Source organism: Humibacter sp. RRB41 (assembly GCF_022761015.1).
Taxonomy (GTDB): Bacteria; Actinomycetota; Actinomycetes; order Actinomycetales; family Microbacteriaceae; genus Humibacter.
This window is the reverse complement of the sequence record NZ_JAKWJQ010000003.1, coordinates 172,276-287,618: the sequence shown is the minus strand read 5'-3', so window position 1 is coordinate 287,618 and position 115,343 is coordinate 172,276. Positions and strand designations below refer to the sequence as shown.

At 66.4% G+C, this 115,343-nt stretch carries 103 protein-coding genes (2 of these 103 only partly in view); 55 read left to right on the top strand and 48 right to left on the bottom strand.

The window, feature by feature from the left end; genetic code table 11:
• The 3 genes in view from MJ603_RS09960 to mtrA are tightly spaced (at most 16 nt apart) and all read right to left on the bottom strand, a layout consistent with a single transcriptional unit that may run on beyond the window.
• Positions 1-509: the start of a GerMN domain-containing protein gene (locus tag MJ603_RS09960; RefSeq protein ID WP_243063560.1), read on the bottom strand. The gene continues 1,243 nt to the left of window position 1, outside the view; only the first 509 of its 1,752 coding nucleotides appear in the window; the start codon lies at positions 507-509; its stop codon lies off the left edge, out of view.
• The gene (gene mtrB, locus MJ603_RS09955) at positions 506-2,302 is read right to left on the bottom strand and encodes an MtrAB system histidine kinase MtrB (RefSeq protein ID WP_243063559.1); all 1,797 of its coding nucleotides are present in this window, start codon (positions 2,300-2,302) and stop codon (positions 506-508) included. The genes MJ603_RS09960 and mtrB overlap by 4 nt, the downstream gene beginning before the upstream one ends.
• A 16-nt stretch (positions 2,303-2,318) precedes the next feature.
• Positions 2,319-3,002, bottom strand: coding sequence for an MtrAB system response regulator MtrA (mtrA, locus tag MJ603_RS09950; RefSeq protein ID WP_243063558.1), 684 nt, complete (start codon positions 3,000-3,002; stop codon positions 2,319-2,321).
• A 212-nt stretch (positions 3,003-3,214) separates the two neighbouring features.
• Here mtrA and MJ603_RS09945 point away from each other — a divergent pair, with 212 nt between their 5' ends.
• The 6 genes from MJ603_RS09945 (at position 3,215) to MJ603_RS09920 (ending at position 9,808) form a co-directional block, all read left to right on the top strand.
• Positions 3,215-4,558, top strand: a complete 1,344-nt coding sequence (locus tag MJ603_RS09945; RefSeq protein WP_243063557.1) for a hypothetical protein — start codon at positions 3,215-3,217, stop codon at positions 4,556-4,558.
• Positions 4,555-5,298: a DUF4129 domain-containing protein gene (locus MJ603_RS09940; RefSeq protein WP_243063556.1), complete on the top strand. Its 744-nt coding sequence runs from the start codon at positions 4,555-4,557 to the stop codon at positions 5,296-5,298. The genes MJ603_RS09945 and MJ603_RS09940 overlap by 4 nt, the downstream gene beginning before the upstream one ends.
• Before the next feature lie 71 nt (positions 5,299-5,369).
• Positions 5,370-6,506 carry a DUF4350 domain-containing protein gene (locus MJ603_RS09935; RefSeq protein WP_243063555.1) on the top strand — a complete coding sequence of 379 codons (1,137 nt, stop codon included), beginning with the start codon at positions 5,370-5,372 and terminating at the stop codon, positions 6,504-6,506.
• A 36-nt stretch (positions 6,507-6,542) separates the two neighbouring features.
• Positions 6,543-7,550 (top strand): MoxR family ATPase, encoded by a 1,008-nt coding sequence (locus MJ603_RS09930; protein WP_243063554.1) that lies wholly within the window; start codon positions 6,543-6,545, stop codon positions 7,548-7,550.
• Between the two features lie 8 nt (positions 7,551-7,558).
• Positions 7,559-8,887: a DUF58 domain-containing protein gene (locus MJ603_RS09925; protein ID WP_243063553.1), complete on the top strand. Its 1,329-nt coding sequence runs from the start codon at positions 7,559-7,561 to the stop codon at positions 8,885-8,887.
• Positions 8,888-9,028: 141 nt separating this feature from the next.
• Positions 9,029-9,808 (top strand): aquaporin, encoded by a 780-nt coding sequence (locus MJ603_RS09920; RefSeq protein ID WP_243063552.1) that lies wholly within the window; start codon positions 9,029-9,031, stop codon positions 9,806-9,808.
• A gap of 65 nt (positions 9,809-9,873) precedes the next feature.
• Here the strand turns inward: MJ603_RS09920 and MJ603_RS09915 are convergent, their stop codons facing one another.
• Entirely contained in the window at positions 9,874-10,869 is a 996-nt protein-coding gene (locus MJ603_RS09915) for a stage II sporulation protein M (RefSeq protein WP_243063551.1), read from the bottom strand.
• 9 nt (positions 10,870-10,878) lie between these two features.
• Here MJ603_RS09915 and MJ603_RS09910 point away from each other — a divergent pair, with 9 nt between their 5' ends.
• Positions 10,879-11,760: an RDD family protein gene (locus tag MJ603_RS09910; protein WP_243063550.1), complete on the top strand. Its 882-nt coding sequence runs from the start codon at positions 10,879-10,881 to the stop codon at positions 11,758-11,760.
• Between the two features lie 104 nt (positions 11,761-11,864).
• Here the strand turns inward: MJ603_RS09910 and ahcY are convergent, their stop codons facing one another.
• The 3 genes from ahcY to MJ603_RS09895 form a co-directional block, all read right to left on the bottom strand.
• Positions 11,865-13,373 carry an adenosylhomocysteinase gene (gene ahcY / locus MJ603_RS09905; protein ID WP_243063549.1) on the bottom strand — a complete coding sequence of 503 codons (1,509 nt, stop codon included), beginning with the start codon at positions 13,371-13,373 and terminating at the stop codon, positions 11,865-11,867.
• Between the two features lie 64 nt (positions 13,374-13,437).
• Complete coding sequence (locus MJ603_RS09900) at positions 13,438-16,434, bottom strand: hypothetical protein (RefSeq protein ID WP_243063548.1); 2,997 nt, start codon at positions 16,432-16,434, stop codon at positions 13,438-13,440.
• A 99-nt stretch (positions 16,435-16,533) separates the two neighbouring features.
• On the bottom strand, positions 16,534-16,773 hold the full coding sequence (locus tag MJ603_RS09895; RefSeq protein ID WP_243063547.1) for a DUF3499 family protein: 240 nt from the start codon (positions 16,771-16,773) through the stop codon (positions 16,534-16,536).
• Between the two features lie 67 nt (positions 16,774-16,840).
• Between MJ603_RS09895 and MJ603_RS09890 the strand changes: the two genes are divergently transcribed.
• Positions 16,841-17,278, top strand: a complete 438-nt coding sequence (locus MJ603_RS09890; protein WP_243063546.1) for a metallopeptidase family protein — start codon at positions 16,841-16,843, stop codon at positions 17,276-17,278.
• 267 nt (positions 17,279-17,545) lie between these two features.
• Here MJ603_RS09890 and MJ603_RS09885 read toward each other — a convergent pair whose 3' ends face one another.
• The 5 genes from MJ603_RS09885 to manA form a co-directional block, all read right to left on the bottom strand.
• Positions 17,546-19,003, bottom strand: coding sequence for a DUF5719 family protein (locus MJ603_RS09885; RefSeq protein WP_243063545.1), 1,458 nt, complete (start codon positions 19,001-19,003; stop codon positions 17,546-17,548).
• Positions 18,993-22,130, bottom strand: a complete 3,138-nt coding sequence (locus tag MJ603_RS09880) for a glycosyltransferase (RefSeq protein WP_243063544.1) — start codon at positions 22,128-22,130, stop codon at positions 18,993-18,995. Before MJ603_RS09880 ends, MJ603_RS09885 begins: the two co-directional genes overlap by 11 nt.
• 109 nt (positions 22,131-22,239) lie before the next feature.
• Positions 22,240-22,557 carry a WhiB family transcriptional regulator gene (locus MJ603_RS09875; RefSeq protein ID WP_374230890.1) on the bottom strand — a complete coding sequence of 106 codons (318 nt, stop codon included), beginning with the start codon at positions 22,555-22,557 and terminating at the stop codon, positions 22,240-22,242.
• Positions 22,558-22,856: 299 nt separating this feature from the next.
• Positions 22,857-23,837, bottom strand: coding sequence for a UDP-glucose 4-epimerase GalE (gene galE, locus MJ603_RS09870; RefSeq protein ID WP_243063543.1), 981 nt, complete (start codon positions 23,835-23,837; stop codon positions 22,857-22,859).
• A gap of 172 nt (positions 23,838-24,009) precedes the next feature.
• On the bottom strand, positions 24,010-25,305 hold the full coding sequence (gene manA, locus MJ603_RS09865) for a mannose-6-phosphate isomerase, class I (protein WP_243063542.1): 1,296 nt from the start codon (positions 25,303-25,305) through the stop codon (positions 24,010-24,012).
• 113 nt (positions 25,306-25,418) lie between these two features.
• On the opposite strand from manA, the gene MJ603_RS09860 reads away from it, so the two are divergent.
• The 3 genes from MJ603_RS09860 (at position 25,419) to MJ603_RS09850 (ending at position 29,477) form a co-directional block, all read left to right on the top strand.
• Positions 25,419-26,597, top strand: a complete 1,179-nt coding sequence (locus MJ603_RS09860) for an acyl-CoA dehydrogenase family protein (protein WP_243063541.1) — start codon at positions 25,419-25,421, stop codon at positions 26,595-26,597.
• 70 nt (positions 26,598-26,667) lie between these two features.
• Positions 26,668-28,005: an O-antigen ligase gene (locus tag MJ603_RS09855; RefSeq protein WP_243063540.1), complete on the top strand. Its 1,338-nt coding sequence runs from the start codon at positions 26,668-26,670 to the stop codon at positions 28,003-28,005.
• Between the two features lie 134 nt (positions 28,006-28,139).
• Positions 28,140-29,477 carry an O-antigen ligase gene (locus MJ603_RS09850; RefSeq protein WP_243063539.1) on the top strand — a complete coding sequence of 446 codons (1,338 nt, stop codon included), beginning with the start codon at positions 28,140-28,142 and terminating at the stop codon, positions 29,475-29,477.
• A 77-nt stretch (positions 29,478-29,554) separates the two neighbouring features.
• Here the strand turns inward: MJ603_RS09850 and MJ603_RS09845 are convergent, their stop codons facing one another.
• Genes MJ603_RS09845 through MJ603_RS09835 form a run of 3 tightly spaced genes read right to left on the bottom strand, consistent with a single transcriptional unit; the run spans position 29,555 to position 32,122 of the window.
• A complete protein-coding gene (locus tag MJ603_RS09845) occupies positions 29,555-30,367 on the bottom strand; it encodes an SDR family oxidoreductase (RefSeq protein WP_243063538.1) in 813 nt (270 codons plus the stop codon).
• Positions 30,367-31,113 carry a cytidylyltransferase domain-containing protein gene (locus tag MJ603_RS09840; protein WP_243063537.1) on the bottom strand — a complete coding sequence of 249 codons (747 nt, stop codon included), beginning with the start codon at positions 31,111-31,113 and terminating at the stop codon, positions 30,367-30,369. The genes MJ603_RS09845 and MJ603_RS09840 overlap by 1 nt, the downstream gene beginning before the upstream one ends.
• Position 31,114: 1 nt before the next feature.
• The gene (locus tag MJ603_RS09835; protein ID WP_243063536.1) at positions 31,115-32,122 is read right to left on the bottom strand and encodes a Gfo/Idh/MocA family protein; all 1,008 of its coding nucleotides are present in this window, start codon (positions 32,120-32,122) and stop codon (positions 31,115-31,117) included.
• A gap of 88 nt (positions 32,123-32,210) precedes the next feature.
• On the opposite strand from MJ603_RS09835, the gene MJ603_RS09830 reads away from it, so the two are divergent.
• From MJ603_RS09830 to MJ603_RS09800, 7 genes are read left to right on the top strand one after another with little or no spacing between them, the layout of a single operon-like run.
• Positions 32,211-32,855, top strand: coding sequence for an acetyltransferase (locus MJ603_RS09830; RefSeq protein ID WP_243063535.1), 645 nt, complete (start codon positions 32,211-32,213; stop codon positions 32,853-32,855).
• 17 nt (positions 32,856-32,872) lie between these two features.
• Complete coding sequence (locus MJ603_RS09825; RefSeq protein WP_243063534.1) at positions 32,873-33,910, top strand: N-acetylneuraminate synthase family protein; 1,038 nt, start codon at positions 32,873-32,875, stop codon at positions 33,908-33,910.
• Positions 33,907-35,079 carry a UDP-N-acetylglucosamine 2-epimerase gene (neuC, locus tag MJ603_RS09820; protein WP_243063533.1) on the top strand — a complete coding sequence of 391 codons (1,173 nt, stop codon included), beginning with the start codon at positions 33,907-33,909 and terminating at the stop codon, positions 35,077-35,079. The genes MJ603_RS09825 and neuC overlap by 4 nt, the downstream gene beginning before the upstream one ends.
• Positions 35,072-36,127, top strand: a complete 1,056-nt coding sequence (locus MJ603_RS09815; protein ID WP_279239130.1) for a sugar phosphate nucleotidyltransferase — start codon at positions 35,072-35,074, stop codon at positions 36,125-36,127. Before neuC ends, MJ603_RS09815 begins: the two co-directional genes overlap by 8 nt.
• Positions 36,124-37,113, top strand: a complete 990-nt coding sequence (locus tag MJ603_RS09810) for an SDR family NAD(P)-dependent oxidoreductase (protein ID WP_243063531.1) — start codon at positions 36,124-36,126, stop codon at positions 37,111-37,113. The genes MJ603_RS09815 and MJ603_RS09810 overlap by 4 nt, the downstream gene beginning before the upstream one ends.
• The gene (locus tag MJ603_RS09805; RefSeq protein WP_243063530.1) at positions 37,110-38,327 is read left to right on the top strand and encodes an aminotransferase class I/II-fold pyridoxal phosphate-dependent enzyme; all 1,218 of its coding nucleotides are present in this window, start codon (positions 37,110-37,112) and stop codon (positions 38,325-38,327) included. Before MJ603_RS09810 ends, MJ603_RS09805 begins: the two co-directional genes overlap by 4 nt.
• A 24-nt stretch (positions 38,328-38,351) precedes the next feature.
• On the top strand, positions 38,352-40,715 hold the full coding sequence (locus tag MJ603_RS09800) for a hypothetical protein (RefSeq protein ID WP_243063529.1): 2,364 nt from the start codon (positions 38,352-38,354) through the stop codon (positions 40,713-40,715).
• On the opposite strand, the gene MJ603_RS09795 is transcribed toward MJ603_RS09800, so the two are convergent.
• Positions 40,712-41,641 (bottom strand): NAD-dependent epimerase/dehydratase family protein, encoded by a 930-nt coding sequence (locus tag MJ603_RS09795; RefSeq protein ID WP_243063528.1) that lies wholly within the window; start codon positions 41,639-41,641, stop codon positions 40,712-40,714. The two genes, MJ603_RS09800 and MJ603_RS09795, sit on opposite strands and share 4 nt — an antisense overlap.
• Positions 41,638-42,669 (bottom strand): glycosyltransferase, encoded by a 1,032-nt coding sequence (locus tag MJ603_RS18765; protein ID WP_243063527.1) that lies wholly within the window; start codon positions 42,667-42,669, stop codon positions 41,638-41,640. Before MJ603_RS18765 ends, MJ603_RS09795 begins: the two co-directional genes overlap by 4 nt.
• Positions 42,670-42,692: 23 nt before the next feature.
• Between MJ603_RS18765 and MJ603_RS09785 the strand changes: the two genes are divergently transcribed.
• A complete protein-coding gene (locus MJ603_RS09785; protein WP_243063526.1) occupies positions 42,693-43,202 on the top strand; it encodes a GtrA family protein in 510 nt (169 codons plus the stop codon).
• A 101-nt stretch (positions 43,203-43,303) separates the two neighbouring features.
• On the opposite strand, the gene MJ603_RS09780 is transcribed toward MJ603_RS09785, so the two are convergent.
• The 3 genes from MJ603_RS09780 to MJ603_RS09770 form a co-directional block, all read right to left on the bottom strand.
• Entirely contained in the window at positions 43,304-44,317 is a 1,014-nt protein-coding gene (locus MJ603_RS09780) for a hypothetical protein (protein WP_243063525.1), read from the bottom strand.
• 13 nt (positions 44,318-44,330) lie between these two features.
• Positions 44,331-47,696 carry a glycosyltransferase gene (locus MJ603_RS09775; protein WP_243063524.1) on the bottom strand — a complete coding sequence of 1,122 codons (3,366 nt, stop codon included), beginning with the start codon at positions 47,694-47,696 and terminating at the stop codon, positions 44,331-44,333.
• Positions 47,697-47,783: 87 nt separating this feature from the next.
• On the bottom strand, positions 47,784-48,578 hold the full coding sequence (locus tag MJ603_RS09770) for a glycosyltransferase family 2 protein (protein ID WP_243063523.1): 795 nt from the start codon (positions 48,576-48,578) through the stop codon (positions 47,784-47,786).
• A gap of 89 nt (positions 48,579-48,667) precedes the next feature.
• Here MJ603_RS09770 and MJ603_RS09765 point away from each other — a divergent pair, with 89 nt between their 5' ends.
• The 5 genes from MJ603_RS09765 (at position 48,668) to MJ603_RS09745 (ending at position 52,236) form a co-directional block, all read left to right on the top strand.
• Positions 48,668-49,597: an ABC transporter permease gene (locus tag MJ603_RS09765; RefSeq protein ID WP_243063522.1), complete on the top strand. Its 930-nt coding sequence runs from the start codon at positions 48,668-48,670 to the stop codon at positions 49,595-49,597.
• On the top strand, positions 49,590-50,450 hold the full coding sequence (locus tag MJ603_RS09760; RefSeq protein ID WP_243063521.1) for an ABC transporter ATP-binding protein: 861 nt from the start codon (positions 49,590-49,592) through the stop codon (positions 50,448-50,450). Before MJ603_RS09765 ends, MJ603_RS09760 begins: the two co-directional genes overlap by 8 nt.
• Before the next feature lie 85 nt (positions 50,451-50,535).
• Positions 50,536-51,240 (top strand): glycosyltransferase family 2 protein, encoded by a 705-nt coding sequence (locus tag MJ603_RS09755; RefSeq protein WP_243063520.1) that lies wholly within the window; start codon positions 50,536-50,538, stop codon positions 51,238-51,240.
• Positions 51,241-51,250: 10 nt separating this feature from the next.
• A complete protein-coding gene (locus MJ603_RS09750; protein ID WP_243063519.1) occupies positions 51,251-51,646 on the top strand; it encodes a DUF2304 domain-containing protein in 396 nt (131 codons plus the stop codon).
• 83 nt (positions 51,647-51,729) lie between these two features.
• Positions 51,730-52,236, top strand: a complete 507-nt coding sequence (locus MJ603_RS09745) for a GyrI-like domain-containing protein (RefSeq protein WP_243063518.1) — start codon at positions 51,730-51,732, stop codon at positions 52,234-52,236.
• A gap of 37 nt (positions 52,237-52,273) precedes the next feature.
• Here the strand turns inward: MJ603_RS09745 and MJ603_RS09740 are convergent, their stop codons facing one another.
• Together MJ603_RS09740 and galE (MJ603_RS09735) are read right to left on the bottom strand one after the other, a co-directional pair.
• Positions 52,274-54,301, bottom strand: a complete 2,028-nt coding sequence (locus MJ603_RS09740; RefSeq protein WP_243063517.1) for a DUF6541 family protein — start codon at positions 54,299-54,301, stop codon at positions 52,274-52,276.
• Positions 54,298-55,293 (bottom strand): UDP-glucose 4-epimerase GalE, encoded by a 996-nt coding sequence (gene galE, locus MJ603_RS09735; RefSeq protein ID WP_243063516.1) that lies wholly within the window; start codon positions 55,291-55,293, stop codon positions 54,298-54,300. The genes MJ603_RS09740 and galE (MJ603_RS09735) overlap by 4 nt, the downstream gene beginning before the upstream one ends.
• Positions 55,294-55,491: 198 nt before the next feature.
• Between galE (MJ603_RS09735) and MJ603_RS09730 the strand changes: the two genes are divergently transcribed.
• Positions 55,492-56,715 carry a hypothetical protein gene (locus MJ603_RS09730; RefSeq protein WP_243063515.1) on the top strand — a complete coding sequence of 408 codons (1,224 nt, stop codon included), beginning with the start codon at positions 55,492-55,494 and terminating at the stop codon, positions 56,713-56,715.
• Positions 56,712-57,593, top strand: a complete 882-nt coding sequence (locus MJ603_RS09725) for a glycosyltransferase family 2 protein (protein ID WP_243063514.1) — start codon at positions 56,712-56,714, stop codon at positions 57,591-57,593. The genes MJ603_RS09730 and MJ603_RS09725 overlap by 4 nt, the downstream gene beginning before the upstream one ends.
• Positions 57,594-57,599: 6 nt before the next feature.
• Here MJ603_RS09725 and MJ603_RS09720 read toward each other — a convergent pair whose 3' ends face one another.
• Together MJ603_RS09720 and MJ603_RS09715 are read right to left on the bottom strand one after the other, a co-directional pair.
• Complete coding sequence (locus MJ603_RS09720; RefSeq protein ID WP_279239128.1) at positions 57,600-58,355, bottom strand: glycosyltransferase; 756 nt, start codon at positions 58,353-58,355, stop codon at positions 57,600-57,602.
• A 4-nt stretch (positions 58,356-58,359) separates the two neighbouring features.
• Complete coding sequence (locus MJ603_RS09715) at positions 58,360-59,568, bottom strand: lipopolysaccharide biosynthesis protein (RefSeq protein WP_243063512.1); 1,209 nt, start codon at positions 59,566-59,568, stop codon at positions 58,360-58,362.
• Between the two features lie 146 nt (positions 59,569-59,714).
• Here MJ603_RS09715 and MJ603_RS09710 point away from each other — a divergent pair, with 146 nt between their 5' ends.
• Entirely contained in the window at positions 59,715-60,725 is a 1,011-nt protein-coding gene (locus tag MJ603_RS09710; RefSeq protein WP_243063511.1) for a glycosyltransferase, read from the top strand.
• A gap of 17 nt (positions 60,726-60,742) precedes the next feature.
• Here MJ603_RS09710 and MJ603_RS09705 read toward each other — a convergent pair whose 3' ends face one another.
• Positions 60,743-61,690, bottom strand: a complete 948-nt coding sequence (locus MJ603_RS09705; protein ID WP_243063510.1) for a glycosyltransferase — start codon at positions 61,688-61,690, stop codon at positions 60,743-60,745.
• 92 nt (positions 61,691-61,782) lie between these two features.
• On the opposite strand from MJ603_RS09705, the gene MJ603_RS09700 reads away from it, so the two are divergent.
• The 4 genes from MJ603_RS09700 (at position 61,783) to MJ603_RS09685 (ending at position 64,857) form a co-directional block, all read left to right on the top strand.
• Entirely contained in the window at positions 61,783-62,514 is a 732-nt protein-coding gene (locus MJ603_RS09700; RefSeq protein WP_243063509.1) for a glycosyltransferase family 2 protein, read from the top strand.
• Positions 62,511-62,903 carry a DUF2304 domain-containing protein gene (locus tag MJ603_RS09695; RefSeq protein WP_243063508.1) on the top strand — a complete coding sequence of 131 codons (393 nt, stop codon included), beginning with the start codon at positions 62,511-62,513 and terminating at the stop codon, positions 62,901-62,903. The genes MJ603_RS09700 and MJ603_RS09695 overlap by 4 nt, the downstream gene beginning before the upstream one ends.
• A gap of 149 nt (positions 62,904-63,052) precedes the next feature.
• A complete protein-coding gene (locus MJ603_RS09690) occupies positions 63,053-63,994 on the top strand; it encodes a glycosyltransferase family 2 protein (RefSeq protein ID WP_243063507.1) in 942 nt (313 codons plus the stop codon).
• Complete coding sequence (locus MJ603_RS09685; protein ID WP_243063506.1) at positions 63,991-64,857, top strand: glycosyltransferase; 867 nt, start codon at positions 63,991-63,993, stop codon at positions 64,855-64,857. Before MJ603_RS09690 ends, MJ603_RS09685 begins: the two co-directional genes overlap by 4 nt.
• 28 nt (positions 64,858-64,885) lie before the next feature.
• Here the strand turns inward: MJ603_RS09685 and MJ603_RS09680 are convergent, their stop codons facing one another.
• Positions 64,886-66,832 (bottom strand): DUF6541 family protein, encoded by a 1,947-nt coding sequence (locus MJ603_RS09680; protein WP_243063505.1) that lies wholly within the window; start codon positions 66,830-66,832, stop codon positions 64,886-64,888.
• 263 nt (positions 66,833-67,095) lie between these two features.
• Here MJ603_RS09680 and glf point away from each other — a divergent pair, with 263 nt between their 5' ends.
• Both glf and MJ603_RS09670 read left to right on the top strand, forming a co-directional pair.
• Positions 67,096-68,256 carry a UDP-galactopyranose mutase gene (gene glf / locus MJ603_RS09675; RefSeq protein WP_243063504.1) on the top strand — a complete coding sequence of 387 codons (1,161 nt, stop codon included), beginning with the start codon at positions 67,096-67,098 and terminating at the stop codon, positions 68,254-68,256.
• A gap of 3 nt (positions 68,257-68,259) precedes the next feature.
• Positions 68,260-70,317, top strand: a complete 2,058-nt coding sequence (locus MJ603_RS09670; RefSeq protein WP_243063503.1) for a glycosyltransferase — start codon at positions 68,260-68,262, stop codon at positions 70,315-70,317.
• Positions 70,318-70,375: 58 nt separating this feature from the next.
• Here MJ603_RS09670 and MJ603_RS09665 read toward each other — a convergent pair whose 3' ends face one another.
• The gene (locus MJ603_RS09665; RefSeq protein WP_243063502.1) at positions 70,376-71,056 is read right to left on the bottom strand and encodes an SDR family NAD(P)-dependent oxidoreductase; all 681 of its coding nucleotides are present in this window, start codon (positions 71,054-71,056) and stop codon (positions 70,376-70,378) included.
• 128 nt (positions 71,057-71,184) lie between these two features.
• On the opposite strand from MJ603_RS09665, the gene MJ603_RS09660 reads away from it, so the two are divergent.
• Entirely contained in the window at positions 71,185-71,607 is a 423-nt protein-coding gene (locus MJ603_RS09660) for a helix-turn-helix domain-containing protein (protein WP_243063501.1), read from the top strand.
• A gap of 4 nt (positions 71,608-71,611) precedes the next feature.
• Here the strand turns inward: MJ603_RS09660 and MJ603_RS18555 are convergent, their stop codons facing one another.
• From MJ603_RS18555 to MJ603_RS09645, 4 genes are all read right to left on the bottom strand, one after another.
• The gene (locus tag MJ603_RS18555; RefSeq protein ID WP_279239127.1) at positions 71,612-71,743 is read right to left on the bottom strand and encodes a hypothetical protein; all 132 of its coding nucleotides are present in this window, start codon (positions 71,741-71,743) and stop codon (positions 71,612-71,614) included.
• Positions 71,740-72,423: a DsbA family oxidoreductase gene (locus tag MJ603_RS09655; RefSeq protein WP_243063500.1), complete on the bottom strand. Its 684-nt coding sequence runs from the start codon at positions 72,421-72,423 to the stop codon at positions 71,740-71,742. Before MJ603_RS09655 ends, MJ603_RS18555 begins: the two co-directional genes overlap by 4 nt.
• 191 nt (positions 72,424-72,614) lie before the next feature.
• Complete coding sequence (rfbA, locus tag MJ603_RS09650; RefSeq protein WP_243063499.1) at positions 72,615-73,481, bottom strand: glucose-1-phosphate thymidylyltransferase RfbA; 867 nt, start codon at positions 73,479-73,481, stop codon at positions 72,615-72,617.
• Between the two features lies 1 nt (position 73,482).
• On the bottom strand, positions 73,483-74,091 hold the full coding sequence (locus MJ603_RS09645; protein ID WP_243063498.1) for a dTDP-4-dehydrorhamnose 3,5-epimerase family protein: 609 nt from the start codon (positions 74,089-74,091) through the stop codon (positions 73,483-73,485).
• A 158-nt stretch (positions 74,092-74,249) separates the two neighbouring features.
• Between MJ603_RS09645 and MJ603_RS09640 the strand changes: the two genes are divergently transcribed.
• Positions 74,250-75,722 (top strand): DUF2142 domain-containing protein, encoded by a 1,473-nt coding sequence (locus MJ603_RS09640; protein ID WP_243063497.1) that lies wholly within the window; start codon positions 74,250-74,252, stop codon positions 75,720-75,722.
• Positions 75,723-75,850: 128 nt separating this feature from the next.
• The gene (locus MJ603_RS09635; RefSeq protein WP_243063496.1) at positions 75,851-76,804 is read left to right on the top strand and encodes a glycosyltransferase family 2 protein; all 954 of its coding nucleotides are present in this window, start codon (positions 75,851-75,853) and stop codon (positions 76,802-76,804) included.
• 74 nt (positions 76,805-76,878) lie between these two features.
• Here the strand turns inward: MJ603_RS09635 and MJ603_RS09630 are convergent, their stop codons facing one another.
• Together MJ603_RS09630 and MJ603_RS18760 are read right to left on the bottom strand one after the other, a co-directional pair.
• Complete coding sequence (locus MJ603_RS09630; protein ID WP_243063495.1) at positions 76,879-77,853, bottom strand: lysylphosphatidylglycerol synthase domain-containing protein; 975 nt, start codon at positions 77,851-77,853, stop codon at positions 76,879-76,881.
• A complete protein-coding gene (locus tag MJ603_RS18760) occupies positions 77,850-78,980 on the bottom strand; it encodes a glycosyltransferase (protein ID WP_243063494.1) in 1,131 nt (376 codons plus the stop codon). The genes MJ603_RS09630 and MJ603_RS18760 overlap by 4 nt, the downstream gene beginning before the upstream one ends.
• Positions 78,981-79,054: 74 nt before the next feature.
• Between MJ603_RS18760 and rfbB the strand changes: the two genes are divergently transcribed.
• Genes rfbB through MJ603_RS09605 form a run of 4 tightly spaced genes read left to right on the top strand, consistent with a single transcriptional unit; the run spans position 79,055 to position 82,841 of the window.
• Positions 79,055-80,050, top strand: a complete 996-nt coding sequence (gene rfbB, locus MJ603_RS09620) for a dTDP-glucose 4,6-dehydratase (RefSeq protein WP_243063493.1) — start codon at positions 79,055-79,057, stop codon at positions 80,048-80,050.
• Positions 80,051-80,052: 2 nt separating this feature from the next.
• On the top strand, positions 80,053-80,919 hold the full coding sequence (gene rfbD / locus MJ603_RS09615) for a dTDP-4-dehydrorhamnose reductase (protein ID WP_308220589.1): 867 nt from the start codon (positions 80,053-80,055) through the stop codon (positions 80,917-80,919).
• Positions 80,894-82,030: a glycosyltransferase family 1 protein gene (locus tag MJ603_RS09610; RefSeq protein ID WP_243063492.1), complete on the top strand. Its 1,137-nt coding sequence runs from the start codon at positions 80,894-80,896 to the stop codon at positions 82,028-82,030. Before rfbD ends, MJ603_RS09610 begins: the two co-directional genes overlap by 26 nt.
• A 43-nt stretch (positions 82,031-82,073) precedes the next feature.
• Positions 82,074-82,841: an HAD-IIB family hydrolase gene (locus MJ603_RS09605; RefSeq protein WP_243063491.1), complete on the top strand. Its 768-nt coding sequence runs from the start codon at positions 82,074-82,076 to the stop codon at positions 82,839-82,841.
• A gap of 86 nt (positions 82,842-82,927) precedes the next feature.
• Here the strand turns inward: MJ603_RS09605 and MJ603_RS09600 are convergent, their stop codons facing one another.
• Entirely contained in the window at positions 82,928-83,683 is a 756-nt protein-coding gene (locus tag MJ603_RS09600; protein ID WP_243063490.1) for an MBL fold metallo-hydrolase, read from the bottom strand.
• Positions 83,684-83,817: 134 nt separating this feature from the next.
• On the opposite strand from MJ603_RS09600, the gene MJ603_RS09595 reads away from it, so the two are divergent.
• Positions 83,818-84,411, top strand: a complete 594-nt coding sequence (locus tag MJ603_RS09595; protein ID WP_308220584.1) for a TetR/AcrR family transcriptional regulator — start codon at positions 83,818-83,820, stop codon at positions 84,409-84,411.
• A gap of 80 nt (positions 84,412-84,491) precedes the next feature.
• Here the strand turns inward: MJ603_RS09595 and MJ603_RS09590 are convergent, their stop codons facing one another.
• The 5 genes from MJ603_RS09590 to MJ603_RS09570 all read right to left on the bottom strand — a co-directional run bounded on the left by MJ603_RS09590 (position 84,492) and on the right by MJ603_RS09570 (position 89,399).
• The gene (locus MJ603_RS09590) at positions 84,492-85,199 is read right to left on the bottom strand and encodes an alpha/beta hydrolase fold domain-containing protein (protein ID WP_243063488.1); all 708 of its coding nucleotides are present in this window, start codon (positions 85,197-85,199) and stop codon (positions 84,492-84,494) included.
• A gap of 122 nt (positions 85,200-85,321) precedes the next feature.
• On the bottom strand, positions 85,322-86,719 hold the full coding sequence (locus MJ603_RS09585) for an acyltransferase (RefSeq protein ID WP_243063487.1): 1,398 nt from the start codon (positions 86,717-86,719) through the stop codon (positions 85,322-85,324).
• Positions 86,720-86,833: 114 nt separating this feature from the next.
• On the bottom strand, positions 86,834-87,505 hold the full coding sequence (locus MJ603_RS09580) for a response regulator transcription factor (protein WP_243063486.1): 672 nt from the start codon (positions 87,503-87,505) through the stop codon (positions 86,834-86,836).
• On the bottom strand, positions 87,502-88,728 hold the full coding sequence (locus tag MJ603_RS09575; protein ID WP_243063485.1) for a sensor histidine kinase: 1,227 nt from the start codon (positions 88,726-88,728) through the stop codon (positions 87,502-87,504). Before MJ603_RS09575 ends, MJ603_RS09580 begins: the two co-directional genes overlap by 4 nt.
• A gap of 2 nt (positions 88,729-88,730) precedes the next feature.
• Positions 88,731-89,399 carry a DedA family protein gene (locus MJ603_RS09570; RefSeq protein ID WP_243063484.1) on the bottom strand — a complete coding sequence of 223 codons (669 nt, stop codon included), beginning with the start codon at positions 89,397-89,399 and terminating at the stop codon, positions 88,731-88,733.
• 184 nt (positions 89,400-89,583) lie between these two features.
• Here MJ603_RS09570 and MJ603_RS09565 point away from each other — a divergent pair, with 184 nt between their 5' ends.
• The 7 genes from MJ603_RS09565 (at position 89,584) to MJ603_RS09535 (ending at position 98,728) form a co-directional block, all read left to right on the top strand.
• A complete protein-coding gene (locus tag MJ603_RS09565) occupies positions 89,584-90,927 on the top strand; it encodes a M20/M25/M40 family metallo-hydrolase (protein ID WP_243063483.1) in 1,344 nt (447 codons plus the stop codon).
• Between the two features lie 92 nt (positions 90,928-91,019).
• Positions 91,020-92,471: an MFS transporter gene (locus MJ603_RS09560; protein WP_243063482.1), complete on the top strand. Its 1,452-nt coding sequence runs from the start codon at positions 91,020-91,022 to the stop codon at positions 92,469-92,471.
• Between the two features lie 100 nt (positions 92,472-92,571).
• Positions 92,572-93,777, top strand: a complete 1,206-nt coding sequence (locus tag MJ603_RS09555; RefSeq protein ID WP_243063481.1) for a nucleotide sugar dehydrogenase — start codon at positions 92,572-92,574, stop codon at positions 93,775-93,777.
• Positions 93,774-94,541, top strand: a complete 768-nt coding sequence (locus tag MJ603_RS09550) for a glycosyltransferase family 2 protein (protein ID WP_243063480.1) — start codon at positions 93,774-93,776, stop codon at positions 94,539-94,541. Before MJ603_RS09555 ends, MJ603_RS09550 begins: the two co-directional genes overlap by 4 nt.
• Complete coding sequence (locus tag MJ603_RS09545) at positions 94,541-95,569, top strand: NAD(P)-dependent oxidoreductase (RefSeq protein WP_243063479.1); 1,029 nt, start codon at positions 94,541-94,543, stop codon at positions 95,567-95,569. The genes MJ603_RS09550 and MJ603_RS09545 overlap by 1 nt, the downstream gene beginning before the upstream one ends.
• Positions 95,570-95,587: 18 nt before the next feature.
• A complete protein-coding gene (locus MJ603_RS09540; protein ID WP_243063478.1) occupies positions 95,588-96,976 on the top strand; it encodes a hypothetical protein in 1,389 nt (462 codons plus the stop codon).
• Between the two features lie 96 nt (positions 96,977-97,072).
• Complete coding sequence (locus MJ603_RS09535; protein ID WP_243063477.1) at positions 97,073-98,728, top strand: hypothetical protein; 1,656 nt, start codon at positions 97,073-97,075, stop codon at positions 98,726-98,728.
• A gap of 28 nt (positions 98,729-98,756) precedes the next feature.
• Here the strand turns inward: MJ603_RS09535 and MJ603_RS09530 are convergent, their stop codons facing one another.
• Genes MJ603_RS09530 through MJ603_RS09520 form a run of 3 tightly spaced genes read right to left on the bottom strand, consistent with a single transcriptional unit; the run spans position 98,757 to position 101,775 of the window.
• Positions 98,757-100,112 carry an LCP family protein gene (locus tag MJ603_RS09530; RefSeq protein WP_243063476.1) on the bottom strand — a complete coding sequence of 452 codons (1,356 nt, stop codon included), beginning with the start codon at positions 100,110-100,112 and terminating at the stop codon, positions 98,757-98,759.
• A complete protein-coding gene (gene purE, locus MJ603_RS09525; protein WP_243063475.1) occupies positions 100,109-100,621 on the bottom strand; it encodes a 5-(carboxyamino)imidazole ribonucleotide mutase in 513 nt (170 codons plus the stop codon). The genes MJ603_RS09530 and purE overlap by 4 nt, the downstream gene beginning before the upstream one ends.
• A 17-nt stretch (positions 100,622-100,638) precedes the next feature.
• Positions 100,639-101,775 carry a 5-(carboxyamino)imidazole ribonucleotide synthase gene (locus MJ603_RS09520; RefSeq protein WP_243063474.1) on the bottom strand — a complete coding sequence of 379 codons (1,137 nt, stop codon included), beginning with the start codon at positions 101,773-101,775 and terminating at the stop codon, positions 100,639-100,641.
• Between the two features lie 94 nt (positions 101,776-101,869).
• Here MJ603_RS09520 and MJ603_RS09515 point away from each other — a divergent pair, with 94 nt between their 5' ends.
• Both MJ603_RS09515 and MJ603_RS09510 read left to right on the top strand, forming a co-directional pair.
• A complete protein-coding gene (locus MJ603_RS09515; RefSeq protein ID WP_243063473.1) occupies positions 101,870-102,469 on the top strand; it encodes a GtrA family protein in 600 nt (199 codons plus the stop codon).
• 116 nt (positions 102,470-102,585) lie between these two features.
• Positions 102,586-103,152, top strand: a complete 567-nt coding sequence (locus MJ603_RS09510) for a GtrA family protein (protein WP_243063472.1) — start codon at positions 102,586-102,588, stop codon at positions 103,150-103,152.
• Here MJ603_RS09510 and MJ603_RS09505 read toward each other — a convergent pair.
• Positions 103,131-103,688: a PH domain-containing protein gene (locus MJ603_RS09505; RefSeq protein WP_243063471.1), complete on the bottom strand. Its 558-nt coding sequence runs from the start codon at positions 103,686-103,688 to the stop codon at positions 103,131-103,133. The two genes, MJ603_RS09510 and MJ603_RS09505, sit on opposite strands and share 22 nt — an antisense overlap.
• A gap of 7 nt (positions 103,689-103,695) precedes the next feature.
• Positions 103,696-104,472, bottom strand: a complete 777-nt coding sequence (locus tag MJ603_RS09500) for a biotin--[acetyl-CoA-carboxylase] ligase (protein WP_243063470.1) — start codon at positions 104,470-104,472, stop codon at positions 103,696-103,698.
• A gap of 144 nt (positions 104,473-104,616) precedes the next feature.
• On the opposite strand from MJ603_RS09500, the gene MJ603_RS09495 reads away from it, so the two are divergent.
• The 3 genes from MJ603_RS09495 to MJ603_RS09485 all read left to right on the top strand — a co-directional run bounded on the left by MJ603_RS09495 (position 104,617) and on the right by MJ603_RS09485 (position 108,499).
• The gene (locus MJ603_RS09495; protein WP_243063469.1) at positions 104,617-106,482 is read left to right on the top strand and encodes a GH25 family lysozyme; all 1,866 of its coding nucleotides are present in this window, start codon (positions 104,617-104,619) and stop codon (positions 106,480-106,482) included.
• A gap of 123 nt (positions 106,483-106,605) precedes the next feature.
• A complete protein-coding gene (locus MJ603_RS09490; protein ID WP_243063824.1) occupies positions 106,606-108,231 on the top strand; it encodes an acyl-CoA carboxylase subunit beta in 1,626 nt (541 codons plus the stop codon).
• A 31-nt stretch (positions 108,232-108,262) separates the two neighbouring features.
• A complete protein-coding gene (locus MJ603_RS09485) occupies positions 108,263-108,499 on the top strand; it encodes an acyl-CoA carboxylase subunit epsilon (RefSeq protein ID WP_243063468.1) in 237 nt (78 codons plus the stop codon).
• Positions 108,500-108,806: 307 nt separating this feature from the next.
• On the opposite strand, the gene MJ603_RS09480 is transcribed toward MJ603_RS09485, so the two are convergent.
• From MJ603_RS09480 to MJ603_RS09465, 4 genes are all read right to left on the bottom strand, one after another.
• Positions 108,807-109,868, bottom strand: a complete 1,062-nt coding sequence (locus MJ603_RS09480; RefSeq protein ID WP_243063467.1) for a hypothetical protein — start codon at positions 109,866-109,868, stop codon at positions 108,807-108,809.
• Positions 109,865-111,109: a sensor histidine kinase gene (locus MJ603_RS09475; protein WP_243063466.1), complete on the bottom strand. Its 1,245-nt coding sequence runs from the start codon at positions 111,107-111,109 to the stop codon at positions 109,865-109,867. Before MJ603_RS09475 ends, MJ603_RS09480 begins: the two co-directional genes overlap by 4 nt.
• The gene (locus MJ603_RS09470; RefSeq protein ID WP_243063465.1) at positions 111,096-111,773 is read right to left on the bottom strand and encodes a response regulator transcription factor; all 678 of its coding nucleotides are present in this window, start codon (positions 111,771-111,773) and stop codon (positions 111,096-111,098) included. Before MJ603_RS09470 ends, MJ603_RS09475 begins: the two co-directional genes overlap by 14 nt.
• Before the next feature lie 65 nt (positions 111,774-111,838).
• Positions 111,839-113,158, bottom strand: coding sequence for a class I SAM-dependent RNA methyltransferase (locus tag MJ603_RS09465; RefSeq protein ID WP_243063464.1), 1,320 nt, complete (start codon positions 113,156-113,158; stop codon positions 111,839-111,841).
• A gap of 83 nt (positions 113,159-113,241) precedes the next feature.
• On the opposite strand from MJ603_RS09465, the gene MJ603_RS09460 reads away from it, so the two are divergent.
• Together MJ603_RS09460 and MJ603_RS09455 are read left to right on the top strand one after the other, a co-directional pair.
• Positions 113,242-113,877, top strand: coding sequence for a nucleoside triphosphate pyrophosphatase (locus MJ603_RS09460; RefSeq protein ID WP_243063463.1), 636 nt, complete (start codon positions 113,242-113,244; stop codon positions 113,875-113,877).
• Between the two features lie 130 nt (positions 113,878-114,007).
• On the top strand, positions 114,008-115,343 hold the 5' portion of the coding sequence (locus tag MJ603_RS09455) for a biotin carboxylase N-terminal domain-containing protein (protein ID WP_243063462.1). It continues 425 nt past the right edge of the window; only the first 1,336 of its 1,761 coding nucleotides appear in the window; the start codon lies at positions 114,008-114,010; its stop codon lies beyond the right edge, outside the window.

Below are 115,343 nucleotides of genomic sequence, written 5' to 3'. Positions count from 1 at the left end.
CACTCCCCCTTCACTTTGACGAACGAGTACTGCTGCTGGATGCCGGTCGACGACTCGGCCCGCCGGTAGCTGCCGTCGGCGTCGACGAACGCCGTCGGCGTGATCGTGACGCGCCACTGCGTCGGGGTGACGGTTTCGAAATCGCGGGAGCCGGTGTCGACCGTGACGGAGGCATCCGGATTCCATTTGCCGCTGAAGCTCGTGCTCAGGAAGTCGCGCGCGATCGCGTAGTCGCCCTGCGGAGACACGGCTGCCTGAATGAACCCGCTGAGGATCTGCTCCTGCGACGCGCCGTCCTGCGGCTCGCTCGGAAGGAAGTCGACCTGTCCAAGACTGTCGTTCTGCGAGCTGAGCGTTCCGACCTCTTTCACGGCGCTGGTGCGCGGGATCTGGGCGCATCCGGCGATCAGCGCGACGACGGCGAGCGCAGCAACGGATGCCGCCCCCAGCCGCCCGCGCTGCCTGACGATACGCACGCCGGCGTCCTTCACCCTCTTGCCCAAGCTCATCGCGACGACACCGTCCCCTCGCGTCCCTCAGCGCCGCGCCCATCACCGTGGCCACGGCGGTCCTGCGGGCGACGACCACGAGCAGCGTCCCGCTTCTCGCGCGCCCTGTCGCTCCGGCCCTTCGAGCCGCGGGAGCGGTCTTCCGTCTCCGGCGTGCCGCGCAGCCCGCCGCTGAGCTCGTGACCGACGGCGCGGCCGTCTGCGTCGACCGGAGCATCCTGTGGCGGCAGCGGCACGGGAGAGGTGAGGATCGGCTCGCCGAGCTCCCTGGGCAGAGTGAGCCGGAAGCTCGAGCCCGCGCCGGGGCTCGACCAGACGTCGAGCCATCCGTCATGCTGGGTCGCGTCTTCGAGCGAGATCGCCAGGCCCAGTCCCGTTCCGCCGATCGTGCGCTTGCGCGAGGGGTCGGCCCGCCAGAACCTGTCGAACACGTGGTCGACCTCGTGCTCGCTCATGCCGAGGCCGTAGTCGCGCACGGCCAGTGCGACGGCCGACTGGTTGCTGTCGACGACCACGACCACCGGCCGCCCCTCCCCGTGCTCGATGGCGTTGCCGAGCAGGTTGCGGAGCACGCGACGCACTCTTCGGGCATCCATGTCGACCTCGAAGTAGCCGCCGGGAGCCTCCAACCGGAGCTCCGACCCCTTGCTCGTGGCGAGCGGCCTCATGTCTTCGACGGCGTCCTCCGCCAGCCGCACCAGGTTCGTCGGTTCGGGCTCGAGCACCACGGATCCCGCGTCGTACCTGCTGATCTCGAGCAGATCGGAGAGCAACGTGTCGAACCTGTCGATCTGGGCGTGCAACAGCTCGGCGGTACGCGCTGTGGCCGGTGGGAAGTCCTCGCGCTGGTCGTAGATGACGTCTCCCGCGAGCCGGATGGTGGTGAGCGGCGTGCGCAACTCGTGGGAGACATCGCTCACGAAGCGCTGCTGCAGTTGCGAGAGGGTGGCGAGCTGGGTGATCTGGCGTTGCAGGGCATCCGCCATGCCGTTGAACGATCTGGCGAGCGTCGCGAAGGCGTCTTCGTTGGCGATCGGCATGCGCACCTCCAGATCGCCCTCCGCCAGACGTCGGCTGGTCTGCGCCGCGATCCTGATCGGGTTGACCACGAGACGCACCACCAGATAGGTGATCGCCGCGATCAGCAGCAGCAGTGCCAGCCCGGTGACGAGCAGAGTGCGCTGCACGAACAGCAGGGTCTGTTCGGAATCCGACAGGTCGTAGCCGATGTACAACTCGTAGCGGCCGGCCGTCGCCAACTGCAACTGCGAGCCGACGACGATGCCGGGGTGCGTCGCACCGTCGCCCGAAGGGAGCGCGACGGACTGGGCGAACACGGCGTGCGGCGACGACTGCACAGCCTTGCGCAGGGACGAGGTGATGACATCCTTGCCCGATCCGAACGTGGAGACGCCCACGGGGGCCGCTGAGTCGATGCCCTGACCCGGCACCCGGAACGAGGCGACCAGACCGGTGGTCGTGGAGTTCTTCACATCGCCGAAGACCTGAAGGAACAGGTTGTCGATGGCCTCGGGATCGGTGGCGTCTGAGGCATCCAGCTTCTTCTGGGCATCCGTCGTCGCCCTCGTCGCGTCGTGATACGCCTGGTCGAGGCGCGACTGGTAGAGGTCGTTGCCGACGATGAACGACACGAGCAACCCGGCGATCAGCACGGCAGCACCCGTCAGAGCCACCGTCGAGAGCACGGTGCGGAACTGCAGCGACGTGCGCCACACGTGTGCGAAGCGGCCGGGCCACTCCCGCCATCGTCGCCAGTCGACGCCCAGGAACATCGGGTCAGTGCTCCCGTCAGGGCGTGGCGCCGGCGCGGTAGCCGACACCGCGCACGGTCATCACGATCTTCGGGTTGTCCGGGTCGTCTTCCACCTTCGCCCGAAGCCGCTGCACGTGCACGTTGACGAGTCTCGTGTCGGCCTTGTAGTGGTAGCCCCACACCTGCTCGAGGAGCATCTCCCTCGTGAACACCTGCTGCGGCTTGGCCGCGAGCGCGATGAGCAGGTCGAACTCCAGAGGCGTCAGGTTGATGCGCTCGTCGCCTCGCCGCACCTCATGCGCCGCCACGTCGATCTCGAGGTCGCCGACCCGCAGCGTCTCGGCCGCCGGCGACGCCGACGCCGGGCGGAGCCGGGTGCGGATGCGAGCGACGAGCTCCTTCGGGTTGAACGGCTTGACCATGTAGTCGTCTGCACCGGACTCGAGGCCCTTGACGACATCCGCCGTGTCGGACTTCGCGGTGAGCATGATGATCGGGATGCCGGACTCGGCCCTGATGCGCGCACACACCTCGATACCGTCCATGCCTGGCAGCATCAGATCGAGCAACACGAGGTCGGGCTTGCTCGCGTGGAACGCGTCGATCGCAATCGCCCCGTCTGCGCAGAAGCTCGGTTCGAATCCTTCCGTGCGCAACACGATGCCGATCATCTCGGCAAGCGCGGTGTCATCGTCGACGACCAGGATGCGTGCACTCATGACTGTTCGGAGTCCTGATTCTTCTTCAGCGCCCACGGCAGACGACCACGCAGGCGAGACCATGGCACAAGAGTAGTCGACAGGCTCGAGAGGACCCGGCGCTCACGATCGAGGTGTGTCCCGCCCAGTGTGTCAGGATGGTGCGACCCGGACATCTGCGCCGAAGGGTCCCGCGCCGGGCATCGATGACGTTGGACGGCGGAAAGGCAGCGGTGAGCGACAACCTCGGCCAGGACGACGTCACTCCGCAGCGAGGCACAGACGGCAGCGCAGAGGGCACGCCGCAGTGGACGGCACCAGAGGCGTGGGCACCACCAGCGGCACAGGATGCCTGGCAGCAACCGGTCTGGCAGCAGCCCGGCTGGCAACAGCCCGCTTGGCAGCAACCGGCGTGGCAGCAACAGCCTTCGTGGCAGACCGGCGCGCCGGGGCAACCGTCCGGACCCTGGCAGCGGCCCGGCGGGTGGACACCGCCGCCGAAGCCGGGACTGTTCCCTCTGCGCCCCCTTCCCTTCGGCACGCTGCTCGGCACCCCGTTCCGGGTGCTGCGGCACAATCCGCGCGCCACGGTCGGCGGATCGCTGCTCGTGCAGCTGATCGCGACGCTCGCGAGTGTGGTGCTGATCGGTGCGACAGCGGCCTTCGCCGTGACGCGCATCGCGGCCGCAGAGGGGACGACGGCAGAGACGACGCAGGCCATAGCGGCCGGCAGCATCGCCATCCTGATCGCCGCGTTCCTCGTGACCGTCGCGATCTCGCTGATCGGCACGGCGCTCGTGCAGGGACTCGTCGCCTCGGAGGTGTCGCACGGCGCCCTCGGCGAGAAGTTGACGCTTCGCGGTCTGTGGCGGGCCACCAGGGGCAGACGCTGGCGCCTGATCGGCTGGACGGTGCTGCTCGCGGCCGCGGGGACGGCATCCATCGTGCTCGTCGTTGTGGCGGCCGTACTGTCATCGCTCGCCGGTTCCGTGCCGGCGACAGTGCTGTTCTCGGTTCTGGCGGGCCTCGGCCTGATCGTTCTGTGGGTGTGGATCGGCACCAAGACCGCTCTCACGCCGAGCGTGATCATCGTGGAGCGCACCGGCATCATGGCCGGCATCGCCCGCTCCTGGCGGCTGACGAATCGATCGTTCTGGCGCACGTTCGGCACGATCGCGCTCGTCGTGGTGATCTGCTCGGCGGCCAGCGCCGTGATCAGCGTTCCGCTGCAGGTGATCTTCACCATCGTGCTCGCCGTCATCGATCCGACCGGATCGTTGCAGTCGCAGGCCTCGATCACGGTCACGATCGTCTACTACGGCATTTCGCTGATCGTCAGCACCCTGGTCGGCTCGATCACGTCGGTGATCGAATCGGCGGCGACCACGACCATCTACCTCGACCTGCGCATGCGCCACGAGGGCCTCGATGCGGACCTGCGGCGGACCGTCGACGATCGTGCTGCCGGCCGACAGGATGCTTCCGACCCGTTCGCGACGCCGCGACACGAGCCAGCAGCATGGCAGGCCGCACCACCGGCCTGGCGCGGAGTTCCCCCCTATCGGGGAGCGCCGTGACTCCGTTCCACGCGACACTCTTCGGCGTGCCGTTCGATGCACCGCCCCTGACGCCAGACGGGCCGACCGCGCAGCACTGGCTGCGCCAGGAGCTCGCGAAGCCCGAATATCAGGCGGCGAAGCCGACCTGGTTCGATCGGCTGGCGCAGCAGATCTCCGACTGGTTCGACTCGCTCGGATTCCACGTGGGAAGCGGCGCCGGCTGGATCATCGCCGCCGTCGGCATTGCCCTCTTAGCAGCCCTGATCATCGGGGCGTTCGCGATCTTCGGCCTGCCGAGACTGAGGCGACGACGCGCCGCACCGGTCGTCTTCGACGATGACGACCCCCGCGGCGTGCCGGAACTGCGCCGGGATGCCGCGACCGCCGCGCGTGAGGGCCGTTACGACGCCGCGGTGCTCGATCTCTTTCGCGCGATCTCGCGCGCCCTCGCCGAACGCACGATCGTGATCGTGCTGCCGGGGACCACGGCTCAGGAGGTCGCCGTGCTCGCCGCTGTCGCGTTGCCGGAGTTCGCGGCACGGCTGCACGAGGCCGCCCTTCTCTTCGACGGTGTGCGCTACCTCGGCCGCGCCGCCGACGCCGAGGACTACGCCGCGCTGAAGTCGCTCGACGACGGGCTTCGCACGGCACGACCCCGACTCGACGGCCTGACCGTCGACGCGATGAACCTCGATGCCGCAAGCCTCGATGCGACCTCGTCGACTGCCGACCCGATCGGATCGGGCCGGGTGCGATGACGACGACGGTCCCTCGTGCGCCGCTCACGCGGACACCTCGGCAGAGTCTGCGTCGCGCCCGAGGTTGGCTGGTGCTGGTCGCCGTGCTCGTGGTGGGGGTCGCCATCGCGCTGGCCGTGCAGTTGTCGCTGGCGACGTCATCCACCGATCCGATGGGTGCGAACAATCCCGGCCAGCAGGGTGGGCAGGCGCTCGCCCGCGTGCTGCAACAGCACGGGGTCGACGTGCGGACGGCGAGCACCCTGCAGGAAGCGCGACGGGCGGCATCCATCCCCGACGACACCACCGTGATGCTCTCCGACCCGAACGGGCTGTTGGATGCCGCCCAGCTGCAATCCGTGCTCCGGCTCGGCTCGGATGTGGTCGCCGTCGGCCCGGGGTTCCAGACCCTCTCCGCGATCGCGCCCGACATCCACCAGGCAGGCCGTGCGACGGCGACGACGTCGGACCGCCCGTCGTGCAGCCTGGTCGTCGCCCAGGACGCTGGAAGGCTGTCAGGCGTGCGGCAGGCCTACCGCACCAGCGGTGGTGCGACGCCGTGCTTCCGAGTGGGCTCGACGTTCGCGCTCGCGCAGACCATCAATGCCGGGGATTCCGTCACGGTCGTCGGCTCTCAGCTCTTCGACAACGCCAACATCGGCCTCGCCGGCAATGCGGCGCTGGCAGTCGGTCTACTGGGAGGCGACAGCACGCTCGTCTGGTACCTGCCGTCGCAGGCCGACGTGCAGGCATCCGGACCGCCGACGCTCGCCGAGATCACCCCGGGGTGGCTGACGCCGGCGATCCTGCTGCTGATCGCGGTCGTGGTCGCTGCCGCAGTATGGAGCGGACGCCGCTTCGGGCCACTCGTGGTCGAAGACCTCCCCGTCGTCGTGCGCGCCGGCGAGACGATGCACGGCAGGGCCAGGCTGTATCGGCGGGCGGCGGCGAGAACCCACGCGCTCGACGCGCTGCGCCTCGGAGCCCTGCACCGCATCGGGGCTCTGTGCGGGCTCCCACCCTCGGCGCACGTCGATCAGATCGTGGCAGCGGCCGCAGCGCTCACTGAGCGGCCTGTTCACCAGGTGCGCGATCTGCTGCTCGATGAGACGCCGGCAACGGATGCCGCCCTGCGCGCCTCGGCATCCGCCCTGCGTGACCTCGAAGACGACGTGAGGCGTGCCGTCGCAGGTGAACGCCCCGGTGGCAGCAGTGCACCACTGCACTGAACGTGACGACAAGCGAAGAACAAGGAGTAGACGGCGATGACCGATCCGAGCAGTGCTGGTCCGAGCAGTGCATTTCCCGCGGGCGAGCAGGCGACCACGGCCGACCGCGATGCGTTCCGGCGGGTGCGCGTCGAGGTGGCGAAGGCGGTCGTCGGGCAGGACGGCGCGGTCACCGGTCTGCTGGTCACCCTTCTCACCGGCGGCCATGCGCTGCTCGAGGGTGTGCCCGGCGTGGCGAAGACCCTGCTCGTGCGAGCGCTCAGCGCCGCACTCACGCTGGACACCAAGCGCGTGCAGTTCACGCCCGACCTGATGCCCGGCGACATCACGGGATCGGTGGTCTACGACGCACGGTCGGCGGAGTTCGTCTTCCGGAACGGACCGGTGTTCACGAACATCCTGCTCGCCGACGAGATCAACCGCACGCCTCCCAAAACGCAGGCCGCGCTGCTCGAGGCGATGGAAGAGCGGCAGGTCAGCGCCGACGGGGAGACGATCGCACTGCCCGACCCGTTCCTGGTCGCCGCGACCCAGAACCCGATCGAATACGAGGGCACCTACACGCTGCCCGAAGCGCAGCTCGACCGATTCCTGCTGAAGATCGTGCTCGACGTGCCCGATCGCGACGCGGAGTTCGAGATGCTGCGCAGGCACTCGGAGGGTTTCGACCCGCGCGCGCTGCAGAAGGCGGGCGTTCACCCGGTGCTCGATTCAGCCGGCATCCTGCGCGCACGTGACGAGGTTCGCGCCGTCGGCGCCCGACCGGACCTGCTGGCCTACATCGTCGACCTCGCACGGGCGACCAGGCAGAGCCCGTCCGTGCGGCTCGGAGTGAGCCCTCGCGGGGCGACGGCGTTGCTGGCCGCCGCGAAGGCGTACGCCTGGCTCGGAGGCTACGACGCCATCACGCCCGACCACGTGCAGGCCATGGCGCATCCCGCCTGGCGGCACCGCCTGCAGCTGCAGCCGGAAGCGGAGCTGGAGGGTGTGTCGGCCGACGGCATCCTGCGCTCCGTGCTGCAGCAGGTGCAGGTTCCGCTCTAGGACGCGCGTTGGCCATCAGCGGGCGTTTCGTCGCCCTTCTCGCAGTCGGCCTGGTGCCGGTCGTCGTGTTCGGTGCGACCATCCCCGGCGCCTACGTCGCGCTTGCGTGCTGGCTGGTGTTCGCCTGCGCACTTGGCGTGATCGACCTGGTGGCGGCATCCGCTCCTCGCGCGGTGCTGATCGAGCGGATGCTCCCCTCCCGCGTGCGCCTCGGCGAGACGGTGGCCGGCGGCGTCATCGTCACCAACACCTCGCGTCGCAGGCTCCACGGCACCCTGCGCGACGGCTGGCAGCCCTCAGCAGGGGCGGCACCGTCGCGGTCGCCGTTCGACATCCCGGCCGGCGAACGCAGGATGCTCACGTTCGCCCTGACTCCCACCCGTCGTGGCACACGGCGCACGCGCTTCGTGGTGCTCCGCTCGCGTGGGCCGCTCGGCTTGTGGTCGCGTCAGGTCGCCCTCGAGGCGCCGGGCGCGCTGCGGGTTCTCCCGCCGTTCCACTCGCGCAAGCACCTGCCGTCGCGGCTCGCACAGCTGCGTGAGCTGGACGGGTCGACGCCCGTCATGGTGCGAGGGCAGGGCACCGAGTTCGATTCGCTGCGGGAATACGTCACCGGCGACGACGTGCGTTCGATCGACTGGCGGGCCACCGCGCGAAGCTCGGCGTCGGTGCACGACGGCTCCGGCATCATGGTGCGCACCTGGCGGCCGGAACGCGACCGACGCGTCGTGATCGTGATCGACAGCGGACGCACCTCCGCCGCCCGCATCGCGGACGAGCCTCGCATCGACACGGCGTTCGAGTCCGCCCTGCTGCTGGCGGCGCTGGCCGACCACGGCGGCGACCGCATCGATGTGCTCGTGTTCGACAGGCGCGTGCGTGCACGGGTCGTCGGCGCGAAGGGTGCTGACCTGCTCTCCCGCATGGTGACGTCGCTGGCCGATGTTCAGCCCCAGCTGATCGAGGCGGACTGGACAGCGGTGGCCGCCCAGGTGCGCGCGATCACCCATCGCAGGGCGCTCGTCGTGTTGCTGACGGATGCCTCGACTCCGGGCTCGTCCGCCGGGCTGCTCGCCGCGCTCCCTGGGCTCACGCGCTCGCACACGGTGGTCGTCGCAACCGTGACGGATCCCGCGGTTCTCGAGGCGGCCGCGCAACGTGCTGACGTCGGATCGGTGTACACGGCCGCGGCGGCGGAGCGCGCACTACTCGACGCATCCCGGGTGGCGGCGGCGGCACGCCAGCTCGGCGCCGACGTCGTCACCGCGCCACCTGCCGAGTTGCCGCCGGCGCTCGCCGACAGGTATATCGCGCTGAAGGCATCCGGTCGCCTTTGAGGCCTGCGGATGCGCACATCCGCGACATGCTGGGAAATCGGGTGGCTCGAACCTGGGAAATCCCTTAGCGTCACAGATAGGCGCGGGGCCGTGCATCAGCGTGCGGAATCTTCCCGCCGATCATTCCTGAAGGAAGTGAAGATGTCTGAGTCAACTCCCGCGGCGGCCTCTCCGGTCGCCACCGTCTCGCCGTCGCTCGGCGCCCGTCTCGCGGCGGAAGCGTTCGGGACGTTCTTGCTGGTGTTCTCCGTTGCAGGCACGGCGATCTACGCAGCAGGATTCAACGGGGGCCACGGCGGACTGAACGTCGGGTTCCTCGGCGTAGCCCTCGCCCTCGGCCTCTCCGTCGTGATCGGCGCGTATGCGTTCGGTCCGGTCTCCGGCGGCCACTTCAACCCAGCGGTCACGCTCGGTCTCGCAACGGCCGGACGGTTCGCATGGCGTGACGTGATCGGCTACATCGTCGCCCAGCTGGTCGGCGGCATCGTGGCGTCGAGCATCCTGCTCTGGATCCTCTCCGGAGCAAAGGGAGCGAAGGGCGACTTCCTGACCCTGCAGTTCAAGGGCGCCTCCACCGGTTACGGCGAGTTGTCGCCCGGCGGATTCGGCATCTGGTCGGTGATCATCCTCGAGATCGTGACGACCGCGTTCTTCCTGTACGTGATCCTCGGTGTGACGCACACGCGTGCCGCCGCCGGCTTCGCGCCGCTCGCCATCGGCCTCACGCTGACCACGATCGCCCTGATCGGCATTCCGGTGTCGAACGGATCGTTCAACCCGGCACGCGCCCTTGCCACCGCGATCTACGGCGGTCCGGTCGCGATCGGACAGGTGTGGGTGACGATCCTGGCGCCGATCGTCGGCGCGCTGATCGCCGGTCTCACCAACCGCGCCCTGTTCGACGGCTCGCGCAAGTCGTAGTCGCTGTACTCACGGAGCCCCGATCGCCAGCAGGCGGTCGGGGCTCCGTCGTTCCGCGCACACCCTCAGCCGGCGACGAGGCGACGGGCGCCGGCATCCGACTCGGCGAGGTCGCCTGTCTCACCCGCCAGCGCCGCGCGACGCCCCACCACGAGCATGTAGACCAGGAACACCGCCAGCGCGAGAGCGCCGATGGCGATCTTCGCCCAGACCGGCAGCGCCGACGGCGTCACGAATCCCTCGATCAGACCGGAGACGAACAGGCTGATCGCCACACCGACCGCGATCGCGAACAGCGCCCTGCCCTCCTCGGCGAGCGCCTGGCCGCGGGTGCGGGGGCCGGGTGCGATCCACGCCCAGAAGATGCGCAGGCCGGCCGCCGCCGCGACGAAGAGCGACGTGAGCTCGAGCAGGCCGTGCGGAAGAATGTACGAGAACATCACGTCCGGCCGCCCGAAGTGCACGAAGATGCCGGCCGCGACGCCGATGTTCACCGCATTCTGAATCAGGATGTACGGCACATACACGCCGAGGATGCCCGTCGCGATGCTCTGCGCCGCCAGCCACGCGTTGTTCGTCCACACCTGCCCTGCGAACGATGCGGCCGGATTGTTCGAGTAGTAGTCGATGAAGTCGTGGTTCAGGTAATGCTTCAGGTCGGCATCGCTGCCGACGGCGGCCAGAGCCCGCGGATCCGACACCAGCCACCATGCGGCGAGCGTCGCCACCACGATGGTCGCCAGCGCGACCGCAAGCGTGACCCAGCGCACCCGGTACAGCGCCGCGGGCAGCGAGATCGCGAAGAACCTGGCGATGATGCCCGCAGCGCCCGCTCGTGAACCCGTGAAGCGCAGCCGGGCGGCGGAGATCGCGGTCGCCAGCCGCTCCGTGTAGGCGCTGTCGCCATCCGCTGTGCTCAGCGCAGACAACTGCGTCGACGCGGATTGATACGCCGCGATGAGTTCATCGGACTGCTCGCCGTCGAGTCGCCGACTCTTCGCGAGCGTGGCCAGGCGATCCCATTCTGCGCTGTGGGCGGCGGCGTAGGCGTCAGCATCCATTCTGCTTAGATGGTAGCCATGACGGGCGAGGTCGCGGGCGTGACCCGGTACGTCGACACGACACTCGCGCAGTACTCCGACACCGATCGCCAGTACACCGGCGAGGCCGTCGCCTTCGACGCGAGGCCGGCGAGCTTCATCCTGAGGGCGGCTGGACTCATCATCGATGTCATCGCCACCTACGCGGTGCTCGCACTGCTGATCTGGGGGCTCTCCGCCGTCTCGCGCGGACTCGATCAGGCTGCGGTCGTCGCGCTGCAGACCGTCGTGACCGTGCTCATGTTCGTCGTCGCACCCATGCTCGTCGAGACACTCAGCCACGGCCGCAGCCTCGGCAAGCTCGCGATCGGCGCACGCATCGTGCGCGACGACGGCGGGGCGGAACAACTGCGCCACGCGTTCGTGCGCTCGCTGGTCGGTGCGATCGAGATCTACCTCACGTTCGGCGGCATCGCGGCGATCACCGGCCTATTGAGTCCGCGTGCGAAGCGGATGGGCGACCTGCTCGCCGGCACGTACTCGCAACTGCAGCGGATGCCCCGAGCCCCGCGCCCCGGTCCCCCGCTGCCCGCGCACCTGGCCGGCTGGGCCGCCCTCGCCGACGTCGCCGCGCTGCCCTCCGCTCTTTCACGCCGCATCGCCGAGTTCCTGCGGCACGCCGAAACCCTCACACCGGATGCCCGTGCCCGCGTCGCGACGGAGCTCGCGCGCGAGGCATCCGGCTTCGTCGCCCCGCTTCCGAACACCGACGCGCTCTCGTTCCTCGTCGCGGTCGCGGCAATGCGCCGAGACCGCGAGTACGCGGCATTGATGGGTGAGCGCGCCCGCCTCGACACCGTGCACGGCGCGCTCACGGCGGTGCCGCCGGGCTTCCCCCGCCGCGCGGACTAGTGATCAGGGCCCGTGCGCGGCGCCAGCACGGCACCCGCACCCGCGAGCATCCACAGGCGCGGCGTCGGCAGCCAGCGATCGGACCTTGGCGCTCGGCTCAGTCGTCAGTAACGGTAGGTGTCCGACTTGTAGGGGCCGTCGGCATCCACGCCGATGTAGGCGGCCTGCTCGGGCGTGAGGCGTGTGAGTTCGACGCCGAGGGCATCCAGATGCAGTCGGGCGACCTTCTCGTCGAGCACCTTCGGCAACGTATAGACCCCCAGGGGGTATGACGCGATGTTGGTGTGCAGTTCCATCTGTCCGAGCACCTGGTTGGTGAACGAGTTGCTCATCACGAATGACGGATGCCCGGTCGCATTGCCCAGGTTCATCAGCCGTCCCTCGCTCAGCACGAGCACGCTGCGGCCGTTCGGCAGCCGCCATTCGTGCACCTGCGGCTTGATCTCCACGCGCTCCGCGCCCTCGAGCGACTCGAGGGACGCCATGTCGATCTCGTTGTCGAAGTGTCCGACGTTGGCGACGATGGCGAGGTGCTTCAGGCCGAGCAGGTGCTCCAGCCGCACGACGTCCTTGTTGCCGGTTCCCGTGACGAGGATGTCCACCTCGCCGATCACCGACTCCAGTCGCGACACCTGGAATCCGTCCATCGCCGCCTGCAGCGCGTTGATCGGGTCGACCTCGCTCACGATCACGCGAGCACCCTGGCCGCGCAGCGCCTCGGCCGCACCCTTGCCGACGTCACCGTAGCCGGCGACGAATGCCACCTTGCCGCCGATCAGCACGTCGGTCGCCCGGTTGAGGCCGTCGACGAGCGAGTGCCGGATGCCGTACTTGTTGTCGAACTTCGACTTGGTGACCGAGTCGTTCACGTTGATCGCGGTGAAGCGCAGCTTTCCGTCGCGCTCCAGCTCGTACAGTCGGTGGGCACCCGTCGTTGTCTCCTCCGTGACACCGACGATGCCGTCGGCGACGAGCGTCCAACGGTCCGACGACTCTGCGAGGGACGCGCGGAGCACGTCGAGGATCACGCGGTACTCGTGCGAGTCGCCGGGGGCGGCATCCGGAACCCGGCCTTCGCGCTCGAACTGAGCGCCGAGGTGCACGAGCAGTGTGGCGTCGCCGCCGTCGTCGAGGATCAGGTTGGGCCCTGTGTAGTCGCTACCCGAGGCAGCCGCTTCCGCGCTCCAGTCGAAGATGCGCGAAGTGCACCACCAGTACTCCTCGAGGGTCTCCCCCTTCCACGCGAACACGGGAACGCCTTCCGGAGCCTCCGGCGTTCCGTTCGGACCCACGACGACAGCGGCCGCGGCCTCGTCCTGCGTCGAGAAGATGTTGCAGCTCGCCCAGCGCACCTGCGCGCCGAGTGCCACAAGCGTCTCGATGAGCACGGCGGTCTGCACCGTCATGTGGAGGGAACCCGCGATGCGCGCCCCTGCCAGGGGCTGGGCCTCGCCGAACTCCGCACGAAGCGACATGAGACCGGGCATCTCGTGCTCGGCGAGCCGCAACTGGTGGCGACCCGAGACGGCGAGCGCAAGGTCGCGCACCCGGTACTCGAATTCAGATGCGTCGGCTTGACTGGCGCCGACCGGCGCGGTGGAAAGTGAGCTCATGGGGTCCATTGTCTCAGTCTCGGCGTCGGGCACCAGGGCCGATTCCGCAGCGATGTCAATTGCGTCAGCGCGCCCGACGGCGACGCCCCACGCCCCTGGCGATCCACGCGAGTGCGCCGGCGAACAGCAGGCTCACGGCGAGGCCGAGCGGCAGCCACGTGTCCGATCCGGTCGAGGCCAGGTTGCCGGGGTCCGACGCGCCACCCGAGACCTCGCCGGCTCCGCCGCCGGAGACCGCGCCCGCAGCAGCCGTCACGGTCAGCGGCGCCGATCCGCTCACACCGGATGCCCCGCTCACGACGAGCGTGTGTGCTCCGGCCGGCGCTGAAGCTGGCACCGTCACGGTGGTATCCAGCGCGCCGGTACCGCTTGCCGTGATCGTCTTCAACGTCGTCGGAGTCGAGTGCAGGGTGACGGTGAGGGCCTCACCGGGAGCGAACCCGGTCGCCTTGACGTGCAGCGCGCCGCCGGGTGCGACGGAACTCGCGTCCAGTTCGACGTTCGCCGCCGGCAGCGGGTCGGATGTCTTGGGAAGCACGAACGACGTCGCTCTGTCCTTCTGCAGACCTTCCGGCTGATCCTTGCCCGCCGTGTCGTCTCCGTAGAAGGCGGTCGTGCCGTTGTCGGTGACAAGACGCACCGTCGCACCGGGTGCATCCAGGTTCGGGACCGAGAGGATCGTCTCCCACGAGCCGACCTCCTGACCTGCCACGCCGGTTCCGCTGCCGGAGGCGGTCGAGGCATCCGTCGTGGTCGGCAGGGTGCGCACCAGCACCGGGGCGCTGGCCGGCAGGCCGTTCCAGCGATACAGCGCCCAGCCGAGGCTCTGATCGGCGTCGTCGGGCACACCGGCCGTGATCAGGTACTGACCCTGATCGTTCTTGCGGAGCTCGCGGATCGTGCGTCCGCCGAGGTCGAACAAAATCGGCGAACCGAACTTCGCACTACCGGCCTTGGCGTCGATCAGCTCCGGCAGATTCAGGATCGGCACGACGACGGCCTTGCCGCCCACGCTCGGTGCACGGAAGCCGATATAGCCGACCGAGCCGTCGCCAGGAGCGGTCTCGAAGCCCTCCACATTGCACGACGCTTCGTTGTCCGGCAGCACGCCGGCGGCGCACACCGCGGCGAGGCCGAGCGGGTTGCCGTTCGCGACATCCCAGGCCACGAGGTCTTCCTTGAGACCTTGGTACTTGCCGCCGTAGCTGAGCTGCGTGCCGGTGCCGGTGCCGGTGATCGTCGTGGTGAAGAGGATGTCGCGGTCCGGGTCGGCGGCGCCCGTCTTCTTGTTGCTGCCGGAGCCGACCCAGTAGATCGTGTCGCCGACACGGGCGGATGCCTCGAGGTCGCCCTCTCCGCCGAAGCCTCCGATCGTGTTGAAGTTCCACGTCTTCACGGGGCGGCCGGTCGACGTCTCGTCGTAGAGGCGCAGCGTGTTGGTCTCATCGTCGGCCACGATCGCGTAGCCGTCGCCGACGTCGATCGCGCTGGAAGCATCCGCTGCACCGAGCAGATAGCTGCTGCCAGGCAGCGCGGTGGCCTCGCCGGACTGGCCGACCCTGATCCTCGTCGTGCCGTCGACAGCTCCGTCGCGGGTCGCGGTGACGACGAGCGAGCTGTAGCCGATCGCGGTGCCGGGAGCGACGTGCACCACGTATGAGCCCGGCGCCGATCCTGCTGTCACGCTCGCGGCCGATGCAGCGCCGGGAGAGGTGACGGATGCCGTCACCGACACGGCCGACAGATCGCCGTCGCTCGCGGACACCGCGACTGGAACCGTCGTCGGCTCGCTCGCGTCGCCGAGGGCGAGGCCCAGTCCGCTCTGCGAGGGCGTCACCGTGAGCGTGGTGCTCGGGGTTCCGCCGGATGTCGTCGGCGCCCAGCTCTGCGGTGCGATGGTCACGCCGTGGAACACCTGCCCGCCGGTCGCTGTTGCGGCCACCCGGTCGAGAGTGACGTCGGGAGCGCTGGCGGCCGATGCCGAGTCGACGAGCTGCACCACGTGGTTGTTCGCCGTCACGGAGTCGATCGTGTAGAGCACGACGGAGCCGTCGGCTTGCACGCGACCAGCGAGTGCCTCGGTCGCCGGCGTGCCGATGCCGGCGGGATCGGGTGACGCGATCAGACCCTCGTAGGTCCAGGTGCCGCCGACGAGCGCGTATTTGGCGATGCCGCTCTTCTCGATCACCACGTAGGCGACGTCGGGGCCGGGCACCGAGGCATCCGCGTCGAGCAGCACGAAGCCGTTCGGGGTCGCCTTCGGGAAGGTCGCGTTCGTGTCCGCCAGCGGGGTCACTGCGGTTCCGATCGCCGCTGTCGGGAGCGCGCTGCTGACGCGGGAGAGACCGAGAGTGGCCGTCTTGTCGCTCGTGACGTAGAGACCGCCGTCGGCGATGCCGACCGTGCGCACGTTCTTGTCCTTGTCCGTGATGGGAACAGGCGAATCGCTTGTCGCCGGGGTCACGAGCTGCACGCCGGCCGATGCGTCGTTGCCCGCAGCGTAGAACGAGGTTCCGTCTGGCGTCGCGACCGAGCGGATGCCGCCGCTCATCGCCGCGCCCAGCCCGATGGTGCTCACCTTGCCGGTGTCATCGACCCAGCCGACGCGCCGCGGCACGGTCGGGTCGTCCTTCGGGTCGGCACCCGACGACGGGTCAGCCGCGATCTGGAAGCCGCCCAGCGTGACGCCGGAGCCGTCGGCGGCAGTGCCGATGAAGCCGCCCGCGTTGGAGGAGCCCGACATGGTGAAAGCATCCGAGCCGGTCGAGGAGAAGGTCACCGCCGGTGCTGTCGAGTCGCCTGAGTCGGCCGCGTACGTGCCGAGCGACAGCGCGTCGGGCCCGTCAGCGTCGGATGCCGTCTGGCTGACGACGATCGTGTCGCTGGGAGCGGATGCGTCAGCATGCGCCGGGGCCGTCGCCCCGAGTCCCGCCGTGGCCAGCACCGCGAACACGCCGAGCGCGGCGAACGGAGTGACGCGTCTGCGCGCTGTGCCTCCTCCGCCCTGATCGGAGTCTGCTGGAGCGGAACGGTGGGTTGAAGGCAGGCGTGCAGCGGCCATGGAGACTCCTCGGGTCGGATCAGCCGAGAAGCTACGGTTCGCACGTGAACGAACGGTGACGCGCAGGCGAACGCGAGCGGGCGCTGGGTGCGACCAGCCTCAGCTCAGGTCGAGGGGGCCGCCGAGCCCCTGCGGTTCACCGATCACCTGATGGCGAACCACCTGCCAGCCCTGCGGTGCAGACAGCCGCTCGGCATGGATGGCGCAGAGATCGTAGGTGTGCGGCTCGTGCGCGATGGAGAGGGGTCCGAGCACGACCATCGAGTCCCCGTAGTCGTACGTGAGAGTGGCAACGGCTTCTCGGGAGCACGCGACTTTGGAGCACGATCTGGCCATCATCAGGGCACCAGATTACTCGGCCGCGGTGCCTCGGCCGAGTCGGCCGCGCCGCCGTAGGATGGGCGACATGCCCCGATCCCGGCCCGTGCGCTACGCCGACCCCGTACGCCGTTCGGACCGGCATGGTCGGGGCGCACGCGGACCGGTCACCGGCCCGCATCTTCCGCTGCTGCAGGACCGCATCGATGTGTTCGAGATGGCCGTCGCAGCGACTGCCGACTTTCTCAAGGGCGTGTGGCCTGAGCAGCTTGCGGACATGCGGGTACAGATCGCGGCCGCTCCGTCGTCGGCGCTCGGTTTCGACGAGGTAGAACGTTGGGGCGTCGACCCTGCCAACAAGGCGATCATCCTGTATCGGGTGCCGATCGAACGGCTCGCCAAGCTGCACCGCAACGACGACCTGCACCGCAAGTTGCTCGTCGAGAGCTGCGTCTTCCGCGCTGTCGCCGAACTGCTCGGCAAGGACCCCTGGGACCTCGCACCCGGCCGGTTCGGCCATTACTGACCCTCGCGAATTCCGGGCGCCTCGAGCGGACTACCGCGTCAGCGAGAGCACCGTCACCACCACGATCAGGGTGCCCACAACACCAGAGGTCAGCCCCAGGCTGAACCATCGAGCACGTCCATACGTTCCCTGTGGCGGGCGCGGCAGCCCTGATCGAGGCCCTTCACCGGGCTTCATCGTCACTGGACCAGGGTTGCCTGGTCCCATCCCCAAGCTCATGGTCCGACCCTACCGCCGGCGCTCATCGTGGCGACAGACCGGCCTCGCTCACCTCGGATAGACGGTGATCGGCTGCGCCGATGGCCCAGGCGGGTTCAGTGCGAACGACGACGACGCTCCGTCGGATGTGAGGCTGACGGATGCCCGCAGCCCTTTCGCTCCCCGCAGCGTGTACGACGCGCTGCCGGTCACCGCCACCGCGATCGCAGCGTGCGCAGGGACCTTCAGCGATCTCGACGACGTGCCCGGCCTCATGAGCGTCACCGAGGCATCCTTCGCCGTCGTGTTGGAGAGGTGCAACTTCGGCGAGCCGCCGGATGGCACGGCGAGCAGCGCCGTGTCTTCCAGCGGGGACGACGCGACGAACCAGGCGAAGTCCTGGGTTGCGGCCTCGGCCTGCGCTGTCGCCGACTCTGCCGACGAGGGTGCAGCGGCGGCATCCACCGTGCGTGCTGCAGCGACGACGGGACCGTCGGCGCTGACCCGCACCGTGTACGACCCGTCGATGATGTGATCGAAGCTCACCTCGCGCACCGCGCCGCCCTGCAGCGTCGCCTGTGCCGTTGCGACGATGACCTTGCCGGACTCCGACGTCGCCGTCACCGTTGCGTGCACGGTCGAAGTACCCGTCGCCAGCAGTCGCACCGACGGCAGCAGGCTCGACGCGCCCTCCGCGCCGCCGCTCAGCCTGGCGGTGTTCGCGACCACCATGCCGGGAATCACCAGGTTGCGTGCCGGCGACGCTGTCGGCTCGACGAGCTCGACGCCCTGGGGCGCCAGACCCTGCACCGCGCTCTGCTGCAGCGACGCGTAGATCGTGCCGCCGGTCGACTGCACGCGCACAACGGATGCCTGCGCGTTCGGCACGACTCCCGCGAGAGGCACCACGAGCTGCGACCCCGCTCGCACGACGATGCCCCGTGCGGCCGGCGCCTGCGCGACGCCCGCCTCGCTGTACACCGTGAGGTTGACGGTGTCCTGCACCGCGGATGGGTTGCTGAGCAGCACGAGGCTCGTCGACCCGAGCGTCGTCGAGCCTGCCACGAGCCAGCTGTCGGCGCTCGCCTCACCGCACGATGCGGCGGCGAGCCCGGCGATGTCGGACTCGGATGCCACCTGCGATTGGGCTCCCGCGATCAGCGGCCTTTGCGTTGCACCCGACGTCTGAGTGCTGATCACGCGCGGCGCGCCGGGGCCGCCCTGCACGCTGGGCGTGGAGAGGCTGATCTGCTTGATCGCCGTCGTGGCGGTCTTCTCGATGCTGGGGGATCCGAACGACGAGAACGACGTGGCGCTCGTCGGATCGCTCTGATCGAGCAGTCCGCCAGGGCAGACCCGCTGCTGATCGGCGGGCACGGGCGTCACTGCCTGACCCACCGGGGCGACGTGCAACTGCGGCAGCGGAAGCAGCGCGGCCGCAGCCAACGCAGCGGCCGCGACACCGGTGCCGATGATTCCGACGAGCACGCGTACGCTGCCGCGCGCGATCGAGCGCTTACTCGGCATGCTGATCGCCCTCCTCGGTCGGTCGTGCAGGTTGGTCGGCATCCGCTGTTTCCGCGGGTTCGTCGGCGGATGATTCCGCGGGCTCGTCGGCATCCGTTTCCGCGTCCGCGGTCACCACCGGTTCCTCCGCGTCCGCGGCTTCCGCGACGTCTTGCTCGTGTGTTTCTCCGTCTTCGGTCGGCTCGGCAGTCTCAGCGGCAGCATCTCCGGCCACTGCATCCTGCGGCGCAGCATCCTGAGCCCCGTCGCCCGTACCGTCGCCGGCCTCCGCCCGCTTCGGACCCTTCTTCTTGCGGCGGGTCGTCGCGGCCGACGTCGCAGCCAACTCCGCGGCGGTCGGACGCCGCAATGTGCCGAGCTCCGTGCGACCTGTCGGCAGGGCCAGCAGAACGGTGATGCCGAACACGACTCCGAGAACGATCAGCACGAGCAGGCGCTGCCAGCCACCGGCATCCGCCGGCACCGGCACGCTGGAGGTCTGCTTCGGCACGCTCCACAGCATCGAATCGTCGGTCGAGGCCACTTGCGTCAGCAGCGCATTGGCGTCCAATGCCGTCTCGGCGCGCTGCTGGGTCGCCGAGTCCTGCGATAGTCCCTCCCCCGCGGTCGTCTGCAGCAGCACGAACGAGACGCCGAAATGCTTCAGGAGTGCCGAGTCGTTCATGCCGCTCGTCGACGCGAGGTTGCCGGCAAGGGTCGCGAGCTTCTTCTCGTCGGGACTCAGCACCGTGCTGGTCGAGCTCAGCGTGCTCTGATCGTCGAGGGAATCTCCGGCGCCGTGCAGCAGTTGTGCGGCCAGCGAGCCGTCCTCCTGCGGGCTGAGTCTGAGCGTGCCCGTGCGCGGATCCGTCTGAGCCCTCGCGGTCACGTAGGCGGGGAGCACGGCGCCCGCGCCCGGCGCCACAGCGGAGGTCTGCATCGGCACCGCGATCGCCACCGGCGCGATCGCGATCGCGACGAACGCCACCGTGACCGTCGCCGGAATGATCGCGAATCGTCCGAGAGCTACCAGGGCCATGGTCGCCGCAGCGATCAATCCCAGCCAGTACAGGCTCAGGGCGCTGCCCGTCCACAGCGGAACGGATGCTGCACCCGACGACGCAAGCGACACCTGCGAAGTGAGCACCGCTGTCGCGAAACCGAGCAGCGCCCCGACCAGGCACAGGGTCGCCCTGATCGTTCCGCGCAGGAACAGCGCGAGCAGCGCGAGAATCGCGATCGGCGCCACCAGGATCGGCACCACGATCGAAGGCACCATGCCCGATGCCCCGAGCTGTGCCGCCATGGTCTGCCAACCACCGAGGTCGCCATCCGCGAATCCGAGGGCGAGATGCAGCGGATGCGCCGCCGCACCCGGCAGCGGAACCCCCGGGTCTGCGAACACCGCAAGAGGCGTTCCACGAATCGTCTGCTGCCACGCCAGTGGGGCGAACAGCACCAGCGTGGGAATGGGGATGCAGAGCACACGCCCGACGCCGCGACCGCTGAGCGCAGCGGCGACGATCCACGCGACGACGAGGGCTGGTGCGAGAAGCGGGGAGCAGGCGACGACCGCCGCGGCGAGCAGGGCTGTGGTGGCGGCAGCAGCCCACGAGCGCTTCGCCGCGATGCCCGCGAAGAACAGCCACGGCAACAGCAGGTGCACGATCACGGCGGCGGGACGACCCTGCTGAAGTGCGTCGAAGAGCATCGGAGCAAGCGCCCAGACCAGCGCGAACGTGGCACGCAGCACGGCGCGGTGAGTGAGCCGGGTGGCCAGGAACCAGGCGCCGAGGGCCGCCAGCGGCATCGCGGCGAACCAGAGCAACACGAGCACGAACGATGGCTGCCAGAACGTGATCGAGCCGAGCACGGCGAGCACAGCGGTGAACGGATCGGCGGCGCCGACGAATCCGATGCCGATGTCGCGCCATCCGTAGCCGAGATTCGCCCAGAGGCCGCCGATGTCGTTCAGGGGCAGAATGCCGCCGCCGCTCATCTGCGACGACCCGAGCAGTGGTGCGAACAACGCGATGCTCATCAACGCTGTTGCCAGCACCACCCAGGCGCCGCCCCCGCTGAAGAAGTTGAGTTCACGCCGCTCACCGTGCATGCGCACCAGGCTCGCCTCGCGCTTCTGGGCGCGCATGCGGCGCACCTCGGAGTGCGGGATGCGCAGCGGCGCGATCGCCCCCCACTTCACCGTGCGCACGCGCTTGATCGCCGCGCGCGCGTGGCCTACGCGACTGCCGCCGAACGCCGTGGAGAAGGCGGCGGCGAGCTCACCGCTGATCGCGCCCGGCTGTTTGCCGATCAGGAAGATGATGGATCGGATGACCGCGAGCGGCACCAGCGACAGCCAGTGGAAGATCAGCGCGAAGCCCGAGGAGTACGCCATGCGCCGGTGAACCTGCGCCGCGCGCCTCTGCCGGTGCTGGCGTCGCCGCACGCCCCCCTTGGGTGCGCGCTTGGGGCTGCTGACTCCGTCGTCGGCTGACGCGACGCGAGCCGTCGGCACGATCACGACGCGGTGCCCGGCGAGCCGGGCCCGAACGCCGAGATCCAACCCGTCGTCGAACACCGGAAGGCCAGGATCGAAGCCACCGAGCTGTTCCCACACGGTGTGCCTGATCAGCATGCCGGCGGCGGGGACGGCGAGCATGTCGCTCGTGCGATCGTGCTGCGCCTGGTCGAACTCGTCCTCGACCACCGCGACGGTGGTGCCGAACGGCGTCATCGAGAGCCCGAGCTCCCGGATCAGGGACGCGTCGTCCCAGTCGACGAGCTTCGGACCGGCGATCGCGACCGACGGCGAAACAGCGACGGTCTCGATGAGGCGGGCGAGGGCATCCGATTCGGGCGCGATGTCCTGCCCGAGGAACCAGAGCCAATCGTCGTCGGAAGTCGCGGGCGGAACGACGCGCGCGGCGACGCCCAGCGCTGCGCCGTAGGAGAGCTTCTCGGTAGATGCCAGCAGCTGGTCGGGCACAGCCTCAGCTGCGACCGCCGTGGTCTTCTCGTCGGAGGCGACGCCGATCACGACGAGCGAGTCGACCGCGCGGGTCTGGGCTGCTACGGCATCCAGGCTGCGTCTGAGGTGCTCGGGGTCGCGTTGTGCGACGAGGATCGCGGTGACTGTCGGAGGCATCGCGGCAAGCCTAGGCAAAGGCGTGCGCAATACCGGGGACCAGGGTCGCGTGCTTCACGAATTGGTCCCCCGGCCCCCGATCGTCACGCGGCCCGCGGCTCCCCGGCCGTCAGCCTGCGCGACGACGCAGCTTGCGACGCTCTCGTTCCGAGAGGCCACCCCAGATACCGAAGCGCTCATCGTTCTGGAGCGCATACTCCAGGCACTGAGCCCGCACCTCGCACGAGGTGCAGATCTTCTTGGCATCCCTCGTCGATCCGCCCTTTTCAGGGAAGAACGCCTCGGGGTCCGTCTGCGCACAGAGCGCATCCGATTGCCACGACAGCGGATTCTCTTCATCCTCTGCGCGCGACGGAACCCCCGGCACCCCAAGCCGAACAGGATCGACGAACCAGTTTTCAGGTACCCCCGGTCGATATTCGCTCATCGCCATATCGATCTCCCCACATGTGTTGCCACGCGCACTGCGCGTTTCACTAATTACAGCCGTGTAGTTCGATCGAGTCAAGTCGCAAATCGTAAAGCCTCAACTCGCGCTGGAGGGTTCGCGACGCGCCGAGAAACACACAACGATTTCTCCGCCGGTGTCGTCGAGACGCGAGCGCCGCACCATGGCGCGGATCGCGGCCGCCGGGGGTCGCGACACGCCCGACCGCGGGGTTCGGGGCGTCGGTTGGCCTTCGCTGGTCGAGTACTTTTCCCGCTGATCAACCAGCGGTGGGGACGCTAGTCGACCGGCGGGGTCTCGACGGATGCCTGCCTGGCGCGCCAAGCGCTGGCCACCATGTCGGTCAGGCTGTGGCGCATCTTCCAGTCGAGGTCGCGGGCGGCGAGTTCTCCCGATGCGACGATGCGGGCCGGGTCCCCCGGTCGTCGCGCCGCGATCTCGGGCGTGAAGTCGATGCCCGTCACCTCGGCGACGGTCGACATGATCTGGCCAACGGAGACGCCGTCGCCGCTGCCCAGGTTGTATGCGGACTCGAGCGCGTGATCCGCCTCGAGACGCTGGGCGGCGACCACGTGCGAGTGCGCCAGATCGGAGACGTGCACGTAGTCGCGCACGCACGTGCCATCCGGCGTCGGGTAGTCATCGCCGTTGATGCGCGGGGTGCGTCCGTCGAGCAGGGCGTCGAACACAAGCGGGAACAGGTTGTGGGGGCTCGTGTCGTAGAGGGCGTCGTATCCAGATCCCACGACGTTGAAGTACCGCAGGCTCGAATGCCGGAAGCCCTTGGCGATCCCCTGATCGCGCAGCAGCCATTCGCCGATCAGCTTCGACTCGCCATATGGCGACTCTGGCGCCTTCGGGGTGTCTTCCGTCACGAGGTCGACGTCGGGAGTTCCGTACACCGCGGCACTGGAGGAGAACACGATGGTGCCGATGCCGGCATCCTCCATCGCGGCCAGCAGCGTCGCCGTGCCTGTCACGTTCTGCTCGTACGTGTGCAGCGGTCGCCGCACCGAGACGCCCGCGTACTTGTAGCCGGCGATGTGCATCACACCCGTGATCGGATGCTCAGCGAACGTGCGCGCGAGCAGCTCGCCGTCGAGGATGGTCCCGTGAACGAAGGGCTCTCCCGCCTGCACGAACGACTCGTGTCCGCTCGACAGGTCGTCGATGACGACGGTGTCGATGCCCGCCTCGCCGAACGCGCGCACGACGTGGGATCCGATATAGCCGGCCCCGCCGGTCACCAACCAAGACATGGCATCCAACCTATCGTCAGTGTGGATCGTCCCTGTCGTGGGTTGAGGAGCACGCCGAAGGCGCGCGTCTCGAAACCTGTCTCGCGTCTGAATGCCGTAGCGCGGGTTTCGAGACGCGCGCGGTGGTACCGCGTGCTCCTCAACCCACGAGGGAGCGTGGCAGTTCGGAGGGCTACTCGGGCAGCAGGTTCGGCATGGCGGCGAAGAGGGTCGCGCCCTCGGAGAGGGTGAGATGCAGGCCGCCCTCGTCCGGCGTGACGAAGCACGCCTGGCCGCGCTCGAGCTCGATGTCGCCGAGAGCACCCCGCACGGATGCCGTCCCGGCCGTGCACAGCACGATCGCCGGTCCCGAGGGCTCGAGCGAGGCATCCGCTGTCACGTGCGCCAGCCGGAAGTCGGGCACGTCGGGCTCGAACAGCTCGACCGCGCCCACCCGAGACGGCGCGAGCAACGGGACCGACACCGGCGCGAAGTCCAGCACGCGCAGCAGTTCCGGCACGTCGATGTGCTTCGGCGTGAGGCCTCCGCGCAGAACGTTGTCCGACGCCGCCATGAGCTCGATCCCGGTTCCGGAGAGATAGGCATGGATGTTTCCGGCCGGCAGGTAGAGCACCTCGCCCGGCTTCAACGCGACCCGGTTCAGCAGCAGAGCGAGCACCACTCCCGGATCACCGGGGTAGGCATCCGCTAGCAGCCGAACCACGTCGAACTCGGGGAGCGCGATCCCACTCGACGAGCGGGCGATCTCGGTCGCCTGCTGCACGATCTCCTCGGCGGCCTCTCCCCCGCCGAGCAGCAGACCGACGCCGGCACGCAGCGCGGACTCCTCGTCGTCGCCACTGGCCAGGATGCCTCGCAGCACCTCGATCTCGTCGCGCGGCAACGCCTCGGCGCGGCCGACCACGATCAGTTTGTCGATCGCCGCGAGCGACGCGGACACCGACCGGAACCCGCACAGCGCGTCGAACGGCGTGACCGGATAGATGAGCTCCGGCTTGTGGAACGGATCTTTGTAGTTGCGCTCCGGCGAGTCCAGCGGAACGCCCAGCGCATTCTCGCGATCGAACCCGGCAAGCGCCTGCTCCGACGAGGGGTGCGCCTGGATCGACAGCGGCGCGGCTGCCGACAGCACCTTCAGCAGATATCCGAGATGGGGCGCGCGCTCCGCGCCCCCGACGGCTGGAGCATCCAGTGAGCCGCGTTCGATCGCCTCTGCCCGTTCCTCGACATCGCGCTCGAAGTCGAGCCACTCGTGTCCGAGCGTCGTTCCCGGGTCGTCCGAGATCAGCGCGGCCAGCGTCGTCGCCTCGCCGACCGGATGCACGAGAACGCTCGGCGATCCGGGATGCGCGCCGAGCCACAGCTCCGCCTCCGGCCTGCCGGACGCCTCTCTGCCGAGCAGGTCTGCGATGCCGTGCAAGGATCCCCACGCGTAGTCGCGAGGGGCGTTGTCGATGCGCACAAACATCCGCACCCGCCCTTTCTTCTGGTAGTCGCAGAGTACCAATCGCCTTGGGCGCCCGGATGCCGCTGCCTAGGCTGGCCGAGTCTTGCAAACCCCTATCTAGCAATGGAGCAGTCATGGCATTCGAGCCTCTCGCGGCGGACTTCTACGGGTTCGAAAACGAGCTCACCGACCAGGAGAAGGACGCGATCGCAGCGCTGCGCTCCTACCTCGAGACCGAGGTGAAGCCGATCGCGAACGAGTACTGGGAGCGTGCGGAGTTCCCGAAGCAGGTCATCCCCGAGCTGCACCGACTCGGGGTGGCGGCCTTCGCCTGGGATGAGACGAAGCCGTTCCCGAATTCGGCCGTGTTCCGCGGGTTCGTGGCGTTGGAACTCGCGCGCGTCGACGCATCCGTCGCCACGTACGTCGGCGTGCAGAACGGACTCGCCGCAGGCGCCGTCAGCGCCTGCGGATCGCAGGCGCAGCGGGATGAGTGGCTGCCGAAGCTGGCCTCCGGCGAGATCATCGGAGCGTTCGGGCTCACCGAGCCGCTCTCCGGTTCCGACTCGGCACAGGGTCTGCGCACCACAGCGGAGCGCCAGGGCGACGAGTGGGTCATCAACGGCTCGAAGCGCTGGATCGGCAACGCCACGTTCAGCGACATCACCATCATCTGGGCGAAGGATGTCGCCGACGGCCAGGTCAAGGGGTTCATCGTGCCCACCGAGACGTCCGGCTACACCGCGACGAAGATCGAGGGCAAGCAGGCGCTGCGTGCCGTGCAGAACGCGGACATCACGCTCGAGAACGTGCGCGTCCCCGAGTCGTTGCGGTTGCAGAACGCGAACTCGTTCCGCGACACCGCGAAGGTGCTGCGCGCCACCCGCGCCGAGGTGGCGTGGGCCGCGGTCGGCGTCGCCGTCGGTGCGTACGAGGCGGCCGTGAAGTACGCGGCGGAGCGCATCCAGTTCGGCAAGCCGATCGCGTCGCATCAGCTCGTACAGGATCTGCTGGCGAAGTCGCTGGGCAATATCACGGCATCCCTCGGCATCGTCGTGCAGGTGTCACGGATGCTCGACGCCGGCACCCAGCGCGACGAGCACTCCGCCCTCGCGAAGGCGTTCACCACCTCCCGCATGCGCGAGACCGTTGCATGGGCCCGCGAGATCTTCGGCGGAAACGGCATCGTGCTGGACTACGACGTCACCCGGTTCTTCAACGACGCGGAAGCCGTCTACTCGTACGAGGGCACCCGCGAGATGAACACCCTCATCGTGGGCCGCGCGATCACCGGCGTCGCCGCATTCGTGTAGTCGGCGTTCGGCCCTTCGACTCGCTTCGCTCGCTCAGGGAGCACAATCGAGGGCCATTACAGTGAGTCTCATGAGCCTCGAGACCCGGCCGGCGAAGACGCCGCTCACCGTTCCCTCCGGCCAGGGTTGGAAGCTGGCGTTCGCCGGATTCATGTTGTTCACGCTGTTCGCGGGCGACTTCTGGCGCAACAGCATCAGCTGGTACGGCTGGGGAATCGTCGTGTTCCTCTGCCTGGTCGTCAGCATCGTGTTCCTGGTGCGCACCAGGCCGCGCGTGCCGATTCGCAAGTGGCCGAAGACGTTGCTGCTCTTCCTGCTGCTCTGTGTCGTCTCGATCGCCTGGTCCGCCTACCGCGCCGAGAGCGTGATCGGCGTCGTGGCGCAACTGGCCACCGCGACCGCCGGCGCGTTCTTCGCGCTCTGCCTGACCTGGCAGCAGATCCTCCGCGCGCTCGGCGCCGCGTTCCGATGGATCATCGTCTTGTCGCTCCTCTTCGAGCTGATCGTCTCGATCTTCGTGCGCAAGCCACTGCTGCCGTTCTTCACGACGTACCAGTACCCGTCAGGCAAGCTGCCCGACGCCTTCTACTGGAGCCGGGACCTGCTGTTCCATGGAGGCAAGATCCAGGGCATCGTCGGCAACAGCGACATCCTCGGCATGATCACGCTGTTCGCGATCATCGTGTTCGGCATCCAGCTCGCCGACCGCGTCGTCAACCGCACCGCCGGCATCGTGTGGCTCGCACTGGCCGGCATCACGTTCCTGCTCACGCGGTCGTCCACGGTGATCGCCGCGCTCGCGGTCGTGATCGTGGTGCTGCTGTTCGCCCTGTGGGGACGCGCGGTACCGCAGAGCAAGCGGGTGCCTGTCTACGCGACGGCGGTGGCCGTGCTCGTGGTGGGCGTGGCATCCGTCGTGCTGTTCTGGAGCAACCTCACCGCCCTGCTGGGCAAGAGTTCCGATCTCACCGGGCGCACCGATATCTGGGACAAGGTCATCCAGCTGGCACAGCAGAAGCCGGCCTTCGGATGGGGCTGGGTCAGCTACTGGGCACCGTGGGTCGAGCCGTTCAAGGGACTGGCCATCCGCAACAAGGTCGAGTACCTGCAGGCGCACAACGCGTATCTGGATGTCTGGCTGCAGATCGGCATCGTCGGTCTCGTGTTCTTCGCGCTGCTCGTGCTCTCCACATTCGGTCGCACCTGGTTCATGGCTGTCGACCGAGCGCCGTTCGATTCAGCAGGCGTCGTGCGATCGGATGTGCGCTACACGGCGATCACGCTGCTTCCGTTGCTGATGATGGCCGCCGCGATCGCGCAATCGGTCACCGAGAGCCGCATGCTCATCGAGGCGGGCTTCGCCCTGCTCGTCGCGTTCAGCATCAAGACGAAGGTCGACCGCCCGTAGGCACCTCGTGGGTTGAGGAGCACGCCGCAGGCGCGCGTCTCGAAACCCGGCGCCGGGGTTTCGAGACGCGCCGCTACGCGGAGCTCCTCAACCCGCGGAACGCAGACCGGCCGCACCATAAACTTGGAGCGCCCGTGAACACCGACGAGGGGTCAGACATCCGCATGGCTCAACCGCGACGCGTGCCGCAATGGTTCGCGTTGACGCGCGCACTGTTCGAGTCGGCCAAGTTCTCCCGTGCGCTGTCGCTGTGCATCGTGGGTGTCGCTTTCCTGACGACCGCCATTCGCGACGTCATCGGATGGCCCGGCCTCATCGGCGTGCTCGGCGCACTCGTCGTGCTCGCGGCCGGCTCCTTCATCGCGCACTGGCCCGCCATCGAGTGGCACGGACTGCTGCCGGTGTCGCTGTTGCTGTTCGTCGGCTGGTGCGCCGTGTCCGTCATCTGGAGCGTCTACCAGTGGGCGACCCTCGCCGCCGTGCTGTACCAGGTGCTGTTCGCGTTCCTGGCTGTCTATCTGGCGCTGGTGCGGGATGCGATCCAGATCGTGCGCGTGATCGGCGACGTTCTGCGGGTGCTGCTCACGGCATCCCTCGCCCTCGAGGTTCTGAGCGGGCTGCTGATCGACATGCCGATCAAGTTCCTGGGCATCGCCGGCAACCTCGCGCACGGCGGACCCATCTCCGGACTCTTCGGAAGTCGCAACCAGCTGGGGCTCGTCGCACTCATCGCAGCTGTGACGTTCATCATCGAATGGCGCACGAAGTCGGTGTCACTGCTTATGGCATCGTTCTCGGTGCTGGTGGCGGCCCTGTGCCTGGTGTTCTCCAGCTCTCCCGTCATCGCGATCATGCTCGTCATCGTGGTGCTGGCGAGCGCTGCGCTGTTCGGGCTCAGACACATCCGCAGCGAGCGCTGGCGTTTCTACGTGCAGATCGTGCTCGGCGTCTTCTCGACTGCGGTCGCCGTTCTCGCCTTCATCTTCAGGGCACCCATCATCGACCTGCTGCACGGCGAGAGCGTGATCACGGTGCGGTACGACGTGTGGATCCAGATCTGGCACCTCATTCCGACGAACCCATTGCTCGGCTGGGGCTGGATCGGCTTCTGGCGAGGCTCCCTGCCGCCCTATTCGCTCATCAACGCGGCGACCGGCGCTCCGCACGCCAACGGCTTGAACGCGTTCCTGGATGTCTGGCTGCAGGTCGGCCTCGTCGGATTCCTGCTCTTCCTGCTGCTGCTCGGGCTCGCGATGTTCCGATCCTGGCTGCTCGGTTCCAACAAGCGCAGCGTCATCTACGCCTGGCCGCCGCTCGTGCTCATCGCACTGATCGGCACGGCGATGGCCGAGAGCACGATTCTCTACGACGGCGGCTGGATGCTGCTGGTCATCTGCACGGTGAAGGCGTCGCAGGGCATGTCGTGGCGGCAGGCGCTGCCGGCGGCGCCGGAGCCGACCGATGCAGGCTAGAGACTCCGCAAGTGCGTGAATCTAAGACCGCGAAGCCCAAGAAATCGCGCTGGTGAACGACAGCGGACCGCGCGGAATCACCAGGCTGTCCAGCCGCCATCGATCGCGATGACCTGCCCCGTGACGTAGCCTGCGGCGTCGCTTGCCAGCCACGCCACGGCGCCACGCATGTCGTCTTCGGTGGCCATTCGGCCCAAGGGGGTCAATGCCTCGTAACGCTGTACGAATTGTTCATCTTGCCCGCGCGCAATACCGCCAGGAGCGATCGCGTTCACGCGTACCCCCGGCGCCATGACGGTCGCCAGGTAGCGCGTGAGCTGGGCGATTCCGCCCTTGGTGGCACCGTACGCCGCGGGATTCCCCATCGACGTCCCGTCATAGAGCCGCATGTTCGGCCCCACAAGCCCATAGATCGAACTGACGTTGACAACGGAGCCGTGCGTCGATGCTCGGAGCAGGGGAAGCGCCGTCCTCACGAGGGAGAACGGCGCGAGCAAGTTCAGTTGGGCTGCTGAAAGGAATGCCTCGTCAGTCTGCTCGTCGAACGGCACCGCGTATCCGGGCACACCACTGGTCCCGGTGAACGCAGCGTTGTTGACGATGATGTCCAAGCCACCCGCGACGCGTTCGACTTCGTCGACGATCCGCGACGCCACACCGGCTTCCATGAGGTTCGCACCGATGCCGAGGTGCGGTCCAACCAATACCTCGTCTAGTGCATCCGCCGTGGCCTGGCTCGCACCCTCGTCCAGATCGATGACGACGACGCGAGCACCCAATTCAGCGAGAGTCGAGGACAGCACAGACCCCAATGGGCCCGCACCACCGGTCACCACCGCGGTTCGGCCATCGAGGGACATGAGATCGCGCAATGGGCGTGAGACAGTCATCAAGTTTCCTCCGTTGGCACGGCGGGAAGCCGTACGAAGCCGCCCGCCGCCAGTGCCTCGATCATGCGGAACTCGGATTCGTCGTCGATCGAGAAAGCCTCGGCCTCGGGAATCTCGAATGGGGCGAATACTCCCTCGTCAAGCCAGTTGGACTTCAGCCGTCTGACGAACGCTGAACGCCATAGATAGAAGGAACCGTTGACACGCAAGTACCGACGCGGGTTGCCCTGTCGCCGCGTAACCCCCGCTGCCTCCGGAAAGAAGCGACGCATGGTTCCGTCCTCGGCTTCTTCGATCCCGACCCAGAGCGGGTCGAAGAACGGTGCGGACACGGCGACGACGCCGTCGAGGTCGGGCCGTGCATCGAACTGCAAAATCGCCTGGTCGATATGATGCGGATCTCGCGCTGGACTGGTCGGGTCGAGTAGCAGCACACCGTCGTATGACACACCCTCTTGGCGTTCGACCTCGGCGAGCGCGTGTTGGATGACCGGTGCCATCGGTGTGTCGTCTTGAGCCAGCTCTGCAGGGCGAATGAACGGCACATCACCTCCGAGAGCCCGAGCCGTGTTCGCGATCCCCCGGTCGTCGGTCGTGACGATGGTGCGGGCAACCGACGGGAGCGCCTCGCCGCAGGCAATCGCGTAGCCGATCAAGGGAACACCCGCGAGCGGCAGCAGGTTCTTGCCAGGCAGTCCCTTCGAACCGCCTCGTGCCGGGATGACGGCGAGGATCTTGCTGCTCAAGTCAGGGCCTCTCTGAATGTCGATACGACCCGTCCAGTTTGCGCCACCCGACGGCTCGGGCTCGTTCGGTGACCTCGACCGCGAGCCGTGCGGTCGCGAGGTCGAGAAGGCCGTCTTCGCTTCGGCCTTCCAAGACTCCCGAGAGTGCTCTGGCCTGCCGGGCGAGCACCGCGTCGCGGTCCAGATCGTCTGGATAGTCGGTGCTGCGAACCTCACCGTCAACGGTGACGGTCTCGACACGGGAAGCGATCGCATCCCATCGCACCGATCCGTTCGGAGAGGTGACGTGCATCGACCGTGCTATCGGACGGGTCACGTAGTCCAGGCGCATCGAGACCTGCGACCCGTCAGCACTTTCCCAAGTCAAGTCTGCCGCCTCCTCGACCATGAGCCCGAGAACGGGCGAAGGCACCGGAGAGAGAGTTGCCCCCAGCGGCCCCGATGGGTGTCCGAAGGTCCACAGCGCGTAGTCGATCTCGTGCACCAGGTCGAGCAGTACACCGCCCTCACCCTGGCGGGCAGAATACGACTCGCGGTAGTCGCGGTCCGGACGCCAATGAGGCAGCCAGCTCTGCGAGACGATGCGCACCGACGCCGCAAACGGCTCTGTGCCGCTGAGCCTTCCGACGGCCGCGCGTGCGGCGCGCAGGCCTTCGTGGAAACGCAAGGGCGCGCACACGCGCACGCGGTCCCGCCGTGGGTGCGCTTCGAGGGCCTCGACTTCCGCTGTCGAGCGGGCCAAGGGCTTCTCCACCAGGACCAAGCCGGCACCGGCATCCAATGCCTCGATCGCGTCCTGTATGTGGCGAGCAGTATCCGTCGCCACGACCACGAGGTCGGCCCCTTGGGGCACCGCGTCGGCGATGCGCGCACCCGCCAGTTCCGGAGAGGATGACCGGCCGTCACGTACCGGAACCGCAACCAGATCCACCACCCCGATCGAACGCAGCACCCTCAGGTGCCGAGAACCGATCGAGCCGGTGCCGCGGACAGCAGCTGTGTTGATCACCGAGCGCGGACCTCTTCGTGTCTGTTTCGGGGGCGGGCGGGGCACAGAGTACCGCTGGTCGCATTCCGCCCCGCCATACTATGGCCATATGTCAGACGTGCCGAGCTCTGGTCTCGTGATCCTGGGCGGTGGTGGCCACGCGCGGTCGATCGCCGACGTTGCTGCTCGCAGCGGCATTCCGCTGCTCGCCGTCGTCGATCCCTTCATTCCGTCAGGCTGGAGCGTCACTGTCGTTTCGGAAGTCGCCGATCTTGATGACCGAGCGCTGGCCGGGTCCTTCACGGTAGCCATTGGCGACAACACGGTGCGTGCGCGAGAGCTCGCGCTGGCTGACGGAATGGGTCTCACCCTCGCCACCGTCATCGCATCTACGGCCACCGTCGGTGGCACGCTCGGCGACGGAAGCCAAGTCCTGGAACACGCCCACGTCGGACCCGGCGCTCGTATCGGCCGCGGGGTGATCATCAACACCGCTGCCGTCGTCGAACACGACGTCGTCATCGACGACCACGTTCACGTCGCACCCGGCGCACGACTCCTGGGAGGGGCCAGCATCGGCCAAGGCGCCTTGGTCGGTGCTGGGGCCGTCGTATTGCCCTCCGTCAGCGTGGGCGCAGGTGCGATGGTCGGTGCCGGTAGTGTGGTCGTGCGAGATGTCCCCGCGGGGGCTGTAGTCAGTGGAGTACCAGCACATCCGCATCGCCGCGCGGGCACAGATCCGAAATCCGTCTGACCGAGCGAAGGGTCGCTGTGGAAACAATCACCGTCGGGAACCACCTTTTGGGTGGGGATCTGCCGTTCGTCATCGCCGAAGCCGGCGTCAACCACGACGGCGATGTCGCTAAGGCCCACACTCTCATCGACGTCGCGGCAGAGGCCGGAGCCGGATCCGTCAAATTCCAGACCTTCGAAGCGAGTTCGCTGGTCGCGGAGAACACGTCTTCTGCTCCCTACCAGGAGCGCGCGACGGGGTCATCGTCGCAGTCCGAGTTGCTCCAAGCGCTCTCACTGCCGCGCAGTGCATGGCGCGAGTTGTCGGATCATGCCAGCGAGAAGGGTCTGCTTTTCCTCTCGACACCGTTCGACCTGGCCAGCGCCGACCTGCTGCTCGAACTCGGGGTGCCGGCACTCAAAGTTCCCTCCGGCGAACTCACCAATCTCGCCTTCATCCGTCGTCTTGCCGAGTTGGGCGTTCCATTGCTGATCTCCACCGGTATGGCAAGCCTCGACGAGGTCGGTGCGGCGCTCGAAGCGGCCGCGGCCGCGCCGGGCCGTGCGCTGTTCCATTGCGTCTCGGCCTATCCCGCTCCGTTCGAGGATTGCAATCTGTTGGCTATTCCCGCGATGGCCGAGCAGTTCGACGTGCCGGTCGGCTGGTCTGACCATACGGCCGGATCGACGGCGGCGGTCGCCTCCGCGGCACTCGGCGCACGCATCTTCGAGAAGCATTTCACGCTCGATTCCACTGCGCCTGGTCCGGACCACGCAGCCAGCCTCGAGCCAGAAGAATTGGCGGAGTACATCAGCGATGTCAGCACCGCCGTGCAGATGCTCGGCGACGGCAAGAAGCGGCGGATGCCGAGCGAGTTCGAGAACGCTCCCTTGGTTCGCCGCTCGTGGCATGTGCGCCGAGACTTGCCGGCCGGGCATGTCATCTCCACCGACGACGTGATCGCCCTGCGCCCGGAGACAGGCGTCTCGGTCGCCGTGGACATCGTCGGCCGTACGACCACGCGCGCGGTCGCGACAGGCGATGCTCTCGTTCCGGACGCAGTCACGGCCGAATGACTGTCGCGGTCTTCGTTTCCGGGCGAGCCGACCTCGGACCCCTCGGGCCGGTCCTCGCCAGGATCGCTGAAGCCGCGCACGAGTTGCTCGTGCTCACGGGCGTCGGATTCGACGCGGAGTCTGCCGGAGCCGCGCTCGCCGATATCGGGGTCAACCGGGTTGTCGTTCGCGCTATCGGCCCGCGACTCGTAGGCGATACCCCGGCGGATGCCGCTCGTACCGGTGCAGCCCTGTCCCAGGGCATCGCGGAGGTGCTGGACACCATCGAGGTCCTCGTGGTGCTCGGAGATCGCTGGGAGCTGCCTTGGGTGGTGATGCCTGCGGTGCTCGCTCGGGTACCCGTCGTGCATCTTCACGGTGGAGAGGTCACTGAGGGCGCCATCGACGAGCGCGTCCGGCACGCGATCACCAAGCTGTCCGACGTGCACTGCGTGGCCTCCACGGATGCCATGGACCGTCTCGTGCAGATGGGAGAAGATCCGGCAACGGTGCACGTCACCGGAGCCCCTGGGCTCGATCGTCTCGCCGAAGCCACCCCGCTTTCGGATGCCGAGATTGCATCGGCTCTTGGCGTCGATCTTCGAAGGCCGTTGGCGCTGTTCACTTATCACCCGGTCACGACCGAGTCGGTCGCGGAGATGGTGCACGGGGCGGTCGATGCATTGCTGGGAACCGCCGACGCTGCCGCAACCGTGATCGTCACCCACCCTGGGCCGGACCCCGGTGGCTATGCCGTACGTGACGCCTTGCTCACCGCGGTAGAGACGCTCCCGAATGTCGTTGCAGTGCCAGCACTTGGCGCTCGGTATCCGCGTGTGCTCGCTGCCTGCGACGTCGTTGTCGGCAACTCATCGTCGGGCATCATCGAAGCCGCCACGGTGAACGTACCGGCTGTCGACGTCGGCACTCGTCAAACCGGGCGATTGCGTGCAGCCACCGTCACCCACGTCGACGACGGACGCGAGAACGTGAAGGCGGGCGTTCAGCGGGCGCTGGCGAGCCCCCACCCCCACGGTACGATGAACCCTTACGGCGACGGGCGGGCCGCCGCGCGCATCGCCGAATTGATCTTGCAGATCCGGCGCCCGGCTGGGCCGAAACGCTTCCGTGATCTCGACGCTCGTGTGATCCGCCGGGCGGACCAGAAGGAGACACTGCACGATGAATAGAACCCGTACCGTGGCCGACTACACACTCGGCTCTTCGGCCAGCATTCGGGATGCGATGAAGCTGATCGACCGCAACGGCCTGGAGATCGCGGTGCTCGTCGACAATGGACTTCTGGTCGGTGTACTCACCGACGGCGACCTGCGCCACGCCATCCTCGACGGCGCGGCGCTCGATGATCCCGCGCTGGCTCGCGCCACGCGCAACCCGACGACAGTGCCGGAGGGTACGAACCGTGCTCACGCGCTCGACGTCATGCGGGCCACGCGGCTCGAGCAGATTCCGGTGATAGACGGCGACGGCCGGGTGATCGGTATGCATACCCTCAGCGATATCGTCGGCCATCCTGTGCTCGACAACGTCGCTGTCGTGATGGCGGGTGGGCGTGGCGTGCGCCTCGGAGAGCTGACTCAGCACACTCCTAAGCCACTCGTTCCTATCGCCGGGCGCCCCATCATCGAGTGGGTTCTACTCAATCTGATCAGTGGCGGCATCCGCACGTTCTACATCTCGGTGAATTACCTAGCAGACCAGATCATCGAGCGCCTCGGCGACGGCTCCTCCATCGGAGCAACGATCCATTACATCCATGAAGACGCCGAGACCCCATTGGGAACGGCGGGCTCCCTCGCGCTGATCGACCGTGCCGAACTGCCCGACGCTCCCCTGGTCGTGACGAATGCCGACCTGATGGTGCAATTCGACGTCGGTGAATTCATCGACTCGCATGTGGCTATGGGTAGTGCCGTGACCGTCGCCACACGACGCTACGAGCACCAGGTGCCATTCGGCGTAGTCGAGCGCGGCTCCGACCGGCACATCGCTCAACTTGTGGAGAAGCCTGTTCTCGACGTCGAGACCAATGCTGGAATCTACGTCGTCTCGCCCGATGCATTGGGCTTCGTGCCCTCAGGCCGTCCCAGTACGATGCCAGAGCTTGTCGAAACCTGCATCCAGCGTGGTCTCACCGTTGGGGCTTGGTCGATGGAATCGGATTGGATCGACGTCGGAACACCTCGCGACTTGGCGAGAGCAAGGGGAAATCAGTGAGTGCGATTGCCGGTAAGACCGTTCTGGTGACCGGAGCGGACGGCTTCATCGGCAGCCACCTCGTCGAACGCCTCGTTCGCGACGGCGCGAACGTGCGAGCAATGTGTCTCTACAATTCCAACGGGTCGGCCGGCTGGCTCGACGAGTCGCCGATCCGCGACGACCTCGATGTGAGACTCGCGGACATCCGCGATGCAGAGTATGTGCACACGCTGGTCAAGGGCGTCGACGTCGTGCTGCACCTTGCAGCGCTCATCGCGATCCCGTACTCGTACGTGGCACCGCGTTCTTACGTCGACACGAACATCACCGGCACGCTCAACGTGCTCGAGGCGGTCCGCGCGGAAGGGACGCCGCGCATGGTGCACACCTCGACCTCCGAGGTTTACGGCACACCAGAGTCCGTTCCGATCACTGTCACTCACCCGCTGCGCGGGCAGTCGCCATACTCGGCATCGAAGATCGGTGCGGACAAGATGTGCGAGTCCTACGCGTTATCGTTCGAGACGCCAGTCACGGTACTGCGTCCTTTCAACACGTTCGGCCCTCGCCAATCGATGCGAGCTGTCATCCCCACCATCCTCAACCAGCTCCTTGCCGGGGCAACCGAGGTTCACCTGGGCGCTTTGTCACCGAAGAGGGACTTCACCTTCGTCGCCGACACCGCCGACGGCTTCGTGCGCGCTGCGACGAAGGATCTCACGCCCGGCACGGTGGTGCAGCTCGGAACGGGGCGCACGGTGTCGATCGGCGAGACATTCGAGATGTGCCTCGAGGCAACGAGATCGACGGCGACGGTGACAACCGACGAGGACCGGTTCCGTCCGGCTGGCTCGGAAGTCGAGATTCTGCTGTCCGACCCCAGCCAAGCAGCTGAAGTGCTCGACTGGACACCGCAGACTTCGCTCGAAGACGGCTTGCGAGCGACTGCCGAGTGGCTGCGCGGCCGGGTCGATGCGACCACCGCGGGGATCTACCACCGATGAGCGCCCAGAGTTCAGACAGCGCCTCCTGGGGAAACACTCCTCGAGCGGAGACGGCGAACTCCGATCTGCCGTTCATCCCGCTCGCCGTCCCTACCATCACAGACCACGAAGTGGCACGAGTGACCGACGCCGTGAAGTCGGGATTCGTCTCGTCCGTCGGTCCGTATGTCGCGGAGTTCGAGCACACGTTCGCCGAACTGGTCGGCTCGAAGTACGCCGTCGCCTGCACGAGCGGCACCGCCGCGATCCACCTGGCCTTCGCCGCGCTCGACGTTCCGCGCGGCGCCGATATCGCCGTTCCGGACTTCACCTTCGTCGGCTCCAGCAATCCGGTCGCGTACGTGGGTGCAAACGCGTTGCTCGTCGACTCCGACCGCGAGACGTGGTGCTTGGACCAGGACCTGCTCATCGAGGCATTGGAGAACCGGAAGCGCAAGGGTGAGGCGCTACCCGCAGTGGTCGAGCCCGTGCACATTCTCGGTCAGCCCGCGCGGATCGACCGCCTGGTCGAGTTCTGCCTGAGCAACGGCATCGCCATTGTCGAAGACGCCGCAGAATCGCTCGGCGCCACATGGAGCGACGGCGCCTTCGCCGGTCGCCACACCGGCACCATCGGCACCATCGGCGCCTTCTCCTTCAACGGCAACAAAATCGCCACGGCAGGCGGCGGCGGGATGCTGGTCACCGACGACGCCGACCTTGCCGCGCGGGCAAAGCACCTCTCCACGCAAGCCAAGGTGCCAGACATCGGGTACCTGCACGACGAGGTCGGATACAACTACCGCCTGACCAACATCGCAGCCGCGCTCGGCCTTGCGCAACTCGACCGTCTCGATGAGCTGAAAGCACGACGCGCACACGTCGCGCGCCGCTATGACAAGGCGTTCGCCGGTACGGCGATCACTGCCCCGCCGCGTGTCCCGGGCTTCGACGCAACCTACTGGCTGTACTCGGTGCTCGCACCCGCGGGCATCGGCACCGAGTATCGGGATGCGCTCTGGAAGCACATGGGGGAGGCGCAGATCGGCTCACGCCCGCTCTGGCGCCCGCTGCACATGCAGCCACCGTGGCAGGGGTCTGCGCAGCTCGGCGGCGCGGTCGCCGAAGACATCTTCAACCGCGGACTGTCATTACCCTGTTCGTACGACCTCACGGATGCCGAGCAGGACCGCGTCATCGACGTCGCGCTCGAGTTCCTTTCTCAACTTCGGTAGGCATCCCTGTCCGCTTCGGCGCCGGTGTCGATCGTCGACCGGCATTCGCTGCTCCCTCAGTGGGGCCATCGGCTTGTGCGATGGGTCCCCGCCATAGTCGGCTACGTCGCCACGCTGGTGATGTTCGTTGCCTTCAACACACCGTTGCTCTCTGTTTTCCTGTACTCGCTGTACCTTCTCGTCTTCGCAGCGATTCCCGGGACGTTGCTATGGCGAATGCTGAGGACGAATCCCAAGTCATTCCTCGAAGAAGTCGCTGCAGGAACTACACTCGGGCTCTGCGTCCAGACCCTCTTGACTTGGCTGCTCACGCCGTTTGGAGTACCGCGATTAGCCGCGGTCTGGATCGTCATCGTGGTGGGCCTCTGCATTGTCCGTCCCCGGCTCCGGAGCCTGTGGCGTTCGCAGGCAGACGCCGCAGAAACCCCTGCATGGATGGGCTGGGCTCTGTCCGCGTTCAGCGTGCTGGCGTGTTGGTGGGTGGTCAACAACGACTGGCGGAACCACACGATCTCGCAGATTCCTGGCATGCCCGGTCAGTGGTACGCGGTCGCGCCACAAGAGGACATGAACTTCCAGCAGGCCATCTCAGCAATGGTGCTTCATGGTGGAACCACCTTCCCGAATGTTGCAGCCATACCTCTCAAGTACGAGTTGATGGTCTCGTACCACATCGCAGATGCAGCCCGTTGGACGGGGATCGATCTAACGGTTCTCGTCTTACGCCTGGCCACGATCCCTCTCTTGATCCTCGCTGTGCTGCTTTGTGCCGCTTTGGCACATCGGATCACGAAGTCATCGGTCGGCGCAGTTCTCGGAGCCGGGTTCGCGTACTTCACGAATCCTCCGCCATTGTGGGCGGGCACTCATTACCCCCTCATCCAGGTCGCGAGCCTCAATCTCGGCGTCTATAGGAGTCCCACCCAGACGTTCGCGCAACCGATATTTCATCTGCTGCTACTGCTCGCAATAGTCATCATCAGCCGGAAACGCGTAAGCCTTCCCCAACTATCGGCTTTCGTGCTGATCGCGTTCGTCGCTGGAGGAGCCAAGGCGACTCTGCTGCCTCAGACGATCTGCGCTCTGATCGCGGCTTTGGCTGTTGGCTGGATTATCAGGGCGCGAAAGTCCGGAAGAATATTGTTCCTTCTTGGCGCAGTCGCAGTCCTCTTCCTCGCCACTCTGTACTTGATTCTGGGCACCGGGGCCCGCGGTCTCGTCCCATCTCTCGATGTCACAGCCACGCACTGGACCGCATTCGCATCGTTGCTGCACCCGGCTTTCGCTATTCACCTCAGCCCGTTCAAGGCAGCATTCCTAGCAGTGGGGTGGTCTCTCGGGGTGATCGCGGCGCTCGTCGCGATCATCGTGAAACGCAAAGACCTAGGGGTCTGGATGCTCGCCGGCGTCGGGCTGTCAGGCTTCGGTGGATCCTTATTGACGGCACATCCCACCCTCAGCCAGATCTGGTTCTTGCGCGGCGCCTGGCCCCTACTGGGCATACTCGCTGGGATCGGTGTCTTCGAGGCTGCCAAAGCGCTGCATGTCAACCGTCGAGTCGGAGTCGCGGTAGTGCCGGTGTCCCTAGTACTCGGACTCGGGGCTGCAGTTGCGGTGCGGCATTCCTTTCATATCCCAATCGCTTATGAGTACCAAAAGACGTGGGCAGATCTTTTCGCGCCGTATGCGGTCCTCATCTCTCTCTCGCTCCTGATCGGCGCCATCGCTGTGCTTGTGATCGTCCTGTTCGCGAAGCGCAGGCGAGCGCCCCTCAGCGGACTCGTGATCGTCGGGCTGCTCGTCTCGGTTGTCGCGCTCCAGGGCTCGAGCGCGACGGAATTGGCCGTTCAAGGGCTTTTGCCGATGTCGCAGACCTCCTGGTTTCCAAAGACCGACGCCGACGGGGCGTACGCGGCCCGGTGGGTGCGTGACCATTCTCAGGTTGATGACACGATCGTCACCAACATGCACTGTTTAGGGACGGCGCAACCGCCGTTCAGCGCCCAGCCTCCCGTGAAGGCGGAGCCCCCCGTCGACGCATATTGCAGCAACGCCCGGCACTTCTGGCTCGGCGCGCTCTCAGAAAGACAAGTGCTCCTCGAAGGCTGGGACTACGCCCCAGCCCCGCAGGACGTAGCTCCTGATTGGGATTCGGCCCCGGCCGGGACACGGTTCTGGGATCCAGCATTCCTCGCTCAGAATGACGGGGCTCTATCGAGTCCATCGCCGACGACGATGAACTGGCTGCGGGAGCACTCCGTGGACTGGATCGTCGTTGATCGCTCTGTGTCGCGCGAGTCTTCGCGATTGAAAAACTACGCCGACCTCGTACTCGTAAAGGGCCATTTCGCTGTGTACCGAGTCGATAGCAACGCTGCCGGCGGTTAGCTTGGGTTCAGAATGCGAGAGCGTACATCGGCTAATGTGCGCGCAAATCCGACAGGGAATGGAGTGTGGGCCCTTCGATCGAGTTCCGGAAAAACCGTCGAGCGCACGCGTAAATCTCTCGTCTGCGACGTCGCGTATGTCGAGGATGCGAGGATAAGCGGCGGGCGACGACGGGCGATCAGACGCATCTCTCCGAGGACCTTGGCGATCGAAATCGCCTGACCAGTGGCGATGATCTTGGTGACGGGTCGCGAACCCGATTCCCAAGCTGCCACTGTTTGTAGCAGGTCGACGACGACGGTCGCGGCGTCCTGAACGTAGATGTAGTCGCGCAGGGTGTCCATGGGCACATAGACCCCCAGCGGCCTATTCGTCACCAGGGAGACGCAAAGTTGCGAGACGAGTCCCTGGGGTTTGGCAAGGTTCTGTCCAGGGCCGTACAGGTTTGCGATCCGACCGATGGCCACGCGCGCACCGACATCAGTGAGGCTCGCGACGATGCGTTCGAGAATCAGCTTTGTTTGCCCGTACGGCGCGAGCGGAGAAGGAAGGGTTGATTCCGTAAAGGGCGGATTTGCCGATCCCCCATATGCGCCGCCCACCGACGAAGCGAAGAAGATCGTACCCCGGCTCGCCGCCTTCGATCGAGCAATGTGATCGACGAACGACGAGAAGACGGCGATCTCTTCGTCGAATGCGTTCTGGGGTGTCTGAGTGACGCCGGCTCCGGCAGACCAATACAAGGACCACGGCTCGTCGGGCTTAGTGAGACTACGAAAGGCGTGCTGCAGATCGCTTCGACTCGCCGGTAGCCCCCAACGAATCTCCGGAGAGAAAACGTCGGCGCCGCGCCGCGTCAATTCACGTGAGAGCGCTTGCCCTAAAAGGCCGTGGCTCCCGATAACGAGCGCGCGCTTCGCATTCACTTCGGAAAGTCCTTGCCCTCCGGGGTGAATGCAGTCGTCTGACTGTCGCGCCCGAGTGGGCCACGGTCGGGGTCGGAGATGATCAGGTATGGCGGTCTTCCCATCGCCTGGTTGACGACGACCCCGACATACTCGGCGATGATCCCGAGGAAGAAGAGGACGATGCCACCGATGACGAGCACCGCCACCATGAGAGAGGCCCATCCCTGTGGCCAAGAGCCCCCGGCGACGCGATTGACGGCGAGCACGATCGCAGTAACGAGTCCGAGAGCAGCGAGGATCGCTCCGACGACGCTGACGACACGTAGGCCCCTGGTGCCGCTCGTAAGGACGAGTCGCCAGAAGTGAGAAAGCAAGCGACGCAAGTTGTAGCCGGATGGTCTGTCGAACTCTTCACGGAGCCGGATCGGGGCCGTCGAAATGTCGTCAGCAACCCACCCGAGCGCCACGTCGAGATACACACCTTGACCCGCATAGGCTGCGACGGACCGACCGGTCTCGCCCAACATGAGACGAAACGAGTGATAGACGCGTGCGCCTTTGCCGCCGCTCAAAACGTCGACGATCCGCTTCGACGTACGCGACGTGACGTTACGGAAGAAACTGTGCGGAGCCTCGTTCACTGGGTGCGCGTAGACGAGACTGGCCTGCTCCTCCATTGCCACGTCCAGCATGATTCCAATTTGCCCGGGGTCGTACTGACCGTCCTCATCGATCGTGGAGATCCACTCCTCCCCTGACGACGCGATGCCCGCAAGGGTCGCAGCGTGCTGACCGAAGTTGCGGCTCAGCCATATCCCTCGAACAAAGGAGTGGAGTTGCTCCAGTTCTCGAATCACAGAGGCGGACGCGTCCGGTCCGTGATCGTGGACGAGGAGCACTTCCGCGACTCGGGCCGCGCGCCCGTGCGGAGTCCTGAAACCGTCAACTAGTGACTGGATCTCGGCCACGAGGGCCGGCAGAGTTTCTGCGCCACGATATACGGGCACAACAACCGAGATCGAGTGGGGCGGCGTTACAGGGGTCACGCCGTGACACTACATTAAGAGTGATGCTCACAGACCGCGGTGCGACTGAGACGGCAGCCGATCACGATGCCCAAAGGGTGTCCGAGGCTTCTGCCACTCCTCGCGGCCTGCTGCTCAAGCTCGTCACGGATCAGCGCGTCGCGTTCCTCATTGTGGGTGCCTTCAACACCGTGCTCGGCTGGGCCCTGTTCACGCTTGCGCAGCAACTCATCGGTGTGCACCTCGGCCGCTTCGGCTACATGGTTTCTCTCTATTTGTCGTACGCCGTCGCCATTCTCTGCGCCTTCTTCCTCCACAGGTACTTCGTGTTCAGGGTGCGCGGCCACTTCTGGCTCGACCTCGCGCGATTCACCGTCGTCAATCTCGCAGGTCTCGGACTCAATACGGTTTTGCTGCCTCTCGTCATCGAGACCACAGGGACCGCCCCTGTAATCGCCCAGGGATGTGTCGCGCTCGCCGTCGCGGTGATCAGCTACGGCGGGCACAAGTATTTCTCCTTCAGGCGCACAAAGAAGCACGACGCGGTCTCCTAACGCGAGCCTGGCTGGTTCTCCGCCGCGGACGATGCCATCAGGAATCGGGTCCCCTCGTCGGTATCGCAGATGCCGCCTGCGTGACCCAGTGTCTGGGACAGTCAGCGCTCATTCGGTGGGGTCAGCGGGTGCGGGAACGGCTCGCCTTTCGCAGGAAGGCGAGGCAGCCGACCGGGCAGATGACTGAGCGGGTGGCGCAGAAACGCCGACGGCGGTGATGCCGTGGATGATTCCTTGGCCCCGCGCGGGCGCCCAACAAGGCCAAGTACGGCGCCGGCTTTGCGCACGGGAGCGCTGATCCAATAGCTCAAGAACGGATTCGGCGATCGATGCTCCCAGCCGAGCGCCGCACGCAAGCCTGCGGGATCGAGCAAATGGTCGCGTCCTAGCTCTGCCAGTGCGATCGATCGGAGGCGCTCGGTGTCGACGTCGGCGTAGAACTCCGGCCATAGGTCGCGAGTTCGTTCGGCGACACCCGTTCCGAGGCTCCCCGTCGAGGCGTCAGATCCATAGATCGCAATTTCGGTGCCTTCGGCGGCAGCGTAGAGAATCGCGGTTGAAAGCTGGTTGGACACAACGCGGGGTGCCGACCTCACCAGTGCGAGGATTCGCCCGAGGAACTCGGGATCGCGTCGTGCCCCAGCACTCACCACAGTGTGGCCGAACTTGGTCCACACCGCGCGCTTGTCCGGGCGGTCTAGGTCCTCAGGATGCACGCAGATGACGGCAGGGCCCTCGCGATCCGCGATCTCGCGAGCGAAAGCGACATCGTCACTTCCGACTTCCACGAGACGGGTGCCGTGAACGGGAAAGACGACGGCTGCACTGCGGCGCGACGGTGCACCTGCCGTCAGCGCGCTGAGGTAGAGGAAGGGGGCGCCGATCGCCGTCGTTTCGAACGAGTCGTCCTCGGCACTCCACCCCCGAGCGGCGTGACTCCAGACGAGTCGGCGAGCGGTTTTCGGGAGCGTCGCGAAGTCCGCGAACTGGGCGAGGTTGGGGGAGGTGACGGTCCAACCGTGCTGAATGAGTCCGTTGATGTGTCGCACAGAATCGAGCCCAGCCGCGCGAGCAAGTGCAGCGCTGTGGCCGTAGTAATGGTTCTGAATATCCATAGCGTGAGTGCTGTCAGGCCGTACCGAATATGTTGCGGCGCGATTCCGGGACCTCATACGGGACGAGGTCATGAGGCGACCCCGCGAGCCGGAAAAGACCGGACTCTATGTCGGGAAGGGTGAGTTCGTGGCCCGGTACCGGGATAACGTAGACAGGGCGGTTGAGGGCGGCCGCTTCCCAAAGTGACGTCGAGTACCCACCAACACAGATTGCAGAGCGCTGGACGGTAGTCAAAGTGTCATCCGCGGAAATGGTCACTTTCTCGGACAGACCCGCGGCGGCGAGTTCGGCAGGGATGATGGGCCGCTGAGCAGGGTGTGGGGCAACCACCACCTTGAGATCAGGGCGTTCGCGAACCAACTCCTGAACAAATGCCAGAATGCGGCGAAGTACCCTCGGTTGGGAGATAACACATACGTCCCAGAGCGGCTCTCCTGCATCGCGGCTTGCTGCCGCAATAAGCTCAGGCTGTTGCCGCGGCACGATGACGTGCTCTTGATAGGCATTTGTGCGAGCTGCCCAAAACTCCGACCACGCGTACAGGCGCGTAGCCCCGTAACGAGGCGTGTCGCCAAACCAGAATGTGGGATGGTACCTGCCCGTATCCGCGTACTGGATGTCGGAGACGAGCGCACCGGCACGTTGTGCAGCCACGCTCACCCCGGCCCACCAATGGCTCGAAGAGATCAGGACTTCCTCTGGCTTTACACGATCAAATACGGGTGTCCAGAAGTCCCGTTGGTCCAGGAATGTGAGCAGCCGGCTACGCAGGTGGCTGCCGAGGTCTACGCGGATGCCGAGCGCGTTAGTAAGGGCTTCCTCGAATGGTCGGGCATCGACCTCCGCCTCACGCAATTGCACCCACCGTCGACGGGTGCTCTGGCGCCAGTGGTTGAACTCATGCAACGGATACGTCGTGTTGACGTCATCGACCTCTGGGTACCCGTCAGGCTCTGGCTGAACGACGAACATCGAGCCATCCCGGAAGGCCGCAGTTCGGTAATCGGTTCCGCCCCTCCTGCTGTAGTCAAACACCACTCGCCTCGCAGCGGGTGCCGTCGAAAGTCGCTTGGGCCCGTCATACACATCGCGTACTGGTGTTCCGATCGCGGGTGCCGATCCCCACATCCCGAGTGCTTCGGCAATCTGGATGATCATGGCCGCCCGACCGAGTTCCCATACGTGAACCCCGTCCGCTGTCGTGATGTCGAACAGCCCATAGTCGCGTTCAGCGGCACAAATCCGCTCGAACATTTCGCCGTAACCGAACGGAGGCGCGATGCGGCGCTCGGAGACTGCGTCGCGCAGCACCAGCCAGTCGTACTCGCCCTTGATACTCACCGCGGGCTGGCGTACCGAACCAGCATTATCCACAACGACGCCACCGGCCGTATTCACGGGAATACCAAAGTTGTCAACGCCCGAGGTGATCGGAAACCACGGATGCCGAGCGACCTCTCGTCGGGTCGGGGCAGGCGTTTTTGCCACCATACGCATGAACCCGGACGTCGCAGCTTCCTTACCGAGCGCGATCGCGACGCCACCCAGAGAGCCTAGCGTCGCGGTGGGTAATCCGACCGCACGAGCGATACCACTCTGCCGTGTTGGTTGTTTCACAGCTGGCGCGATGCTCTGGATGACGGAGCTGACGGATGTGGCATTCTCGGGCAGATCACGCGTTGTTGGCTCTTCCGGGCCGAGGTCAGCCGGCCGCGCCTTCGACTTGGCGGATGCCGACAACTGTCGGACCTTCCACATGACATCGCGCGGAGCGCTTTTCGCGAGAGTCGCGATACCTCGAGTAAGTTCACCCAGGGTGAGTTGCTTGGCACCACCTGAAGCAGCGAAGATCGTGTTTCCGACGGAAGGGGTCCCGCCGCTGTAACCAGCGTCGCGGCGTAAATAAGGAAGTACCTCGAGTTCGGGTCCCTTGGTATTGGCGAGGTAGTGACGATCCTCCGATCCGGGAGCGGTCGTGTACGAAATGACTTCATCGCCCACGGCATGGAATTCGATGTGGGTCGCCCGGGGGAGTCTCTGAACCTTGGGTGTCATTACGCGTTCACCGTTGTCAATCTGAAGGTCCTCTAACTCGACAGAGGAATTCACGATTACCTGATGAAGATTCCGTCCGCCCACCCGGCGGAACCGGTGGGAGAGGGCCGACACACTCACGGGCTCCGTGCCAACCGCTGCGAAGACGTCGACGAGGTCGATCCAAATACCACCCGAGTCAAGCAACTGACGATATTGCTCGGCGACAGCCTTGTCGGCAAACCGATTGTCGAAGAGCTCTCGTGCATGGCGTCCGAACGCGATGCGCAGCGGCTCACTCGCGGCAAGCTCAGCTAGGCGCACGGCCAATCCGTCGACGTCGCCCAGCGGCACGATGTATCCGGACTGGCCGTCCTCGATCGCCTCACGGGGTCCAAACTCGAAGTCGTAAGCGACAGTGGGCCGGCCCTGGTACATCGCCTCGATAAGCGGGTAAGGGAATCCTTCCGATAATGAGGTCATCAGCACGATGTCGGCGGTGGAGTAGACATCACTTTCTGTGCCGAACCCTGGCAGGTGCACCCGCTCCTCGAGGCCGAGGGAATTGATGAGCTGTTGCACGGCCACGTAATACGGGTTCAATCGATTGATGTTGCCCCACAACGTGAGCTGGACGGACTTATCGTCGATCAGAGCAAGCGCACGGACGGCATCCAGCTGATTCTTTCGGTGTTGGAACGATGCAGGCAGAGCAATGTTGACGCCGTCGTGACCAACTTGCTCGATGGTCTCTCCGTTCTCCCCCGGGAAATTCGGGATGAACACGACATCAGCTTCATCGAACGTGGGAATGAACTGTGCGCGCAGACCGTCGGCAACAGTCTGAAGGCGGTCGATCACCCCGCGGGATTCGGTCAGCAACTGCCACAACTCGACGTGATGCAGGTAGTCACCATGAATCTGCAAAACAGTGCGAGGTCGTCGAACGTCGCTGCCGATGGCGTGTTTGAAGGCGAGGGATTGCACCGGCGAAGTGAAGATCACCGTGTCATCTGAAGAGAGAGTGGTGTTCAGCTGCCGTAGCGCGGCGAGCTGGTTCGCAGTGAACGAGTAGCGCAGCGAACCGAGTGAGCCCGAAAGAGCCGGATAGTAGTTCCGATGAAGCAGCCGACCACCGTGTGCGGCCAGCGTCTGCAATGCGAAAGCTGGCACGGCCATGTCCAGCGGCCATCGGGGCAGCATGCGATCAGAGCCGTCAGCCGGCCCGAGAAAACTCAGGACCGCGACGGGGTAGCCAGCTTCGTGCAGTCCGTTGGCGAGTTGGGAGACCGATTTGTGGTAGCCAGTCGGACCAGCAAGCTCGTTGGTACAGATCAAGATCATGAAAGGTGTGTCATCCCTCAGCGGATATTGGTGACGGGCACAGGCAGATGAAGCCTAGCCGTCAAGTCTCAGCAGGCCGTGGGCGAGTCAGATCCGGCTCTTGCGCAGGCCCGCGACGGCATCGGTAACGAGGAAGAGTGCAGCGCGCGGCGCCGAGAGGCCCTCCTCCGTGCGCAGCACTCGCCAGACCGCACGGATGGCTCGCCACCGACTGGCGGAGTGTGATCCCGGCCCGGCGACGCGGTACAGCGCGAGGGGTTCGTCGACACCAGCGGCGTGCCCACCATCTCGCAGGATGTGCAGCCACAGCGCCCAGTCTTCGGCTCCCGCGAGGTCGGGCATCGAGACCGCCCCCGCTCGCTCGAGGTCCACCACCGCGGTCAGGCACCCGATCACGTTGCTGTGAAGCAGTTGTGCGTATGTCAGCCGCGACGGCACTCGGACCACCCGTCCCTGAGAACGGAAGGTGTTGACCGAACCGGCGAAGTCGGCGTCGACACGGTGATATGCGCTGTAAACGAGCGTCGCTCCCGTGGCTCCTGCCAGCTCAAGTTGGCGTTCGAGCTTGGTCGGCAACCACAGATCGTCCGCGTCGCAGAATGCAAGGTAGCGACCACGTGCCGCCGCGATGCCGGTGTTGCGGGCTGCCGCCGGCCCGCCCTGAGTGGGCCGCGAGACAAGCTTGACTCGCGCATCCCGGCCTGCAAGCTCCTCGGCGACCGCCGTCGTGTCGTCCGCGGACGCGTCGTCGATGATGATCAACTCAAGGGAGTCCAAGGTCTGATCAAGTACGCTTTGAACCGAGTCACGCAGGGTCCGCGCGCTGTTGAACGCTGGCATGACCACCGTTACCGCGGGTTGCGCACCCTTCTCGAACGTCACGAAGAATGATCGTACCGACGCGAGGCTGAAGACCCGCCAGGCCGAACAAGCGCGTTGCGCGACAGAAACTAGTGAAAGAGGAGCCGAGCTTGACCGATCCGAAGCCGGGGGTGGCCGTCGCGCCACGCCTGACCTCCGAAGCGGCAGGGACGCTTGCCCAGCAGTCGGGTCTGCGCGAGATGGGCATCCGTCCGCCACTCGGCCGCTATATCCGTGGCGTGTGGGACCGCCGTTCGTTCATCTGGAACCTCTCGTCGTCGCGCGCCTACGTGCGCAACCAGGGGTCGTACCTCGGCCAGGCCTGGACCGTGCTCAGGCCGATCCTCGACGCCGCCACGATGATCATCATCTTCGGCTTCGTCTTTCACGGCAGCGCGCCCGGCATCGAAAACCGTGCAGCGTTCATCGTCGTCGGATCGTTCTCGTACTCCTTCTTCCAGGGCATCGTCATGGCTGGGATCGGTTCGATTCCTGCCGACCTGCAGCTCATCCGGTCCCACCAGTTCCCTCGGGCGGTCGTGCCGCTGTCCGCCGTCTTGACCGAGACGGTGCTGTTCGGCCCGATCATGGTGGCGATGGTGGTGCTTGTCGTCTTGACCGGATTCCTGCCGGACATGGGTGGCCCCGTGTTCCCGCACTGGTCGTGGCTGCTGCTTCCTGTGGCCGCTGCCTTGCTCTCGCTGTTCTCTGCTGGAGTCGCGTTGTTCTTCGCCCGGCTAGGTGCGAGAACGCCCGACATCGCGAACGTGGTGCCGTTCTTCCTCTCACTCGGACGTTTCGCTTCGGGCGCGACCTTTTCGATCGCCGGACTGACCGGACACGACAGCTGGTTCAGACCGTTGCTCTTGTATCAGCCCGTTCAAGTCTTCTTGGAGCTGATTCGATCGTGTTTCGGTAACGAGCCGCTCATTCCGATGGCGCCCGGCCTCTGGCTGCTCGCCATCGTGTACGCGGTGGGCGTCTTCGTCATCGGGTTCCTGTTCTTCTGGGGTGCTGAGGAGTCGTACGGCCGTGACTGACGACATCGACTACGAGATCGACGCCGAAAACCTGCCGAAGCGGGTGGTGAAGCGACCCCTGGGGTCGCCCTCAGTCATCGTCGACGACGTGCACATCACCTACCGCGTCTTCGGCGCACGCAAAGGCGGCACAACCCAGACGAAGACGTCACTGATCAACCGCGCCATCAGCGTGGGCCGACCCGATACCGGACCCATCACCGAAGTGCGCGCAGTGCGAGGAGTGTCGTTCGTTGCGCAGCACGGCGAGTCCATCGGCATCGTCGGCACCAACGGCTCGGGCAAATCCACGCTGCTACGGGCGATCGCAGGGCTGCTCCCTCCCACCAAGGGCCGCGTCTTCGTCTCGGGTGAGCCTGCTCTCCTCGGTGTGAACGCCGCTCTGCTGCCCAGGCTCACCGGCGAGCGGAACATCACGATCGGCGGCCTCGCCCTCGGGCTGAGCCTCCGAGAGGTGCGAGAGCACACACCGGAGGTGGCGGAGTTCGCCGAGCTCGGCGACTTTCTCTACCTGCCGATGAGTTCGTACTCTTCGGGCATGGGCTCGCGGCTGCGGTTCGCGATCTCGACGATGCAGACTCCCGACATCCTGATGATCGACGAGGCCCTCGCCACCGGCGACGCGTCGTTCCGCAAGAAGAGCACCGAGCGCATCGAGCAGATTCGCGACCACGCCGGCACCGTGTTCTTCGTCTCGCACTCCCTCGGTTCCGTGCGCGCGATGTGCACCCGCGTGCTGTGGATCGACAAGGGTCTGCTGGTCGCCGATGGAGACGTTGACGAGATCTGCGATGCATACGACGCCTTCGTCAAGGGGCGGACGGGCGCGGCCGCAGGTGCCAACCTCAACTGAGCGCCGGCGACGCCCCCGCGCTCTTGAAGCGGCCTCGCCCGAGGCCTCGCCGACAGCAGCCCGGCCCTCTGCCAGAATGGATGCCATGAGCACGGCCGCCCCTTCCCGTCAGGACGGGTCGACCATCGATGACGTCTGCATCGTCGTTCCGCTGTACAACGAAGCGCCCGTCATCGGCGGCGTGATCGCCGACCTGCGTCAGCACTTCGCGCACGTGGTGTGCGTGGATGACGGCAGCAGCGACGGCTCAGGAGCGATCGCCGAGAAGGCCGACGCCCGCGTGCTGCGCCATCCGGTCAATCTGGGGCAGGGTGCCGCAATTCAGACCGGCATCTCGTACGGCCTCGGCCTTCCCGGCATCGCCTATGTCGTCACGTTCGACGCCGACGGCCAGCACCGCATCGAAGACGTGATCGGAATGCTCGAGATGGCCCGGGAGAAGGATCTCGCCGTGGTCTTCGGCTCCCGATTCCTCGACAACCGCACGAAGTCCGGCTGGGCGAAACGGATCGTTCTCAAGACCGCGGTGTGGGTCACCAACAAGACCACGGGATTGCGGCTCAGCGACGCGCACAACGGTCTGCGTGTCATCCGCTCGGATGCCGCCAAGAAGGTGAACCTCACCCAGGACCGGATGGCACACGCGACGGAGATCGTGCTTCAACTGTCGCGCACCAGGCTGCCATGGGGTGAATACCCGGTCGAGGTGCTGTACACCGACTACTCGCGAGCCAAGGGCCAGTCGCTCTGGAACTCGATCAACATCCTCGTCGACCTGCTCATCCGTTAGGAGTTCAGCCATGTGGATCAAGATCATCCTGGTGCTGGGCATCATCGTCATCGGCGTGCTGCTCGCTCGTCCGGCGAGCGGCGACCGGCACCTTGCGCTGCGGCGGCTGTTCATGGTGTTCCTCGTCGCGGTCGCCATCGTCGCGGTGCTGCTGCCGGACTGGCTGACGTGGCTCGCTCACCTGATCGGTGTCGGTCGCGGAACAGACCTTCTGCTCTACGTGCTCGTGATCGCGTTCCTCGTCTTCGTCTCGACGACCTTCCGACGCAATGTCGTGCTCGATCGCAAGATCGCGCTGCTCACCCGTGCCGTGACGCTCGCCGAGGCGCGGGCGGAAGATGCCGAACAGAATCAGCTCAACGTGAAGGCGCCGACTGACGATTCGGCGTCCTCCGGCAGCGCCTGATCAGGCGGTTTCGCGACCGCCGAATGCGACATTCAACCCGCACACCCGGTATACGGAGCGCCGGATGGGCGCATGCTGGACTGATGGCTGAAGAACTCGTTGCTGAAGAACCTCACGTCGTTGAGCGCGCCGCCACGCCCTATGTCGCGATTACCGCGAACGTCACGATGAACGATATCGGCGCCGTTCTGCCGCCTCTGTCGTCAGAGGTGTTCGAGTGGTTGCGGGTGAACGGGATCGCGCCGGTGGGTGCACCGTTTTGGAAGTACGACGTCATCGACATGGAACACGGCCTCCAAGTGGAGGTCGGAGTGGCGGTCGCAGAACCGGCTGATGGGGATGCTCGGGTCCATGCCGGGATGTTGCCCGCTGGCCGATATGCGACCGTGCTGCATGTCGGACATCCGCAGACGCTGGAGACGGCCACCGCGCGGCTGTTGCAGTGGGGCAACGAAAGCAACCTGAAATGGGACGCCTGGCCGACGCCGCAAGGGGAGCGCTGGGAATGCCGTCTGGAGATCTACCACGATGAGCCCGGCCAGCCCATGGACGAGTGGGAGACCGAACTCGCCTTCAGGCTCGCCGACTAAGTGCGCCTGAAGGCTCCGTACAGTCCGGCGAAAGAGATCAGGAACAGGCCGTGATCTTCAGCAGCCGAGCCGAACCCTCGTGGTCCACTTCGGTGGCCACTCCGGCTCGCACCAGGCCGCCGAGTCCCGTGTAGCCGGCGGTGAAATTGAACCCGAAGCCGGTCTTGCCCGCATCCTTGGCGAAGGTGCCGAAATCCAGTACGTACTCCACGTGCAGAGTGCGAACCGCTTGGCACACGGCAGGGTTCGACTTCGCCTGATTCAGGCCGGCATTGATGACGCCGGCATAAGGGGAGATGCGCGCACTGAAGTGCGGGTTGAGCACCGGCCTGTTGACCAACGCGTACGCGTAGGCGGTTCCCGTCCACGGATCGCCGGCGATGAGCACCGTGCTCGGCACCTCTCGCGGTAGCCGTTCGATCAGCGTGCGTTCGTCGTCCGAAAGCACCGGCGCCTTCGCACCGGCCGTGTAGGTCGCACGCGTTGCGTTCACCTGATGCCACACAGCAGGCGAGCCCTGTGTCGCGGCGACAAGCACGACGATCGCGATCACGCCAAGTGTCGCCGACAGCGTGGCGCTCGAGCCGCGACCGGCGTTCTCGGCCGTTGCACCTGCATCCGTTCCAGGCTGCCTCTGCGAGCTCATGGAGGACGTGGCGAGTTGCCACAGCCAGACGGCGCCGATGATCGCTACGGGGATGCTGACCACCGTGAACAGCGCATAGAGCCGCGGCGGATCACGGTAGAAGAGACCGGTGATCATCCAGCGGAGCTTCCACGACGGAAGCGAAGCTGCCACCCCGAACAAGAAGAGGCCGATCGCCCAGGAGCCCAGGTACCACCGCGCGCCTGGCCTCATCACCAGGCGAATGAGGCCGAGCAGGGTCAGGATGCCGACGGCGAGCGCCAAAGGCGTGCCCGATTTCGAGTACGTGACCGCTTCCCACAGCGCTGCCTGCGGGCTCGTGTAATTCACCCACGGCGTCGTGGAACCCAGCCGCCCCTCGTAGATCCACACGATGACGAAAACCAAAACGGCGACCGCGAGGATCGCCCAGACCAGCACCTTCGACACGGGCCTGCGCAGCGTGCGCACGAGGCCCACGACGAGCACGACGACGAGCGGCACCAGCAACGCGGCCCAGGCGAACACGACGGCCGGCTGGGCCAGCCCGATCGCGATCAGGATGACGAGCACCAGCCAGAGGTCGGTGGCGGCCGACTTCCACTCGCCGTGGAACGCGTGCAGCAGAACCTTCGCGCCGAGTGCGAGTGCGATCGGCAGGAAGGCGAGCGCCAGGAAGTACGGGTAGAGCACGCCGAAGCTGACCATCAGGAGTGGGAAGCCGGGGACGGCAGCTGCCAGCACGCCGGCTGCGACGATGGCGACGCGGCTCCCGGGCAGCAGCGTGCGCGCGAGAAGCATGAGTCCGGCCGGCCACGCGAACGCCGCGATCGCCACGTTCGTGATGTTGGCGCCGACGGGGATCGACACCCCGGTCGTCTCGATCACGAGCGACGTGAGCGAGTGCCATGCCGCCGGGTAGAACGTGCGCGTTCCCGGTGGGACCACCAGCTGATCGATGTGGAACGACGAGGCGTTGCCGGTGTCCTCGATGAAGCGCAGGGCGTTGAGGTGGAAGATCGCGTCGAAGGTCTGCGAGATCGAATCGGGCGATACGAACGCGATGGTGGTCTGCACCACGATGGCGATCGCCGGGATGCCGATTGCGGCCACCAGCATCCAGATCAGCCTGCGATCCACGCCCTCCGTCGAGTCGGGTCGGCCCCGCACGCGCCAGAACCTTCTCGAGACAAGGGCACGCACGACCGCCACGACGAGGATCACGATGAGCACCGAGATGAACACCCAGACCGGCGACCAGTCGACGTGCACCCACGGCAGCACGATCGCGAGGACCGCGAGGAGCGCGACAGTGATGGCGGGAGCGGATGCGTACAGCTTGATTCCTCGCACGCCCGCCACGGCGCCAACGAGAACCCCCGGAACGTAGAGGATCGCCAACGCGACGACGAATGCCGGCAGTGCTTCGATCCAGGTCACGAGTGTTCGGTCTCCTGTCGGCCGCGCCCCGCCACGTCGCCGCGAGCGTTCCACGCCGACTCCACCATGTCGGACAAGGAGTATCGCGAGCGCCAGCCGAGTTCGCGTGCCGAGCGCGAGACGTCCGCCACCACGCTCGAGGGATCCCCCGGCCTGCGATCCGCCACGACCGGTGCCAGGGGTCGGCCGGAGACGGATGCCAGAGCGTCGATCACCTCTCGCACGCTCACTCCCCTGCCCGTGCCGATGTTGTACACGTCGTGCTGCGGACGGTTCGCAAGTGCCTCGAGCGCGGCGACGTGCGCCTCTGCCAGGTCGAGCACGTGCACATAATCGCGTACGCCGGTGCCGTCGGCGGTCTCGTGGTCGTCGCCGTAGATGATCGGGGGCTCATCGCGAAGAATCCTGTCGATAGTCACGGTGAACAGGTTGGCCACCTGATCGTCCGCGAGGTCGGGCCATCCTGCACCGGCGACGTTGAAGTATCGCAGGCTCACCGACGGGATGCCCGCGGCCGCCGTCGCCGCCCGCGTCAGCCACTCGCCCGCCAGCTTCGTCTGGCCGTACGGGTTGATCGGCGCCGTCGGGATGTTCTCCCCCACCGGCTCGTCGGAGACTTCGCCGTAGACGGCCGCCGACGACGAGAAGACGAACGAGCGCACGGCCGTGTCGCGGATGCCGCTGAGCACGTTGGCGAGCGCGCCGAGGTTCTCCCGGTAGTAACGCTCGGGCTGCAGCACCGACTCGGGCGCGCTCTTCAGCGCCGCGAAGTGCAGCACGCCATCGACGCCGTGCTCGCGGACGATCTCGCGCACCTCGTCGGCAGCCTCGGGAGAGGCGAGGTCCGTTTCCACCAGCACGGCGCCGTCAATGCGGTGTCGCCTCCCGGTCGACAATCTGTCGATCACGATGACGTCGTCACCGCGGGCGAGCAGGAGGCGGACGACATGGCTCCCGATGTAGCCTGCTCCGCCTGTCACGAGAACAGACACCCGGCGATTGTATTAGTCCGGGGCTCGGTCTCGGGTGGGAGCCGGGGCCAGCCGGTACCTCCGCGGCCGGACGCGCGCCACGGACGTCCTACTATGTTGCGATGGCCTCATGAGGCGCCGAGCCTGTGCGGCGGCGCCGCGCGCGGCGCGTCTCATCCCGAAAGCAGAGGTACTCATCGTGAATCCGGCGTCGCGCCGATGGTGAGCGCACGAAGCATCGCACGCACGTTCAGCGGGTACGGCCTGTCGGTGATCACCGGCGGCATCATCAGCATCGCCGTCATTCCCGTGGTCATCATCGTCGCGGGCGCGCACACCTGGGCGACCATCGCCGTCGCGCAGGGCGTTGCCGGTTTCGGTGTCGTGCTCGTCGGTGCCGGCTGGGGGGTCACCGGTCCCACCGAGGTCGCGAGCATGGATGCCGGCGAGCGCGGCCTGTCCTACGTGGAATCGCTGGTGAGCCGCACGTGGCTGCTCCTCGGCGTCGGTGCCGTCTGCGTCGTGATCACCATCGTGCTGTTGCCACAGCAGCCGCTGATCGCCGTCGTGACGTTGATCGCCGCGCTCCTGCCAGGACTCTCCGGCGGCTGGTTCTTCGTCGGCGAGTCGAGTCCGCTGCGCTTTCTGTTCCTCGAGACCATTCCCAGGCAGATCGGATCGGTGATCGGCGCACTGGTGCTGTTCTGGACGGGCGACGCGTTGTGGTTCGTCGGATTCCAGTTGATCGGCGGCATCGCGGCCACCGTGGTCTCGAGCGCGAGCATCCTGCGCAGATACTCCGGGTGGAGGGTCGATCTCTCGCTCGTGAACGCGATCGCCAGGCTGCGAACCCACCTGCCGGCCGTCTCGATGTCGGCCGTCTCCACGCTGTACGTGAACCTGCCGATCATCGTCGTGCAGATCTTCTTGCCGAGCTTCACGGCCGTGTACGCCCTGGCCGAACGCATCATGCGACTCGCGCTCTACGCCACCCGGCCGTACGTGCAGGTGTCGCAAGGGTATGTGCCGCGCAAGGACCCCGCGGAGCAGCTGCATCACGCACGACGCGTGACAATGCTCACGATCTATCTCGGTATCGCAGGCGCCGTGCTCTACATGCTGCTCGCGCCTTGGGCCGGCCTGGTGCTCTCCGGCGGCCAGCTCGCCATTTCGTATCCCGTCGCGATCACGCTGGGCCTCGCGTTGGGCGCGATGCTCATCTCGCAGGTCACGGGCTTCGCGGTGCTCACCACCTACCGACTGACCTCCGCTCTGGCATGGAGCACCGTTGCGGGAGCCGTCGTCGGCGTGGCAGGCCTGATTCCGGCCGCTCTGGTCTTCGGACTCCTCGGTGTCACCTCCGCGCTGGCGCTGTCCGAGATCGTGGTGCTGGCCTATCAGCTCGTCGTGATGAATCGACGAGTCTTCAAGGCGGCATCGTGACGATCGACATCATGATGCCGTTCTATGGCGATCCGACGCTCTTCCGGCAGGCCGTGCGCAGCGTGCTGGGCCAGACGTCATCGGATTGGCACCTCACGGTGCTGGACGACTGCTACCCCGACCGAGCGCCGGGCGAATGGGTGCGCTCACTCGACGACCCGCGCGTCACGTACCTTCGCAACGCCGAGAACCTCGGCGTCACCGGCAACTTCCAGCGCTCGGTCGACCTCTCCAGCGCCGATCACGTCGTGATCATGGGATGTGACGACCTGATGCTCCCCGATTACGTCGAGTCTCTCGAGAAAGCCATCCGCGCGTTCCCCGACGGCTCCTACTACCATCCGGGCGTCGACGTCATCGACGCCGAGGGCAGATCGGTGATGCCGCTGGCCGACCGACTCAAGGCACTGCTTCGCCCCAAGGTCGCCGACATCGCCGAACTCCGGGGAGAGGCGCTGACGGTCGGGCTCCTGCGCGGCGACTGGGCGTACTTCCCCTCGATCTGCTGGCGCCGAACGGAGCTGGTCGATCGGGGGTTCCGGCCCGAGTTCGAGGTGGCCCTCGATCTCGCCTTGCAGCTCGAGATACTGATGGACGGCGGGTCCCTCGTGCTCTTCTCCCAGACCACCTTCCGATACCGCAGGCATTCCGCGAGCGTGTCGTCGTGGACCGCGGCCAACGGTGCCCGGTTCGAAGAGGAGGCCGCACTGTTCGCGGAATTCGCCGAGAGGGCCGACCAGCTGGGATGGAAGAAAGCGGCCCGCGCGGCACGTGTGCACGTGACGTCGCGGATGAACGCGCTCACCAACCTCGTCGGGGCGATCGCTCAGCGGGACGGTGCCGGCGTGCGCACCCTGCTCGGGCACGCCTTGCGCTGAACCGGCTCAGCGGGTCGAACGTTCGCGCCTTGCGCGGCGATACGCGACCAGGATGGCGCGAACCAGCATCCAGCGCGCCTTCAACACCTCGACGGGGCCACGCGGTCGAGACGGCGATGTGTTCGCGTCGTGCAGCCGCCGCAGCACCGTGACCTGCTCGAGGTGGGCCATCGAGCGGCCTGCATTGCCACTCAGCGCGATCCACAGGTCGTGCGATTCGGTGAGGAACGCCGGGAACGGAAGGATGCGACTCCTCGCCGACGGCGTCATCGCCATCGCGCAGCCGAAGTACGGCATCGCCCCGGCCAGCACACCGAGCGAATTGCGGAGCCGGTGCGTCGACGTCGACGCGCTCAAGTGCCAGTCCGAGCCTCCGAACGGCGTCGGCAACGGTGCTCCGTCGGGGTAGAGGGCGAGATTCGACGCGACCACGTCGGCGTTCTGCAGCGCCCCGACGAGTGCGTCGAGTCGCCCCGGTGCCCACACGTCGTCCTGGTCGCTGAGCACCAGAGCCGCTCCCCTGGCCAGCCGAAGCGCGTCCTCGAAGGTCGCGACGTATCCACTGTTGGCCTCGTGCACGGTGACGTGGATGCGCGGATCTCCGATGGCCGAGACGACGGCGACGGTGTCATCGGTCGATGCGTCGTCCACCACGACGACCTCGCCATCGGCGGGCAACTGTTCGAGGATCGACTCGAGCTGCTCCTCGACGAATCGCGCTCCGTTGTAGGTGGCCATGCAGACGCTGACGGAGACCGGCATCCGCTCAGTCACCGGAGGCCTCCGGGGCCGGCTCGGCAAGGTTCATCCTGCGCGACAGCTCGCGGCGTAGCACGGAGTACTGGTACGAGGCCACCACCGCCTCCGACACCGCGACCGACCAGGCGACCAGCACCGGAAGATGCAGAACGGCGAAGACGATGATCAGCGGTGCACCGACCAGCGCGCCGACGACGGTCGAGGCGGCGAGCGATCGCGCTCGCCCGACCGGCACCAGGCACGCGTAGCCGATCACCGCAGACGACGCGACGAACACGAATGCCACGCCGAGCGGGATGCTCAGCGCGAACGGCACCTCGATCTCCCCGCCGGAGAGCAGCCAGGCGAGCGGTCGCGTGAGCAGGGCGACGAGAGCACCGCCGACGATGCCGAACCCCAATCCCGCCCAGGTCGCGTATTTCATCCGGTCGAACGAGCGTCGTTCCCCGGCTTCGGGCACCCAGCCCTGCAAGAACTGCTGCACGGGCGAGAACGCAACGTTCGCATACCGGAAGAATCGATCTGCCAGCGCGTAGATCGGCACGAATCCCGGCAGGAAGGTCTGGATCGACAGCAGCGGCAGGTTCACGTAGAGACCGGAGGTGAGTGCGCTGGTCACCGCGTGACGCTGACCGGCGAGGCTCGCCACCGCCGCTCGTGGAGACGTGCGACCTCGGATGCCCGCACCGGAACCGCGCAGCACGACGAAGGCATCCAGCACAACCGCGACCAGGCTGCCCGCTGCCTGCAGAAGGAGGAAGACGATCAGGCTTCGGGTGGCGACGGCGCCGGCGAGCCCGGCGAGCGTGCCGACGAGCGTCGGCAAGGAGTCGTAGACGAAGAGCCGCCATGGTCGCCCCTCGCCGACGAAGTACCAACTCGCTCCGAGGAACGGAAGCAGGTAGGTGACGGATCCCACGATGGCGACCGCGATGTCGCCCCTGGTCAGAAAGGCGAGCACGATGGCGCCGATGACGACACCGATCACGAAGAGGTAGGAACGCGCGATCAGGGATCGGGCGTACAGGTCGGGTCGCACCGCCTTCGCCGAGGCCGCAACGGCCGACGGTCCTGTCGCACCCCAGCCGAACGCGACCAGGATGCCCACCAGCTGGCTCGTCGCCTGCACGACGGCGAGAGAGCCCCATTCGGCAGCGCCGAGCGACCGGACGAGCAAAGGGATGGTGACGATGCCGAGTACCGTGCTCGCCGCCACCGGTACAGCGAACCCGGCAATCCGCTTTGAGATACTGATAAGCGCGCGCGGGGCCACTGGTCTTCCCCTCGAGTTTTGGGACCACCAGAGTCTACGGGCTCCCCCGACGCGATCCGCCGCACGACCCAGCCTGAAACAGGAGCACGATGGACGACGACGCCGGCTTCGGGACTGTGGCGATGGCCGCATACAATCCGGACCCCGAGCTGTTCGCACGGCAGCTGAGAAGCATCCAGGATCAATCGCATCGAGACTTCGAGTGCCTGATCTCCGCCGATGGTCGACCAGAGATCGTGAAGGCCCTCGTCGACGAGGCGGTTGCGGGTGACGAACGGTTTCGTGTGATCGGATTCGACGAGCGCGTCGGCTTCTACGGCAACTTCGAACGCGTGGTCGCCGCCGCGCATCCTGAGTCGACCTGGATCGCGCTCAGCGATCAAGACGACTACTGGTACCCGAACAAGCTCGAGACGCTCCTCCCCCATCTCGCCACGCACTCGCTGGTCTCCGGCCAGGCCCGCGTCGTCGAGTACCCCTCCGGTCGCGTCATCTCGGCCGACACCCGGCGGCTCGATCTCGCCGTGCCGTACTTCACGCTGACCAACCAGTTCACCGGCGGCATCTGCCTTCTGCGCAGTGATGTTCTGACCATCGCCCTGCCGTTCCCCCGCATGTCCACGCCGTCGGAAGTGCACGATCACTGGCTGGCGCTCTGCGCATCCGCCCGATCGGGAACGCTCGTCACCGACGACATCGTGCAGGACTACGTGCAGCACGGCGGCAACGCCATCGGCGAGATGTTGTCGGAGGGAAGCACGATCGATCCCGGCTCGAGCTGGGCAACTGTGCGCTCGATCTCCGACCGCTACGAAGGAGGCCACGGTCCGCTGGCGGTGGCGAGGTCGGTGTTCAAAGTCTCGGTCGGCTGGCGTCAGCTCATGGTCGAGACCCTGGCGCGGCGCGTGCCCGACTCGGCGTCGATGCGGCAACTCGTCGCCCTGTACGGCAAGCGGCGCCGGTTCGTGCGCACGTTCCGTTTCGTCCGCGATGCTCGGCGCCGCGACCTCGTCGCCTCGCGCAGCGTCATCGAGTACCTGGGCGGATGGATCGCCGGCTGGTTCATCGGCGGCAGGTCGTTGGGCATGCCAGAGGACTGAGCCACACGGCCGGGCCCTCAGGCGGTGTGCCCCGGTCGCTCCACCCGTTGCCCGCGCCACGAGATCGACGACGCCGTGTCGTTCAGATCGCTCGGGATGCCACCGCCGGCACCCGTGCGCCCGTCCCGCCATCCGCGTCTCAGCACCGTGACGAGGGCCGGCCTCGGACGGGCGAAGGCCACGGCCACGACGAAGTGGGCGAGGTCACGGTTGCGCTCGCGCCGAAGCAGAGGGCCGGCGATGTTTCGGTAGCGCCTGGTCACGATGACACGATTGCGTGCCCGGTAGTAGTAGCGGAACGGGGAACTGAGCGTCGTGCTCACCCTGCGGCCGAGCACGGACATGGACTGGAAGTGTCCCAGCTCGTGCGGAAGGTCCAAGCCAGAAGCCGCCACGGACACCAAGCCGGCTTCGAGAGCTCGCAGATAGAACTCCACGTCGACGAGGTCGATGAAGAGCCCCTCGTCGAAGGTGCCGATACGTTCGAGGGCAGAGCCTGTGACGAGCATCCCCGACTGGATCGGACGCAGCGCCTCGCGCAGACCGGACGCAAGCTCGGGCCCGGTCTGATCGACGCCCGCGAACGTCGCTGGCGCGACGATCGCGACGGGCAGACCCGCGTCTTCTGACTCGCGGAGCACGTCCAGAAGCCTCGCGACGAAACCCGCAGGCGGATTGCTGTCCTGATCGAACGTGACGACGACGTCGGATCGGTCCAGGTCGGCGGCCTCGATTCCCGCGTTGAGAGCCGCCGCGATCCCGGAGTTCGCCTGAAGCACGACAAGGCGGGCGCCCGCGGCGGTGAGCTCGGAGAACACCTCGTCGAAGCCGTCTCCGCTGCCGTCGTCCACAACGACGACGTGATCGACCTGATCGACGATCCTGGCGACGTTGTCGACGACGTCGTGGCCCGGCCGGTACACCGACACCACTGCGACCACGCGACGTTCGGAGGGATTGTCCACGCCTCGATTCTTCACTACTCCGGCTGGCCCTCCCGCCCGCCGACGGCCGGGCCATCCTGATCGTCATCCGCCCACCCGGTAGAATTCCGGGCATGCCAACGGCCCTCGAGCGCACGCTGATCGTCATGCCTGCGCTCAACGAAGAGACCAACGTCGGGGCGGTCGTCAGAGAGGTGCTCGGCACACTGCCGGGTGTGTCGTGCATCGTGATCGACGATGGATCGCGCGACGAGACCGCACGACAGGCGAATCTCGCGGGCGCCGAGGTCGCGCAGCTGCCGTTCAACCTGGGCGTCGGCGGCGCGATGCGGCTCGGATTCCGCTTCGCGCTCGAGAACGACTACGACAACGTCGTGCAGGTCGACTCCGATGGCCAGCACAACCCTTCGGAGGTCACGACGCTCCTACAGGGCCTCGAGCACGCCGACATCGTGATCGGAGCACGGTTCGCGGGCAAGGGCGCCTATGTGGTCAAGGGACCGCGCCGCTGGGCGATGTCCCTTCTCTCGGTCGTGATGAGCAGAGTCGCCCGCACCAAACTCACCGACACCACGTCGGGGTTCAAAGCGATGGGGCCGCGCGCCGTCGCCTTGTTCGCATCCAACTACCCGGCCGAATACCTCGGCGACACGATCGAGGCACTCGTCATCGCGGCGAAGGCAGGGCTCACGATCACCCAAGTGCCTACCGAGATGCGCGAGCGCGCCGGCGGAACGCCGTCGCAGAACCCCATCAAGGCCGCTGTGTATCTGGCTCGCGCTGCCCTCGCCCTGCTGGTCGGGCTCATCCGACCGCCGACCCCACTACCGAGAGATGCCTCATGACCACCGCCAGTTATGTGCTCGGCGTCGTCGCGTCGCTGCTCGTCCTGATCATCGTGATCGAGATGCTTCGGCGCAGGCGTCTGCGGGAGCGTCACGCCCTGTGGTGGCTGATCGCCGGCATCCTCGCGCTTATCGCAGGGATCTTCCCCAAGACGCTCGAGTGGGCCGCCCAGCTGGTCGGGGTGCAACTGCCGACCAACCTCGTGTTCTTCGTGGGCATCGCCATCCTGTTCCTGGTCTGCCTGCAGCACAGCGCCGAACTCACCACCGTCGAAGCCAAGACGCGCACGCTCGCTGAGCAGTCGGCGATGCAGGAGCTGCGCATTCGCGAACTCGAACGCCAGCTGACCGGCAAGGACAGGCTCGCACCCGACTCCGATGGCGAGTGAGAGGCCGGCGGCCGGGCTCTGGAGAACTCGCGCCGACGGGTCGGGGGCAGCGATCGTTACAGCCTTTCCCGATAAACTCCACCGGTCCTTGCACGCATCCGGCGATCGCCGAGACCTTCGCGTGTCCAACTGAATTCGAAGGGATTCGTGTGCGCGTAGTCGCGGTGATCGTCGCTTACAACAGGCGCGAGCTGCTGCTCGAGTGTCTGGATGCGCTGGCGGCGCAGACCCGTCGGCTCGACGCGATCGTCGTCGTCGACAACGCATCGACCGACGGGTCTGCTGATGCTGTCGCGTCGTCGCATCCCGATGTGGACCTCGTGAGGCTGCCCGTCAACACCGGCGGAGCCGGTGGGTTCGCCGTCGGCATCGAACACGGGGTCTCCACCCAGCATGCGGACCTGATCTGGGTGATGGACGACGACACGATCCCGACCCCCACCGCGCTCGCAGCCCTGCTGGATGCCCGCGCCTCCGCCCGCGAGACCCCCGCCATCCTGGGGTCGCGAGTGATGTGGACCGACGGGCAGGACCACCCGATGAACACGCCGAGGAACAAGCCGCTCGCCTCCGCCGCTGAGCGACGCGATGCGGCAGCGGCGGGCGGCGTCGCGGTGCGATCGTCGTCGTTCGTCTCGATGCTGCTCGACGCGGATGCCGTCGGCGCGGTCGGTCTGCCGATCGCCGAGTACTTCATCTGGAACGACGACTTCGAATTCAGCGCCCGGGTTCTGCGTCACCGCCGCGGTATGTTCGTGCCGGCGAGCGTCGTGCTGCACAAGACCAAGGCGAGAGCCGACACCGACGTCGATCCTGGCGAACGCTTCTACTACGAGGTGCGCAACAAACTCTGGTTGTTCCGGGCGTCTTCAGCCCTGGCCTGGTACGAGCAGCCTCTCTACCTGGCGGCAACGGCACGCCGGTGGCTGCGCACTTACCTGAGGTCGAGCGATCGGGCGACGATCTCCCGCACGTTCCGAGCCGGCTGGCGCGACGGCACGCGATCCAGGCCGCGCACGAACAGCGAGTTTCTGGCATCCCTCGGACTGGACGCGACATCGATGGCCGCGTTCGAGGCGGCGAGCGGATGACCGAGACCCCCGAATTCTCACTCCTGCTCCCGGTGTACGGCGGCGACTCGGCGCCGTTTCTGCTTCGTGCCTTCCGCAGCTCCGTCATCGAGCAGTCGCTCAAGCCATCCGAAGTCGTCCTGGTGCAGGACGGGCCGGTCTCCGCGCCCCTCGTCTCCGCCATCGCCGAGCTGGACCGCTCGACGCCGGTGCCGTTGAAGATCGTGATCCTGCCCGAGAACCGCGGCCTCTCCGAGGCGCTGACCGCCGGTCTCGCCGAATGCAGCTATGAGGTCGTCGCGAGAATGGATGCCGACGACGTCTCGGAACCACACCGCTTCGCTGTGGAACTCGAGCTCGTCGCGCGGGGATACGAACTGGTCGGCAGCGGACTCAACGAGTTCACCGAGACCGAACACGGCGAGCTCCTGGGCGTGCGGCGCGTTCCCCCCGTCGAGTCGGACGAGATCAAGCGGTACGCGCGCTTCCACGACCCGTTCAATCACCCGACAGTCGTCTACACCAAGTCGGCGGTGGAGCGTGCCGGAGGGTACCTGCCGCTCGGCATGATGGAGGACTACTGGTTGTTCGCACGCATGCTCGCGGCCGACGTGCGGGCTGTCAACTCGCCGGAGGCTCTCGTGCGGTACCGCGTGTCATCCGGTGCGTACAAGCGCCGCGGCGGCCTCCGGCTGCTTCGCAGTGAATGGATGCTGCAACGCGCCTTCGTGAAGTCCGGCTTCACCACCCGCACGCAGTTCGTGCGCAACGTCGTGGTGCGCGGCGGCTATCGGCTCGTTCCCGAACCCATCAGGCGTCGGGCCTATCGCTCGATGATCGCCGGCGAGCGCCCGGTCGCCGACAAGGCCGGCGCCGACTCCTGATCGTTCGCGCGGTCGGAGCTGGACACCGCTAGTCGCAGCCGGTGACCTTGTACAACGCGGCCGGGCCGTCGTGGTCGACCAGCGTGAGCACGGTGCTGCCCGAGAGCCCGTTCATGCCCTTGTTGATCTGACCCGTTCCGAAGACGCCTTTGGATCCGAAGTCGAGCGCGTAGGTCACGTGCTCCTCATTCAAGGCAGTGCAGACATCCGAGCCGGGGGTGGCGTATCGCAGACGAGCCAGGATGAGCGCCTGCGCGTCGTTGCGAGGGCCGTAGATGTGAGGAACCATTGACCGTCGATCCGCGAGCGCCCACACGAGCGAGGCGCCCGTCCACGGGTCACCTGCGATCACGGCATCCTTCGGCACCTCGCTCGGCACCCGGTCGATGAGCGCGCGCTCGTTCGACGAGAGCAACCACGAATCAGGTCCCATCGAGAACGAGGACGTCGCCCATCCGGACATGGATGCGAGGGCCGGCCCGGTCTGCGCCAGCACGGCCGCCACCAGTGTCACGGCGATGCCGACTGTCGTGCCGGCCACCACCCAACGACGACCGGAACCTCGTGCTGTGACGAGATCGGCCAGCCACTGCACGCCCATGACGGCCAACGGCACCAGCACCAGCGGACCCAGGGCGATGAGGCGGTGGATGTCGCTGTACCAGGTGCCCGTCACCGTGTAGCGCCATCCGCCCTCCCACATGATCGCGGTGGCGATGTAGAAGAACCAGACGATGACCAACGACCCGACGAGCCAGCGGTTTCGCCGGGTGACGAACGCGGCGACGACACCGAGGAGGGAGAGAACGGTCACCGCGATCGCCGGGGGCGTGTCCTGACCGTTCGTGACGGCGGCGAAGACGGCCGGCCACAGGGTCTTCGTCGGACCCCAGGTAGCCGAGATCTGCGGTGGTCGCACGACGAAGAAGATCGCCAACCCGACTGCGAGCACCGCTGCGGCGACGACGCCTCCGAGCCACAGGGACCTGCGCGACGCACCCTGCTCCCGCGCGCTCCTGAACCATCTCCATCCGAAGGCGAACAACAGCGGGAAGCCGACGACCAGCAACGACACGAAGGCGTTCGGATGCGCCATCGCGATTCCCGGAAGCGCGGCGACGAACGCGATCCAGGCCAGGCCGGGCGCCAGGGTCGACTTCTTGGCGAAGCCGGTGGCGAGCACCAGGAGGCCGAGCGCCGCCGGCAGCGCCGCCAGTCCGAGCAGGTTCGGGTAGAGCACACCGTAGGTCACCAGCAGCAACGGGAACGCCGCGAAACTGGCTGAGATGATGCCGGTGGCGAGCAACGCGACGATGCGCGGACCGAGGATGCTGCGAACCAACAGCACGCATCCGAGCGGCCAGATCAGTCCCCCGATCACGATGCTGAGGGCGTTCACCGCCACCGGGATGCTCGCCCCGGAATACAGCGTCGTCAGGCTCGCGATCACGTGCCAGAGGTTCGGGTAGAAACCGCCGGGGCCGCCGAACGCCGCGTTGAGGTTGATGAACGTCAACGGGTTCGCGTCGTGGGTGTCGACGATGTAGCGCACGCCGTTCAGATGGAAGACGTCGTCGAACGTCTGCGAGATCGCGTCAGGGTGCACCAACGCCGAGCCGAACCTGATGCCGAAGGCCACCAGCGCGATCAGCACCGTGACGACGACAGCGACGTTCGTCCAAGACCGGTCGCGGTGCTCAGGGGGTGCCGGCCTTCGGCGGAGCACCAGCAGCAGCACGCCGGCGACCACGACCACGACGACCGCCGTGCCGATCGCGGCGCTCACCCCGGTGAACGGAATATGACCGACACCGAACCCGAGCGACACCACCCCGAACACGGTCATCGAGAGCAGCGGAGCGAGCCCCCAGGCCGTGATGCCCCGTGCGGTGGCGGCGTAGGCGATGACGAGCCCCGGCAGCAGAACGACGACCGCGGCCGCGACGACCGCGGGCACGATGACCCACCAGCTCATGCGCGCAGATCGCCGAAGATCGGTCGCTCGCACCCGATGCGAATGAGGGAGGGCAGGCGAGTCACGGCGTCACGATATCACCCGGTGAAACGCCCAACCCTGTGACCCTCCCCTCGTCGCTGAGAACGCGACACGAGCACTCGCGGATGCCGAGGCATCCGCTGAAGACGCGGCCAGACGAGGGAAGATGACGTCCCGTAGACTCGATGGCTGGTCGAGGGCGCACTCTGCTCCCTTCATCCCCAAGCAAAGGACCAGCATTCGTGAACCCAGATCTCGTCGTCGTCGGCTCCGGTTTCTTCGGGCTCACCATCGCCGAGCGGGTGGCCGACGATCTCGGGTTGAAGGTGCTGGTGATCGACCGTCGTGCGCACATCGGCGGCAATGCGTACAGCGAGGCGGAACCGGAGACCGGTATCGAGGTGCACCGCTACGGCGCTCACCTGTTCCACACCTCGAACGTTCCGGTCTGGGACTACGTCAACCGGTTCACGAAGTTCACCCCGTACGTGCACCGCGTCTACACGAACTACCGCAACGAGGTCTTCCCGCTCCCCATCAACATGGGGACCATCAACCAGTTCTTCCGCTCGGCGTACAGCCCAGGCGAGGCGCGCGAGCTCGTCGCGCAACAGGCAACCGAGTTCGACACGCAGAGCGCCGCGAACCTCGAGCAGAAGGGCATCTCGTTGATCGGGCGGCCGCTCTACGAGGCGTTCATCCGCGACTACACGGCCAAGCAGTGGCAGACCCCGGCCGATGAGCTGCCCGCCGAGGTGATCAGCCGGCTTCCCGTGCGATACACGTACGACAACCGCTACTTCAACGACACGTTCGAGGGCCTTCCCGTCGATGGCTATACCGCGTGGCTTGAACGCATGGCCCATCATCCGAACATCGAGGTGCGACTGAACACCGACTTCTTCGACGAGTCGCAGCCCGTGAACAAGAAGTCCGTCGTCGGGCGCATCCCCGTCGTCTACACGGGTCCGGTCGACCGCTACTTCGACTACACCGGCGGCACGCTGTCGTGGCGCACGCTCGACTTCGAGCGGGAGGTGCTGCCGATCGGCGACTTCCAGGGCACGCCCGTCATGAACTACGCGGATGCCTCTGTGCCGTACACGCGCATCCACGAGTTCCGGCACTTCCACCCCGAACGCGAGTACCCGGACGACAAGACGGTGATCATGCGCGAGTTCTCCCGGTTCGCGAGCCACGAGGACGAACCGTATTACCCCGTGAACACGGCGTCGGATCGCGAGAGCCTGCTGGGCTACCGTGAGCTGCAGGCCGGCGAGCAACAGGTGTTCTTCGGCGGCCGCCTGGGAACCTATCAATACCTCGACATGCACATGGCCATCGGCTCTGCGCTGTCGATGTACTCGAACAAGATCAAGCCGCTGCTCTCCCCGGAGGTCTGAACCATGCCACGTCGTGCCACCGTCGACGCCGCGAAGGATGCCGCCGCTGAGCCAGCGTCGAAGTCTGTGCCGGAATCCCACTCCGCCTCAGGCACCGTGCTGCAGCGGGTCATCTTTCCGGAGCACGGCGACCCGCAGGCACTGCCCCTGTTCCTCGACCCCGAGGTGTGGTCGTGGGCGGCACGGGAGGAGTCCCACAAGGAGCGGCTTGCGCGCAAGCGGGGCGTCATCTCCTTGCACCAGGCGAAATCCGCCTCACGGCTGACCGACCGAAACGGCCTCGGGTGGCTGCGTGGACGACGCGGCCTGCGCATCCCCTCCTTCAAGTCGACGTCGCTCGGCACCTACTTCAACGCGTTCCCCGCCAGCTACTGGAAGTCGTGGACGTCGCTCGCCTCCGTGGTGCTGCGGGTGCAGACCGCCGGCACCGGCCGCATCGTGGTGTATCGCTCGAACGCCAGGGCGGTCGTGCAAAGGGTCGACACGGTCGAGGCCGACGGTCCGACCACGTCGAGCTTCACGATTCCGTTGACCACCTTCCTCGATGGCGGATGGCTGTGGTTCGATCTCATCGCCGAGGAGCACGCCTTCGAGCTCGTTCAGGCCGACTGGCTGGCGCCCGATGACACGCCCCGGCGCGCCGACGACCACGCCACGGTCTCCATCACCACGCTCAACCGTGGCGACTACTGCACCCGTCTGCTGAAGACGATCGGCGACGACAAGGAGACGCTCGAGCTCCTCGACCGGGTGCAGGTCATCGACCAGGGCAGCGAGAAGATCGCCGACAACCCCGGGTATGCTGCGGCCGTCGACGCACTCGACGGCAAGCTCAAGCTCATCGACCAGGCGAACATCGGCGGCTCGGGAGGATTCTCCCGCGGCATGCTCGAGACGGTCGAGGCCGGCGATTCCGGCTACGTGATCCTGCTCGACGACGACGTCGAGATCGAGCCGGAGAGCATCCGTCGCGCCGTCACCTTCGCGAACTACTGCCTGCAGCCGACCATCGTCGGCGGCCACATGTTCGACATGTACGACAAGGCCCAGTTGCACGCCTTCGCGGAGGGCATCAAGTGGTCGTCGTTCATGTGGGGACCGTTCACTCCGGAGCGACACGACTTCGGGGCATCCAATCTTCGCCAGACGCAGTGGATGCACCGCCGCTACGACGTGGACTACAACGGCTGGTGGATGTCGCTCATCCCGGTCGAGCTGATCAAGAAGATCGGCGCATCGCTTCCGGTCTTCATCAAGTGGGACGACGCCGAATACTCGCTGCGAGCCAGGGAGCACGGCTTCTCGACGGTGAGCCTGCCCGGCGCCGCCGTGTGGCACGTCTCGTGGGTCGACAAGGACGACACCCACGACTGGCAGGCGTTCTTCCACGAGCGCAACCGGTTGATCACGGCGCTGCTGCACTCGCCGGAGAAGCGCGGCGGCAGGCTCTGGCGATCGATGCTGGCCAGTGACGTGAAGAACCTGCTCACGATGGACTACTACACGGTCGCGATGCGCATGGCAGCCATCCGGAACGTCTTCGAGGGTCCTGGCCAGCTGCACGCCGACATGGTCGACCGACTCCCGCGCGTGCGAGCGATGGGGGCCGGGTTCACGGAGGCGAAGCTGATCAAGGACTCGGCGCAGATCCCGCATTTCCCGGCACGCGAGAACACGGAGCTGACTGACCGCACCGTCAACCCCGGCCCGCACGGAGCGTCGTTCGCAACCTGGCTGGTGCGCCAGGTCGCGCGACACAGCCGCAAGGTGACGAGCGATGTGAGCAAGCCGCACGGCCACCTGACCTATCAGGACGCGCGCTGGTTCGAGGTGCCGCACTGGGACAGCGTGCTGGTCTCCAACGCCGAGGGTTCGGGCGCCACCTGGCACGTGCGCGACCCGAAGAAGTTCCGCGGGCTGCTGCTGGAGGTGATCCGGTTGAACCGTCGCTATCGCCGTGAGTGGGACAGATTGCGCGCCCAGTACCGCGAGGCGCTGCCCGAGATCACGTCGCTCACGAGGTGGAAGTCGACGATCGACGCAACGAAGAAGGATGCGTAGGCTCTAGCACCCCGCTAGTCGCGTAGCGCGTGCTGCGGCCTTGTAACACGGCGGTCCGTCACAGCGCGGCGTAGGGCTGTTCGGCTCCGTCGCGGGCCCGGTGGATGCTCCAGTAGTGCTGAGCGATGGTGTCGGGTTGAGTCTCGACTCCACCCGAGCCGATCCAGGCGAAGATCGGGATGTGGACGACGTAGACACCGGTGCCCACTGTCGCCTGATGCAGTTTCAACGCGTAGCTGCGCAGCGCACCGCTGCCGATGGTCGTGGTGGTGAACTCGACGGGTCCGGCAAGCGGATCCTTGGACGTGCCACCGGTGGTGTAGATGATCGTGCCGCTGCCGCGCTCGATCATCTCGGGAAGAACCTGCTGCGTGGCCGCGATCCCGCCGTAGAGGTAGTAGTCGAGCTGAGGCTGGAGATCGGCTCTGGTCGCCTGCAGCGGGGACGGGTTGCCCGGGCCGTGGACGGGGGTGTGCGGGGCGGGCGAGTACTCCAGCACGTCTACGGCTCCGAAGCGCTCTTTGATCCGGTCGAAGGCGGCGGCGATCGATGCCGGGTCGATGACGTCGGCGGCGAAGCCTGCGGCCTCGATCCCTGCCTCGTTCAGCTCAGCGGCGAGGGCGTCGAGTTTCTCCTGGGTGCGGGCGACGAGCGCGACGGAGAATCCGTTGTCTCCGAATGCCTTGGCGATGGAGCGGCCGAGACCTGGTCCGGCTCCGACGATGGCGATAGTGGGCATGATTGATTCCCTTTCGGTGATGATGCGGCCGGATGGACCGCGAATTCGGTTGGCTCGTTACTTACTGCTTGTGCGGTAACGCACTGCGATGCCTGTAGGGTGGTGAGTGCGAGCGGGAGGCGGACGAGATGGCGACACCGACGAGGATCAGCGGGCCGTGTCAGACGTGGCCAGAAGACAGTGCGTTCATCCGTGAGGTGCTCGACCGGATCGGCGACAAGTGGTCCGTGCTGATCATCAGCACGCTCGGCGACGGGCCGCTGCGCTACTCGGAACTGCAGGCGAGCATTCCCGGAATCTCGCAGCGGATGCTGACCCAGACGCTCAAGAACCTCGAGGGAGACGGATTGATCACCCGCACGGCCTACGCCGAGATCCCGCCGCGAGTGGAGTACGAGCTGACGGATCTCGGCCGCTCCCTGATGGATGCCGTGATGGCCCTGGCAGGCTGGGCCGCCACCCACCACAGCGAGATCGCCGGCAACCGCGCCGCCACCGAACTCACAGGAGTCGGAAGGGGCAAGGTACCGGTCACGGCGTCGGCAGGTTGAGCTGTCAGTGCTCGCTGCCCGCGTCCGCGATCGTCGTCTCGTCGACGGTCTCGATGTGGCACACACCGCTATCGGGGTCGCACCATCCACTGGCGAGCGCCGCCACGATCTGGATGCCGCCGCTCGGTTCACTCATGACGCACGCTCGCTCAGCACGGGTCCGGCAGCCTGCTCGAGCATCTGGCCGTACGTGGAGACCTTCTGAGCGCCAGGGGCTGCCACCCGGCGGTCTATGACCACGAACGGGACGCCTGTGGCACCCAACTCCAAGCCATCGGCCCTGTCGATGCGCACACGGTCCGCATACTCGTCGTTCGCAAGGATGTCGCGGACCCGCTGTGCGTCCAGCCCCACCGACTCCGCGACACCGGCCAGTGCCCGCGGATCATAGGGATTGAGCGTGCCGGTGAAGAAGCCATCCTGAACACGGGAGAAGAACTCGTCGCCGTGACCCTGGCCTGCTGCGTACTGCGACACGCGGTGCAGGTCGAACGTACTGGCACTGAGACGGTCCAGCGAGAACTCGAGTCCTTCGCTGCGTGCGATGGCCTGGACTTGGCGCTCCGCGCGCAGGAACTGATCGGCGGTTCCGCCGTGCGAACGGATGAAGGCCTTCTCGATCGTCTCCGGCTCGCGAGAAGCGGTCGGATCCAGCTCGAAGGACCGCATCACGATCTCGAATCGGTCCGGGTCAGGCCGCTGCGCGATCGCCGCCTTGAGCCGATGGGTGCCGATGTAACACCACGGACAGACCAGGTCGGACCACACCTCGATGACGACCCGGGATTCCTCCGACTTTGCGACCTGCTCGACCATCTTTGCTTCCTTACCTCACTAGTAGTGCGTAACACCATCATGAGTGGGTAGGAGGCGGCGTACAAAAGGCACTTTGAAGTGCGTGCACCCGGCAACGGAGCAAGTTCCCTGAGTGAGCGGGCCGAACCAGGTCCCTGAGTGAGCGGGCCGAACCAGGTCCCTGAGCGAGCGAAGCGAGTCGAAGGGCCGCCCTACGCCTCGTCGACGAGCTTCACGAGGTACTCGCCGTATCCGCTCTTCACAAGCGGTGCGGCGATCGCACGCAGCTCATCGTCTCCGATCCACCCGGCTCGCCAGGCGATCTCCTCGATGCAGCCGATCTTCGTACCCTGCCGGTCTTCGATGACGCGCACGTACTCCGATGCCTGCATCATCGATCCGAAGGTGCCCGTGTCGAGCCAGGCGGTCCCGCGGTCGAGCACCTGCACGTTCAGCGAGCCTGCCGCCAGATAGCGTTCGTTGACCGTCGAGATCTCAAGCTCACCACGCGCGCTCGGCTCGATGGACTTTGCGATCTCGACGACGGCGTTGTCGTAGAAGTAGAGGCCGGGCACCGCGTAGTTACTCTTCGGCTGCGTCGGCTTCTCCTCGATCGAGAGTGCCTTGAAGTCGTCGTCGAACTCGACGACGCCGTATGCTCGCGGGTTGCTCACGTGATAGGCGAAGATCGTCGCACCCCGGTCATCCGTGACATGCTGCAACGCGGTGCCGAGACCTGTGCCGTGGAAGATGTTGTCGCCGAGCACGAGCGCGACGGACTCGTCGCCGATGAACTCCTCACCGATGATGAACGCCTGGGCGAGCCCGTCGGGTGACGGCTGAACCGCATACTCGAGTTGCACCCCGAGCGCCGAGCCGTCGCCCAGCAGCGCCCGGAACTGCTCGTTGTACTCCGGCGTCGTGATGATCAAGATCTCGCGGATGCCCGCCATCATCAGCGTCGACAGGGGGTAGTAGATCATCGGCTTGTCGTAGATCGGCATCAGCTGCTTCGAGATGCCCTTGGTGATCGGCCAGAGGCGCGAGCCGGATCCGCCGGCCAGAATGATGCCGCGCATGTCAGTTCGCTCCGTTCAGCGATGCGTAGAACGCGCGAGAGGCATCCCACTGCGGAAGCAGCCCCGATGCCGCGGCCTCGGCCAACGACGGCGCGTCGGTGTCCTTCGGCGACAGCAACAACTCTCCAGCCTCCTCGGGGAACACCAGCGCGACGTCCGGATCGAGCGGGTTGACGCCGTGCTCGCGCGTCGGGTTGTAGACGTCGCTGACGAGATAGCTGACCGTTGCGTCATCCGTCAGCGCCACGAAGCAGTGCCCCAGTCCCTCAGAGACGTAGATGGCGTTGCGGTCGACGTCGTCGAGCCGCACCGTATCCCACTGCCCGAAAGTCGGCGAACCGACGCGGATGTCGATGGCGTAGTCGAGTACCGCCCCACGCGTGCACGTGACGTACTTCGCCTGACCCGGCGGGATGTCGGCGAAGTGGATGCCCCGCACCGACCCTCGCTTCGAGACCGACGTGTTCGCCTGCTTGAGGTCCAGCGGATGTCCGACCGCCTCCGCCAGCTTGTCGAACCGGTACCACTCGAGAAAGACGCCACGGTCGTCTGGATGCTGCACCGGGGTGATCTCATAGGCGTCGGGCACGGAGAGTTCGCGGATTTGCACCGGGCGAGTCTACCAATCGACGCGACGCGGACCGCGATCTCGCCTCGGCATCCAGCTAGAGACACAGTCGTTGCAAAACCACCGATCGCTAAGCTCGATGCGACGGGCCGCGACCCCCTTTCGCGGGCCGTGCCCGATCTTCTGCCCCTGGAGCGCCCGTGACCACCTTCATCTCGAGCGTCGATCGAGGGGCACTCGCCGTGCAGAAGGCTCTGGCGAGTTGGTGGTGCTTCGGCGTCATCCTCGGCGTCTTCGCGCTCGGTTCCACCTGGCTCGCGATCACCGGAGCCGACCATTTTCTGTACGACGAGGACTACCACTTCGGCATCGTGCAGGTGTACACGCATCAGTGGCTCCCGTTCATCCATCAAGGCAATCGCTTCGAGGGCCTCGGCGACATCGGCCGCACCGGGTCGTACCTCTACCACTACCTCGTCAGTTTTCCCGTGCGATTGGTGGAAGCCTTCGGCGGCAATGATCGCGCGCAACTCGTGTCGGCCCGACTGTGCTCTGTCGTCTTCTTCAGCGCGTCGTTCGTGTGGTTCCGTCTGCTGCTTCGGGAGCTGGGTGCTTCCCGCGCTCTGACGAATGTCGCCCTTGCCGTTTTCGCGGCGATCCCGATCGCATCCGCCGTCGCCGCCACCGTCAACTACGACTCGCTCACCATCCTGTTCACGGCCATCTTCCTGTGGCAGGCGGTACGCATCTGGAAGGCGCCCGACCTGCGCTTTCCCGAACTCCTCCTGCTCGCCGCCGTCGGATGCTTCGGCTCACTCACGAAGTACACGTTCCTTCCTGTGTTCGCCGCCACCGCGGTACTCCTCGCGATCGTGCTCATCGTTCGGGCATGTCGGGGACAGACGAAGTTCACGTGGGGCTACGGAACGTGGCGCTTCTTCGCGTGGGGCGCTGCAGCGCTGATCGGAGTCGGCCTCTTCGTCGAACGCTACGTCGTGAATCTCATCGTCTATCGATCGCTGCAGCCCGACTGCGGAAAGCTCCATCCGGTCTCGTTCTGTCTGACCTACGGCCCCTGGGCCCGCAACTACACCCTGGCCGAACAGTTCGTCGGGGCCGCTCCTACACCGGGTCGCGTCGTCTATTTCTTCTTCCAGCAGTGGATCCCGGGCCTGCTCTGGTCGTCGCGGTACGTCGGCACCAATACGCACGCGACGATCGGCGCCGCGAGCACGGCGACGATCATCGACGTCGGCGTCGCGCTCGGCGCCTTCCTCATCGTGGTCGGCATCGGCTGGCTTCTGGCTCGGCGCGGCATGGTCGTTCCGTTCGTCGCCGTCCTCGCCTACATGATCGCCCTTTTCGCCGTCAATCTCGGAGACTTCGACAAGACGGATCAGCCGATCGGCGTTCAGGGCAGGTACCTGCTGCCTCTGGCTCCGATCTTGATCGCCGCCGCCGGAATGGTGCTCGCTCGGTTCTTCGACTCGATGTACCTGCGTGCCGCGATCGCCAAGGTGCTTGTCGTCGTCGCCATCGCCATCGCGATGACCCAGGGCGGCGGAGTGCTGACCTACTTCGCCGCTGCGAGTGACGACTGGTACGCAGTGACCGGATGGCCGATGCGCGTGAACCACGCCCTGACCTGGATCGCGAACAAGCTCCTCATCTGACTGTCGTCGCGGCCAGCGCACAGGGTCTCCAGATTCGCCTCATAAGGCACCCACAGCCCTTTGGCTTACCCTTGAATGGGTGACACCGTGTTCGTGGTGCCACCTCTCCCCGACCCGAGGAAGACCCTATGAAGTTGTTCGTTCAGATTCCCTGCCTGAACGAAGAAGAGACTCTCCCGCTGGTGCTGTCGACGATCCCTCAGCAGATCGACGGCGTCGACGACATCGAGATTCTCGTGATCGACGATGGATCCAGCGACCGCACGATCGATGTGGCGCGCGAACTCGGAGTCACCCACTTCGTGCGCCACACGCGCAACCAGGGTCTCGCCCGTTCGTTCCAAGATGGCATCGACTATGCGCTCGTGCACGGGGCCGACATCGTGGTGAACACGGACGGCGACAACCAGTACCCGCAGGACCGCATCGGCGACCTGGTGCAGCCGGTCCTCCGAGGGGAGGCGGACATCGTCATCGCCGATCGGCAGACCGCGACCATCGCACACTTCTCGCCGTTCAAGAAGCTCATGCAACGCTTCGGCAGCTGGACGGTGAACAAGGCGGCGGGAACGAAGATCCCGGATGCCGCCAGCGGCTTTCGCGCGTACAGCAAGGCATCCCTCATCCGCCTGAACATCGTCACGAAGTTCAGCTATTGCATGGAGACCATCATCCAGGCGGGCAACAAGCGCCTGGCGGTCTCCAGCATTCCGGTCATGACCAACGCGAAGACCCGGGAATCGCGGCTGTTCAAGAACATCTGGCAGCACATGTTCCAGTCGGGGCTGGCGATCGCCCGCGCGTTCGTGATGTACCGGCCGTACCTCATCTTCGCCTGGCTGGGCGCGGTTCTCGCGGTGATCGGGCTGATCCCCTTCATCCGCTACATCATCGTGGTCTCGACTCACGAGCCGGGACAGCACATCCAGTCGCTTCTGATCGGCACTGTGGCGATGAGCGCCGCGCTGCTCTCGTTCGCGATCGGCGTGGTCGCCGATCTCACACGCATCAACCGGGTGCTGCACGAAGATGCCCTCGAGCTGCAGAAGCTCGCGCGCTACGAGACCCCGGTCGCCGACTAGCCGCTCCGCCGCCCCAGCCCTGCGCGAGCCCACCCCAGCTCTCTGAGGGAGCGAAGCGAGTCGAAGAGTCCCGTCTACGCCGCCCGTCGCTGCCGGGCCTTCTCTGCCAGCACGGCAGCCCCCGCGAAGATCAGGTCAATCGCCAGCATCACGAACCGGCTGACCAGTGCGAGTCCGACCGCTGCCGGACCACCCATCACCGGCGCGAGCGCCAGCGCGAGCGCCGCCTCCCTCGCCCCGGCGCCGGCCGGCAGGAAGATGATCACGAAGCCCACCAGCCAGGCCAGCGCGTAACCTCCAGCGGCGGTGAGCACAAGCTGCATCGACAGCGGTGCCGCGGCGAGCGACAGCACCACCATGTGCACGCCGAAGAGCGCCCACATCGCCAGGCTCCAACCGCTCGCCTTGAGCAGGTCGCCGAACGTGAGGCCGTCGAGTTCGTCGGCCGGGCGGCGGATCACCTTGCAGATGATCCGCATGATGCGCCGGAAGACCGGAGGTATCACGCAGACGATCCCGATCACGGCGAGCACCACCAGCCACCAGTACTCGGTCACCGCTGCCGGCGACGACGCGACGAGGCACACCGCCGCGAACAGGGTGCCGACGACCACGCTCACGATCATCTGCACGATGAGTGCGACGGCCCCACGAGCACGCGGCGTGCCGTACTCCTTGGCCAGCTCCGCCTGGGCGACGATCGGCCAGATGCTGCCTGGCACGTACTTGCCGAGCTGCCCGAGGAAGAACACGCGCGCGGCTGGACGAAACCCCAGATGCGATCCCATGCCGCTCAGCACGGCGCGCCACGACAACATGGATGCCACGACGCCGCCCGACGCGCAGATCAGCGCGACGACGATCTGCCACCAGGTCAGGGTGGCGAGAACGGGAACGACGTCGTTCCAGTTCTGCACGACGTACCAGACGATGAACGCCACGACGACGACCAACGCCACCAGCTTCAGCACATTGCGAAGGTGCTGACCTCGCGATCTCGTGGGCTCGGGAACCGCCTGCGGAGCATCCGTCTCGCGTTGCTCGCTCATCGCGGTCCGCCTTCGCTCGAGGTCGTTGCGTCGGTCGGGAGTGAGCCGGTCGCCGGTTCGAAGACCCCCTTCAGCTCTCGCTGCACGACGGCGCTCGAGAAGCGTTCGTCGTAGAGCTCGCGACCGCGCTGCCCGATCTCGTTCAACCGCTCGCGATTCACTGCGGCCCATTCGATCTCTCGGGCGATGGCGCCGGCATCCCCCTGTTCGACGATGAGAGAATCGGTTCGATGGGTGAAGACCCGCGATTCCTCGTTCGCGCCGATCATCACGGGAAGCCCGGCGGCGAGGAACTGGTAGGTCTTGCCCGTGATCACGTAGCGGGACTGCACGGTGGCCCCGAAGGGTCCGCCGAGAAAGAGGTCGCACTCGGCGAAGATGCCAGGCAACTCGGCGTAGTCGACCCAGTGCTGATACCGCACGGATGCCCCGGCCGCCGCCGCAGCTTCGACCTTGCGCCGGTCATCCTCGTCGCCTCCGATGAAGCGGAAGGTGATCGCGGGCGAGTCCTTCAACTCCACAGCCGCGCCGAGCACGAAGTCGAGCCCGTGCAGGGGAAGCATCGAGCCGTAATAGAGCACGACGAACTCGTCGGTCGCCTTTCGAGGCGGAATGGCGCGGAAGGTCTGCTCGTCCGTGCCGACGACCACGGTGCGGTAGCGGCTCTGCTCCAGATCCATCAGCTGAGCGGAATGCACCAGATGCGAGTGCGTGTCTGCCAGGATGCGGCGCGTGCGCTTCATGAACGACCGCATCACGCCGCGCAGCGCCTTCGCCGGCAGCGACCCTGGCGCGAACTTGTGGTGCTCCTCGACGAACCATTCGACAGGGTTGATGAACTCGTCGTAGACGACGGGGCGCCGACCCGCGATCAGCAACACGACAGGCAGGATCTCGTAGCCGCGAAAGGTGACGAGGTAGGCATCCGGCCGCGCCGTGAAGCGCTGGCGCAGCAGCGCCCAGGTGACCTGTGCGTAGCGCAGCGCCCCCCTGCTGGAGCTCTTGACGGTGACGACATCGTCGAATTCGGAGCCTGCCTCGAGGGCGGCTCTGATGGTGAGCGCACGAACATAGTCGGGGTGCTTGTAACAGGTCACGACAGAGACCGACGACCTGCTGGATTGCACCGCGGAAGTCTACCAACCGCCCTTCGGTAGACTCGGCGCTGGCCTCACGACCTCAGAAAGCAGCGCTCACACGCATGAAGATCCTCGTCACCGGCGGCGCCGGTTTCATCGGCTCGAACTTCGTCCACTACTTGCTCGACAACACCGATCACACGGTCACCGTTCTCGACAAACTCACCTACGCGGGCAACCTCGCGTCACTGGCCGGCCTGCCCTCCGATCGATTCACGTTCGTCGAGGGCGACATCGCCGACGCACCGCTCGTCGACCGCCTCTTCGCCGAGCACGATGCCGTCGTGCACTACGCGGCGGAGAGTCATAACGACAACTCGCTGAACGACCCCGAGCCGTTCGTGCACACCAACGTCGTCGGCACGTTCACGCTGCTGGAGGCCGCCCGCAAGCACGGAACCCGTTTCCACCACATCTCGACAGACGAGGTCTACGGCGATCTCGAGCTCGATGACCCTGCGCGATTCACCGAGAGCACCCCGTACAACCCGTCCAGCCCCTACTCGTCGACCAAGGCGGGCAGCGACCTGCTGGTGCGTGCGTGGGTGCGGTCCTTCGGCGTCAAGGCCACCATCTCGAACTGCTCCAACAACTACGGGCCGTACCAGCACGTCGAGAAGTTCATCCCCCGTCAGATCACGAACGTGCTGCGCGGCGAGCGCCCCAAGCTGTACGGCACGGGCGAGAACGTGCGCGACTGGATTCACGCCGACGACCACTCCTCGGCCGTGTTGACCATTCTCGAGAAGGGCCGCATCGGCGAGACCTACCTGATCGGGGCCGACGGGGAGAAGAACAACAAGCAGGTCGTCGAGCTGATCCTCACGGAGCTCGGGCAGCCGGCGGATGCCTACGATCTGGTCACCGACCGCCCGGGCCACGACCTGCGCTACGCGATCGACTCCACCAAGCTGCGCGACGAGCTGGGCTGGAGCCCGCGCTACGGCGACTTCGCTGCCGGGCTCGCCGCGACGATCCAGTGGTACAAGGACCACGAGGACTGGTGGGCGCCGCAGAAGGGCGCAACCGAGGACCGCTACAAGGCGCAGGGTCAGTGACGGTGCGGTATCTCGTCACCGGGGCATCCGGCATGCTGGGCCGTGATCTCGGCCGCGCCCTCGCCGGTCGCGACGTGACGGCGCTGTCGCGGGCAGAGCTCGACGTCACCGACAGGGCGGCCGTTCTGGATGCCGTCGCAGGCCACGACGTCGTGCTGAACGCCTCCGCCTACACGAAGGTGGACGACGCCGAGACGCACGAAGATCTCGCCTACGCGGTCAACGCCCTCGGCACCGAGAATCTGGCTATCGCGGCGCGCGAGGCCGGCGCGAAGCTCGTCACGATCTCGACGGACTACGTGTTCCAGGGCGACGCGACGACGCCTTACCCGGAGGATGCCCCGCGCGACCCCCTGAACGCCTATGGGCGCACGAAGGCTGCCGGTGAGGAACTGGCCCTGGCGGCGCATCCGGATGGCACGTTCGTCGTGCGCACCGCATGGCTGTACGGCGCGCACGGACCCAATTTCGCGAAGACCATGCTGAGGCTCGCGCAGTCGCACGAGACGGTCACGGTCGTCGACGACCAGCGCGGTCAGCCGACATGGACTGCGGATCTCGCCGAGCAGCTGGTGTCGCTCGTCGACTCGGATGCGCCTGCTGGCACCTATCACGGCACGGCAAGCGGCGAGACCACCTGGTTCGGGTTCGCCAGGGCCGTCTTCGACTTCGCGGGGCTCGACCCGCACCGCGTTCAGCCGACGACGAGCGAGAGTTTCGTGCGTCCGGCGGCCCGACCTGCCTATTCTGTGCTCGGCCACGCCGCCTGGCAGGCGGCGGGGCTCGCCGAGATGCGAGACTGGCGTGACGCTCTGGCCGACGCGTTCGATCGAGAGGTGTTCGATGACAACCCTGAGGGTGATCGTTGACGATGTGCTCACCGATGTGCCGGACGGCGTATCGAGGTACAGCCTCGAGCTGACCAAGCAGCTCGTCGCCACAGCTCCGAAGGGCTGCGTGGTTGAGGGCGTGATCGCTGCGCACAACGACACCGATCGGCGGCTGTTGCAGCAGTTGCTTCCCGGCTTGGCCGGAGTGCACGCGCTGCCTGTCGGATCGCGCGAACTTGCGCTGGCATGGCAGATGGGCGTGAAGCTTCCGCTGGGAGGCGGGCTCATCCACGCGCCGAGCCTGCTGGCTCCGCTGTTCAAGCACGACTCCTCCGAGGGGCTCGACCAGACGACGGTGACGATCCACGACGCATCCGCGTGGACCGCGCCGGACTCCGTCGGCGTCGTGGAGGCCGCGTGGCAGAAGGCCATGGTGAAGCGCGCGCGCAAGTTCGCGGACGCCATCGTCGTTCCGACCCACGCCGTCGCCGAACAGCTCGCCGAGGTGGCGAAGCTGGGTGATCGCATCCGGGTCATCGGTGGTGCGCCGTCCGACACCCTGCAACTGCCGAGCGACACGGATGCCCGTACGGCCGCACTCAGGCTGCCAGAGCGCTACATCGCGACGGTCTCGAACCTCGACCCGCGCAAGGGTCTGCGTCAGCTGGTGGCGGCGATGAAGGATCCGGCTCTCGCCGCCATCCCGCTGCTCGTGGTCGGCCCAGAGGAGTTCCGCGGCGAGCGCGTCAGCACAGTGGCGATGGAGGCCGGTCTTCCCGAGGGCCGGGTGCGCACACTGGGCACGCTGGGCGACGCCGACCTGGCCGTCGTGCTGGCGAAGGCCGAGGTGTTCGTGTACCCGAACCTGGCATCCGGATTCGGCCTGCCCGTGATCGAGGCGATGCGATTCGGCACGCCCGTCGTGCACTCCGACGATCCGGCAGTGCTCGAGGTGTCGTTCGGCGCAGGCGTCACCGTCGCCCGTGAGGATGCCGACGGCTACCCGACTCGCCTCGGCCACGCCATCGCCGAGGTGCTGAACGACGCAGGCCTACGCGAACGGCTGCGGTTCGCCGGCATGGATCGTGCGGCGGCGTTCAGCTGGCGAAGCTCGGCCGAGCTCGTGTGGAAGCTCCACGCCGAGTTGTGAGCAGTATTTGATATCGTCCGTCGACCCCGGATAAAGGATCACGATGACCATTCCCCCGCGCCTCGTCGCGTTCGACCTCGACGACACGCTCGCGGCATCCAAGTCCCCTCTCGATGCGGCGATGGCGCAACGCATCATCGCGCTGCTCGACGTCGTGCCGGTGTGCATCATCTCCGGCGGCCAGTTCGGCCAGTTCTCGGCCCAGGTCGTCGAGCGGTTGACGGATGCCACGCCGCAGGCGCTCGAGCGCCTGCACCTGATGCCGACCTGCGGCACGCAGTACTTCCGTTTCACCGGCGGCGCGTGGACGCGCATCTACTCGCAAGATCTCGGCGACGACGAGAAGACCAGGGCGTTGGCCGCGGTCGAGTCCGAGGCCCGTCGTCTCGGGTACTGGGAGACCGAGACCTGGGGACCGATCCTCGAGGATCGAGGATCCCAGATCACGTTCTCGGCGCTCGGCCAGTCGGCTCCGGTCGCTGCGAAGGTCGCCTGGGATCCGAGCGGTGAGAAGAAGAACACGCTCCGCGCCGCCGTGCAGGAGTTGCTCCCCGACCTCGAGGTGCGCTCAGGCGGTTCGACCTCCGTCGACATCACTCGGCGCGGCATCGACAAGGCGTACGGCATGGGCAAGCTCTCCGAGCTCACGGGCATCCGCCTCGCCGAGATGCTCTTCATCGGCGACCGCCTCGACCCGGAGGGCAACGACTACCCCGTGCTTGCGATGGGCGTTCCGACGCGGGCCGTCACCGGATGGCAGAACACGATCGAGCTCCTCGACGAGCTGATGCCGACGCTTACCGCCCTATAGGTTCGTGCGAGATGGCGCTCCCGTGCATCAGGCCACGTTAGCGAGATCAGTCACACGCTCGGGCCGGCGAACATCGCTCCGCTACTTCATGCTGGAACGACCAGACGTTGTCCCGGTTTGATCACCGTGACGGGAACGTCTGGGACGAGACGGCGGGCGGCATCGACGTAGAGCGTCGGGTCTTTGTCGCTTTTGAGGATGAGGCGGTCGCCGATGGGGCCGGCCGTGAAGGCGTAGTGCTGCGGGATTGCCAGTTTCGGGCGCAGGACTGACGTGAGTTCGGCGGCTTCCTCGGCGTTCATGACGACCTGCTTGTTTCCCGCCATCCGTATATGGAGACCGTTGACCGGGAGCAGGGTCACGTCGAGGGGACCGAAACGGTCGGTCAGCGTGAGCAGTTCCGGGGTGAGGAGCGTGTCGCCCGCGAAGTAGACGCTGCGGCCGCCGCCCGCGATCACATACGTGACTTCGTAAACGCCATGTTCGCCGGGGGCTGCGTTGAAAGTCAGGTCGCCGACGTTCGTGCTCTCCCACGCCTCAAGTGGGGTGACGTTGGTGAAGCCGACCTTCCTCGCCATGTCGACAACGGGACCGGCGACGATCATCGGTACGTCCTTGTCCGAGTAACGCTTGAACGCGTGCAGGTCGCAGTGGTCGTAATGCTCGTGGCTGATCACGACAGCATCGAGGTGTGGCAGTTCTTCCGGTCGGAAGGCGATTGGCTCGCCGGGGTGGTAAAAGGTCTTCTGTGAGAACCACGGGTCTGTGAGCACCGTCAGCCCCCCGATCTCGATCAGGTGACAGCTGTGAGTGACACGGGTAATGGTGAGCGACTCGGTCATGACGGTTCCTTTATGTGGCAGGCAGCGGGTGCGGGCATCGACGTCGCCCATTCGTGGACGCGTATTGGTACTCGATACCGTAACAGACTTAGTTCCACAAGGTGTTGAGTACCTTTTACGTGTAGTCTCGAATCGTGTCGCACACCATCCCCGCTGTTGAGTCCCTCAGGGAGCGCAAACGGCGTCTCGTCCGGCAGCGCATCATCGAAGCCGCTGACGAGCTCTTCGCCGCGAAAGGCTTCGACGATGTCTCCGTGACCGACATCACCGCCCGAGCGGATGTCGGACGCACCACGTTCTTTCGATATTTCGTTGACAAGGCCGAGGTTGTGTTCGCCCACGAGGAAGAGATACTTGAACGGATCACCCAGTCTGCGGCCGGCGAATCTGTCGGCCCCGCCCGCACCGCTGCGGAGGCCGTCGAGCAGCTGCGGGCGATCGTCATCGCCCTGTGCGATTACGCAAGCAACAACATCGACGGCTATGCACTCCACTACGAGCTGGTCGAGAATCACCTTGAGTTGCGCGCACACGATGCCCTGAAGACGCAGCTGATCGCCGATCGACTCACTCAGCTTCTCGTAGGGCGTGGCACGAGTGAACCCACGGCGGTGTTCGCCGGCCAGGTAGCACTGGCCTGCTATCAGATAGCCCGACGTCGGGCGACGAGCCCCGACCAGCTTGGCGCCGAGACACAAGCCGCGTTCGACCAGCTAGCGGCGCTCTGATAGCTAGTTCCTAGACGGGCACACCATGTCACGTTCAACTAGGGATCCCGCTGCGGGCCAGTAAGCACTGCGGCTCGACGTCAGGCGACTCTATCGCGAAGGAACCGGCCGATTCTTTCGGTCGCTGCTGCGGCCTCGGGAGTGCCGAGCATCAGAGGATAGACGTGGGGCAGGCCATCGCCGACCTGCAACTCGACGTCGACGCCCGCGCCCGAGGCGGCCTCCGCCAATCGTTCGGAGTCGCTGAGCAGCAGATCGGATGTGCCGACCAGGACCAGTAGTGGCGGCAGTCCCGCTAAAGGGGCGAACAATGGGGAGGCGAGCGGCGTTCGGGGGTCCGCTCCGGCCAGATAGTCGGCGGCGAGTTGTTGCAACAGGGTTGGTGTGGAGATCGGGTCCTGGTCGATCCGCTCCGACATCGACGCGCCCGAGCTTGTCAGATCGATGGTCGGTGACATCAGTACGGCCGCCCGAGCCTCGTACTCGGCGATGTCGTGGGCGGCGATGAGCAGCGCGACCGCGAGGCCACCGCCCGCCGAATCACCGGCGACCGCTGCCGCGCGCGGGGCTGTTCCCGGCCCCGTATGCAGCAACCTCCACGCGGCCAGGACGTCATTGATGGCAGCGGGATGGTTGCAGCCGCTCTCCACATCACCGGCGATCGGCGCGATCGCAGCGAACAGATCCGTCTCGCAACCGAGCCGGTACGCCATCATCGCGCCGTTGGAGAATCCGGTGACATAGACCCTTTTCGGGTCGATCTTCGTTCGCGCCTCGACCCGCTTCACGACCGAAGTGAGGAATGCGACATCGTTCGTGTCGTTGTCCGCCGCATCGCCGCAGCAGCCGCATTCACGGGCGTCGGCATGGACACAACAGTCGGACACCGAGCACGGCCGCGTCAAGCGGATCAACGCTCCATCGGCCCGGAACTCACCTGAGTCTGCGTTGGCGCGGAACCTATACGTGCCCACCGCCCATTCCCCGTTGATCGACTGGCGCCCACGCCACTGACGCGTATTGAGATCCGTTGCTCGGTTCCCGACGCCAGTGCGAGCGCGCTCGCAAACAACGTCAACCCCATCACTCCTCCCGCGATGCTGAACCCGGTCACCAGCAGCACGACGACACCGGCCATGGCGAGCACCGGCGAGACGGATGCCGCCACCCGCCCCGTCTCCCCCGCTTCCTTCGAGCCGGCTCGAGCGATCTCCCACCGTCCGGCGCCCAACGCCACGAGCATCACGGCCGCGACGACGCACGCGAGCCACAACGGGCGAGAGGCCCACCACTCGGAGCTCAGCGGATACGGCAGGCGCGCGCCGACGAGAAGCAGTGCGCCCGCGGCCAGCACGAGAACCAGCATGTGCCACAGGTAGATGGTCATGGCACGCAGATTGATCGCGGTGGCGACGACGCCCACCCACCGCAGCCCGTGCATCCTGCGCAGCGCAGGCCTGCACAACTCGAACAGCGCAAGCTGACCGACGCCGAGCAGCACGAGAGCGCACGATGGCGGGTTGAGGTCGGCGAGCAGGTCGAACGAGAACACCCCGGTCGCGCACAGCAGCGCGAGCAGCCCATATGCGGCGACGGCGATGGCCGCAACTGCAGCACGCGGGCGGGGAAGCCTGTTGTCGGCGAGCCAGAAGCCGAGCTGCTGCACGAGCAGCCACACGAACGCGAGGTTGAGGTAGCCGATCGCGGTCAGCCCGGTGGCGGCCCGAACCACGTCGACGCCGACGGCAAGAGCGACCAGCACGGCGAGGGTGCGAACGGGCGCACGGCGATGCACGGAGACCAACGTGGGCACGAGCGCGGTGGCGCCGGCGTAGACGCCGAGGAACCAGAGCGGCTGGCTGAGCCGGAAGCCCGCGACCGCGACGAGGTCGGACGGCATGCCGAACGTCGACAGCGCCGAGAGCGTCACCACCATCGCGGCGATCGCGACGACGGACGGGCCGAGCAGGCGGCGCATCCGGATTCCGACGTAGCCGGAGGCCGACATCCCTTGCGCGCTCAGCCTCGACCACTGAGTGAAGGCCGAGAACCCGCCGAGCACGAAGAAGAGGGGCATGATCTGCACCAGCCAGGTGAACGGCGCGAGCCCTGGCCAACTCTCGAGCGCGTTCTCGAGAACCGGCCCGTCGACTCCGACCGTCACGCCGACCATGAGTGCGTGGAGCACGACGACGACGGTCAGGCACCAGGCTCTGGCGAGGTCCACAGCGGAGTCCCGGCCGGCGGATCGGCCCTGTGGGCTGTCGGGCGTCGCCGGCTTTGCGGCGGATCGGGTGATGACGGTCACGATGCACGCTCCTCAGGTGCGACCCGTTCGGACCGCCGAGGAGAACGTATGAATCAGGTGTGACCGCCCGAATCACCGCGCGGAGCCATTCAGCACCCGTACCGCGGTACACCCTCAGGACGCGGGCTCCACCAGCCCCGCGTCATAGGCGAGGATGACCGCCTGAACCCGGTCGCGCACGCCCAGCTTCGTGAAGATGCGGCTGACGTGCGTCTTCACGGTCTGCTCCGCGATGAAGAGCTGTGCCGCGATCTCGCCGTTGGACAGTCCCGTGCCGATCAGCACGAGGATCTCCCGTTCACGCTCCGTGAGGTCCGCGAGCTCCTGCGCCTTGCGGGGTGCGACAGGCCGCTGCGTTGCGAAGCGCTCGAGCAGGCGCCGGGTGACGCTGGGCGCGAGCAGGGCATCTCCTGCTGCGACGACCAACACGGCGTGCACGAGCTCGTCGGGCAGCGCATCTTTGAGGAGGAATCCACTCGCCCCCGCGGCGAGCGCGTCGTACACGTAATCGTCGGCGTCGAAGGTCGTGAGCACCAGGATGCGCGGCACATGCGGCTCGCCCCGCGTCGGGTTCGCGAGTTCGCGCGTCGCGTCGATGCCGTTCATGTTCGGCATGCGCACATCCATCAGCACCACGTCGGGCCGCAGTTCCCTGGCGAAGCGGATCGCCTCGAGGCCGTCGGCCGCCTGGCCGACGACCTGGATGCCGTTCTGCGCATCGAGGATCGCGGAGAAGCCAGCACGCACCATCGCCTGGTCGTCGGCGACGAGCACAGTAACGGTCACGTGGCGTCCTTTCCGGTGAGGAGTGGAATTCTGGCACGCACCACGAATCCGCCGTCGTTGGTGTGGTCCGTCTCCAGGGTGCCACCGTGCAGGCCGACTCGCTCGCGCATTCCGCGGATGCCGTGTCCTCCGCCGATCTCGCTTGCGCCGCCTGCGGCATCCTGCGCCAGATCGGGTGCCGCGTTGCGCACCTCGACATTCACGACGCCGTCTGTCGATCGCAGGGTGACGAGCGTGTCGGCGCCGGTGGCGTGCCTGGCAACGTTGCTCAGGGATTCCTGCACCACGCGATAGACGGTGAGCGAGATGACGGGGTCGAACGCTGCGGCATCCTCTGGCGAAATGCCGTCGTCGAGACTGACACGGGCGCCGGCCCTGGCAGCCAGCCCGACCAGTTGGGGGATGTCGGCCACGCCCGGCTGCGGAACGGACTCGGCTGTGCTGCCCTCATTGCGCAGCACAGCGAGCAACGTGCGCATCTCGGCCATCGACGTGCGTGCCAGAGCCGCGATGTCGTCGAACTCGGCCGCCGCGTCGTCTGGCAGCGAGGGGATGCGGTAGCGGGCAGAGGATGCCTGCACCTGGATCGCGCTCATGCCGTGGGCCACGACGTCGTGCAGCTCCCGAGCGAGGCGCGTGCGCTCCTCCACTGCCTCGCGGCGTGCCTGCTCGGCTGCAGAGATCGCGCGCTCCTGCACGAGCTGCTCTCGCACCCCTGCCCACTGGTTGATCAGCGCGCCCAGCAGCAGGCAGATGCCACTGAGCGCGGTGAACACGATGAGGTCAGCAGTCACGGCGCCGGAGTCCGAGCGCGCCATGTCGAGCGCCACCGCGAAGGCGCCGCCGGCCGCGACGACCACTCCGACGAGACCGAGCCACCATCCCGTGCGGATGGACACCAGAAGGATGACGAGACAGTGCGCGATCATCGACATCACCGCGACCGGCCATGGCTGCAGGGGCAGCGACAGCAGGGTGAACCCCAGCAGCCCCGCCGCGCTCAGGATGACCGCGACAAGCGGCTGCAGCAGACTGACCACGATCGCGGCACCCTGCACGACTGCGAGCAGCAGCGCGATCACTACCGGCACGCCGTAATAGGTCGCCCCGAGGCTCGCCTGCACGGGAACGGTGACGGCCACGCCGCACAGTGCAACGGCCCACAGAAGCAGCTGCACCGTGTCGACGTGACGCTCGGACTTCGCTCCGATCGCTTCCGACATGCTCATTCCGCCTCACTGCACTCGGGAACACGCACCATGGAGGCCCGCGGCGTCGTGTCCGTCGTCGTGGCAACCGCAGCCCGTCGACGCGCGAGACGCATCACCAGGTCGATGAGCACCCCGGTCGCCACTCCAGCGGCGACGCCGACGAGCATACCGAGCACGGGGCTGCCGTGGAGCCAGTGGCCTGCGACGAGTCCGATCACGACGGAGTACACCGCCCACGTCACCCCGGCGATCACCGACAGGCCGAAGAAGCGGCGACGAGGGAAGCCGGATGCCCCTGCGACGAGATTGACCGCCACCCGTCCGACCGGGATGTATCTCGCCGTCATCAGGATCACGGCCGGCCGCTTCGCCATGCCGCGCGAGGCGGCGTCGAGGGCAGCGCGCATTCGGCGGCGGCGCATCCAGGCGAACCTGTCGATGCCGACGAGGCGTCCGATGGCGAATGTGATGTTGTCGCCGGCGATCGCGCCGAGAGCGGCGCACCCGACGACCAGAGCGACGTTCGGCTGTCCGATCGAGACCGCGGCGGCCGTCGCGGCGATCACGACGGATTCGCTCGGCACTGGCGGGAAGAAGGCGTCGATGAGCACGGCGAGCACGATCACGAGGTAGACCCACGGTGTACACACCGCCGCTTGGACGAAGGCGTTGATGGAGTCCATCTGCTCTCCTCTCTCTGAACGTCTTTCTCTGAACGTCGTCGGGCGGCCACCGCGTCGGATGATCGCCCTGCATCAAGCGTGCCGAAATCGAGGGAAGCATCGCGTCCCTCCCCGGTATGCGCGAACCCCTACCAGAGGTTGACGTTCGAGTCGAGGACGCCAGTACCGCCGGTACCCTGGTCGGATGAGCACCACGGAGGCCAGGGACGGCATCGCCGAACGGCTCTCGCGCATGGTGCAGGTGCCCACTGTCTCGGCCCACGTCGAGCAGACCGGCGCGGCTCCGTTCCACGACTTCGAGGCGCTCTTGCTCGAGTCGTACCCGCTGGTGCACGAAAGTCTGCAGTTCGAGAAGGTCACCGACTTCGGACTCCTCTTCCACTGGCCCGGTCGCACGACCGGTTCACCCGCCGTGCTGATGGCGCACTACGACGTCGTACCCGTCGGCGACGAGGATGCTTGGACTCACCGGCCTTTCTCCGGCGACATCGTCGACGGCACGGTGTGGGGCCGCGGAACGCTCGACGACAAGGGCGCGGTCTGCGTGCTGCTGGATGCCGCAGAGAACCTTCTCGCGCGGGGCTACGTGCCCGAGCGCGACGTCTACCTGTGGCTCGGCGGCAACGAGGAGTCGTACGGCACTGCGGCGAAGGCGGCCGTCGCGTTGTTCGTTCAGCGCGACATCCGGCCGTGGATCGTGCTCGACGAGGGCGGCGCGGTGGTGGACGAGCCGCTGGCGGGCATCCGCATGGATGCCGCGATGATCGGCGTCGCCGAGAAGGGCATCGCGACGCTGCGGCTCACCGCGACCTCGCAGCCGGGTCACGCCTCTGCTCCCCCGAAGCTCACCGCGACGGACCGCATCGCCCGGGCGGTAGGCAGGTTGCGCTCGAATCCTTTCCCGGCACGGATGCCCGCCGTCGCCCGCGACATGTTCCGTGCGTTCTCCGGCGGCGCCACCGGCTCGATGCGGTACCTGCTGCGCATCATCGCGGCCGTGCCCTGGCTCGGCGCACGGGTGCTGGCCTCGATGGGAGGCGAGGCGGCGGCCGTGGTGCGCACGACCGTCGCCGTGACGATTCTCGAGGGCGGAACCGCCGCGAACGTGCTGCCGGAAGAGGCCTCCGCCGTGCTCAACGTGCGCATAGCGCCGGGCGATTCGGCCGTGAGTGTCGCGCGCCGGGTGCGCCGGATCATCCATGATGCCGGTGTCACTGTGCGCGTCGAGGATCACTCCGATCCGTCGCCGATCTCGCCGAACGACAACGAGCAGTTCGCACTGATCGCCGCGGCGGTGACGGACGCCTACCCTGGCACGCCGAGCATCCCCTACATCCAGATGAGCGCCACCGACGGCAGGCACTTCCATGCGATCTGCGCCGCGACGTACCGGTTCGCTCCGCTGACGATGACGGGCAAGCAGCGCGAAAGCATCCACGGCATCGACGAGCACGTCACGGTCGATGCCCTGCAGCGCGGCGAGCGCTTCTACCGCACCCTCATCCGGTCCCTCCCGCCCACCGTCTGATCCGCCTCCCTCCCGGGGCCTTCCTCGCTCAGTGCGCGGTGCGACGTCGGTTAGGATGCATCGGCAACCCGAACCGGCGAAGGAGCCGCTGCATGTCGTCCGTCATCCCCACGAGCAGAATCGGCGTGCGCTCCATCGCCGGCGTCGTCGGCTTCCTGGTGTTCGTCGAGTTCACCTCCGGCATTCTCCAGGGCTACTACACGCCGCTCTATCACGACATCGCCGTCTTCCTCGGCGTACCCGATCCTGAACTGAACTGGCTGGAGGCGGCGCAGCTGGCGGCATCCGCCATCGCCGTTCCGGCATTCGCGAAGCTCGGCGACCTGGTCGGCCACCGTCGCATGCTCCTCATCTCCACCGGAATCACCGCCGTCGCGTCGCTCGGGCTTGCGTTCTCGGGCGTCTTCTGGCTGTTCCTCATCGCGTGGGCCGTTCAGGGCTTCTACGTCGTGTGGCTTCCGCTGGAGATCGCGATCGTCTTCACCCGCAGCCAGGGCCACGAAACGCCGTCCGCTCTGACGCGCCGTTCCGCAGGATTCCTGGTCGGCGCCCTCGAGATCGGCGCCATCGCGGGCGCTCTCTCCTCCGGCGCCCTCGACGGCGTTGCGCCGTTGCCCGTGCTGCTTCTCGTGCCTGCCATCGCCGTCGTCATCTGCTTCTTCGTCGTGCTCTTCGGCATCAAGGAGTCGGCGGATGCCGTCGCCCGACGCGCGATCAAGTCGCCGTTCGACACCGGTGGCCTCATCCTGATCACGTTCGCACTGCTCGGCGTGACGGGCGGCCTCAGCCTGCTGCGATTGGATGGCCCGGCGTCCGTCTGGCCGTGGCTCGTCGTGCTCATCGGAGTCGCGCTCTTCGTGCCGTTCGCCCTCTACGAGCTGCGGCAGCGCGAGCCGCTGGTCGACGTGCGTCTCTTCCGATCGTCGTCCCTCTGGCCGGTGTTCGTCACCGCGGGCCTCTTCGGCGTGAGCGTGCTCGGCGCTCAGGTGCCGCTCTCCACCTTCGCGCGAACGGATGTCGACAAATACGGATATGGATTGGGCGCCACGGCAGGCCAGACCTCGATCCTCGTCGGCGTCTATCTCATCGCGCTCGTCGCAGGTGCGATGCTGCTTCCCGTCGTCACACGCTGGATCATGCCGCGGATCGCCCTCGTCGGCGCGAGCGTGCTCGTCGCCCTCGGATACTTGCTGTTCCTGCCGTTCCACACCGGCTACACGCAGGTGCTCGTCAACATGCTGATCGCCGGCCTCGGTTCCGGAGCGCTCGTTGCAGCGCTGCCGGCGGCCGCGGCATCCGCTGCCCCGCTGGACCGTACGGGGGTCGCGACGGGGCTGACCAATTCGGTGAAGACGGTCGGCGGCGCGATCGCCTCCGCCGTCTTCGGCATCGCGCTGGCCAACCCGAACGCATCGTCCACCAATACCGCCGGCACGCTCAGCGGGTACTACGTGGTGTGGATCGTCTGCGGTCTCACGGCAGCCGTCTGCGCCGTGCTGCTGCTGTTCGTGCCGAAGCACGCTTTCGCGGATGCGTCGAGTTGATCACACGCGATGAGCCCCGAGCTTGGCGTGGTCTAGGCATCGGCTGCGAGCCGATATTCTTGACTGGCTCTACCCTTCCCCCGACTTGATGGGATCCGTCTTGGCTGACACTTTTGAGAACGACGTCGTGGTCATCGGCGGCGGCGGCCACGTGGGGCTCCCGCTCGCCATCGCCCTGGCGGACCGCGGTTCGAGAACAGTGGTCTACGACATCAACGCGACCACCGTCGAGACGATCCTTCGTGGGGAACTGCCGTTCAGCGAACCGGGCGCACAGCCGGTGCTCCGCAAGGCGATCGATGCCGGCAGGCTGACAGCCTCCACCGATCCTGCAGTCGTCGCCACGGCGCGCAACGTCGTCGTCGTGATCGGCACCCCGGTGGACGAGCATCTGAACCCCGACCCGAACGCCATTCCCGAGGCGCTCTTCGCCTCGAGCGACTATTTCAGGAGCGGTCAGCTCCTCATTCTGCGCAGCACCGTCTACCCGGGCGTCACGGCTCTTGTCGAGCGCACCATCGCAGATCTCGGCCTCGACATCGAGGTGGCGTTCTGCCCTGAACGCATCGCGGAACACAAGGCGATGGAGGAGCTCTTCTCGCTTCCGCAGATCGTCTCGTCGCATTCCGAAGAAGGCCGCAGACGCGCGGCGGAACTGTTTTCGACGCTGACGGACGAGATCGTCGACCTCGAGCCGGAGGAAGCCGAACTGGCCAAGCTCTTCACGAACACGTGGCGGTACATCAAGTTCGCCGCGGCGAACCAGTTCTACATGATGGCCAACGATCGTGGCCTGGACTTCGAGCGCATCCGCAAGGGCCTCACGCACGACTATCCGCGTGCTCAGGACATGCCTGGTGCCGGATTCGCTGCCGGCCCGTGCCTGTTCAAGGACACCATGCAGCTCGCCGCCTTCAGCGACAACAAGTTCTCGCTCGGCCACTCCGCCATGCTGGTCAACGAAGGTCTCCCGCTGTACGTGGTCACGCAGCTCGAGAAGTCGTACGACCTCGAGAACCTCACGGTGGGCATCCTCGGAATGGCGTTCAAGGCGGGCTCGGACGACATTCGTTCCAGCCTGTCGTACAAGCTGCGCCGCGTGCTGAAGTTCAAGGCGAAGGCGGTCATCGCGACCGATCCGTACGTCACCGAGGAGACCGACGACACTCTTCTGCCGCTGGATGCCGTGCTCGCCAAGGCAGACATCCTCGTCATCGCCACTCCGCATGCGGAATACCGCGGTGTTCGCACCGAAAAGCCCGTCGCCGACATCTGGAATCTTCTCGGCGACGGGGTGCGAGTGTGACGAAGTCCGCGAACCCACGGGTCTCGATCGTCATCCCCGCCTACAACGAGGGAAGCGCGATCGTTCCCGGGCTGGAACGAATCGTCGAGGCCGTCACGCTCGACTACGAGGTGCTGGTCGTCGTCGACACCCCGACCGACACCACCGTCGAGCCCGTGAACCGCATTCACGAGACGAACTCGCGGGTATCGATCGCGATCAATGACTATGGCCGCGGACCCGCGAATGCCATTCGCTTCGGCATCGACCACGCAACGGCGAGCACCACAGTGGTCACGATGGCCGACGGATGCGACGACCCACGGCAGATCGACGACCTCGTACGGCTTGTCGAACGCGGCGTCGTCGTCGCAGCGGCATCCAGGTACATGGCCGGCGGGCAACAGGTCGGGGGCCCACGACTGAAGTCGTTCCTCTCGCGCACGGCAGGTAAATCGCTGCACTTCTGGTGCGGAATCGGCACGCGCGATGCGACCAACTCGTTCAAGGCCTACAACAGCGAGTTCGTCCGCGAGGTGGGCATCGACAGCCGGGACGGGTTCGAGATCGGCCTCGAACTCACCGCGAAGGCGAAACGACTGCGTCGGCCGGTCGCCGAGATTCCCACGATCTGGCTCGATCGCACGGTCGGCCAGTCGAACTTCCAGCTTGGCAAGTGGATACCGAAGTACCTCCGCTGGTACCGCTTCGCCTATGGCCCAGAGCTCACCCTGGATGAGCTGAAGGCCAAATCCCAGAACGTCGAGATGAAGGACAACACGTAATGACGAAAGTTTTGGTCACCGGATCGAGCGGTTTCATCGGCGGTTACATCGTCGAGGAGCTTCTGTCGAAGGGCTACGACGTTGTCGGGGTCGACAACTACTCCAAGTACGGCGAAGTGAAGAAGTCGTACGACGACAACCCGGGCTACAAGCTCGTCGTCGGTGATGTACAAGACACCGAGCTGATGACCGAGCTGCTCTCCGACGTCGATCACTTCATCGCCGGCGCGGCGCTGATCGGCGGCATCTCGTACTTCCATACCTACGCGTACGACCTGATCGCCCAGAACGAGCGCATCATCGCCTCCTCGGTCGATGCCGCGATCGCAGCGCGCAAGAACACCGGGCGACTGCAGAAGGTCACCTACATGTCGTCGTCGATGGTGTTCGAGTCGACCGACCGCTGGCCGAGCAAAGAAGGCGACGAGCGCCTCGTTCCTCCGCCGCTTTCGTCGTACGGCTTCCAGAAGCTCGCGGTCGAGTACTTCGCTCGCGCCGCCTGGGATCAGTACCAGTTGCCGTACACGATCCTGCGCCCCTTCAACTGCGTCGGCATCGGAGAATCACGAGCCCTCGGCGACGTGGAGATCAACTCCGGCAACGTCAAGCTCGCCATGAGCCACGTCGTGCCCGACCTGGTGCAGAAGGTCCTGAAGGGCCAGGACCCGCTGCACATCCTGGGAGACGGCGACCAGATCCGGCACTACACCTACGGCGGTGACCTCGCCCGTGGAATCGTGCTGAGCCTGGAGCACAGCGCCGCGTACAACAACGACTTCAATATCTCCACCGCCGAAGGCCACACGGTCACGGAGCTCGCCGACGTGATCTGGCACAAGATCAACGGACCGGATGTCCCGCTGCGCCTGGTCAACGACCCGGGCTTCGAGCACGACGTGCAGAAGCGTGTCCCCGACGTCTCCAAGGCCAAGGAAGTACTCGGGTTCGAGGCGACGACCACCCTGGACGAGATGCTCGACGAGGTCATCCCGTGGATCCGGAATGCGGTCGCCGAGGGCAACATCTAACAGGGCCCGCTTCAGCTCATGGCTCCCTCATCCGGGGCGGCCGGCCTCACTGCGCGCCGGTCCGTCGGCGAGGCCGAACACTGGTTGAGGACACGATTGTTCGCGCCAGGGCCGGGATCGACGGCGCCATCCACACTCCGCGGAAAGGGAGTTCTCGCCGGTCTGCTGGTCGTCGTCGGAACGCTGATCGGCGCGTTCCACATTCCGCCATCGCAGTGGGGAATTCTGTGGGCCGAAGACGGCAGTGTGTTTCTGCACGGCGCCTGGTCCCCAGCCACAGCGTTCGATCTGTTCCAGCCCTATCAGGGCTATCTGCACGTGGCGCCGCGCCTTGTCGCGATGGTGATCGGCGCCACGGTGCCCGCCTCGGCGGTCGCCACGGGCTTCACCATCGCGGCGTGCGCGGTGGTCGCGCTCCTCGGAACTTTCGTGTTCTTCGCGGTTCGCGATCGCTTCGTGAGCGTCGCCATCGCCGCTCTCGTATGGCTGGCGTTCGTCGGGCTCCCGGTCGGAGTGCCCGAGACCAACGGCAACCTCGCAAACCTTCATTGGTACTTCCTCGCGGCAGCGGCGGTAGCGCTCCTGTCGCGAACGCCGAGTCGCCTGATGCGCGTTTCGGGGACCGTCATCGTCGTTCTGGCGATACTCAGCGACCCGCTCTCCCTCTACCTCCTGCCCCTCGCCGCGGTTCGCCTCTTCGTCTATCCCGAGCCGGCCTCCAAGCTGCGCGCCGGCATTTTCGCCGCCGCTTATGTCGTCCAGCTCACATTCGTCGTGCTCGCACCGCATATGGGTGGGACGCGGGCATCCGTGACTTCCACGATTCCGACCCCCGGCAACCTTCTCGACCTGTGGGTCAGGCGCGCACCCGAGCTCACCACCATGGGAACTCGGGTAACCGCGTACGTGGTCGCCCATTTTCAGCCGCTGGACATCTACCTCGTGATCATCGTCGTGGGAGTGTTGGTGGCGTCGATCGCACTGTGGGCACGACAGCGCGTCTGGAGCCTGACCTTCATCGTGCTCTCGATCGCGCTTTACGGTTTCTCCGAGTTCTTCGCGTGGACCGACCTGGCGGCGTCTGGCCTCACCTTCGGTCTGCGCTACGCCGTCGCTCCCGCATTGTTGTTCGTCATCGGCGCTCTGAGCGGACTCGACCAACTCATCGCCCGATCAGGTCGCAGGCCCGTTCGCGTCGCCGCCGTCGCCGTCGTGATCGTGATCGCGCTGGTGGCTTCCGCCTCCTCGATCGATACCGCCGATGGGAGGGAAGGCAGCCCGACCTTCGCATCGCAACTCGCAGCGGCGCACACGACCTGCGATGTCGAGGGGGCCAAGACGTTCACGGCACAGTTCGCCCCGCACTGGCTTCACGAGCTGCCATGCGCGGGACTCCGGGCCCGATGAGCCGTCCGGAACCGCCGGCCGGCACCGCGGATCGCCGGCCACAATCGACCACTATTCTTGTGACACGACGATCAGAAAACCGACGGATGGACGTGATTGAACATCGAGCTCGACGTGCCCGACGGGCCCGCCACAAGACAGACGCCTGAAAACGGTCCATCGTCGATTCCAGCCGCTCGCGGCCGCATCCGCGGTCTGCTGATCTGGCTACGGAGCTACCGCGGTGTGCACTACGCGATCCTCGTGGTCGCTGCGCTGTTCCTGCTCTACGAGTCGCGTCATCAGGGGCTTTTCTACGACGACTGGAGCTTCGTCGTACCAGACCAGCCGAGCATTTGGGCTCCCCATGTCGGGCACTGGAGCACGGTCCCGATGCTGCTGTATCTGGGCATCCGCGGCCTGTTCGGTCTGAACCTGTTCCTGCCGTTCGCCGTCGGTGTGATCGTCGCACAACTGGGACTGGCAACCCTCGTATGGCGCATCATGCTCAAGGTGGGGGTCGCACCGTGGATCGCCACGACCGCGAGCGCGCTCATCTGCTTCTTGGGCGCCGGCGGTGAGAACGTGCTCTGGGCGTTCCAGGTCGGCTTCATCGGGGCCGCTGCACTCTCGTTGATCGTCATGCTCCTTCTGATGAGGGAGCGCTTCGGCATCGGCGAGGCCATCGGCGTCGTCGTGCTGTCGATCCTCGCTCTGGCGACCTCTGGGACCTCGCTTCCCGTGCTGGCCGGCGCCGCCGTGGTCGGCATCGTCTATCGAGGTTTCTGGCGCACTGTCGCGCTCTTCGTACCGGGTGCGGTCGCCTACGGCGTCTGGTTCGTGGTCGTCGCCCTGCACACGAAGGGCAACGACTACCACGCGGGCGGCCTGTTCCAGTACCTCACGCAGGCGCCCGGCTACGTCCTCAGCATGCTGGCCGGCGGCACGGGAAACCTCGTCGGCATCGCCGCGCTCGGCGCCGTGGCCTTCGGCGTCATGGTCATCTGGGCGATCTACCGTCTTCCGTCCGCGTCGAGAAAGTGGACGGCCGCGTACGCATGCCTACTCGCCGCCGTGCTCTTCGCCGCCCTGACCGCGTATTCCCGCCTCAACCTCGACGCCGCCACGTCGACCCGCTACGTCTTTCTCACCACCGCGCTGATGCTGCCGATGGGGATGCTCGCGCTGACCGCGCTGCAAAAGCGTCTGAACCTGCCCGTTGTCGGTTCCGTCGTGGTGGTCGCTCTGCTCGTCGCCTACAACTTCACTCAGCTACTGCCCATCCTGCAGACCAGGGCCTCAGAGGTCGCCGAGACGAGTCAGGAGTTCGCGGCGGCGATGCACCTCATCCGATCAGGTGAAGGACCGACCGATCCGAACCTCGCGCCTGCTGCGCGCTACGCCCCTCAGGTGACTGCGCGCGAGCTCGAGGGCATGGTCGACAAGGGATGGCTGAAGACCGGCTCGTACGATGAGATCGCCCTTCTCACCGTGCAGAGCTCGTTCGACGTCCATGTCACTGCGGCCCGGGAAGCGCCGGCGAACACCGGCACCTGCGAATTGGCGCCTTCCGGAGCGAACAATATCGATCTCGGATCGGATGCCAGCATCTTCGCGTCAGGGGCGACCCAGATCCAGTACGGGCTGACCGAAGGCACCGCGGTCGCCCGCCCGATCACGGTGACGCTCTCCTACGGCTGGAACACCATCCGCTCCACCGGTGGTGACATCCGGTTGATCGGCGTCGCCAGCACCGTGCGCGTCTGCCCCTGACCTGCGAACGGATCAGCGGCGGCACGCGTTACGGCTTCGGCGACGACGTCACAGGGTTGACCGCCTTCTGCACCATCGAGTGGATCTGGTCGTAGTCCGGGTTCGCGGGATCGACCGTCGGCGGCACCAACTCCACGTTCTGCACCGGCAGCGCGCGCGTCTTCATCCCGAGATCGACGAAGTAGCCGAGCATCGACTGCGGTATATCGGTCTTCACCACCTGCTGGCCCGCCTTGGCGATGTCCTGGAATTTCGTCGCGACGTTGATCGGCGTGAACTGCTTGAGAATGGCATCCTCGAGAATCCGCTGCCGGGCCATACGGTCGTAGTCGCTGGTGGACTCCCGCGACCTCGCGTACCACTGCGCCGTGTAGCCGTTCATGTGCTGCACTCCTGGCTCGATCCAGCCGGTCACGCCGTTCCCCTGGGCGTCTCCGCCGATCGGCAGCTTCTCCTTCACATCGATCGTGACACCGCCGAGCGAGTCGACGAGCTGCTGGAAGCCCTCCATGTCGATGAGCACGAAGAACTGGATCTTGAGCCCGGTGACCCCCTCGAGCGCATCGCGCATCGCCTCGATGCCGGGTTGGCTGTTCTCTTTCGTCGCGTTCGGGTAGAGCTTCGGCTTGTAGAGCTCGACCTCCGTGTAGATGGAGTTGAGCTGGCAGACATCCACGTCGCAGGTGTCGTTGTACCCGTACCCGTTCGGGTAGATCTTCTGCATCGGCGACCCGTCGCTGAACGGAACGGGGTCGAGATCGCGCGGAACGCCGATCGAGACCGCCTGCCCGGTGTTCGCGTCGATGCTCAGCACCGACATGCTGTCTGGCCGCATGCCGTCGCGACCCGGACCCGCGTCGCCGCCGAGCAGCATGATGTTGTACCGCCCGTCGACGGGGGCGACCGACGCGCTCGCGGAGAAGATGCCCGACAGAGCACCCCTGGCGCTGCCTGCCAGCACAGCACCGTACGCAGCGGTACCCGACACCGCGACGAGCAGCACAACGGCGAACGCGGCGATCCCCGCACGTGCAGAGGGGCGTGCCTTGACGAGCCGCACCAGGCGCAGCGTGTCGAGCGTCAGAACGACCCAGAGGATCGCGTAGAGGGCGAGCACGATCTGCAGGCCGAAGAGGGCGAGCGTCTGGGTGAAAAACCCGACGACGGCCGTCGGCTTCACGATGTAGACGATCAAGGTCACGATCGCCGCGAGCCACAGCAGGAACGTGCTGATCAGGCCGAGTCTGCCCAGCTTGCGGTTCCCGGCGAGCGCTTGCACGCTTCCGGGCATCAGCAGGTTGAGCGCGACCAGCCACCAGCCGCGCCGCGTCATCACGTCACGCGACGTGGTGTTGGGATACCTGATCGGATTGGCGATCGTCATAGCGCTGCTTTGAGGTCCGCGTTCTTCTGTTCGACGAGGTCGATGAGTCCGGCCGCGTAGTCGGCCAATCGGGCGGCGAGCGCCTCGTCACCGATGCTCAGGATGCGTGCCGCGAGAATGCCCGCATTCTTGGCGCCGCCGATCGCGACCGTGGCCACGGGGATTCCGGCCGGCATCTGCACGATCGAGAGCAGCGAATCCATGCCGTCGAGCTTGGCCAGCGGAACCGGCACACCCACGACGGGAAGCGTCGTGACGGATGCCAGCATGCCCGGCAGCGCAGCCGCACCGCCTGCACCCGCGACGATGACTTTGATGCCGCGGGAGGAGGCATCCTTGCCGAAGGCGATCATCTTCTCCGGAGTCCGATGCGCCGAGACGACCTCGACCTCGAACGGCACGTCGAAGTCGGTCAGAGCTTCCGCGGCCGCCTTCATGGTGGCCCAGTCGGAGTCGGACCCCATCACGATCGAGACGAGCGGGGACGCCGGGGAGTTCACGCTGGGCATGCATCCCAGGCTAGGTCTCAGTCCTGGAAGAACGCCGCTGCGCCACGCGCCTGGTACGCCACCTCATCGAGATCGTCGCCGCAGACGGTGACGTGGCCCACCTTGCGACCAGGGCGCGACACCTTGTCGTAGCTGTGGAACTTCGCGGTCGGATGCTCGCTCATCGCCTTCTCGTACCGGTCGACCATCGTCGCGCCGTCTGGCCCCCCGAGCACGTTGAGCATCATCGCCCATGGCTGCAGGGTGCCGGTCGCTCCCAGCGGCAGGTCGAGCACGGCGCGCAGGTGCTGCTCGAACTGGCTCGTCGTCGACCCGTCGATGCTCCAGTGCCCGCTGTTGTGCGGACGCATCGCGAGCTCGTTGACCAGAACGCGGTCGTCGGTGGTCTCGAACAGCTCTACCGCGAGCATCCCGGTCACACCGAGTCCGTCGGCGATGCGTACGGCGATGTCCTCACTCACCTCTGCGACGTGCCCTGCCGAGTTCGTGGCGGGTGCGACGACCTCGGCACAGATGCCGTCGCGTTGCACGGTCTCCACCACTGGCCACGCCACGATCTCACCGGAGGGCCGCCTGGCGACCTGCTGTGCTAATTCGCGGCGGAAGTCGACGAGTTCCTCGACGAGCAGCGCTCCCCCGTTCCCGTCTTCGGCGAGCGCCGTGAACCAGTCGTCGACGTCGTGCGGCGTGCTGATGACGCGCACGCCCTTGCCATCGTAGCCGCCACGCGCGGTCTTCGCCACGGCGCGGTCACCGTGATCGGCGAGGAAGTCCGCCAGCTGAGCCGGCGTCTCGACGGCCGCCCAATCGGGCACGGGCAACCCGAGCTCGGAGAGCTTGGCTCTCATGAGCAGCTTGTCCTGGGCATAAAGCAGCGCATCCGGACCAGGATGCACGGGGATGCCGGCATCGACCAGCGCGCGCAACACAGGCTGCGGCACATGCTCGTGGTCGAACGTGATCACGTCGACGGTGCGTGCGAACGCCAGCACGGTGTCGAGGTCGCGGTAGTCGCCGACGGCGGATGCCGCGATCGACGCCGACATCCCCTCGGCCTCCGCGAGCACCCGGATGTCCACACCCAGCTCGAGCGCAGCCGGGATCATCATCCGCGCCAGCTGTCCGCCACCGATCACACCGACTGTCTTGGCCACCGTGAAAGCCTATCCGTGTCGGGACTCATGTCACGGGCGACCGGATCAGACCTTAGAATCATCGAGGCATTCCGAGAGAAACGACCATCCGCCCATGCGATTCATCAAGTACGTCTACGAACGGCTTGTGCGCTACGCCCTCAAATTCGGGGTTGTGGGCCTGATTGGTTACGTGGTCGACGTCGCGATCTTCAACATGCTCCGCCTGGGAGCGACGGGCACCGACCACTTCTTCCAGTCGCCGCTGGGCGCGAAGATCGTGTCGGTCGCCATCTCGACGCTCGTCACCTGGTTCGGCAATCGTTACTGGACATTCCGCGAACATCGCCGCAAGAACTTCATGCTCGAACTCGCCGAGTTCACCGTGATCGCCGTCGCCGGTCTCGGCATCAGCCTGCTCTGCCTCTGGATCTCCCACTACGTGCTCGGTTTCACATCGCTCGCCGCCGACAACATCTCGGCGAACGTGATCGGCCTGGTCATCGCCACGCTTTTCCGATTCCTGATGTACCGCTACTGGGTCTACGGGCAGCACCGCAAAGACGGCCTCACCGCCCGCAAGGAACGAGAGGCCGAAGCCGCGGCGCTGTCCATCTTCGAAGACGACAGCGCTGCCAGCCGGGATGCAGCCGCGCTCGACCGTGACGCCGACTCTGCGCGCCTCGACCGTCACATTCCCGAGAAGAGTTCATAGGTTCGTCTTCGCGAGTACTCAGGCAACCTGCCGACTTGCAAGGTTGCCTCCTGGCATCGGCCGATACGCTCGGGTCCGCACGGGTGATTCCCACCCGGCTCGGGAGGGCGGACACCATGGCGATGAGGGTCGACCTCGACGCGAAACCCACTGCACCATCCGTCCAGCGACCGCGCAGGAGCGCGGCACTGCTGCAGTTGATCAAGTTCGGGGCGGTCGGCGGAGTGGGCGTCGTCGTCAACTTCGTGGTGTTCAACGCGCTCTGGCTCACGGTCTTCAACCCGTCTCGTATGCCGCACGGGCCGATTCTCGCGACGATCGTTGCGACGCTCGTCGCGATCGTCGTCAACTGGCTCGGCAACAGATACTGGGCTTTCGCCGCGGTCCGTCAGCGCAACACCACACGGGAGGGCCTCGAGTTCCTCCTCGCCAGCCTCATCGGAATGGGCGTTCCGCTGCTGTGCATCGCCGTTTCACGATACGTGCTGGGCTTCCACACACTCCTCGCCGACAACATCGCCAACAACGTCGTCGGCCTTGTACTCGGCACGTTCGTCCGATACGTGCTGTACAAATTCTGGGTGTTCGCCCCTGGCAAGAGGGCTGTCGGCGCTGTGCCGGTCGAATCGGACGCGAGCAGTACGGATCCGGTGGAGGCGTCTCAGACCGCGTCGCCCGCCTGAGGAAAGCCCCCGCCCTGCTTCGAGGCGGCGGACTCGGTCTCCCAGTTCGTCGGATACATACGCTCGCTGCTCTCCATGAGATCGTGCAGCGCGTCGGAGACCGCCTGGGCATGTGGCACGTCGCGCAGCTGCGCCATCGTCTTCTGGTCCATCGCACCGATGGCGATCGTTCCGCTGCGGAACGCCGACTGCAACCATGACGAGCGCAGTGTCACCGTGTACCCACGGCTGTGCAGCAGCTCTCGGCGCTCGTGCACGAAGAGCCCGGTGCGCACGATGAGCCGTCTCGTCGTCACCGTGTACCGCGTGGTCAGCCAACTGCCGAACGGAAGCAAAAAGAGCATCACAGCGAGTACGCCGGCGACCACCCACACCACGATGGCGAGCCAGCCGTCGAACATCGAGCCGAAGTAGCCGGCCGCGCCGCAGATGACGATGAGCGCGATCGAGGGCCAGAACATGCGGCGCACGTGCTGGCGCATCCTGGCCACCACGCGCTCGGCAGGCGGTACCGCATACCCGTCCGTCATAGCCATAGGCCCATTAATACCGCAGGTGAGTCACATCGCCCGCTGAGACCGCCGTGCGCCGTCCAGGTGAGTCCACGACGAGCCGTCCGTCACCGTCCAAGGACTCGGCGACGCCGACGAGACTCTCGGTGCCGGGCAATTCGACGCGAACCGTCTTTCCGATGGTGCTGCAGGCAACGCTGACTTCGGCGAAGAGACCCGAAGCTTCGGAATCTCCTCCAGAATTGGCGAACGCGCCATAGAGCGAGCGAAGCTCGACGAGGTAACCGGCAAGCACTCCATCCGGATCGGCTTGCACTCCCTCGATCGCCAACGAGGTCGCTGTCCGCACGGGCAACTGCTCCGTCGTCAGGGTCAGATTGATCCCTGCGCCCAGCACGACGGCGCCGTCTCCGACATATTCGCTGAGGATTCCGCAGAGTTTCCCGTCGCGCACCATCACGTCGTTCGGCCACTTGAGGTCGGCTTCCACCCCGAGGCCGCGCACGGATCGAACCATGGCCAGCCCCGCCATCAAAGGGAGCCAGCCGAGCGCGTCCGGCCGATCGATGCCGGAGCGGCCGGGCCAGAGCAAGACCGAGGTCGCCAGCATCGTTCCAGGAGGAGCCACCCACGATCGGCCGAGCCTGCCGCGCCCCGAGGTCTGACTATCCGTGACCACTGTGCTGAATTCGGGCCATTCCGAACGACCCCCTCGGCGAACGCGCTCGGCTATTTCATCGTTCGTCGAACCGGCCGTCGCAAGGTGCACGAAACGAGAAGCGACTTCAGCCGATCGGGCAAAATCCATACTGCATTGTCCTACGCAATTGTTCCGTGTGCGCCGTGTCACGACTATCGCGTGCACTTCACCCGTAGTGTTTAGGGGTGCTGTCGGGGATCGGCACAAGGGGGAGAAGACGTCGTGGCTGCTCGAAATTCCAGAAGTCGAATCGTGACATTCGCGTTGGCGTTCTGCGGCGCCGCCGTATTCGTGCTGGCGCCGACATCCGCTTTCGCGACGACCACACCGTCTGATGCGACTCCGACGCCCACCCCTGCTGTGACCGCTCAGGCGACTGCCACACCCAGCAGCACGCCATCCGAGACGGCGACACCAACGCCGACGGCCACTGCTGCGGCAGTCCCGGGTGATGACACGACGCCGACTCTTGCCGAGATGAACGCCACTCACAACCACACCATGGGATCGACGATTCCGCTGGATGAGAAATCGGCGGCGACGCCACAGGCGAGGTCGCTTCTCGCGGCCGCCGCACCGGCCGGAACGCGCGGGCTCGACGTCAGCGGCTGGCAGTCCTTGACGCGCGCGAACTGGACCACGATCTGGAACAACGGAGCACGTTTCGCTTATGTGAAGGCGACGGAAGCCACTGACTACACGAGCGGGGAATTCTCCGAGCAATACAACGATTCCGCCGCCGCCGGTTTGATTCGCGGCGCCTATCACTTTGCGACGCCGAATACGTCCTCCGGCAATGCGCAGGCGAATTACTTCGTCGATCACGGGGGCGGATGGTCAGCGGACGGTAAGACCCTTCCTCCACTGCTGGATATCGAGTACAACCCGTACGGCGCCACCTGCTACGGACTGAGCCAAGCGCAGATGGTCTCGTGGATCTCCGACTTCTCGAACACTGTGCAGTCGCGCACGGGAAGGCTTCCTGCGATCTACAGCACGACCGACTGGTGGACGCAGTGCACGGGAAACAGCGCGGTCTTCGCCAACAACCCGCTGTTCATCGCGCGCTACACCTCCAATGTCGCCGGCGGCCCAGGAACGCTCCCCGCCAGTTGGTACCAGTACACGTTCTGGCAGTACGCCGACTCGGGTACCTTCCCTGGTGATCAAGACGTGTTCAACGGTTCGCTGCTCGAACTGCAGACCTTCGCCAAGACGAATCCGATCAAAACGACCCAACCGGCCGTTGCTCCGGCACTCGGACGAAATGTCGCCGTCGCAGAGACGCCTGCAGGCAAGATCTACCTGTTCTGGAAGGGCAACAACGGTGATCTCTGGCTGAAGACGAAGACGGGAGCCACGTGGTCGAAGTCGACGGATACCGGCAAATGGATCGGCCCGGGTAACGGCCTGAGTGCCGCGGTCAATGCGTCCGGTCAATTCATCGTCGGTTGGCGGGGTGGCGACTCCGCGCTGTGGATAACGACGAGCACCGGCGGAACCACGTGGTCGGCCATCAGCAGAATCATCCAGGCGGGAGCCACCGCGACTCCAGCCGGTCCCACCTTCGAGATCGCGGCCAACGGTACGGCGTACGCGTTCTGGAAGGGGCAGAACAACGGGCTGTACCAGTCCATCCGCACCAACGGAACGTGGTCCCGCTACTACTCGCTGCCCGATGACGTCGGACCGGGAACGGCAATCTCATCAGGGATCGACGGCGCGGGCTGGACGTATGTCTTCTGGCGCGGCGGGGACAACAATCTCTGGGAAGCGAACTGGACGGGTAAGGCGTGGACGCCGCAACACCGGATCCCGACAACGGGTGCGTCCGGTGGCGTGAAGTCGGACGTCGGGGTGGCCGTGACGTCCAATGGAGTGCAATACGTCTTCTGGCGAGGTAACGACTCGCGGCTCTACCAGACGTTCTGGGACGGGAAGGGCTGGCGCGGCTACTACGGTCTGGGTGCGAATGTCGGACCGGGCACCTCGCTCTCCGCTTCGCTCAATAGCAAGAACGCAACGTCGGTCTTCTGGCAGGGCGGGGACAACGGCATCTGGACCGCCTACTGGACGGGCTCCGCGTGGACCGGAGCTCAAGCCGTGGCCAAGGGCTGAACCGGCCGCCGAATACGAGGGTGGGATTGTGCGGGATCTCCGCACAATCCCACCCTCGTATTTGTGTCATTCCATCAACCCGGCACCGCAAACCCCTGCTTGTAAGGTGAACAGGTGACCGACATCTCCACCACGGACGCCGACAACGCGCCCGATCCCAAGGACGACGCCGCGCCAGACACCACGACGGCCGGCAAGATCGCCGACCTGAAGTTGCGCTACCACGAGGCCGTGACCGCCAGCGGGCAGACCGCGATCGAGAAGCAGCACGCCAAGGGCAAGCTGACGGCGCGCGAGCGCATCGACCTGTTGCTCGACGCCGGCTCATTCGTGGAGTTCGACGAGTTCGTGCGGCACCGCACACACGCGTTCGGCATGGAGGACAAGCGTCCGTACGGCGACGCCGTCGTCACCGGCATCGGCACCGTGCACGGGCGCAACGTCGCCGTGTTCAGCCAGGACTTCACCATCTTCGGAGGCTCGCTCGGCGAGGTCGCCGGCGAGAAGATCATCAAGGTCATGGACCACGCGCTGAAGACCGGCGTGCCGATGATCGGCATCCTCGACTCCGGTGGGGCGCGCATCCAGGAGGGCGTCGTCGCGCTGGGCAAGTACGGCGAGATCTTCCGGCGCAACACACAAGCATCCGGCGTGATCCCACAGCTCTCCATCGTGATGGGGCCAGCCGCCGGCGGAGCGGTCTACTCCCCAGCGCTCACCGACTTCGTGATCATGGTCGACAAGTCGAGCCACATGTTCGTCACCGGCCCGGATGTGATCAAGACCGTCACCGGCGAAGACGTCGGCTTCGAGGAGCTCGGCGGTGCGCTCACGCACAACAAGATCTCCGGTGTGAGCCACTACCTGGCATCCGACGAGCAGGATGCCCTGGACTACGCCCGCGCACTGCTCAGCTTTCTGCCCGACAACAATCTCACCGACCCGCCTGCGTACGACGCGGAGTCGGAGCTCGAGATCACGGATGCCGACCGCAAGCTGAACGAGATCATCCCCGACTCCCCGAACCAGCCGTACGACGTGACGACGATCATCGAGCACATCGTCGACGACGCCGACTTCCTCGAGGTGCAGCCGCTTTTCGCGCCGAACATCGTGATCGGATTCGCGCGCATCGAGGGCCGCTCGGTCGGCATCATCGCGAACCAGCCGAACGCCATGGCAGGCACGCTCAACATCGACGCCGGCGAGAAGGCCGCGCGCTTCGTGCGGTTCTGCGACTCGTTCTCGATTCCGATCCTCACGCTCGTCGATGTGCCCGGATACCTTCCGGGCACCGACCAGGAGTGGACAGGTGTCATCCGCCGCGGCGCCAAGCTCTTGTACGCCTATGCCGAAGCGACCGTGCCGCTGGTCACCGTGATCACCCGCAAGGCGTACGGCGGCGCCTACATCGTGATGGGCTCCAAGCAGCTCGGCGCCGACATCAACCTCGCGTGGCCGACCGCTGAGATCGCCGTGATGGGCGGCCAGGGCGCGGTGAACATCCTGTACCGCGGCGAGATCAAGCGCGCTGAAGAAGCGGGTGAGGACGTCGCCGCCGTGCGCACGAAGCTCGCGAACGAGTACACCTACAACGTCGCATCCCCGTTCCTGGCCGCCGAGCGCGGCGAACTCGACGGCGTGATCGAGCCGGCCGCCACGCGCATCGCGGTGGTGAAGGCGCTGCGGTCGCTGCGCTCCAAGCGGGCGACGCAGCCGCCGAAGAAGCACGGGAACATTCCGCTGTGAGCCCGAGCACGTCTTCTGGGAGCGCAGCCTGATGGCCAGGCACAGCACACAACCCGAGTTGGATGCCTCGCAGCTCATCATCACGACGAGCGGCCTCTCCGAGACCGAGATCGCAGCAGTCACGGCGGTGCTCACGGCAGCCGTGCACGAGCAGACCGCCCACGACGACCCGCAAACGGATGCCGGCCAGTCCGCCTGGCAACGCGGCCAGCGCAATCTGCGCACGCCGTTGCACCACGGCCCCGGCGCATGGCGCAGCTTCGGCTGACTCGCCTCGCGCCCGGCAACGCACCGCGGTGGACACTTGGCACGGTATTGTCCCCCGGTTGTCCCCCTAAATGACGACTTTCCCCCTTGCGAAAGCACGGCCATCATAGAGATTGCTAGGTGTCTCTCTTCTGAGATTCACCGCCATTCATTCGCCGACTAGGGTAAGCGGGCGAGTGTTTTGGGGGCGAGTCGGGGCGATATTCGGGTTATCGCCCCGACTCGGGGCTTCCGAGGGCCGCCGGTCATTGACCGGCGGCCCTCGATGCATTTGCGCTTCTCGCTGGTCGAGTAGCGGAGCGCGCTGCTCACTCGTGTCGCGGGATCTCCAGCCAGAGCTCAACCTCGTCGTCGGCGCCCTCGGACTCAGCGGCGGCCGCGTCGACGGCATCCCGAGGTCCGACGGCGTCCCCCGTCGATACGGCAACGCGCCTGCCCGACATGAGCCCGACGACCGTCACGGCGACGGGCGAGCCGCTCTCCACGGTGCGCACGACGAACTTGTCGGCATGCGAGTGATCGATCGCCTCCGCGAGCTTCGCATGGATGCGGGCGAGATCGTCGGCGTCGAGTTCGTCCAGACCACCGTCGTCGAGCAGGACGACGTTCGCTCCCCTGCGCCGTGCTTCGAGGATGAACTGGCGCACCGTGTCATCGAGAAGGGCACGACCGCGAATCTCGTCGCGCATGCCTGCTTCGAGCAGCAGGCATTCCGCGCGTTCGTTCTCGGTGAGCATCCCGCCGCTCTGCGCGATACGGATGAGCAACGGTGCAGCGCGCTGATAGGTCTCGTCGAGCCGTCGCTGACGTTCGATCACGTGCGCCTCCTGCTCGGCGTGCCACTCGACCACCTGGCGTTCCGCGCGAGCGAAACGGGAGGCATCCCTCGTCATCGCACCCAGTGCCCTGGTGACGACAGCAGCGGCCGCGACCCACACCACGCTGCCGATCACGCCGTAGGAACCGAGCGCGACGACGCCGGCGATCACGACGGTGTGCACGATGAGGAAGGCGATACCGGCCCAGGCGAAGACACTCCGCCGACGCACCATCGCGATGGTCATCAGGGTGCCGACCGCTGCCACGTACCAGGTGGCGTAGCCGTTCTCCCGCGAGGGGTCGAGCTGGCTGGCGATCAGCAGCGGGAGTGCGACCGACACGGCGAGATCGAACGCCGCGATCCAGACCGCCATCACGATGTTGCTCGTGCGGAGGAGCGAGAACACAGTCGCCGCAGCATACAGTCCGATGGCCACGATCGCCGGAGCGGGGTGCCGGTACGCGGCCATCGACGTGATGCCGAGCACGATGTGGTACGCGGAGAACAGGGCGGTGAGCGTCACCAGCACGCCGCGAGAGACGGTGATCACGATTGCGTCACCTCGTCGGGATCGGGGGTCCAGCACAGCTCGACCGTCGTGCCACGACCCGGAACCGAATCGATGGATGCTTCGCCGCCCGCGAGTGCCACCCGCTCGCGGATCGACACCTCCAGCCCGAGCCGCTCCGGAGGTATGCGGCTGATGTCGAAACCGCGGCCGTCATCCGTCACGACGATGCGCACACCGCCGTCGGCGGCCTCGATCGCGAGGCTGCGCCGCACCAGAACGCCGCCGGCGTGCTGGGCGCTGTTCACCATGGCCTGCACCGTCGCCGAATACAGCGCCTCCGCCACGCTCACCGGGATGAGCGCGTCGCCTGGCACTCTCGGCACGATCGAGAACGGCACCGTGAACGACCTGGCCGCGGAGATGATGCGATCGCGCAGCCTGCTCATCGGAATGGCGTCGAGGGCGCGACCCGGCTGGGCGAGGGGGGCAGACGTGTCGAGGTGGCCAAGGGCATCCTGCGCCATGGACGCAGCGATGCGCATACCTTCGACCGTCTGGGCGCTGGCTGCGGACAGCAACGTGGTCAGCACGCTGTCGTGCACGATCGCATCCACCTCGACGCGCTCGGCTTCGAGCGCGTGCGCACGCACGGCGATCTCATAGCGCTCCAGCGCGGCCGCCTGTCGATCGTCCACCTGGCTGGCCGCCTGACGCAGCATCGTCATGATGGCCAGCAGGAGGGAGGCGAAGATCATCGCGTAGAGGGCATCCAGCACCGCGGTCTGCAGCGCGTCGATCCCGCCGCCCGTGACGATCAGAACGACTCCGTACAGTACGGGGGCGATCACGGTGTACACGGCCGCCCAGACGAACGGCAGCGCCAGCGCCGCACACGCCGTCGCAACCGTCAGCAGATACCAGAGCCACGGGCGCATGCCTTCGAAGTAGCCGGCATCCGTGATTCCGCACTCCCAGAAGACGAGCGCGCCGATATAGGCGATGCAGAACACGATGGCGGCAGCGTGCACCGTACGGCCGACCAGCGACGCGACCCCGAGCCATGCCAGGGACGCAAAGAGCACAGCGGCGACCAAAGCCGTGTACACCAGGTTCAGATGGTGCGACTGCACGACGATGACCGGGATGACCTGCAGTCCGAACACCCAGCTGAATCCGGCGATGGCACGCGCGGCAAGACGTTCGAGCCGCGCCCTGGTCAGAAGATTCGCGTTCGCCGCCGCCGGGATGACCGGGGCAGTGCTCAGGTCAGCGCCGGCCATTCGCCGTGCCAGAAGCACCAGGGCCGTCGGGGGCGAGCCCCGGCAGGATGCCGTCTTCGACCGCTCGGCGCAGCAGGTCGACCTTCGTGGGAGCCGGCCTTCCGACTTCCACGTACTTCGTGCGAACGCGGTCGAGGTACTCGCGCGCCGTGGAGTGCGCGACCCCGAGCTGCTCGGCGACCGCCTTCAACGGAAGTCCGGATGCATACAGGTGCAACACGTCACGCTCGCGTCGGCCGAGCTGCGCCTTCGCGAACTCGCTGTCCGCGTCGATGGCACTCGCCCATTCGAGGTTGTTGAGCACCTCCCCTGCCGCAACGGACTTGATGGCGGCGATCAGCGTCGTCGTCGGCGCCGACTTGGGGATGACGCCTGCAGCACCCGCGGCGAGCGCCTCACGCACGCTGGCCACTTGGTCGGCGATGCTGTGCACGAGCACCCCTGCGCCGGTCGCCTGCACCTGCTTCACGTTCTCGGTGATGCTGGAGCTGTCGCCGAGGGAGAGGTCGAGCACGACCACGTCGCATCCGGCGTCGGGCAGCGCATCGAGAACGGCATCCACCGTCGCTCCGCTGGCGACGACCTCGTAGCCGGCGTCGCGACAAGCGGCCTGAAGCCCGAGACGTACGGACTCGTGGTCGTCGACGATCCCCACCCGCACCATGGACTCAGCTTATTCGTACGCCCGTGGCCTCATCGGTGCACCCGTCGGCGCCAGGCGTACCGCAGTCAGTCGACCCGTACCAGCGACGCGACCAATTCGACGTGGTGGGTGTTGGGAAAGAGGTCGAAGGCTCGCGCCTTGCGCAGCGCGTAGCCGCGGTCGAGGAACCAGCGCAGATCGCGTGCGAACGCCACAGGGTCGCAGGCCACGTACACCAGTTGCGCTGGGGCGAGCCCGGCGATGAGGTCGACGGCTTCGCGACCCGCCCCGCTGCGGGGCGGATCGAGCACCACTGTCGCGTCGCGCAGACGCGAGCGCTCGCCCTCGGTGGAGCGGGTCGTCAGATCGCGCAGGTAGTGCTCGACCTTCGCCGTGACGGTCTGCGCGCCGAGCCAGTCCGCAAGGTTCGCAGCCGCGTGATCCGTGGTGTCCTCGTCGGACTCGACACTCGTGATGCGCGTGGCCGGGCCGAAGCGGTCGCCGATGGCCGCCGCGAGCAGACCGACGCCTCCGTAGAGGTCGAGGTTGAAGGCACGCGGGTCGAAGATGGCGGGGTCGACGGCATCCTGCACCGCCTCGGTCAGCACCCGCGGCGCGAGCCGGTGCACCTGCCAGAATCCGGTCGCCGAGAGCGCGAACCGCCGGTCGCCGACGCGCTCATGGATCTGCTGCGGCCGGTGCGTCGGAGTGCGGGATGCGTCACGGCGCACGACGGAGACGAAGCCTTCGCTCGTGACCGTGACGTCGATGGACCCGGCGCTGCTCCTCGGTTCGCCCAGCGGCGCGGCACGCTCGACGGCTTCTGTCGCAAGGGGCAGCTTTTCGACAGGGATGACGTGGTGCGACCTGAACGCGAACGGTCCGACCGTTCCCTCGTCATCGATCTGCAACCGCACGCGGGTGCGCCAGCGGGTGCCGTCACGCTCGTCGTCACCGGCGATCGCCTCCACCTGCGGCGCCTCGTCGACACCGGCCATGCGCGAGAGCGCGTCGGCGATGACCTGGCGTTTGAGCTCGCGCTGGTGCGCCAGCTCGATGTGGCCGAACTCGGCGCCACCTGGGCGCTCATCGGGGCTGTGCTCGATGGAAGCAGCACTCCAGACGTGTTCGCGACGATGCTCGGATGCCTGCAGCACCCGCACCGTCTCCGCGCGCCAGAACCTGTCGTGGCGGGTGTCGGAGACGCGGGCGACCACCCGCTCACCCGGCAACGTGTCGCTGACGAACACCACCCGGCCTTCGTGCCTGGCGACGAAGACCCCGCCGTGCGCAACGCCTGTGACCTCGAGTTCGAGATCGACCGGCTCCGTCGGCGGCTGCGCAGAGCGGTTGCTCGGGCGGGCGGCGGGCCGGCGGGACGTGCGGCGGCGGTCGGGGCGAGGCATCCTGAAATCGTCGCACACACCGCTGGGCCGGCTCCGCATGAAGCCTCGCCTCGCCGACTGCCTGCGTCGGCGAGAATGGGCGAATGCGTCTCTACCTCGCATCCACGTCGCCCGCTCGACTCGCTCTGCTGCGTTCGGCCGGCGTCGAGCCCCTGACGATCTCCCCAGGAGTCGACGAACCGGCGACCGTTGCGGCGGCCGAGGCGCAGCAGGGTCCGCTCGCCGCGGCGCCGATGGTGCAGCTGCTCGCCAGGGCCAAGGCGGAGGCGGTCGTTGGCAGGAGCGTCGGAGGGGAGCCGATCGACGGGCTCATTCTCGGCGGGGACTCCGCGTTCGACATCGACGGTGTGATCCACGGGAAGCCGCACGAGGCATCCGTCGCCAGGGAGCGGTGGCACGCGCAGCGCGGGCGCACCGGGGTGCTGCACTCCGGACATTGGCTGATCGATCACACCGGTGGGCGGGCGCGAGCGGCTACGGGTGCGGTGGCCGAGGCATCCGTCACGTTCGCGGACGACATCGAGGATGGCGAGATCGACGCGTACATCGCGACCGGAGAGCCGCTCGAGGTCGCGGGAGCCTTCACCATCGACAGCCTCGGCGGCCCGTTCATCGCGAGAGTCGACGGCGATCCGAGCACCGTCGTCGGGATGTCTCTGTCAACGCTGCGCTCGCTGGTCAAGCGGCTGGGGTACGAATGGACGGAGCTTTGGGGGTGAGACGCGCGTGCTGCTCGACCGGCGAGGGAGGCGGAGAGGGCGGGTGTTGTAGGCATCCGAAAGGCCTTGGGGTCAGGTTTGTGTCCACCATTCAAAGCGGGGCATACACACCTCAATAGGCTTGAAGACTGTGCCAGACATCTCGAAGGTCCTGATTGCCAACCGCGGCGAGATCGCCGTACGCGTCATCCGAGCGGCGCGTGACAGCGGGATCTCCTCGGTTGCGGTGTACGCGGACCAGGATCGTGACGCCGTGCACGCACGCCTCGCCGACGAGGCCTACGCACTCGACGGCGCCACCAGCGCCGACACCTACCTCTCCATCGAGAAGCTCCTCTCGGTGTGCCGCCGCTCCGGTGCAGACGCTGTGCACCCCGGGTACGGATTCCTCGCCGAGAACGCCGACTTCGCTCGCGCCGTCATCGACGCCGGCCTGATCTGGATCGGGCCGAGCCCTGACGCGATCGAGCGCCTCGGCGACAAGGTCAGCGCCCGGCACGTGGCAGAGAAGGTCGGCGCTCCGCTCGCGCCGGGAACGCTCAATCCTGTCGAGAACGCGCAGGAGGTGCTCGACTTCGTCGACATCCATGGTCTGCCGGTCGCGATCAAGGCCGCGTACGGGGGCGGCGGGCGCGGCCTCAAGGTCGCTCGCGAACGGGACGAGGTCGCCGAGCTGTTCGAGTCGGCGACTCGCGAGGCGATCGCGGCGTTCGGTCGGGGCGAGTGCTTCGTGGAGAAGTACCTCGACAAGCCGCGCCACGTCGAGACGCAGTGCCTTGCGGATGCCCACGGCAACGTCGTCGTCGTGTCGACGCGCGATTGCTCGCTGCAGCGTCGCCACCAGAAACTCGTCGAGGAGGCGCCTGCGCCCTTCCTCACGGACGACCAGCGCGACCAGCTCTACACGTCGTCGAAGGCAATCCTCAAGGAGGTCGGATACCTCGGCGCCGGCACCTGCGAGTTCCTGATCGGACAGGACGGAACCGTCTCGTTCCTCGAGGTGAACACGCGACTGCAGGTGGAGCATCCGGTCTCGGAGGAGGTCACCGGGATCGACCTGGTGCGCGAACAGTTCCGCATCGCCTCCGGAGGCCTGCTCGACTACGACGACCCGGAGCCGCGCGGGCATTCGTTCGAATTCCGCATCAACGGCGAGGACCCGGGGCGCAACTTCCTGCCCGCTCCCGGCCCCGTGCACGTCTTCAAGCCGGCGGCCGGTCCCGGCGTGCGCGTCGACTCGGGCGTGCAGTCCGGCGATGTGATCTCCGGTGCGTTCGACTCTCTGCTCGCCAAGCTCATCGTCACCGGGTCCAGCCGCGAGGAGGCTCTCGAGCGCTCACGCCGTGCCCTCGATGAGTTCGAGGTCGCCGGCCTGCCGACCGTCTTGCCGTTCCACCGCGCGATCGTGCGCGACTCGGCGTTCGCGCCGGCGGACGGGCATCCGTTCAGTATCTTCACGCGTTGGA

Excerpts from the sequence above, each read along its gene's own strand:
- MJ603_RS09465 (WP_243063464.1), bottom strand. The coding sequence starts at position 113,158 with ATGCCTCGCCCCGACCGCCGCCGCACGTCCCGCCGGCCCGCCGCCCGC.
- MJ603_RS09700 (WP_243063509.1), top strand. The coding sequence starts at position 61,783 with ATGCCAACGGCCCTCGAGCGCACGCTGATCGTCATGCCTGCGCTCAAC.
- MJ603_RS09805 (WP_243063530.1), top strand. The coding sequence starts at position 37,110 with ATGAGCGCCCAGAGTTCAGACAGCGCCTCCTGGGGAAACACTCCTCGA.
- MJ603_RS09475 (WP_243063466.1), bottom strand. The coding sequence starts at position 111,109 with ATGGCCGGCGCTGACCTGAGCACTGCCCCGGTCATCCCGGCGGCGGCG.
- MJ603_RS09505 (WP_243063471.1), bottom strand. The coding sequence starts at position 103,688 with ATGGCTATGACGGACGGGTATGCGGTACCGCCTGCCGAGCGCGTGGTG.
- MJ603_RS09500 (WP_243063470.1), bottom strand. The coding sequence starts at position 104,472 with ATGGATTTTGCCCGATCGGCTGAAGTCGCTTCTCGTTTCGTGCACCTT.
- MJ603_RS09560 (WP_243063482.1), top strand. The coding sequence starts at position 91,020 with ATGTCGTCCGTCATCCCCACGAGCAGAATCGGCGTGCGCTCCATCGCC.
- MJ603_RS09610 (WP_243063492.1), top strand. The coding sequence starts at position 80,894 with ATGACAACCCTGAGGGTGATCGTTGACGATGTGCTCACCGATGTGCCG.
- MJ603_RS09470 (WP_243063465.1), bottom strand. The coding sequence starts at position 111,773 with ATGGTGCGGGTGGGGATCGTCGACGACCACGAGTCCGTACGTCTCGGG.
- manA (WP_243063542.1), bottom strand. The coding sequence starts at position 25,305 with ATGTTTGTGCGCATCGACAACGCCCCTCGCGACTACGCGTGGGGATCC.
- MJ603_RS09920 (WP_243063552.1), top strand. The coding sequence starts at position 9,029 with ATGTCTGAGTCAACTCCCGCGGCGGCCTCTCCGGTCGCCACCGTCTCG.
- MJ603_RS09885 (WP_243063545.1), bottom strand. The coding sequence starts at position 19,003 with ATGCCGAGTAAGCGCTCGATCGCGCGCGGCAGCGTACGCGTGCTCGTC.
- MJ603_RS09485 (WP_243063468.1), top strand. The coding sequence starts at position 108,263 with ATGGCCAGGCACAGCACACAACCCGAGTTGGATGCCTCGCAGCTCATC.
- MJ603_RS09755 (WP_243063520.1), top strand. The coding sequence starts at position 50,536 with ATGAGCACGGCCGCCCCTTCCCGTCAGGACGGGTCGACCATCGATGAC.
- MJ603_RS09630 (WP_243063495.1), bottom strand. The coding sequence starts at position 77,853 with ATGAGCGAGCAACGCGAGACGGATGCTCCGCAGGCGGTTCCCGAGCCC.
- MJ603_RS09565 (WP_243063483.1), top strand. The coding sequence starts at position 89,584 with ATGAGCACCACGGAGGCCAGGGACGGCATCGCCGAACGGCTCTCGCGC.
- MJ603_RS09515 (WP_243063473.1), top strand. The coding sequence starts at position 101,870 with ATGCGATTCATCAAGTACGTCTACGAACGGCTTGTGCGCTACGCCCTC.
- MJ603_RS09575 (WP_243063485.1), bottom strand. The coding sequence starts at position 88,728 with ATGTCGGAAGCGATCGGAGCGAAGTCCGAGCGTCACGTCGACACGGTG.
- MJ603_RS09890 (WP_243063546.1), top strand. The coding sequence starts at position 16,841 with ATGCCCCGATCCCGGCCCGTGCGCTACGCCGACCCCGTACGCCGTTCG.
- MJ603_RS09530 (WP_243063476.1), bottom strand. The coding sequence starts at position 100,112 with ATGACGATCGCCAATCCGATCAGGTATCCCAACACCACGTCGCGTGAC.
- MJ603_RS09815 (WP_279239130.1), top strand. The coding sequence starts at position 35,072 with ATGAATAGAACCCGTACCGTGGCCGACTACACACTCGGCTCTTCGGCC.
- MJ603_RS09460 (WP_243063463.1), top strand. The coding sequence starts at position 113,242 with ATGCGTCTCTACCTCGCATCCACGTCGCCCGCTCGACTCGCTCTGCTG.
- MJ603_RS09665 (WP_243063502.1), bottom strand. The coding sequence starts at position 71,056 with ATGCCCACTATCGCCATCGTCGGAGCCGGACCAGGTCTCGGCCGCTCC.
- mtrB (WP_243063559.1), bottom strand. The coding sequence starts at position 2,302 with ATGTTCCTGGGCGTCGACTGGCGACGATGGCGGGAGTGGCCCGGCCGC.
- MJ603_RS09880 (WP_243063544.1), bottom strand. The coding sequence starts at position 22,130 with ATGCCTCCGACAGTCACCGCGATCCTCGTCGCACAACGCGACCCCGAG.
- MJ603_RS09605 (WP_243063491.1), top strand. The coding sequence starts at position 82,074 with ATGACCATTCCCCCGCGCCTCGTCGCGTTCGACCTCGACGACACGCTC.
- MJ603_RS09680 (WP_243063505.1), bottom strand. The coding sequence starts at position 66,832 with ATGAGCTGGTGGGTCATCGTGCCCGCGGTCGTCGCGGCCGCGGTCGTC.
- MJ603_RS09745 (WP_243063518.1), top strand. The coding sequence starts at position 51,730 with ATGGCTGAAGAACTCGTTGCTGAAGAACCTCACGTCGTTGAGCGCGCC.
- MJ603_RS09900 (WP_243063548.1), bottom strand. The coding sequence starts at position 16,434 with ATGGCCGCTGCACGCCTGCCTTCAACCCACCGTTCCGCTCCAGCAGAC.
- MJ603_RS09695 (WP_243063508.1), top strand. The coding sequence starts at position 62,511 with ATGACCACCGCCAGTTATGTGCTCGGCGTCGTCGCGTCGCTGCTCGTC.
- MJ603_RS09830 (WP_243063535.1), top strand. The coding sequence starts at position 32,211 with ATGTCAGACGTGCCGAGCTCTGGTCTCGTGATCCTGGGCGGTGGTGGC.
- mtrA (WP_243063558.1), bottom strand. The coding sequence starts at position 3,002 with ATGAGTGCACGCATCCTGGTCGTCGACGATGACACCGCGCTTGCCGAG.
- MJ603_RS09510 (WP_243063472.1), top strand. The coding sequence starts at position 102,586 with ATGGCGATGAGGGTCGACCTCGACGCGAAACCCACTGCACCATCCGTC.
- MJ603_RS09845 (WP_243063538.1), bottom strand. The coding sequence starts at position 30,367 with ATGACTGTCTCACGCCCATTGCGCGATCTCATGTCCCTCGATGGCCGA.
- MJ603_RS09910 (WP_243063550.1), top strand. The coding sequence starts at position 10,879 with ATGGTAGCCATGACGGGCGAGGTCGCGGGCGTGACCCGGTACGTCGAC.
- MJ603_RS09915 (WP_243063551.1), bottom strand. The coding sequence starts at position 10,869 with ATGGATGCTGACGCCTACGCCGCCGCCCACAGCGCAGAATGGGATCGC.
- ahcY (WP_243063549.1), bottom strand. The coding sequence starts at position 13,373 with ATGAGCTCACTTTCCACCGCGCCGGTCGGCGCCAGTCAAGCCGACGCA.
- MJ603_RS09855 (WP_243063540.1), top strand. The coding sequence starts at position 26,668 with ATGAGCCTCGAGACCCGGCCGGCGAAGACGCCGCTCACCGTTCCCTCC.
- MJ603_RS09720 (WP_279239128.1), bottom strand. The coding sequence starts at position 58,355 with ATGCCGGTCTCCGTCAGCGTCTGCATGGCCACCTACAACGGAGCGCGA.
- MJ603_RS09540 (WP_243063478.1), top strand. The coding sequence starts at position 95,588 with ATGGCTCCCTCATCCGGGGCGGCCGGCCTCACTGCGCGCCGGTCCGTC.
- MJ603_RS09775 (WP_243063524.1), bottom strand. The coding sequence starts at position 47,696 with ATGATCTTGATCTGTACCAACGAGCTTGCTGGTCCGACTGGCTACCAC.
- neuC (WP_243063533.1), top strand. The coding sequence starts at position 33,907 with ATGACTGTCGCGGTCTTCGTTTCCGGGCGAGCCGACCTCGGACCCCTC.
- MJ603_RS09875 (WP_374230890.1), bottom strand. The coding sequence starts at position 22,557 with ATGAGCGAATATCGACCGGGGGTACCTGAAAACTGGTTCGTCGATCCT.
- purE (WP_243063475.1), bottom strand. The coding sequence starts at position 100,621 with ATGCCCAGCGTGAACTCCCCGGCGTCCCCGCTCGTCTCGATCGTGATG.
- MJ603_RS09670 (WP_243063503.1), top strand. The coding sequence starts at position 68,260 with ATGCCACGTCGTGCCACCGTCGACGCCGCGAAGGATGCCGCCGCTGAG.
- MJ603_RS09635 (WP_243063496.1), top strand. The coding sequence starts at position 75,851 with ATGAAGTTGTTCGTTCAGATTCCCTGCCTGAACGAAGAAGAGACTCTC.
- MJ603_RS09685 (WP_243063506.1), top strand. The coding sequence starts at position 63,991 with ATGACCGAGACCCCCGAATTCTCACTCCTGCTCCCGGTGTACGGCGGC.
- MJ603_RS09655 (WP_243063500.1), bottom strand. The coding sequence starts at position 72,423 with ATGGTCGAGCAGGTCGCAAAGTCGGAGGAATCCCGGGTCGTCATCGAG.
- MJ603_RS09730 (WP_243063515.1), top strand. The coding sequence starts at position 55,492 with ATGGTGAGCGCACGAAGCATCGCACGCACGTTCAGCGGGTACGGCCTG.
- MJ603_RS09785 (WP_243063526.1), top strand. The coding sequence starts at position 42,693 with ATGCTCACAGACCGCGGTGCGACTGAGACGGCAGCCGATCACGATGCC.
- MJ603_RS09570 (WP_243063484.1), bottom strand. The coding sequence starts at position 89,399 with ATGGACTCCATCAACGCCTTCGTCCAAGCGGCGGTGTGTACACCGTGG.
- MJ603_RS09600 (WP_243063490.1), bottom strand. The coding sequence starts at position 83,683 with ATGACCGAGTCGCTCACCATTACCCGTGTCACTCACAGCTGTCACCTG.
- MJ603_RS09750 (WP_243063519.1), top strand. The coding sequence starts at position 51,251 with ATGTGGATCAAGATCATCCTGGTGCTGGGCATCATCGTCATCGGCGTG.
- rfbA (WP_243063499.1), bottom strand. The coding sequence starts at position 73,481 with ATGCGCGGCATCATTCTGGCCGGCGGATCCGGCTCGCGCCTCTGGCCG.
- galE (WP_243063543.1), bottom strand. The coding sequence starts at position 23,837 with ATGTCTTGGTTGGTGACCGGCGGGGCCGGCTATATCGGATCCCACGTC.
- MJ603_RS09860 (WP_243063541.1), top strand. The coding sequence starts at position 25,419 with ATGGCATTCGAGCCTCTCGCGGCGGACTTCTACGGGTTCGAAAACGAG.
- MJ603_RS09895 (WP_243063547.1), bottom strand. The coding sequence starts at position 16,773 with ATGATGGCCAGATCGTGCTCCAAAGTCGCGTGCTCCCGAGAAGCCGTT.
- MJ603_RS09930 (WP_243063554.1), top strand. The coding sequence starts at position 6,543 with ATGACCGATCCGAGCAGTGCTGGTCCGAGCAGTGCATTTCCCGCGGGC.
- MJ603_RS18555 (WP_279239127.1), bottom strand. The coding sequence starts at position 71,743 with ATGAGTGAACCGAGCGGCGGCATCCAGATCGTGGCGGCGCTCGCCAGT.
- MJ603_RS09545 (WP_243063479.1), top strand. The coding sequence starts at position 94,541 with ATGACGAAAGTTTTGGTCACCGGATCGAGCGGTTTCATCGGCGGTTAC.
- rfbB (WP_243063493.1), top strand. The coding sequence starts at position 79,055 with ATGAAGATCCTCGTCACCGGCGGCGCCGGTTTCATCGGCTCGAACTTC.
- MJ603_RS09710 (WP_243063511.1), top strand. The coding sequence starts at position 59,715 with ATGGACGACGACGCCGGCTTCGGGACTGTGGCGATGGCCGCATACAAT.
- MJ603_RS09660 (WP_243063501.1), top strand. The coding sequence starts at position 71,185 with ATGGCGACACCGACGAGGATCAGCGGGCCGTGTCAGACGTGGCCAGAA.
- MJ603_RS09780 (WP_243063525.1), bottom strand. The coding sequence starts at position 44,317 with ATGGATATTCAGAACCATTACTACGGCCACAGCGCTGCACTTGCTCGC.